This window comes from Burkholderia sp. ZZQ-2 (assembly GCF_050768715.1).
GTDB classification, from domain to species: Bacteria; Pseudomonadota; Gammaproteobacteria; order Burkholderiales; family Burkholderiaceae; genus Burkholderia; species Burkholderia cepacia.
Window position 1 is genome coordinate 1 of sequence record NZ_LDVA01000115.1, and the last position, 115,343, is coordinate 115,343.

The window sequence follows — 115,343 nt, forward strand, 5'->3', positions numbered from 1 at the left end:
CACGCCCCCTCGGGCGACTCCCGGTTCCGCTTGACCGGACGATCCGCGATCATTGCCGCATGCGTGCACCGCCGCGTAACATGGAGGCCGCCGCCAGACGCCGCACGCCCCATCCACTGGAGATCGACATGACAACCGGCCTCGATATCGCCCAGCCCGCCTGGTTCTTCGACTTCGTGTCGCCGTTCTCCTACCTGCTCCTCGAACAGCACGACAAGTGGCCGGACGTGCCGTTCGAACCCGTCGCCGTGTCGCTGCCCGACCTGCAGCGGCACTGGGGGCAGCGCCCCAGCGCCGACGTGCCGGCCAAGCGCGTGTTCACGTACCGTCACGCGCTGTTCCGCGCCGAGCAGCTCGGCATCCGCTTCAAGATGCCGCCCGCGCACCCGTTCGAGTCCGACAAGGTGCTGCGCCTCGCGATCGCGCTGCGCGCCGACATCGCGACCGTGCTGGAGATGTTCCGCTTCATCTGGCGCGACGGCAACGATCCGTCGACGCCGGAAGGGTTCGCGGCATTGTGCGAGCGGGTCGGCGTCGGCCACGGCGACGAGCTGATCGAATTCGAGGAGACCGCCGCGCAACTGGCACGCAACAACGCCGACGCGATCGCGCTCGGGGTGTTCGGCGTGCCGACGTTCTGGATGAACCAGCAGCTGTTCTGGGGCGAGGATGCGCTGCCGATGGTGCTGTACTGCGCGCGCACGCCGAACTGGCTCGAATCGCGCGAGGTCAAGCGGATCAGCGCGCTGCCGAAGGGCCGCGCGTGATGGCCGGTATCACGCACGGCAACGCGCGATTACGGTAACGTTACGCGTCACCCGAATCACCCCCACCGATGGAAGACGACGACCGTACCGCCTCGCTCGATATCTGGCTCGTGCGTGTGCTGCGCACGCTGCTGCTCGAGCGCAGCGTCACGCAGGCCGCGCTGCGGCTGAACCAGACCCAGCCCGCGATCAGCACCGCGCTGCGCAAGCTGCGCGAGACGCTGAACGACCCGATCCTCGTGCGCGGCAAATCCGGCATGGTGCCGACCGAATACGGCGCGTCGCTGCTCGAGGCCGCGCAGCGCGCGCTGCGCGAGGTCGATTTCATCGCGACGCCGCACGGCGACTTCGATCCGTCGTCCGCACGGCGCACGTTCCGCGTCGCCGCGCCCGATTACCTGAACGATTTCTTCATGCCGACGCTGATCGAGCGCTTTCGCGACGCGGCGCCGCATGCGCACCTGGAAATCGATTCGCTGAATCCCGCGCTCGATCACGCGGGCGCGCTCGAATCCGGCGCGCTCGATCTCGTGATCGGCAACTGGCCGAAGCCCGACCCGCAGTTCGCACGCCAGGACCTGTTCTCCGACACGATCGTGTGCCTGATGCGCGATGCGCACCCGCTTGCGCGCGGGCCGCTCACGCGCGAAGCGTACGCGTCGGCCGCGCACGTCGCGCCGACGCCGTACACCGGCGACAAGCGCAACGCGATCGAGATCGGCCTTGCCCGCGCGCACCTCACGCGGCGCATCGTGACGACGCTTCCGTACTTCGGGATCGTGCCGCAGGTGCTGCTGCAATCGGACCTGATCTTCACGACGACGCGCCGCTTCGCGACGCATTACGCGCAGTTGCTGCCGCTCGTCGTCGTCACGCCGCCGGTGCCGTTTCCGCGAATCAAGAGCTACCTGCTCACGCATCCGCAACCCGACCGGCCAACCGACATCGCGTGGCTGTGCGCGCTGATGCAGAGCGTGTCCGACGAGCTGACGGTCGCCCGCGGCCGCAAGCGCTGAGCTGAGCTGAGCTGAGCCGGCGCGGCCGTTCAGACCGTTCAGACCGTTCAGACCGTTCAGCCGTTCAGCCGTTCAGCCGTTCAGCCGTTCAGCCGTTCAGGCCGTACAGAAGGTTTCCTGCAGATGGGCCCAGCGCACGACGCCCGCCGCGTCGCGTTCGAACACGGCGGTCGCGCGGCGCGCGGGCAGCTCGCCCGAGGCCGCGTGCTGCGCCTCGAGATAGGTGAGCGTCGCATGCGACGCGTCGGCGGCGAGCACGCGGATGTCCGACAGCGTGATGCGCAGCCCCGGCTTCGCGCCGGCGAGCTTCGCGAACAGCGCGTGCGTGCCGTCGTGGTCGACCTCGCGGCCGTCGGTCAGGATCATCGTGAAATCGGCGGAGAACGAAGCGAGCAGCGCGTCGAGCGCCCCGGGCGCGGTATCGACGCCGGACAGCCAGCGCTCGATGGCGACGAGGCTCGCATCGAGCGTGTCGAGATAAACCTGGTGATCGGACATGGTGCGTGCACGGTAAGGCGCGGCCCGGTGCCGCGCGTCGTCGTGCAGTGTATGCAAAAACGCGCGGCCATGCGCTGGCCGCGCGGTGCTACCGCGCGCAGGACACGTCGTCGCGCGCACGCCCCGCCGCGGCGGCCTTCACGTCCGCCACCGGCATGCCCGAGCGCGCCTGCAGCAGCTCCGCGCAGACGGCCACCGCGATCGCGCCCGGCGTCTTGTCGACGATGCCCGCGACACCGATCGGGCACACCATCTCGACGAGCCGCGCCGGATCGACGCCGCGCGCGGCAAGGCGGCGCTCGAACTTCACGCGCTTGGTGCGCGAGCCGATCATCCCGAAGTACGCATAGTCGCGCCGCCGCATGATCTGCGCGGCGAGCGAGAAGTCGAGCGCGTGGTTGTGCGTCATCACGAGGAAATATGCGCCGGGCGGCGCAGCGTCGACGACGGCCTCCGGCGTGTCGGTCGGCTCCGGCTGCACGTTCGGCGGACATTCGTCCGGAAACAGCTCGTCGCGCGTGTCGACCCACTGCACGACGCACGGCAGCGCGCCGAGCAGCGTGACGAGCGCGTGACCGACGTGCCCGGCGCCGAACAGCACGATGTGCATCGGCGCCGGCGTGCCGCTCGCGCGGTTGCGCTGGCCGGTGCCCTGCGCGAACGCCGGGGGCGGCGCGGTGCGAAGCGAGCGTGCGGGGCCGTTCATGTCAGCCTCCACCGGGCCGCCCCAAGGAGGCTGACCGCCCCCATCGAAAGCAGCGAACGAAGCGAGCGCGGGAGCCGTTTCATCTCAGCCTGCCTGACCGGCGCGCGCCGCACGCACCGCGCTGACCGCGCGCAGGATCGACTCGCCGGTGGCCGGCGCGTCGAGCGGCGGGTTCACCTGGTAGTCGCCGACCGCGGCCACCGCGTCGCGCACCGCGAAGAACACCGAGAAGGGCAGCAGCAGCGGCGGCTCGCCGACGGCCTTCGAACGGTGGATGCTGTCCTCGACGTTGCGGTTCTTGAACAGCTGCACGTTGAACTCGGGCGGCGTGTCGTTCACCGTCGGGATCTTGTACGTCGACGGCGCATGCGTCATCAGCTTGCCGCCCTTGTTCCACCACAGCTCCTCGGTCGTCAGCCAGCCCATCCCCTGGATGAACGCGCCTTCGACCTGGCCGATGTCGAGCGCCGGGTTCAGCGATGCGCCCACGTCGTGCAGCGCATCGACGCGCAGCGTGCGCATCTCGCCCGTCAGCGTGTCGATCACGACTTCCGACACGGCCGCGCCGTACGAGTAGTAGTAGAACGGCCGACCCTGCAGCTTCGACTGATCCCAGTACAGCTTCGGCGTCGCGTAGAAGCCGTCGGACCACAGCTGCACGCGCGCGAGGTACGCCTTCGCGACCACGTCGCCGAACGGCACGCCGTTGCCGCCGACCCACACGAAGTCGTTGCCGAACTTCACGTCGGCCGCATCGACCTTGCCGTCGCCGAACTGCTTCGCCGCGAACACCGCGAGCCGCTCGCGCAGCTGGCGCGCCGCATCCTGCGCGGCCTTGCCGTTCAGGTCGGAGCCCGTGGAAGCGGCCGTCGCGGACGTGTTCGCGACCTTGCTGGTGTCGGTCGCCGTCACGCGGACCCGGCCGAAGCGGATGCCGAGCTCGTGCGCGACGACCTGCGCGACCTTCGTGTTGAGCCCCTGCCCCATCTCCGTGCCGCCGTGGTTCACGAGCACCGAGCCGTCGGTATAGATGTGCACCAGCGCGCCGGCCTGGTTGAAGTGCGTGACGTTGAACGCGATACCGAACTTCACCGGCGTGAGCGCGATGCCCTTCTTCAGCACCGTGTTGCGCGCGTTGAATTCCCGCACGCCCGCGCGCCGCGCGCGGTAGTCGCTCGTCGCCTCGAGTTCGCCGAGCAGCTCCTGCAGCACGTTGTCCTCGACCGTCTGCCCGTACGGCGTCACGTTGCGTTCGGTCTTGCCGTACAGGTTCGCGTAGCGCACGTCGAGCGGATCGCGATCGAGCGAACGCGCGATGTCGTCGAGGATGTACTCGATCGCGAACGCGCCCTGCGGGCCGCCGAAGCCGCGGAACGCGGTGTTCGACTGCGTGTTGGTCTTGCCGCAGTAGCCGGCGATGTTCACGTCGCCGAGCCAGTACGCGTTGTCGAAATGGCATACCGCGCGCGTCATCACCGGGCCCGACAGGTCGGCCGAGAAGCCGCAGCGCGACGTCATGTCGAGCGCGACGCCGTCGATGCGGCCGTCGTCGTCGTAACCGACGTCGAAGCGGTAATGGAAGTCGTGGCGCTTGCCGGTGATCATCATGTCGTCGTCGCGATCCGGACGCAGCTTCACCGGGCACAGCAGCTTCCACGCGGCGAGCGCCGCGCAGCACGCGAACAGGCCCGACTGCGATTCCTTGCCGCCGAACCCGCCGCCCATCCGGCGGCATTCGACGAGCACGTTGTGCGACGCGACGCCGAGCACGTGCGCGACGAGGTGCTGCATCTCGCTCGGGTGCTGCGTCGAGCAGTACACGTGCATCCCGTCGTCGTCCTTCGGCACCGCGTACGCGATCTGCCCTTCGAGGTAGAACTGCTCCTGGCCGCCGAGCAGCATTTCGCCCGACTCGCGGTGCGGCGCGACGGCGAGCCGTGCGGCCGCGTCGCCGCGCGCGAGCTTCAGCGGCGGGATCACGTAGGTTTCGGCCGCGCGCGCTTCCTGCGCGGTGAGAATCGCCGGCAACTCCTCGTAGTCGACCTGTGCGCGGCGCGCGGCGAGCCGCGCGGTTTCGTGCGACGTCGCGACGACGATGAACATCGGCTGGCCGACGAACTGCACGATGCCCTTCGCGAGCACCGGGTCGTCGTGGATGATCGGGCCGCAATCGTTGACGCCCGGGATGTCGTCGGCCGTGAACACGGCGACCACGCCCGGCGTCGCGCGCACCGCGTCGAAGTTCATCGACACGATCTTCGCGTGCGGCTTCGCCGACAGGCCGAGCGCCGCGTGCAGCGTGCCCGCGACGATCGGGATGTCGTCGGTGTAGGTGGCACGTCCGCTGACGTGCAGGTGCGCGGATTCGTGCGCGCGCGAGACGTGGACCTGCGCGGCGTCGGCTTGCGGATCGAGGGTGTTCAGGAACGGTTCTGCTTGCTGGTTCATGTTCGGGGTTCTCCGTCTTCAGACGCGCGCCGCGTCGGCGCCGGTTTCGGCGGCCACTTCACGCACATTCAGGGCTTGCGGCGGCAGCGGGTCGTGCGGGCGCGTCTCCAGCCAGAATCGGTACATCAGGTTCTTCGCGGTATCGAGGCGATACGTGCTCGTCGCGCGCATGTCGGACAGCGGCTGGTAGTCGCGCTCGAGCGCCTGCATCGCGGCCTGCGCGGTGGCTTCGTGCCACGTCGCGCCGTCGAGCAGGCTTTCCGTGTGCGTCGCGCGCTTCGGCGTCGCGGCCATCCCGCCGAACGCGATGCGCGGCTCGCGGATCGTGTCGCCGTCCGCGATGAACGCGAACGCCGCGCACACGGCCGAGATGTCGGAGTCGAACCGCTTCGACAGCTTGTACGTGCGGAACTGCAGCTTCTCGCGCGCGCCGGTGCGGGTCGGCACCTTCAGGCCGACGACGAATTCGTGCGGCGCCACGTCCTTCTGCTGGTAGCCCGTGTACAGCGCCTCGAGCGGCAGCTCGCGCACCGTGTCGCCGCCGCGCAGCACCACGCGCGCGCCGAGCGCGATCAGGCCCGGCATCGAATCGCCGATCGGCGAGCCGTTCGCGACGTTGCCGCCGATCGTGCCGGCATTGCGGATCGGCAGCGACGCGAAGCGCTTCCACATTTCGGTCAGCTCCGGATACGTGCCGGCCAGCGCCGCATACCCGTTCTCGACCGTCACGCCCGCACCGATCTCGATCCAGTCGTCGCCGTGCACGACGCGCTGCAGTTCGGCGATCTGGCCGACGTAGATCAGGTCGTCGAGCCGGCGCATCTGCTTCGTGACCCACAAGCCGATGTCGGTGCTGCCCGCCAGAATGCGCGCGTCGGGCCGCTCGACCTTCAGCGCGGCCAGCGCATCGAGCGTGCGCGGCGCCGCGAAGCGCGCGCCGTCGAGCGTCGTGTAGTCGAACGTGTCGTCGCGCTTGAGCGACGCGAGCGTGCGGGCCAGCGCGGCCGTGTCGACCGGCGCCGACGGCGCCGGCCCATCGAACATCTGCACGGCCGCGTCGACGATCGGCCGGTAGCCGGTGCAGCGGCACAGGTTGCCGGTCAGCGCATCGGCGATCTCGGTGCGCGTCGGTACGTCCTTCGCCTTCGCGCACGCGCTGCCGCAGCCTTCGTGGCCGTGCTTCTCGTACAGCGCCCACATCGACATCACGAAGCCCGGCGTGCAGAACCCGCATTGCGAACCGTGGCAGTCGACCATCGCCTGCTGCACCGGATGCAGCTCGCCGTCCGGCTGACGCAGGTCCTCGACCGTCAGCAGCGCCTTGCCGTCGAGCGTCGGCAGGAACTGGATGCATGCGTTGACGGCCTTGAACTCGACCGCGCCGGTGTCGGTCAGCTCGCCGACGACGACCGTGCATGCGCCGCAGTCGCCTTCCGCGCAGCCTTCCTTGGTGCCGGTGCAATGCGCGTCCTCGCGCAGGTATTGCAGCACGGTGCGGGTGACGTCCGCGCCGCTGACTTCGCGGATCGCGTGACGATGGTAGAAGCGGATCGGCTCACTCATGTCTCGAGGGTTCTTCAAATGGGGGGCAAGGCGGCCTGCGCAGTGCGCTCGACCGACGTTTTTCTGACAGTTTGCACGCTATCACCATCAAATTTCGCAACCCATAGCCCATCACGCATGGGGCCCATATAACTGCCGCGATATGAACGCCTGGGAACGCCGGGGCCGCCCGCCGCCCTTTCCGCACTGTGCCCTGCACCCGTTCCCGACGCCTTCGACACCGTCCGCCATCGTCAAAAACGGGGCGCGATTAACTAAATGGTACCTGCGTGAAAACCGGTTCCATGGGAAAATCCCGATTCCCTTTTTCGCCGCCTTCCGTTCGTTTCGTTCATTCGTTCCGACCCCATGTCAACCGATTCCGCCACACCGCCGCGCAGCGGGTTCGCGGTCACGCTGCAAATCGTGTCCGTCGTCTGCTTCACGTTCATCTGCTACCTGACCATCGGCCTGCCGCTCGCGGTGCTGCCGGGCTTCGTCCATGACGACCTCGGTTTTTCCGCGATCGTCGCGGGCGGCGCGATCAGCGTCCAGTATTTCGCGACGCTCGCATCGCGGCCGCTCGCGGGGCGCTTCGCCGATACGCTCGGGCCGAAGCAGACGGTGCTGCGCGGGCTGGTCGGCTGCGGGGTGTCGGGCGTGCTGCTGCTCGTCGCGCTGCTGCTCGCGCACTGGCCGGTCGCGAGCCTCGTGCTGCTGGTCGCGAGCCGGCTCGTGCTCGGCGTCGGCGAGAGCCTGTGCGGCACCGGCGCGATCCTGTGGGGCATCGGCCGGGTCGGCGTCACGCACAACGCGAAGGTCATCTCGTGGAACGGAATCGCCACCTACGGCGCACTCGCGCTCGGCGCGCCGGTCGGCGTCGCGATCGCGCATACGCTGAATCCGGCGCTGATCGGCGTGATCGTGATCGCGCTCGCCGCGACCGGCTTCTATCTCGCGCGCCTGATCGATTCCGTACCGCTCGTGCACGGCGAGCGGATGTCGTATGCGAGCGTGTTCACGCGCGTGCTGCCGCACGGCCTCGGCCTCGCGCTCGGCTCGGCAGGCTTCGGCTCGATCGCCACCTTCGTCACGCTGTACTACGCGGCGCGCCACTGGCCGAACGCCGCGCTGTCGCTGACCGTGTTCGGCACGCTGTTCATCGGCGCGCGCCTGCTGTTCGCGAACACGATCAAGACGTACGGCGGCTTCCGCGTCGCGATCGTGTCGTTCGCGTTCGAATGCTCGGGCCTCGTGCTGCTGTGGCTCGCGCCCGTGCCGCACGTCGCGCTCGTCGGCGCCGCGCTGACGGGCTTCGGCTTCGCGCTGATCTTCCCGGCACTCGGCGTCGAGGCCGTCGCGCTCGTGCCGCCCGCGAGCCGCGGCGCGGCGCTGTCCGCGTACTCGGTGTTCCTCGACCTGTCGCTCGGCATCACGGGCCCGCTCGCCGGCTATGTCGCGGGCGCGTTCGGTTATCCGCAGGTGTTCCTGTTCGCGGCGGTGGCCGCCGCCGCGGGCGTCGCGCTGTCGATGGTGCTGTACCAGCGGCAGGCGCGGGTTGCGGAGAGCGGCGCGGCGGCATGAGCGCCCGGGCCGCGGGATATCGCGCGAGCCCTCGTTCCGACGAAAGGCCGCGCGGGGCCATTCGTCGGCGTCCGGCGAGACACGGCTTGACGTGACTTAACGCGGCAGTATGTTGAAGTCCCGCAGCACGCGGGCAGCGTCGACGTGGCGCCGGAACGGCACGGCGCGCTCGAGCATGAGCTTCGGTTCGGCACGATCGAAAAGCACGAGCGCTTCCGACGTGTTGAGATGGCGAGACATATACAGAAAACCGTCGACCCGGCGGCCATGCCCGTGCACGGCGAGCGACCATTGCTGCGGGATGTCGTACGGTACGACGGTCGACAGCGCGCCGTCGCCACCAAGGTTTTTCAGCGGCAAGCCGTGCAGGACGGCCACCGTCAGCGGCGAACCGGTAAACGACAGCACGAACCGCTCAAGCTCCGTCGTCACGAGCGGAAAGCCGCCAACGGCGAGATCGGCGACTTCGTCGTGCAGCACCGTCTCGGCGAACGCACAGTGCAGGTCGAAACCGAAATAGCTGGTGCCATACCGGCGCCGCTTGCGCGGGTCGTCGAAACGGTTGCCGCCCGACTTGCCGAAGTACGGCTCCCCCGTCTCGTATCGGGAAACGCGCACCAGCGCCGCCGGCGGAATCGTTCGCGTAACCAGCGTCGCATTCGCGAAGTGTTCGCTCGGTGGCCTCAACGTCAACCGCGCCTCCTAGCGTTCCGCGAACGCCGCCGCGGCACGCTCGACCTCGGCAAGCTTCCCCTGCGACAGCGCCTTCAGCGGCGTGACGTTGCCGAGGGACGCCTTGGGCGTCGTGAAGAATTGCCATTTGCTCCACCCCGGCAAACCACCCAGGCATTGCGTCACCTTCCCGAGCGTCTTGCGATCGATATCGCCCGTCAGATAAAAGGCCGGGTAGTACTGCGCCGCCCCCACGTCGACCGCGAAGATGCGCCCCGACACGACCGCCTTGCTGAGCGCCTGCCGTGTCATGCCGAGCCCCGCCCAGATCTCCGCGGCCGGCAGCAGCGCGCCCTTCGCGACGAGCGCCCGCCGTTCGGCCAGCGCGCGCTGCTCGAAATCGGCGGCCGCGGCATCCGCGCGGGCCGCCGGCCTCGCAGGCTGTTTCCTGCGAACGGGCGGTTGCCTGTCGCGGGTCGCGGCGGCAGCGATGCCGAACGTGATCGTGCCGGCCAGATCGATGACCTGGGCGATGCCGACCTTGAACAAGTGCCCCAGCTGTTCGTCCGACAGCCTGAGCAGCGCCCGGGCCCGATCGGGCCCGAGCATGGTCGCGGCGCCGACGGCGCTGCGCAGCGCCTCCTCGGTCTCGACATCGAGAACCGCAGCCACGCCTTCAAGCGCATGAGCCTGCCTGACCATCGCTACCTCCTTGCACGACCGGAAGCTCGAGACTAGGCCCGATTCGAAACCAAGTCAACCATGACAACCAAACTGACGACCGGGCAGGCGACATCGGGCCGCCCCCTCATCCGTCACGCCGTCCTCGGAAACAGCCTCCGCGTCAGGTCGAACGCGACCAGGTTGCCGGCCACCACCAGCAGCAGCCCGACCACCGCGAGCGGCGACCACTGGTAACCCTCGAACACCGTCGACACTGCCAGCGCGACGATCGGGAACAGCACCGTGCAGTACGCGGCACGCTCCGGCCCGATCCGGCCGACGAGGGTCAGATAGGCGGTAAAGCCGATCACCGAGCCCGGCACGGCCAGGTAGACGAGCGCGCCGAGATAACGCGGGCTCGTGTCGAGCGTGAACGGCAAGCCGGCCGCTGCGCTGCCGACGGTCAGGATCGCCGCGCCGATCAGCATCGCCCAGCCGTTGGTCGCGAGCGGGTGCAGCCCCATCGACTGCATCCGGCTCGACAGCAGGTTGCCGGCCGAGAAGCACATCGTGCCCGCCAACGCGATCGCGAGCCCCGTCCAGGTCGCGTGGTCGTCGAGATGGCCGGCCATCTGCTGCCAGAACAGGCACGCGATGCCGGTCAGGCCGAGCAGCGCGCCGGCGATCGCCGACGGCCGCAGCGGGCGGCCCATGAACAGCCGGCCGTTGATCGAATTCAACAGCGGCGCGGTCGAGAAGATCACCGCGACGAGGCCGCTCGGTACGACCTGTTCCGCGTAGTAGAAGCACAGGAAGTTCAGGCAGAACAGCGCGAAGCCCTGCGCCAGCAGGAAACGCCACGCTTCACGCGGCGGGCGCACCGGCCGGCGCATCACGCGCAGCAGCGCGAACAGCACGGCGGCCGCGAGCCAGAAGCGCCAGGCGATCGACACGGGCGGCGGCACGGAGCCGAGCTGCCACTTGATCGCGATCCAGGTGGTGCCCCAGATCAGCACGGTGACGAAATAAAGCGACAGGTTCATGGCGGCAACGATCCAAAAAAGCGGGTGAAACGGGACTCCGACTATGCCGCCGCCCGGCGCGCGCCGATTGTCCGGAATTGCGGTCTTTTTCGGGCCGCCGCCCGCGGCGCCGCCCGCCCGCTTATACTCGGCCCATCATGAGCCTCACCCTTTCCGCGCCCCCCATCGACCACCCCGCCGCCCTGGCCGGCGGCGATCTGCCGTTCGGCCTGCAGTCGGTCTGCCGCACGCTCGCCGACGCGAACGCGACGCTCGAGCGCTTCGCGTGGCTAGGCGATCATCTCGCGATCGCCGAATGGACACGGATCACCGACGAAAGCGAGACGATCTACGAGCAGCCGGGCCACCACACGCTGTCGTGCTACCTCGACGGCGGCTACCAGACGGAACGCCAGCGCGTGCCGCGCTACGGCGCGCCGAGCCTGCTGTGCGCGCTGCCGGGCGATCACGAATCGCGCTGGTGGGTGCGCGGCGAGATGCACTTCATCCACCTGTATTTCCTGCCCGAGCACTTCACGCAGCGCGCGATCCGCGAACTCGACCGCGAGCCGCGCGAGCTGAAGCTCGCCGACCGCACTTACTTCGAGGATGCGCGCGTCGCCTCCCTGCTCCGCTCGCTCGCGCTGGACGGCTGGGACGATGCCGACGAGCGGCTGCGCGTGAACGAGACCGCGCACGAGGTGCTGAGCCTGCTGCTGCGCGGGCAGAGCACGACCCGCACCGACACGTCGTTCCGCGGCGGGCTCGCGCCGGCCGTGCGCCGCCGTGTGCGCGACTACATCGACACGTACCTGACGCAACCGCTGACGCTCGGCGAACTCGCCGACGTCGCCGCGCTGTCGGAGTACCACTTCTCGCGGATGTTCCGGTTGTCGTTCGGCCGGGCGCCGCACGCGTGGGTGGCCGAGCAACGGCTGGCGCGGGCGCGCGAGCTGTTGCGCACGACGGCGCTGCCGCTCGCGCAGATCGCGGCCGACTGCGGCTATGCGAACGCCGGCCACTTCAGCCATCGCTTCCGCGACGCTCACGGTACGACGCCGATTACCTACCGGCGTGCGATGCAGGGCCGCTGAGCGCGGCCCCGTCGCGGCTTACGCGCCGCGTCGCGACAGTTCCTGTTCGAGCGCCGCGACGCCGGCCGGCAGGTCGACCGGCACCTTCAGGTCGACCATCGTGCGGCCGAACGCATGCAGCGTACGAAACAGGTTGTGCTCACGGCACTGCTCGCCCATCTGTCCGATCCGCACGATCGGCAACCCGAACGAGCCCGAGATCTCGACCTGGTACTGCTTCGAGATGTGGCCGCAGACCATCCCCGGCGTCAGCCCTTCCGGCGTCTCGATCCCGACGACCGAGTTCAGCCGGCAATCCTTCGGCGCATAGAGCTTGAGCCCCATCGACTCGACGCCGGCCTGCAGCGCGAGCGAGCAGCGCAGGTGGCGCGCGAAGCGGCTTTCGAGCGTCTCCGCGCAGACGAGCCGCAGCGCTTCGTGCAGCGCGAGCACGCCCGACACGGGCGCCGTGTAGTGATAGCCCGCGTTGTGCCAGAAATTCTCCGCGAGCGCCATGTCGAGGCACCAGTGCGCGTTCGGTTCGGGGCGCTGCTTCATCCGGTTCCACGCGGCGTCGGAGAACGCGATCAGCGACACGCCCGGGATCGACGACAGCCCCTTCTGGCCGCCGGTGATCACTGCGTCGATGCCCCACGCGTCCATCTCGAGCGGCATCGTCGACAGCGTGCACACCGCGTCGACCACGACCAGCGCACCGGCCGCCTTCGCGAGCGCCGCGATGTCGCGCAGGTCGCGGTTCCACACGGTGTTCGACGTCTCGCCCTGCACGATCGTGACGATCTCGGGCCGCTCGCGCGCGATCGCGTCCGCGATCTCGTCGAGGCTCGCGACCGCGCGATCGGCCACTTCGAGCGTCGCGACGTCGGCCCCGACGCGCGTGGCCATCTCGGCCATCCGCGCGCTGAAGAAGCCATTGCGGATCGACAGCACGCGGGTACCGCGCCACGCGAGGTTCGAGATCGCCATTTCCATCGCGGCCGAACCGGGGCCCGCGACGCCGAGCACCCACTTCGTGCGGGTCTGGAACACGTAGCGCGCCATCTCCTTCACCTGCTCGATGATCTTCGCCATCGTCGCGCCGAGGTGGTTGATCACGATCGTGTTCGCCTTCGCGACGGCGGCCGGGATCGGAACCGGGCCGGCCCCCATCATCAGCAGCGGTTCTTCGGGCAGGATCGCGTCGAGCGGCACGACGACGGGACAGGGAATCGGCGAGTAATCGATGGACATGGCAGGTAAAAGGTGAGGAAAGGAAGTGCACGGACGCTCGCCGCGCAGCATGGCGAACTGATCGATCATTCCGTGTTCCGCCGCCTCGCGCAAGAGGCACGCACGGCCGGACAGCGCAACGCTGGCCCGGTCGCCGGACCGGGCCAGCCAGCCGTGCGCGTGCCGCACGCCAGCCATTCGAAATGAGAAACGATTGCGGGCCGGGTTGTGAAACGGTTCCATTCGTACGCCAGGCGCCCGATTTTCTCCGTCAATAACACAACGAATCGTCGAAACCGCCGGTTCAACGCGACTTCTGTATCAAAAAAATAGACCGAATCCGCCCTAAAAATCGCTTCACGGAATCCGGCACGCAAAACAGACGTGCGGCCCCAAAAAACATCCATTACTTCTGCATGTATTGGGGCACGCTTTCCCTCAATACCGGAACAAGCGTGCCAGAATAGCGATCAACCCCTTGATTAACATAGGAAATACTCGAACAACCGCGCTTACTCTAATACCCTGCCGTCTTTGAACGGCAGGCATCGATACAGCACCGCGTTTAACGCGTTACTCCCTATTTCGATTTTCCGCAACCCGCCCCTTTTCTCAGGTTGACGGATATCGCTTCTGTATTGAACAATCGTCTGCGGAATCGAAAAAAACGATTTTTCGATACGAAGGAAAACTGGGTGCCGCGCGATACGCTTTCGAGGTTGCGCGGCGAAAAGCATCAACCATAATCAATCAACCGGGCCAGAAATACGCAAGCCATGAACCAGATTCAGACCATGCGTGTATTCGTCTGCGTCGCCGAGCAGCAGAGCTTCCGGCGCGCGGCGCACCATCTCGGCGTGTCCAATGCACTCGTCACGCGTTCGATCGCGATGCTCGAGGGCCACCTGAACACACGGCTGATCCACCGCACCACGCGCAACCTGTCGCTTACCGAGGCCGGCGTGCGCTACCTCGACGGGTGCCGTGCGCTGCTCGAGGAATTCGACCACCTCGAATCGTCCGTCGCGCATGCCGTGCGCGAACCGGCCGGCACGCTGCGCGTCGTCGCGTCGGGCCTGCTGTCGCCGCTTGCACTGACGCCGCTCGTCAGCAGCTTCCGGCACCGCTACCCCGAGTTGCGCGTGCAGCTGACCGTCTCCGAGGGGCCGCTCGACGTGCTCGATTCGGGTTACGACGTCGGCATCGTCACGGGCAACCGGCTCGACGGCAACCCGACGCTGATCGGCCACGCGCTCGCGCCGAACCCGTTCGTCGCGTGCGCGGCACCGGCCTATCTCGAGCGACGCGGCGAGCCGCGCTTGCCCGACGACCTGCCGGGCCACGACTGGGTCACGCTCGCATCGCACCAGCATGCGCCCGCGTGGCAACTGGTCGGCCACGACGGCATCGCGCATTCCGTCACGGTGCGCCCGACCTGCACGGTCAACCAGCTCGCGCTCGTCCAGGCGGCCGCCGTGGCCGGCGCCGGCATCGCGGTGCTGCCCGAGCCGTGCGTCGCCGGCGCGCTCGCGAGCGGCACGCTCGTGCGGCTGATGGCCGGCTACCGGATCGACGATCCTGACACGCAACTGTCGCTCGTCTACCCGAACCGCCAGTACGTACCGGCCCGCACGCGCAGCTTCGTCGAGCACGCGCTCGACCACTTCAGTGCGCAGCCGGCCCGCGAACGAACCGACTACGGCTTCCTGCGGCCGCCGCGCGGGCCCGACCGCTCCGACATCGTCACGGGCCTGCAGTAAACTGCGCGCGTCAGCCTTCGGAGGTGCAGCGTGCGCGTGATCCTGTTCAGCAGCCGGCAGTACGACGACGATTCGTTCGCTGCCGCCAACCGGCAGTTCGGCTATCGGCTGCACTTCCAGCCGTCGCACCTCGACGCGGAAACCGCGATCCTCGCGCACGGTTATGAGGTCGTCTGCCCGTTCGTCAACGACACCGTCGACGCGGCCGTGCTCGAACGGCTGGCCGACGGCGGCACGCGCCTGATCGCGCTGCGCTCGGCGGGCTTCAACCATGTCGACCTGGCCGCCGCCGAGCGGCTCGGCATCACGGTCGTGCGCGTGCCCGCCTATTCGCCGCACGCGGTGGCCGAGCACGCGGTCGCGCTGATCCTCGCGCTCAACCGCCGCCTGCCGCGCGCGGTCGCGCGCACCCGCGAAGGCGACTTCTCGCTGAACGGCCTGCTCGGCTTCGACTTGCACGGCAAGACCGTCGGCGTGATCGGTACCGGCATCATCGGCAGCGTGTTCGCGAAGATCATGATGGGCTTCGGGATGCATGTGCTCGCGCACTCGGTGCCGCCGTACAACGACGAACTGATCGCGTTCGGCGCGCGTTATGTCGAGCTCGACGAGCTGCTGCACCACGCCGACATCGTCAGCCTGCACTGCCCGCTGCTGCCGTCGACGCACCACCTGATCAACGAACGGACGCTCGCGCGGATGAAGCATGGCGCGATGCTGATCAACACCGGGCGCGGCGGCCTCGTCGATGCGCAGGCGCTGGTCGATGCGCTCAAGAGCGGCCAGCTCGGCCATCTCGGGCTCGACGTGTACGAAGAGGAAAGCGGGCTCTTCTTCGAGGATCACTCCGACCTGCCGCTGCAGGACGACGTGCTCGCCCGCCTGCTGACGTTCCCCAACGTGATCGTCACGTCCCACCAGGCGTTCTTCACGCGCGAAGCGCTGGCCGAGATCGCGCACACGACGCTGCTGAACATCGAGGCGTGGCATGCGGGCACGCCGCAGAACGTCGTGACAGCGAATCGCTGACAAACCGACGAAAACGGCTCATTTGACGGTTGCCGGCGCCACCGCAATCGTTTGCTTGTGGCCGTCGCCGCAAACGAAGCGAGTTTCATCAACAATTTCGCGCTTTGTTTCGACTGATGTAACGATTCCGGTGCGGCGTCTGCTATCGTTGCGCCGACGTTATCCCGCCCCTCCCGCTCATGCGTTTCGACGACTCCGACATCGCCGCCGTCTACCGCGCCATTTTCGAACGGCGCGACATGCGCCACTTCACGCCGGCGCCCGTCGATCCCGCCGTGCTCGCGCGCCTGCTGCGCGCGGCGCATCACGCGCCGAGCGTCGGCTTCATGCAGCCGTGGCGCTTCATCCGCATCACCGATCCCGCGCTGCGCACCGCGATCCACGCGCTGGTCGAGGCCGAGCGCCGCGCGACCGCCGACGCACTCGGCGAGCGCCAGGACGAATTCATGCGGCTGAAAGTCGAAGGCGTGCGCGAATGCGGCGAGCTGCTGGTCGTCGCGCTCGCCGACGGCCGCGAGCGTCACGTGTTCGGCCGCCGCACGCTGCCGGAAATGGATCTCGCGTCCGCCGCGTGCGCGATCCAGAACATGTGGCTCGCGGCCCGCGCCGAAGGGCTCGGAATGGGCTGGGTCTCGCTGTTCGACGTCGACGCGCTGCGCGCGCTGCTGCGCATGCCCGACGGCGCGAAGCCGATCGCCGTGCTGTGCGTCGGGCACGTCGATGCGTTCTATGCGAAGCCGATGCTCGAGCAGGAGCGTTGGGCCGCACGGATGCCGATCGAAGCGTGCCTGTTCGAAAACGGCTGGGACGATCCGGCCCCGATCGATGCCGCCGGCGCGCCTTCGTCGCGCGCGGACGCGACAGCGGCCCCCGACTCGGCAAGCACACCGGGCGCGTCGACCACGGGCGTCGACGGCTCCCCCGAACGCATCGCCTGACGTGTACGCGGTCGCCGGCATCGTCCCGGCACCGGCACATTCACCGCGGCAAGCCCTGTTGAATCCCACACTGTGAGCTTCACGCGCGCAGCCTCGTCGCACGCCGGCAACATCCGTTTTGGCCCCGAGCATAGGGGTTTTCACTGAAGTAGAATCGCGACTGTCGTTCGCCTTCCCGCCCGCCCGTCCCGCGCATCCTGCGCCAGCCCGAGCGGCGGCTTTTCCCGAGCCCACCGCGATGCCCTTACCTCTTTTCGCCCTCGCCGTCGCCGCATTTGGAATCGGTACCACCGAATTCGTGATCATGGGGCTCCTGCCCAATGTCGCGCGCGATCTCGGCGTGTCGATCCCGGCCGCCGGGATGCTCGTGTCGGGTTACGCCCTCGGCGTGACGATCGGTGCGCCGATCCTCGCGATCGTCACCGCGAAGATGCCGCGCAAGCGCGCGCTGATGGGCCTGATCGGATTGTTCATCGCGGGCAACCTGTTCTGCGCGATCGCACCGGGCTACGCGGTGCTGATGGCCGCGCGCGTCGTCACCGCGTTCTGCCACGGCGCGTTCTTCGGGATCGGCTCGGTGGTCGCGAGCAACCTCGTCGCGCCGAACCGCCGCGCACAGGCGATCGCCCTGATGTTCACCGGCCTCACGCTCGCGAACGTGCTCGGCGTGCCGCTCGGCACCGCGCTCGGCCAGGCATTCGGCTGGCGCGCGACGTTCTGGGCCGTCACCGGCATCGGCATCGCCGCGGCCGCCGCGCTCGCCGTCTGCCTGCCGAGGAACCTCGCGATGCCCGACACCAGCATCACGCGCGAATTCAGCGTGCTGAAGCACCCGCAGGTGCTGATGGTGCTCGGCATCAGCGTGCTCGCGTCGGCAAGCCTGTTCAGCGTGTTCACGTACATCACGCCGATCCTCGAAGACGTGACGGGCTTCTCCCCGCGCCAGGTCACCTACGTGCTGCTGCTGTTCGGCCTCGGGCTGACGGTGGGCGGCACGCTCGGCGGCAAGCTCGCCGACTGGCGCCGGATGCCGTCGCTGATCGCGACGCTCGCGCTGATCGGCGTAGTTCTCGCGCTGTTCGCGGGCACGATGCACCTGCCGTTCGCCGCGCTCGCGACGATCTTCGTGTGGGGCATCCTCGCGTTCGCGATCGTGCCGCCGCTGCAGATCCTGATCGTCGACCGCGCAAGCGATGCGCCGAACCTCGCATCGACGCTGAACCAGGGCGCGTTCAACCTCGGCAACGCAACCGGCGCGTGGCTCGGCGGGATGGCGATCGGCTCCGGCGTGTCGCTCGTGAGCCTGCCGTGGGTCGGCGTCGCGATGGCCGTCGCCGCGCTGGCGCTCACGCTGTGGTCGGCGTCGCTCGAACGCCGCCCGGTGACCGTGCCGACCGAATACGTGTAACGCCGCCCCGCGCGCATTCGTTGCGCGCGCAACGCCAGCAACACCATCCGAACCTGATGGCCTTCATGGACCTTTCAAGGTCCGCGGTGTAGCATCCCGGCCGATGAAAGCCATTCTCAATCGCGATTTCCTCGCGCTGATCCTGAGCGTCGCGGTCGTCGGCCTCGGCACCGGCGCCACGCTGCCGCTCACCGCGCTCGCGCTGACCGAGGCCGGGCACGGCACCAACGTCGTCGGCATGCTGACCGCCGCGCAGGCCCTCGGCGGCCTCGCGATCGTCCCGTTCGTCACCGCGCTCGCACGCCACATCGGCTCGCGCCGCGCGATCGTCGTATCGGTCGTGCTGCTCGCGGCAGCCACGGCGCTGATGCAGTTCACGTCGAACCTGATCCTGTGGGGCGCGCTGCGCGTGCTGTGCGGCGCCGCGCTGATGCTGCTGTTCACGATCGGCGAGGCGTGGGTCAACCAGCTCGCCGACGATTCGACGCGCGGCCGCGTCGTCGCGATCTACGCGACCAATTTCACGCTGTTCCAGATGGCGGGGCCCGTGCTCGTGAGCCAGATCGCCGGTGCGACGAGCATCCGCTTCGCGCTGTGCGGCGCGCTGTTCCTGCTCGCGCTGCCGACGCTCGCGACGATCCGGCGCGCGCCGCTCGCCGGCGACGACGCGCATCACGAAGCGCACGGCCGCTGGCTCGACGTGCTGCCGCGCATGCCCGCGCTGATCATCGGCACCGGTTTCTTCGCCCTGTTCGATACGCTCGCGCTGTCGCTGCTGCCGCTCTACGCGATGGATCACGGCGTCGCGAGCGCCACGGCCGTGCTGCTCGCGTCGATCATGCTGTTCGGCGATACCGCGATGCAGTTCCCGATCGGCTGGCTCGCGGACAAGCTCGGCCGCGAACGCGTGCACCTCGGTGCGGGCTGGATCGTGCTGACCGGCCTGCCGCTGCTGCCGCTCGTCATCGCGAACCCGTGGCTGTGCTGGCCGCTGCTGTTCGTGCTCGGCGCGGCGGCCGGCAGCATCTACACGCTGTCGCTCGTCGCGTGCGGCGAACGCTTCCGCGGCGCAGCGCTCGTCACCGCGAGTTCGCTCGTGTCGGCGTCGTGGAGCGCCGCGAGCTTCGGCGGCCCGCTGGTCGCCGGCGCGTTGATGGAGCAACTGGGCAGCAACGCGCTGGTCGGCGTGCTGGTCGTCTGTGTCGCCGCGTTCGTCGCGGCCGCGCTGTGGGAGCGCCGCGCCGCGTTGCAGCGCGCGGTCTGATATCGGCGATGTCGATGTCGATGTTGCAAACGCAAACATTGACGCTCGCACTCGGCGCCCCACACGGACGCACACGCGCCGCCCCCGGCCTGCCAAACGAAAACGGCCCGCGCAATGCGGGCCGCCCTGTCCTTCCAAACGACTTGTTGCGTGTCGCGCCGCGCCCCGTCACGCGCTCCGCGCGGGCAGGATCTTGCCGGCACACGTGCCGAAGCCGACGCGATAGCCGTCGCCCTGGCACCATCCGGCGAGCGTGAGCTCGTCGCCGTCCTCGATGAACGCGCGACTGCCGCCGCCGTTCAGCGCAACCGGCTCCTTGCCGTTCCACGTCAGTTCGAGCAGGCTGCCGAACGAATCCTTCGTCGGCCCGCTGATCGTGCCCGAACCCATCAGGTCGCCCACGCGCGTGTTGCAGCCAGCCACCGTGTGATGCGCGAGCTGCTGCGCCATCGTCCAGTACATGTGCCTGAAGTTCGTGCGGCAGATCGACGTCGCCTCCGCCGCCCCTTCCGCGCGCAGCGTCACTTCGAGCGCGATGTCGAACGCATGCTTGCCCGCATGCCGCAGATACGCGAGCGGCTGCGGCGACTGCTCGGGCTGCGCGACGCGGAACGGTTCGAGCGCATCGAGCGTGACGATCCACGGCGAGATCGTCGTCGCGAACGTCTTCGCGTTGAACGGGCCGAGCGGCACGTATTCCCACTGCTGGATGTCGCGCGCGCTCCAGTCGTTCAGCAGCACCATCCCGAAGATATGTGCTTCCGCGTCCTCGCAGGCGATCGGCTCGCCGAGCGCATTGCCGCGGCCGACGATGAAGCCCGTCTCCAGTTCGATGTCGAGCTTGCGGCACGCGCCGAACACCGGACGCTCCTGGTCGGGCAGCTTCAGTTGCCCGTTCGGGCGCCGCACCGGCGTGCCGCTCACGACCACCGACGACGCACGTCCGTTATAGCCGATCGGCATCTCCGACCAGTTCGGCAGCAGCGCGTTCTTCGGATCGCGGAACATCGAACCGACGTTGGTCGCATGCTCCTTCGACGAATAGAAATCGGTGTAGCCGGGAATCTCGACCGGCAGATGCAGCGTCGCGTCGCGCTGCGCGACGAGCACCTGCGCGCGCAGCGCCGCATCGTCACGCAGCCGCGGGTTGTCGCGCGAGAACAGGTCCGACAGCTGCACGCGCACGCTGCGCCATGCGTCGCGGCCGAGCGCGATGAACGGATTGAGCGTCGGCGCGGCGAACACGTCGGTGCCGGCCGGCAGCGTCACGAGGCCCGCGCGTGCGAGCGCGGCGAGATCGACGATCCGGTCGCCGAGCGCGACGCCGGCGCGGCGCGCCGTCTGCTTCGCATCGCTGAAGATCCCGAACGGCAGGTTCTGGATCGGGAAATCGCAGGCGGGATCGTTCGCCGTCTCGACCCAGCTCTTGCGGGCCGGGTCGAGCGTCGCGCGCCAGTCTTGGGTATCGCTCATCTTTGCTCCGGGTTGAAGTGTTTCCTGATGCCTTGCCAGCATTCGAAGTAGTCGGCCTGCAGCTGCGCGGTGTCGAGCGCGTAGCGCGTCGGCCGGATCAGCGTGCGGGTTTCGAACATGAACGCCATCGTTGCGTCGACCTTGTGCGGCTTGCTCGTATCGCTCGCGGACGCCTTCTCGAACGTGTCCGCGTCGGGCCCGTGGCCCGACATGCAGTTGTGCAGGCTCGCGCCGCCCGGCACGAAGCCTTCGGCCTTCGCGTCGTAAGCGCCGTGCACGAGCCCCATGAACTCGCTCGCGACGTTGCGGTGGAACCAGGGCGGGCGGAACGTATCCTCGGCCGCGAGCCAGCGCGGCGGGAAGATCACGAAGTCGATCGTGTCGACGCCGGGCGTGTCGCTCTGCGACTGCAGCACCAGGAAGATCGACGGATCGGGATGGTCGTAGCTGATCGAGCCGATCGTGTTGAACAGGCGCAGGTCGTATTTGTACGGCGCGTAGTTGCCGTGCCACGCAACGACGTCGAGCGGCGAATGGCCGATGTCCGCGCGCCACAGCCGGCCGTTCAGCTTCGCGATCAGCTCGAACGCGCCTTCGCGGTCTTCGTAAGCGGCGTGCGGCGTCAGGAAGTCGCGCGGGTTCGCGAGACCGTTCGAGCCGATCGGGCCGAGGTCCGGCAAACGCAGCAGCGCGCCGAAGTTTTCGCAGATGTAGCCGCGCGCATCGCCGTCCGGCAGCGCGACGGAGAAACGCACGCCGCGCGGGATCACCGCGATCTCGAACGGCTCGACGTCGAGCCGGCCGAATTCCGTCGCGATGAACAGGCGCCCCTGCTGCGGCACGATCAGCAGTTCGCCGTCCGCGCTGTAGAAAAAGCGGTCCTGCATCGAGCGGTTCGCCGCGTACAGGTGGATCGCGCAACCGTTCATCGCGGCGGCCGACCCGTTGCCGGCCATCGTCACCAGCCCTTCGACGAAATCGGTCGGCTCGACCGGCATCGGCAGCGGGTCCCAGCGCAGCTGGTTCGGCGGCGTCGGCGGCACGTCGGCCGAGTCGCCGAATTCCGACACGAGCCGCTGCGGGCCCGCGTACGGCTCGAACGGCCGATGCACGGCCGCCGGGCGAATGCGGTACAGCCACGAGCGGCGGTTGTGGCCACGCGGCGCGGTAAACGCGGTGCCCGACAACTGCTCCGCATACAGCCCGTACGGCGCGCGCTGCGGCGAGTTGCGGCCGTGCGGCAGCGCGCCGGGCAGTGCCTCGGTCGCGAATTCGTTCGCGAAACCGCTCAGGTAGCCGGCGTTTGCCGGTTTCGACAGGTCAAGCGTCATCGTTTCCTTTCTCCCTCAATTCGTGGCGGCGGTCGGCGCCTGCACGCCGTTGCGCCGCGTTACGCCCGCAAGCCCGAGGACGAACAGCGCCGAGCACAGCACGGGCACCGCGGCCGCGTGGAACAGCGCGCCGTTCGACCAGTTGAGCGCAATCAGTTGCCCGCCGACGAGCGGCCCGAGCACCGAGCCGATCCGGCCGATGCCGAGGCTCCAGCCGATGCCCGTCGAGCGCAGCGACGTCGGGTAATACTGGCCCGCGAGCGCGTTCACGGCCGGCTGCCCGCCGACCACGCAGAACCCGCCCGCGAACACGACCACCAGCAGCCACGGCAGCGCATGCGCGACCGAGCCGATCAGCCCGACCGACACCGCGGCGCACGCAAAGCAGGCGAACAGCACGCGTACGAAGCCGTAGCGTTCGATGAACCAGCCGAGCGACAGCGTGCCGATCACGCCGCCGGTCTGCAGCACCGTGCCGACGATCACGGCCGTACCCGGCGAATAACCGGCATCGCGCATCACCGTCGGCAGCCAGTTCGACAGGAAATACAGGTCGATCAGGTTCATGAAGCTGATCGCCCACAGCAGCAGCGTGACCGGCAGGCGGCCATGGCTGAACAGCTCGGCGACCGGCGCGCCGGTCGCGGCCCGCTCGCGCACGACGAGCCGCGTGTGCGCATCGATGCCGGCCTGCGGCGCGAAACCTGCGAGCCAGTCGCGCGCCTGCGCGACGCGCCCTTTCAGCACCAGGAACTGCAGCGACTCGGGCAGCCGCGCGACCATCGCGATCGTGAGCACGAGCGGCACCGCGCCGCCGACGAAGAACACCGAGCGCCAGCCGAGCGCCGGAATCAGCGCGGCGCTGATGAAGCCGCCGAGCGCCGCGCCGAGCGTGAAGCCGCACGACACGATCATCATCCGCTTCACGCGATGCGCGGCCGGGCTGAACTCGCCGACCAGCGCCATCGCGTTCGGCATGATGCAGCCGAGGCCGAGGCCCGTGACGAAGCGCAGCGCCATCAGCACCGGGATCGAACCCGCGAACGGCGTCGCGAGCATCGTCACCGCGAAGAACAGCGTCGAACCGATCAGCACCGGGCGCCGCCCGATCCGGTCGGCCAGCACCGACAGCCCGAGCGCGCCGAGCAGCATCCCGAACAGGCTCGCGCTGAACACCGGCCCGAGCGCCTGTTTCGGCACGCCCCATTCGGCAATCACGCTCGGGGCGACGTAGCCCATCGCCTGCGCATCAAACCCGTCGATCACGAGGCACAGCCCGCACAGCACGAGCAGCATCCAGTGAAAGCCCGGGCGATGGGTCTCGTCGATCACGTGCTCGACTTCGAGCACGCGTGCGTCGGCCGGCGCCGCGCTCATTGCGCGACCTCGGCGGCCGGATGCACGGGCGGCGTCACGCCCTGGCGCGCGAGCGCCATCGCTTCGCGCAGCACGTCGGCGTCGCCGATCTGGTTCGCGAGCAGCAGGATCAGCTTCGCGTTGACGAGCTGGCTGTCGGCGTCGGACAGGTCGCGATGCATGTCGATCAGCGCTTCGTAGAACGCGTCCGGGTCGGCCAGGCGCGGGCGGGTGTCGAGTGAGGGCATGACGGAGTCTCCGGTGTCTTTATCGTATTCAGCGTGCGCAGGTCGCGCGCGCCAGTGCGTCGGCAAGCGCCTGACGCTCGAGCGTGCGCATGCGGGCGCAGACATGCTGGTCGGGGCGCAGCAGGTAGAACGTGCCGGGCTTCGCGTCGTAGCGTTGCGCGGCGAAACCGTCGACGTCCTCCACGACGTCGACACCCGCGACCGGCTGCGCGTGCCCGGCCGGCACGACGAGCACGGGCCGCACCGGCAGCGCGAGGCCGTCGAGCGCCTGCGCGAGCGCGCCCGCATCGCCCGGCAGCCCGAACAGCACGCCGGTGAAGCCGCTGCCCAGATGCTGCAGCAGCCAGCCCGACGCGCCCTGCGCACGCACCGGCGCATCGGCTGCCGCCGCGCCCGGGCGCATCGAGCCCGCAAACGCGTCGCCATTGCGGTCCGGCGTGTTCAGCGGCGAATCGGCCAGCACCGCCGGCACCGACAGGCGGCCGCTGTTCACGAGCTTGCGCGCGAACTCGCAGTCGCGCGCGAGCTTCAGCGTCGCGTCGCGGAATACGCGCGACACCGGGCTTTTCGGCGTGATGAAGTCCGTCGAGCGCGTCGAGTTGCGGATGTTCTCGTCGGCGGCGAACTCGCGCTCGCTCGCATACGTATCGAGCAGGCTGTCGGCCGAACGGCCGTCGAGCACGAGCTTCAGCTTCCAGGCGAGGTTGTCGGCGTCCTGCACGCCGCTGTTCGCGCCGCGCGCGCCGAACGGCGACACGCCGTGCGCGGAGTCGCCCGCGAACAGCACGCGGCCGTGGCGGAACGTATCCATCCGCTGGCAGCGGAACGTATAGACGCTCACCCATTCGAGCTCGAACTCGACGTCCGGCCCGAGCAGCGCGCGCACGCGCGGGATCACGCGCTCCGGCTGCTTCTCGGCGACCGGATCGGCATCCCAGCCGAGCTGGAAGTCGATGCGCCACACGTTGTCGGGCTGGCGATGCAGCAGCACCGACTGATTGGGGTGGAACGGCGGGTCGAACCAGAACCAGCGCTCGGTCGGAAACTCCGCCTTCATTTTCACGTCGGCGATCAGGAAGCGGTCCTTGAACGTGCGGCCGCGGCTTTCGAGGCCCATCATCGTGCGCATCGGGCTGCGCGAGCCGTCGGCCGCGATCACGTACTGCGCGCGCAGCGTCGCGGTGCCTTCCGGCGTCTCGATCGTCAGCACCGCGTGCTCGGCCGCCTGCTCGATGCCCGTCACCTTGTGCTTCCAGCGGATATCGATGTTCGGCAGCTCGAACGCGCGATCGGCCAGATAACCTTCGACGTAGTACTGCTGCAGGTTGATGAACGCGGGGCGCGCATGCCCTTCCTCGGGCAGCAGGTCGAATGCGTACAGCTGCTCGTCCTGCAGGAACACCTTGCCGACGTGCCAGCTGACGCCCTTGTCGACGAAGCGCTCGCCGCAGCCGAGCCGGTCGAAGATCTCGAGCGTGCGCTTCGCGAAGCAGATCGCGCGCGAGCCGGTGGAGAGCGTGTCGTCGTCGTCGAGCAGCACGACGGGCACGCCCTGCTGCGCGAGGTCGATCGCCGCCGCGAGACCCACCGGGCCCGCGCCGACGACGATCACCGGGTGAACGGTCGCGTCCTGCGCACGCGGACGGTATTCGAACTTCAGCGTCTGGTAATCGATGCTCATGGTCGCCGTCCGCCCCTCAACCCTGCCGGGCGGGCGCCGACTCGCCCGTCATCCCGCCCGTCGCCTGCCGGCGCGCCGCGCCGCCGTCCCGCGTGCCATTCCTGTCAACCGCCACGTCTCGCTCCTTGCTTCCTGTTGATTCGCGAACGGCGCCGTTTCGCGGCGCCCGCCTGCCGCATTTCTTGATCGGCGACAAATTCTGGATTTACGAATAGTAAAACCAATTACGAATAGTGAAATCAACGTAAACCCTAGGCGAAGGCTCGGAGACGGGATAACCATATAAGTGAAACGCCGAGCCGACCTTGGCCGGCACTGCTAATATCAAGCTACGAGGCGGCCCGTTCGGCCGCCGTTTTTCCTTCTTACGCCGATGATTCCGCCCACCATTCCCGAGCTGGTCGCCCGTGCCGGGCAACTGCCGTACCTGCGGGATCACCTCGCGCTCGCCGATGGCGGCACCGCAAGCGCGAACCTGCCCGAGCGCACGCTCGGCAGCGCCTACGAACCGATCTACGACGTGACGATGCCGGGCGCACCGCAATCGACGTCGTTCGCCGACGCCATCGAGCGCTATGGCGACGAGCTCGGCTTCCAGGCCGTGACGGTCGTCACGGGCGCGCCGCACGATCCGGTCGACTCGGCCGTCGACGACCAGACGCTCGTGGCGATCGACCGCCTGTCGCGCGCGCTGCACGCGATCAATTTCTTCGGCGCCCAGCGCCACGGGCTGTTGTTCCTGCGCGTGCACGAACGCCTGCTGAAGAGCGTGAAGTACGACCACGGCAAGCATTTCTCGTCGGTGCTGCAGCGCTTCGGGCTGCCGGCCGAGCGGATCGTGATCGAGCTGCCGGCGGTCGCGGTCGCGCACAAGACCTTCCTCGGCTACCTGACACGCAGCTATCAGCATCACGGCTTCAAGGTGGCGGACAAGCTGCCCGACCCGGGCCGCATCCTCGCGGTCGAATCGGACATGGCGCGCCCCGACTACATCAAGATGGATGCGGGCATCGCGTTGCGCGACGGGATGGTCAAGGCGCTCGTCGCGTATGCGCAGCGCGTGCGGATTCCGCTGATCTTCGACGGCGTCGTCGACGAAACGCAGTGCGAGCTGCTGCGCCAGCACGACGTGCGGTTCATGCAGGGGCCGGTGTTCGCGAAGGTCGTGACAGCCTGAACGGATGAGGTAGCCGGCGCACGCGGGGAGCGGCGCGCCGGATGCGCGGCGGGGGTGTGGCGCCGCTTGAAGCAGGATGAAGCGATCGGGTGGCCGGGCGCGACCCGCGGCTCGACGCCTGCCCGTCAGGGCAGACGGTTACCGCCTACGCGCTTCCGCCATCGTCGTACTTGGGCAGATCGTCGTCGATCTCGATGCCCGGGAAACGATCCGCATACCAGACGTGCCAGGCCGGCCGTAGCCGCGACGGCTCATCGAGCGTGGCGTAATTGATCTCGACCGTTTTCGGCGCGTCGATCAGCCGGTATTCGAGCTGCGCGCCGCAACGGCCGCAGAAGCGCCGCTCGCCCCACGCGCTCGACGCGTAGACGGTCGGTTCGCCCTGCAGGTATTCGAACGCGTCGATCGGCACCGATGCCGATGCGACGACCGCCGCACCGGTCGTGCGCTGGCAGAGCCGGCAGTGGCAGAAGCCGGCGTCGGTCGAGACCTGGGCGATACGGTAGCGGATCGCGCCGCACGCGCATCCGCCTTCCATGGATTCCGGGTGAGACATCGCAGACCTCGTCGTCGGGAAGCTGGCAAACGATGATGAGCGCGGTTCGAGCGCGGCACAAGAGACGGCGGCAGCCGCAGCCCGCCGTCACCATCCCCCTCACCTTTACCGGCAACGACACGGTTGCGGTGCGAGGGCAACGCGCGCCGCATTTCTCAGGCCGTCTGCCCGAGCCGCTGCGCGAGCGCCTTCAGCTTCGGCCCGACCTGCGTGCGAAACACCTCCTCGTCCATCGACGATGCGGGGCCGCTGCAGCTCAGGATCAGCCAGCGCCCCTCGCGCGGCTCGCGAAACGGCACGGCCGCCGCGTTGACGTCCATGTGCCACGCCCGGAACGAATAACAGCAACCGCCCGCCGAGAACTCGGCCACCGCGTGCTGCGCGGCGGCGACGAGCGCATCGGCGTCGGCCGCGCCGCCGGCCGCGCGGTGCAGCTCCGCATAGAGCGCGCGGCGCACGTCCTCCGGCTGCACGGCCAGGTACGCGCGCCCCATCGAGCTCGTCAGCATCGACAGCCGCGAGCCGGGCGCGAGCCCGAGCGTCAGCGCGGTCTCGCTGCGGATCGTCTCCAGATAGATCATGTCGAGCCCGTCGCGGCAGCCGAGCGACACGGCCGCGCCGATGTCGCGCGCGAGCGCCTGCATGTGCGGCCGCGCGAGGTCGAGCGTCCCCGAGCCGGACAGCAGCGCGTAGCCGAGCGACAGCACGCCGGCGTCGAGCGCATACTTTCCGAGCGTCTCGTCGTAGCGCAGGTAGCCGAGCACAGTCAGCGTATAGGCGAGCCGGTTCACGGTCGCCTTCGGCAGCCCGGTGCGCTCCGCGAAGTCGCGGTTGCCGAGCATCGTCTCGCCGGGCCGGAATGCGCGCAGCAGGTCGAGCCCGCGCGCGAGCGCGACGACGAACTTGCGCTCGTCAATCGTGGTTTCGTCGATGGTTGAAAGTGTCATCTGGTGCTACACTGGGTTCGATTTGCAAAACATTGTTCCGCACAGCGGAACTACAGTCAAGCGAACTTTTGGCATGGGGCCCGGCTGGAAGACCGGACCGACCGCTAAGCATGGGGCCAGAGTAAGCGCTGAAGCGCCAACTCTGCCCGACAGGAGATGAGACGATGAGTGCTGCAACTTTTCATTGGGACGATCCGCTGCTGCTCGACCAGCAACTGACCGAAGAAGAGCGGATGGTGCGCGACGCGGCGCAGGCGTATGCGCAGGACAAGCTCGCCCCGCGCGTCACCGAGGCGTTCCGCCACGAGCGCACCGACGCCGAAATCTTCCGCGAGATGGGCGAAGTCGGCCTGCTCGGCCCGACGATTCCCGAGGAATACGGCGGCCCCGGCCTCAATTACGTGAGCTACGGACTGATCGCGCGCGAAGTCGAACGCGTCGATTCGGGCTACCGGTCCATGATGTCCGTCCAGTCGTCGCTCGTGATGGTGCCGATTTACGAATTCGGCTCCGACGCGCAGAAGCAGAAATACCTGCCGAAACTCGCGACCGGTGAATGGATCGGCTGCTTCGGGCTGACCGAGCCGAACCATGGCTCCGACCCGGGCAGCATGGTCACCCGCGCGAAGAAGGTGCCCGGCGGCTACTCGCTGTCCGGCGCGAAGATGTGGATCACGAACTCGCCGATCGCCGACGTGTTCGTCGTGTGGGCGAAGCTCGAGGAGAACGGCAAGGACGCGATCCGCGGCTTCATCCTCGAGAAGGGCTGGAAGGGCCTGTCGGCGCCCGCGATCCACGGCAAGGTCGGGCTGCGCGCATCGATCACCGGCGAAATCGTCCTCGACGAGGTGTTCGTACCGGAAGAGAACCTGATGCCGAACGTGAGCGGCCTGCGCGGCCCGTTCACGTGCCTGAACTCGGCCCGCTACGGGATCGCGTGGGGCGCGCTGGGCGCCGCCGAATCGTGCTGGCACACCGCGCGCCAGTACGTGCTCGACCGCCAGCAGTTCGGCCGCCCGCTCGCCGCGAACCAGCTGATCCAGAAGAAGCTCGCGGACATGCAGACCGAAATCACGCTCGGCCTGCAAGGCGTGCTGCGCCTCGGCCGGATGAAGGACGAAGGCACGGCGGCCGTCGAAATCACGTCGATCATGAAGCGCAACTCGTGCGGCAAGGCGCTCGACATCGCCCGGCTCGCGCGCGACATGCTCGGCGGCAACGGCATCTCCGACGAATTCGGCGTCGCGCGCCACCTCGTGAACCTCGAAGTGGTCAACACGTACGAAGGCACGCACGACATCCACGCGCTGATCCTCGGCCGTGCGCAGACGGGCATCCAGGCGTTCTTCTGATCGTCCGGCTACGGCGCGCCCGGCAGCCATGCCGCGCCGCGCACGCATGAACGACACGGCCCGCCCGGCATCACTGCCGGGCGGGCCGTTTTTCATCGGATCCGCGCTCCGGGCCGGCGGCCCGGTACGCGTTCACGTGCCGCAGATGCTTACTTGTTCGGCTGCGGCGTGAGGCGCAGATACGGACGCACTGCTTTGAAGCCCTTCGGGAAGCGCTTCTTCAGCTCTTCCGGATCCTGCAGCGACGGCACGATCACGACGTCGTCGCCATCCTTCCAGTTGCCGGGCGTCGCGACCTTGTAGTTGTCGGTCAGTTGCAGCGAGTCGATCACGCGCAGCACTTCGTCGAAGTTGCGCCCCGTGCTGGCCGGATACGTGATGATGAGCCGCACCTTCTTGTTCGGGTCGATCACGAACAGCGAACGCACCGTCAGCGTTTCGTTCGCGTTCGGGTGGATCATGTCGTACAGCTGCGAAACCTTGCGGTCCGCATCGGCGATGATCGGGAAGCCGACGACCGTCGACTGCGTTTCGTTGATGTCGTTGATCCAGCCCTTGTGCGATTCGACACCGTCGACCGACAGCGCGATCACCTTCACGTTGCGCTTCTCGAATTCGCCCTTCAGCTTCGAGGTCAGCCCGAGTTCGGTCGTGCATACCGGCGTGTAGTCGGCCGGATGGGAGAACAGGACACCCCAGCCGTCACCCAGCCACTCGTGAAACTTGATCGGGCCCAGGCTCGATTCCTGCTCGAAATCCGGTGCGATGTCGCCAAGACGCAGACTCATGATGTTCCCTCCTCGAACGATGCTGGTTGAAACCGCGCCCGGGTCGGCGCGGGAAAGTGTGTCAGCTTACGGGAAGCAATGGGGCATGCGAACGATTATTCCGTTTGATATTCATACTTTTTTGTCATTTTTGCCCGGTGTCGGTGCAGCGCGGGCAGCCCTGCGGGAAACTTTTCACCCCGTTTGCCGCTCTGTTGATCATTACAAGTCGTTTACCATGCGGTCTTGCGCTGCCGTCGTGTGTCTTCCCGGCTCGCCAGCAGGCAGGCGTTTCGCTACGATGTGAACCTGCAGCATGACAGCATGAAGGGAGTTGCAATGTCGGAAATCAACAAGGAGAAACTGATGTCGGATATCAAAACCGTTCTCTCGGACGCCGAAGACCTGCTCAAGCAAGCTGCGAGCAGCACGGGCGACCGTGCGGCCGAGCTGCGCGAGAAAGCCATGTCGCGCCTGAAGCAGGCCAAGGAAAAGGCAGCCGACGTCCAGGTCGTCGTGGTCGAGAAAGGCAAGAAGGCCGCACGCGCGACCGACGATTACGTGCACGAGCATCCGTGGACGTCGATCGGCGTCGCCGCCGGCGTCGGCGTGCTGATCGGCCTGCTGATCAACCGCAAGTAACGCGCCCTGCGTCGTTCCGTCCCGCGGGCCGCTTCACGCGGCCTGCGGGCGTCGAAGCCAGCCGGCGGTTTCCGCCGGCCGGCTTTGTCCTAGCTGCACACTGCACGCGCACGCGCCTCACCCATGACGACAGACACCACCTCGCAGCCGTCCGGCCAAGGACCGCTGCGCCGCCTCGTCGGCTCCGCGATCGGGCTTTTGCAAACGCGCCTCGAACTGGTGGGCATCGAGCTTGCCGAGGAGAAGGAGCGCCTGATGGGCGTGCTGTTCCTCGGGCTCGCCGCGATGATGCTCGCGACGATGGCACTCATCAGCCTGACCGTACTCGTCGCGATCGCGTTCTGGGATACCTACCGCTGGCAGTCGCTCGCGGCGATCACCGCGCTCTATGCCGCAGGCGGGATCACGTGCGCACTGAAAGCCCGTTCGGGCCTGCGCGACGCGCCGACCGTATTCGAGGCGACGCTCGCCGAACTCGAGAAAGACCGCGAACTGTTCCGCGGCAAGCCGTGAACGCAGTCGCGCTCACCCCTCCCACCTACTTCGCCGACGCGCCATGAGCCAGAACGTCACGGGCAATTCCCCCCGCTCCCATTCGTCGCGATCGAACTGGAGCGCGTCGCAGCATCGCGCGCTCCGCAAGGAACTGCTGATCCTGCGATCCGAAGTCGAGCGGCTCGAACTCGCGGAAGCCGCCGGCGAAATGCGCCAGGCCGTCACGCGCTTCAGCTGGCTCAAGGTGTTCATCCCCGGCCTGTCCAGCAACAAGTTCAGCCAGTCCGCCAAGAACCTGAACGCGAGCCTCGGCCAGCTCGTCAACCAGTATCCGATGCTGAGTTCGCTCGCATCGCTCGTGCTCGCCAAACCCGTTCGCTCGCTGCTGCGCGCGAGCGCGGGGCCCGCGCTGAAGTGGGGCACCCTCGGTTTCGCTGCATGGGAGGTCTACCGGATCTGGAAGGCGTCCCGCGACGAGCGCGGGCTCGACGCGCACGACGACTGATCGTCGCCATCCTGCGCGCCCGGCCATCCGCCGTGGCGCGCCTTTCATTCGAACTCAACGCACCCCCCAGCACGCGGCGACCGGTTCGTCGACGGCATCACTTCGGACATTGCCCTTCGTCCCGTCCGAGCGCAGCGTGAATGCGCCGCATGCATCGCCGTGCATCGGGCCGGTGTCGAGCGGAATGGCTTCCAGCTCATAGCTCACGGGCGAATCGTCGCCGTCCGGCCGCCGGAGCGCCAGACGATAGACCGCGCGCCCGTCCGGCGGCGCTTGCGCGAGTGCCGCGGGCAACGCCGAAGGCGGCACCCCGTCCAGTGTTTCGAGATATTGGGCCGCCCGGTACAGCGCGGCGACTGCCGATGCGCGATGAGCGCGCGCCACATGCTCGCGATACGACGGGATGCCCCATCCGGCCAGCACCGCGACGATCGCGAGCACGATCATCAGCTCGATCAGCGTGAATCCCGCCGAGCGTTGCATGGATGGGCGACCGCTCATCGAAGCACCGTCGCGACGTGACGCCAGCGCAAGGCGACGATGTGTCCGTCGCGGATCGCGACCTGATGCTGCAGCCAGACGGCGCTCGATGCATGCGCACCGACACCGCGCGCGGTGACCACGTACGCACGGGCATCGGCCGGCCCGGCCCCGCGCCACGCTTCGATCAGGCATCGTGGTGGTTGCACGACCGTCGGCCATCCTGCGAACGGCGCGAACGCTTCGGCCGCCGCCAGCGCCGGCGTGCGCCGCCACGCGTCGGGCTCCGCGTGCGACTCGCCTTCGCTTAAGTAGGGCGCCGAGCCCCGGCGCAATCGCGCGGTGCACGCGGCAAGCGCGGCATCGGCCGCGTGAAATGCGACCAGCCGATCGGACAACGCGCGCGTGCGGCGCGATTCCGTCAGTGCAGCTTCGAACCACGTGCCGGTCAGCGCCGCAACCGCCGCGCCAACCGCGATCACCGCAGGCAATGCAAGGCCCGCTTCGCGACGCCGATCGCAGATAGTTGACCGCAAGCGCATGTGCAACGCTCGCCGTCTCGACGCCAGGGCCTCCGCACCCGCAGCCCGCCGCAGGCCTTCACCACTTGTCGCGACACGCTCGTGCGGGTTGCCTGCCGCGACGCATGCCGACCGCTGCGGCACGTGCCGCCCCGCTCCGTTCATCGCAGCACCTCGCGGTCATCCGTTGCATCGCGCGGCGTTTCGTCGAATGCGCCCGCGACATTCCTCAATGCGACGATGCGATCGAGCGTCATGCGCGCGCGGCCGTCTTGTGCAACGACGGTGCGGCCATCGCAGTCGACGTGCCGCGCCGGCTCGCTCGACGGTTCACCGCGCGCCCGCACGCAGACATGCACGGCCACGACCTCGTGCCAGTCGTCGACGCGCATGGCATCGGCATCGACGAACTGCGTGCCGCCGCGGCGAAGATAGCGCACCCGCAACTGATCGATTCCCGACACGACCGGCTGTGGCGTGCCCGGACGGCCGTTTCCTTCGCAATACAGTTCGGGCTCGCCCGTCGACGGACTAACGTGCACATCGAAGCGGTTCTCCACCGGCGCACGTTCGCCGGCCCCGCCGATACCCTGCCCGAGGCAATCCGGCACCTGGCCGCTAACGGTGGGCCACGTCGACACGGCGTCGCCGACATACCGGATCAGCAGCGCGTCCGATGCAGCGCGCACGGGCTCGCACCGTACTTGCGCGCCACTTCCCCTCACACGCGCCATCGAACAGCCGAACACCGGCGGCAACGACGGCACGCCCCCTGCATCGAGCGGCCGGAATCCTGCCATCTGGATCTGCTGGCCGATCAGCATCAGTGCGGTGCCGGCCGCATCGCGCATCCGGAACCCGTCGTCCGCACGCCGCTGGGCGATGCGCTGCGCGTGGAGCAGCGCAACGGCCGCCGCGAGCACGAGCAGACCGACCGTCATCGCAATCAATACTTCAAGCAGCGTATGCGCACGCATGCGGCGATCAGCGTTCATCGGCGTCAGTCTCCCGATACGGAATCCGGACGCAAGAAGGCGGCTGCGCCGGCCTGCCCGTCGCATCGCATCGCGGCCCGGTAGCCGAATGACCGCCGCGCCAGCCGACAACCGCGTAGCTGGCGCCACCCGGCCCATCGCCACGCATCATCGCGCCGCCGGGCAGCGACGCTGCGGCCCGCTCCGCGAGGCCGTCGTCAGCCTGCGCGGCTACGTGCAAGCGCTCGATACGCGCATCAGCCAGCCACAGCGCGCGTTCACGCCAGATCGTCGCGCGCTGCGCACGCGTCATCGCAAGCTGGCTGCCCGCCACGGCCAGCATTACGGCCGCGAGGAGCGCGACGGCCAGCATCGCTTCGAGCAGCGACGTGCCGCGCATTGCGTTGCGCATCATGACACTCACGCCGCGTCGCAGCGGCCGGCGACAACCCGCGCCCGGCCGCCTGCCGCAATCCGCACGCAACGCGACGCACGTGTGGCGTCAGCCTCCGATATGTCGCGTCGTGGACTCAATTCGAACCGCCGGATACCACCGATTGCCTGACCGACCGGCGGCGCAAACGCGAGATCGTGCGCCGCACCCGCGACGGCCACTTCGGCATCGCGCGGATAGCGCCTCAGCACGCGTGACTGCCCGTCGACCTGCCCGCTGACGATCCAGTCGCACGACCACTCGGCCGGATCGCACCGGTCACCCGCACGCAAACAGGCGCCGCCGCTCCCGGCCCTGCACAGCGTGACACGCACGCCGAGGCGCATCGCCTCGGTACGTGCAAACGACAGCGCGCCGAGCAGCGCGCGCGAGCGTGCATCCACACGTTCACGCATGCGCCACTGATCGAACGCGGGCGCCGCATGGAGCGCGAGCCCGGCCGCCAGCGAGAGGGCGACCATCAGCTCGACGAGCGTGAACCCGCCCGAGCGGCGCAACACATTTTTCAGGGGTAAAGCGTGCAGTCCCATCGCAGCCGTCCTTCGCCAAGGTGATGCGACGACTGTAGCGACGCGTGCGGACGCGCGCCATTTGCCGAACGGCCGACTGGCGGCATGCGATCGCGACCGACACAATCGGCGCGAACTGATTCAACGGAGAAGACGATGAACGGACGCAGCGCGTCAGCGCTTACGCGGAGTCTTGGCGGGAGAGGCGCGACGGAACTCTTCGATCACGTCGGCAAATTCGGAAACGTCCTCGAACCGGCGATACACCGATGCGAAGCGGACATAAGCGATCGTATCGAGGCCGCGCAACTCGTTCATCACGAGTTCGCCGAGCTTCTCGCTACGCACTTCGCGCTCGCCTGTCGCGAGCAGTTGATACTCGATGCGGGCGACCGCCGCGTCGATCGCGTCGGCAGCAACCGGCCGCTTGCGCAGCGCGAGTTGCATGCTGGCGACGATCTTGCGACGGTCGAATTCCGTGCGGCTGCCGTCCTTCTTCACGACGAACGGCAGGGACAACTCGACCCGCTCGTACGTCGTGAAGCGCTTGTCGCAAGCCGAGCAGCGACGGCGCCGCCGGATCGCGGCGCCATCTTCGGACACGCGCGAGTCCACGACCTGCGTGTCGTCATGCCGGCAGAACGGGCAGCGCATCGTCGATCAGCGATAGACCGGGAAACGCTTGGTCAGCTCGGCGACCTGCGCGCGCACGCGCTCGATCGTCGCTGCATCTTCCGGGTTGTCCAGCACGTCAGCGATCAGGTTGCCCACCTGTTCCGCTTCCGCCGGACCGAACCCGCGCGTCGTCATCGCCGGCGAGCCCAGGCGCACGCCGCTCGTCACGAACGGCTTTTCCGGATCGTTCGGGATCGCGTTCTTGTTGACCGTGATGTGCGCGGCGCCGAGCGCGGCTTCCGCTGCCTTGCCCGTGATGTTCTTCGCGCGCAGGTCGACCAGCATCACGTGGCTTTCGGTGCGGCCCGACACGATGCGAAGGCCGCGCTTCACCAGCGTTTCAGCCAGCACGCGTGCGTTCTCGACCACCTTCTCCTGGTACGCCTTGAATTCCGGCGACAGGGCTTCCTTGAACGCCACCGCCTTGCCCGCGATCACGTGCATCAGCGGGCCGCCCTGGATCCCCGGGAAGATCGCCGAATTGATCGGCTTCTCGTACTCCGCCTTCATCAGGATCACGCCGCCGCGCGGGCCGCGCAGGCTCTTGTGCGTCGTCGTCGTCACGAAGTCCGCGTGCGGCACCGGGTTCGGGTACACGCCTGCCGCGATCAGGCCGGCGTAGTGCGCCATGTCGACCATCAGGTACGCACCGACCGACTTCGCGATCTTCGCCAGACGCTCGAAATCGATCTTCAGAGAGAACGCCGACGCGCCCGCGACGATCAGCTTCGGCTTGTGTTCCTGCGCAAGCTTCTCGGCCGCTTCGTAGTCGATGTCTTCGTTCTCGTTCAGGCCGTAGCTCACCACGTTGAACCACTTGCCCGACATGTTCACCGGCGAACCGTGCGTCAGGTGGCCGCCGTGCGCGAGGCTCATGCCCATGATCGTGTCGCCCGGCTTGAGCATCGCGAAGAACACGCCCTGGTTCGCCTGCGAACCCGAGTTCGGCTGCACGTTCGCCGCTTCCGCGCCGAACAGCTGCTTCACGCGATCGATCGCCAGCTGCTCGACCACGTCCACGTATTCGCAGCCGCCGTAGTAGCGCTTGCCCGGATAGCCTTCCGCGTACTTGTTCGTGAGCTGCGAACCCTGCGCGGCCATCACCGCCGGGCTCGTGTAGTTTTCCGACGCGATCAGCTCGATGTGATCTTCCTGGCGGCGGTTTTCCTGCTCGATCGCAGCAAAGATTTCGGGATCGACGTTCGCGATGGTGCTTTGGGCTCTGTCAAACATACGGTTTCCGTTAAGTGTGTACAGGTTGACCGAAGTGGCCGAGTACGGTGCGCTGCTGGCGGGACCAGCTCGACGTGGCGGAGGAATCCGTATGACGCGAGGCAGGACAGCCACCGGCGATGCACGCGACGGCGCACAACGGCTGCCCAGGCGAACGGCAAAAACGGCGCCCCGCGCTTCACGGTGGGATGCTCCACCTTGAACCCGAAGGGTTCTATCGCCAGTCACGCAGGGGTGATGAGCGCGTTAGTGTATTGGATGCGTCATGAATAGGCAACCGCACGGCGGTGCGCCCGGAGCAATTGGGGCCAGACTCTACGCGCCCGTGCCGGAACGCTTTGCCGCCTTGCCGCGGTGCGGCATTCTCAGTAGGCTTGCGGGATATCACCCGCTATTTTGTCTTCGACCAGGAGCAGCAATGATCGTGTTCGTCACAGGCGCGTCCGCCGGCTTCGGCGCCGCCATCGCCCGTGCCTTTGTCAACGGAGGCCACCGCGTCGTCGCGACCGCGCGTCGCAAGGATCGTCTCGATGCGCTCGCCGCCGAACTCGGCGATTCCCTTCTGCCGCTCGAGCTCGACGTACGCGATCGCGCGGCCGTCGAGGCCGTACCGGCCGCCCTTCCCGCCGAATTCGCGGCGATCGACGTGCTCGTCAACAACGCCGGCCTCGCGCTCGGCGTCGAGCCGGCCCAAAAGGCCAGCCTCGACGAATGGCACACGATGATCGACACGAACTGCACGGGCCTCGTCACGGTCACGCACGCGCTGCTGCCCGGCATGATCGAGCGCGGCCGCGGCCATATCTTCAATCTTGGCTCGGTCGCGGGTTCGTACCCCTATGCAGGCGGAAACGTCTACGGGGCGACCAAGGCTTTCGTCAGACAATTCAGCCTGAACCTGCGCGCCGACCTGCTCGGCACGCCGTTGCGCGTCACCGATGTCGAGCCCGGCCTGTGCGGCGGCACCGAATTCTCGAACGTTCGTTATCGCGGCGACAACGAAAAAGCGGCGAACGTCTACAACAACGTCCAGCCGCTCATGCCCGAGGACATTGCCGACACGATCTACTGGATCGCGACGCGCCCGGCGCATGTCAACGTCAACACGATCGAGCTGATGCCGATCGCGCAAGCACCCGGCGGCCCGACCGTCCACCGCGGCTGAAGCCCCGCTGGCCGGCCCCTTCGGGCCGGCCAGCAGTGTGCTGCCGCATACTACATTCCGTTACGAATCGGTTACGAATCAGGCTCCTGCCTTCCGGTAGAATGCGCGCCATGACCCAGCCTACCCGCTCCCCGGAAGCGCCCTCCGGCTTCATCTGGCCGGTGCGCGTGTACTACGAGGATACCGACGCAGGCGGCATCGTCTTCTATGCCAACTACCTGAAGTTCTTCGAACGCGCCCGCACCGAGTGGCTGCGCGCATGCGGCATCGACCAGCGTCGGCTCGCCGACGAGACCGGTGCGATCTTCGTCGTCCGCAGCACGTCGCTCGACTACCGCGCACCGGCGCGACTCGACGACACCCTGGCGATCACGAGCCGGCCCGGACGCATCGGCCGCGCATCGGTGGAGTTCACGCAGGAAGCCTGGTGTGGAGACACGCTGCTCGTGGCCGGGCACATCCGCCTCGGTTGCGTCGACCGTACCGGCATCCGGCCCGCGGCGATCCCGCCGGCCGTGCTCGACGCGCTGGAACGCGGGCCCGTCATCGACGACGGACAGACTGCACTGTCAACGAAGCTCGCATGAGCGCCGTTTAGACACAGCCTATGAACTTGCCTTTCTGATTCGATACTAAGCAAGGTTCGGCGCCAGGCATGGCCGGCGCGCCGCGCCGCACGCATACCGGGCGCCCCGAAGGGACGTTACTCAAACCTCTATGAACACTTCTCAAGACCTGTCGATCATTTCCCTCGTCCTCAACGCGAGCGTGCTGGCCCAGGCCGTGATGGGGCTGCTGCTGCTGCTGTCGCTGATGTCGTGGACCTTCATCTTCCGCAAGTGGTTCGCGATCCGCCGCGCACGTGCGCAGACCGAACGCTTCGAGAAGGACTTCTGGTCGGGCGGCGACCTGCAGGCGCTGTACCAGAGCGCAGCCAACAACCGCCACACGATCGGCGCGCTCGAGCGGATCTTCGAATCGGGCATGCGCGAGTTCCTGAAGGCGAAGGAAAAGCGCATCAGCGATCCGGGCCTCGTGCTCGACGGCGCACGCCGCGCGATGCGCGCGTCGTTCCAGCGTGAAATGGACGTGCTCGAAGCGAACCTCGCGTTCCTCGCGTCGGTCGGCTCGGTCAGCCCGTACATCGGCCTGTTCGGCACGGTCTGGGGGATCATGAATTCGTTCCGCGGCCTCGCGAACGTGCAGCAGGCCACGCTCGCGAACGTCGCGCCAGGCATCGCCGAGGCGCTCGTCGCCACCGCGATCGGCCTGTTCGCCGCGATTCCGGCAGTGGTCGCGTACAACCGCTACGCGCACGACATCGACCGCCTCGCGATCCGCTTCGAGACCTTCATCGAAGAGTTCTCGAACATCCTGCAGCGTCAGGCCCAGTAAGGAGCGCGCCATGGCAGGAAGCCCCATCCGATCCAGCATGCGCGGCGGCCGCTCGCGCCGTGCAATGGCCGACATCAACGTCGTGCCGTACATCGACGTGATGCTGGTGCTGCTCGTGATCTTCATGGTCACCGCACCGCTCGTCGCCCCGTCGATCATCAACCTGCCGACCGTCGGCAACGCCGCGCCGCAGGAGCAGACGCCGCCCGTTGTCGTCAACATCAAGGCCGATCGCACGATGAGCGTCAAGTACAAGGGCGACTCGGGCGCGACCCAGGAAGACACGATGACGAAGGCCGAGCTCGACAGCTTCATCGTGGCCCGGCAGGCCGATCATCCCGACCAGCCGGTCGTGATCGCGGCCGACAAGACCGTGCAGTACGATGCGGTCATGACCGTGATGTCCGATCTGAAGGCGCGCGGCGTCAAGCGCGTCGGCCTCCTCGTCAAATCGCAATGAACCGGCAGCAATCCACGCGCAGCTCCGCCTACCCGCCTCAGCCTCCCCGCGAGCGCGGTACCTGGCGCGCATTCGCGCTCGCCGCGCTGATGCACGTGCTGCTCGCGCTGTTCCTCTATCACGGCGTGCAGTGGCAGAACAGCACGCCGGCCGGCGCCGAAGCCGAGCTGTGGACCGAGGTGCCCGACGTGCCCGCGCCGCGGCCCGTCGTCACGCCCACGCCGCCCGTGAAGGTCGCGCCGCCCGCCCCCCCCGTGCGCGACGAGCAGGCCGACATCGCGCTGCAGCAGAAGAAGCGGCAGCAGGAAGCGGCCGCGCGTGAAGCGCTGCTCGAGCAGCAGCGCCGCGCACAGCAGTTGAAGGCGCAACAGGAAGAGGAAGCCCGGCGCGCGCAGCTTGCCGCGCAGCAGGCAGCCGCACTCGCCGCACAAAAGGCCGCGGAACGCGACCGGCAGAAACAGGCCGACAAGCTCAAGCAACAGCAGCTCGCCGAGCAGCAGAAACTCGAACAGCAGAAACTCCAGCAGCAGAAGCAGGCGCAGCTCGAAGCGCAGCAGGCGGCGAAGGCGAAGGCCGACGCGGCCGCGAAGGCAAAGGCGGAAGCCCAGGCCAAGGCGAAGGCCGAAGCCACGGCACGCGCGAAGGCCAATGCGGCGGCGAACGCGAAGCTCGACCGCGAGCGCAGCGCGCGCCTCGCGCAGATGCAGGGCCTGTCCGGCGCCGGTGAAGGCGGCGGCGAAGGCCTCGCGAAAAGCGGCACCGGCACGGGCTCCGGCGGCAATGCCGCGACGCCCGGCTATGCCGACAAGGTGCGCCGCCGCGTCAAGCCGAACATCGTTTGGGGCGGCGAGCGGGCAGGCCTGACCACCGTCGTCAAGATTCGGTGCACGCCGTCCGGTGACGTATTGAGCGCATCGGTCTCCCGCTCCAGCGGGAATTCGGGGTGGGATCAAGCCGTGGTCAATGCGATCCACGCATCGGTCCCGTTGCCGCCCGATTCTAACGGTCGTACCCCGTCGGACATTACGATTACCTTCAAGGCGGCGGAGTGAAACGAAATGCGCTTACACTCCGGGCGTCGCTGTCGGACGGGAACGAATCGGGTATTTTTACTGTCTCTGCCGTTGCGCAGCGATCCAAGCCATACGGGAAGCAAGAAGCATGAGTTTGATGACAAAGCTAGGTTTCAGGGCACTCGTGGCCTCGTGTCTGATTACGGCGGGCAGCGCCGCTAACGCCCAGGTCAACGTGCTGATCACCGGTGTCGGGTCGACCCAGTTCCCTATCGCCACCGCGAATTTCGCGAACGAGGCGAACCTGCCGCAGCAGGTCACGTCGATCGTCCGCGCCGACCTCGCCCGCAGCGGCAAATTCACCAACATCGACGCAGGCAGCACGCCCGTGCCGGAGACCGCATCGGTCGATCTCGGCGCATGGAAGGCGAAGGGCGCCAATGCGTTCGTCGCCGGCAGCGTGAACCGCGAAGCGAACGGCCAGTACAAGGTCAACTTCATCCTGTACGACACCGTGAAGCAGCAAAGCCTCGGCGGCCTGTCGCTGACGGCCACCGACACCACGCTGCGCACGGCCGGCCACAAGATCGCCGACTACATCTACCAGAAGCTGCTCGGCGTGCGCGGCGTGTTCGCCACGCGCCTGTCGTACGTGATCAAGACCGGTAACCGCTACCAGTTGCAGATCTCGGATTCGGACGGCCAGAACGCGCGCATCGCGCTGTCGAGCACCGAGCCGATCATCTCGCCGTCGTGGTCGCCGAGCGGCACGAAGGTCGCGTACGTGTCGTTCGAGCGCAAGAAGCCGATCGTCTACATCCACGACCTGCCGACCGGCCGCCGCTACATCGTCTCCGACCAGAAGGGCAACAACAGCGCACCGGCATGGTCGCCGGACAGCAACACGCTGGCCGTCGCGCTGTCGCTGACGGGCAATACGCAAATCTATTCGGTCAATTCGACGGGTGGCGGCCTGCGCCGCCTCACGCAGAGCAGCTCGATCGACACCGAGCCGTTCTACTCGCCGGATGGCCGCTGGATCTACTTCACGAGCGATCGCGGCGGTGCGCCGCAGATCTACCGGATGCCCGCACAGGGCGAAAGCGCCGGCGCCGCGCAGCGCGTGACCTTCACCGGCAGCTACAACACGAGTCCGCGTATCAGCCCGGACGGCAAGCTGCTCGCTTACATCTCCCGCACGGGCGGGGGCTTCAAGCTGTACGTTCAGGATCTGCAATCGGGCGCGGCGAACGCCATCACGAATACGAATCGCGACGAATCGCCGAGCTTCGCGGCAAACGGCCAGTACCTTCTGTACGCTACCCAGTCGGGTGGTCGCAATGTTCTGGCAGCAGTGCCCTCCGACGGCAGCGCGCCGCCGCAAATCCTGTCCGTCCAGGGCGGCTCCGTACGTGAGCCGTCGTGGGGGCCCTTCATGCAATGACCACAAGGAGAGTAACCATGATGTCGAATAAAGCTCGTCTGGCCCTGGCCGTGATGATGATCAGCGCGCTCGCAGCGTGCAAGTCGGGCGTGAAGCTCGACGACAAGGCCAACAACGCGGGTGCGGTCAGCACGCAGCCGAGCGCCGACAACGTCGCGCAAGTGAACGTCGATCCGCTGAACGACCCGAACAGCCCGCTCGCGAAGCGCAGCATCTACTTCGACTTCGACAGCTATTCGGTGAAGGACGACTACCAGTCGCTGATGCAGCAGCACGCCCAGTACCTGAAGAGCCACCCGCAGCGCCACGTGCTGATCCAGGGCAACACCGACGAACGCGGCACGAGCGAGTACAACCTCGCGCTGGGCCAGAAGCGTGCGGAAGCCGTCCGTCGCGCGATGGCACTGCTCGGCGTGAACGATTCGCAGATGGAAGCCGTGAGCCTCGGCAAGGAAAAGCCGCAGGCAACGGGTCACGACGAAGCATCGTGGGCGCAGAACCGTCGCGCCGACCTCGTCTACCAACAGTAAGTAACGGAAGAATCGCCGTATGACGCACCGTGTATCCCTGCTGCGCGTTGCCGCAGCATTCTGCGTCGCGGGCGCGGCGTGGTCGGTCGCGCCGGCGCACGCCGGCGTGTTCGACGACAACGAAGCGCGCCGCGCCGTGCTCGATCTGCGCAGCAAGACCGACAACCTGGCCAGCCAGTTGTCGGCCGCCCAGCGTACGATCCTCGATCAATCCGGCCGTCTCGACCAGCTGAACCAGCAGGTCGCGACGCTGCGCGGCGAGAACGAGGATCTGACGAACCGGCTGACGACGCTCGAACGGCAGCAGAAGGAGTACTACCAGGATCTCGACACGCGGCTCAAGAAGTTCGAGCCGCAGCAGGCGACGATCGATGGTGTCGAAGGCACCGTGCAGCCGGGTGAAACGGATGCGCTCAATGCGGCGCAACAGCAGTTCCGCAACGGCAACTTCAAGGCGGCCGCGGCTTCGTTCCGCGCGTTCATCGCGAAGTATCCGCAGAGCCCCTACCAGCCGACCGCGCAGTACTGGTACGGCAATGCGCAATACGCACTGCGCGACTACCGCGGTTCGACTGCGACGTGGCAAGGGATCGTCAGCAAGTTCCCGCAGCACCCGCGCGCGGCCGATGCCCTCGTGGCGATCGGCACGAACCAGCTCGAGCAAGGCCAGAAGGCGGCCGCGAAGAAGACGTTCGAGCAGGTCGTTTCGCAGTACGCCGGGTCGAATGCTGCACAGACGGCGCAGGGCAAGCTTGAAACAATCAAATAATTATCGCGGCGGGTTGTTGACAGCCTGACACTCCGTCGCTATAATCTTTTGCTCTTTGGGTCGTTGCCCAAGTTGTTCAAGCAACGAACCGACAGGTTTCAAGAACGTGGGGTGGTAACTCAGTTGGTTAGAGTATCTGACTTTTAATCAGAGAGTCGAGGGTTCGAGTCCCTCCCACCCTACCAACTATCTTTGATAGTGCAAATAAAGCCTCCCAAGCGGAGGCTTTTTTGCGCCTGTCGCATCCGTGTCGATGGCAGGCATCTCCGCGATGCCTGCCGCACTACCCAGCGCCCTCCCCCCGGCTTCGGCAGAAGCGACTTTCCCTTCAAGCCGGCGCAAAGAAACGCCATCGTGAACGCGATCGAGATGATCGACTCGAGCCACATGTTCGTGAACGTGTCGACTGTTGCGCTGGCTTGCGGCCTGGCCGGGTCGTAGCGCACCGGCATCGTGTCGCCGAACGCCATCGTCACGAAGCTCCCCGGAAACGATACGCGTTCGCCGCGTTTCGTCACGAGCTCGATCAACGGGTGATGCGCGCCGTGGGCCAACCGGACGACCGTCCCCGGCACGGCAACGGACGATCCGATAAACGCGAGCCCCGTTCGTCGATCGTTTCCGCACCCCCACACCGCCAGGATCGCGCCGATCGCCAGCGCCACGCAATTGAACCTCGCAGGCTTGTCGACCATCATGTTCCCGGTATCGATCCGCTCATGATTCCCGCCCTGTCCACGCGTCAACGCGTCAACGCACGCTGACGTCGCGCAGCACCTCGCCATATCCCGCGTACAGATTGCCGTCAGGCAGCAGCTGCCGCTGCACGAGCTGCCGATGCACGGCCGGCAGGTGATGGAACGGCATCCGCGTGAACAGGTGATGCTCGATGTGGAAATGAATCGCGTGCGGGCCGAACAGGAACGTCTGCCACGAACGCCTGGCGATCGTGCGCGCGTTGCGGCTCTGGTCGGCATCTGCCGGCAGCCCCGCGTGCTCGAAGATCGCGCGCACCTGCCCGGCGAGCGGCAGCAGCGTGACGGACGGCACGATCCACAACGTGACGTACAGCAGCGGATGTCCGGCCCACGCGAGCGCACCGAGCAGCACACCGTTGCCTGCGAGCATCGACACGACCTCCCACGCGGCATACGCGCGCGACTTCCCGACCTTCGGCAACGCATGGGCGAACTCGCCGCGTGCGAGCTTCACGACACTCGTCACGTAACCGATCCCGCACGCGTACGCGAACAGGCGACCGATCAGGCGCCCGCGCGTCACCGGATAGTCGTGCACGCCGAACAGCAGCGCGACGGGATCGTCCGGCTGCATCGGCGCGCGATGGTGCTTCAGATGGCCTGCACGATACGTACGCAGCGACAGCCACAGCGGGCCGGCCGCGAACAGCTGGCCCAGCGCGTCGTTGACGCGCCGGTTCCGCGCCAGCAACCCGTGCGCGCCTTCGTGCATCATGACCGCGAGCGCCAGCTGGCTGCGCGCGATCACGACCGCGGCCAACGCGTACACGAGCGGATGCGCAAACGCGATCGCAACGGCGAACGCAGCGGCAATCATCAGCCAGTCGCCCGCCAGCGCCGCACCGACATGCGCCGCGCTCACGCGAAACAACGCGGGATCGGGCACGAACCGCGCAAGCTCCGCATTCGGCCCGGCCGGGTGCACGCGGGTATCCATCAAGCGAGCCTCCTGCGCAGCGAACGCCGCTCGACCCACAGCGCACTGACCATCGCGAGCGCCACGCCGCCCAGTACATCGGCGACCGTATGCTGCTTGAGCGTCAGCGTCGACGTGCAGATCAGCAGGCCGACCGATACGGTCACGAGCCGCCGCCGGTCCGCCAGCATCCGGCAGGCCAGACACGTCACCGCGACGTGCAGGCTCGGAAAGCCGTTGGCCGCGAGATCGAGCTGCCACATGCGCGCGAGACGGTGGCGTACGAACGCGTTGCCGATCTCCGCGACGTCAGGTCTCGGCACGGCTTCCGGAAACAGCAGAAAACACACGACACCGAGCACGAACGCGATCAGCACCGCTTCCTTGAACGCGGCGAACGCAGGCGGCCGGGCATACCCGGCAAGCGCAATCACGAACGGAAAGAAGCCGACATAGACGAACCACGACCACGCGATGAACGGAATCCGCGCATCGATCGCCGTGGCGAACACATGGCGCGGCGTGACGCCGCGCTCCAGCAGAAAGAAGATCGCGAGCCCGGCCGCCATGCCGAACGTCGCGGCCAGCATCTGCCGGATATCGGGCCGGCGATCGTCACGAAACGACAGCGAATTCATCGTGGTGCCGGCGCCTCGCATCGCGTATCCGCATCGGCCACCTGCGCGCACGGACGCAGCGCGAGGAGGCGCGACGTCCACGCATCCACGCGCGCACGCGCATGCTCGCGGCCGGCGATCGTTCCTGCCTGCGTACCGGGATCGCGCATCAGCTCGGCCGCGGCCTGCCCGACTTCCCGCCGGAACGCGGCCGCATCGCCGCGCCATGTGACGACGCGGTGCACGAGTTGCAGGCGTGCGGCGCGCGCGGCGTTGCTCGCCTGCTCGGGCTGGTCGGACTGGACGAGCAGGATCGGGCGGCGATACACGCGTGCGATCGACAGCGCGGCCATGCCGGGGGCCGACACGATCAACGGTGCATGAGCAGCACGCGTCACCCAGTCGGCGTCGACGCCGGTCCAGCCGTCGTGCCCCGCATAGCCCTCGCCCACACGGTGTGTAGCGAGCCCCGCGTCCCGCATGCCGGCCGACAACGCATCGGCGAGCGCGATATCGCGGAAGTGCGGATTCAGATAGACGGCTGCGGCAGCCGGCTCCGAGGCCGGCCGTTCGGCGACGATCGGCACCGGAGTCGGCAGCCGGCAATGCGCGTGGGCCCGCCGGACTTCGTCGGCGGCATCGTATGCGAAATCGTGTTCGATGCAGCACCGCGCCGAATCGATCTGCCAGTCGACGATCCGTGCGAAAGCGCGCGCCAGCACACGCGGCAGCCGCGCATCGAAATTCGCGGTCAACGCGCGGCGCAGGCTGCCGCCGTACACGTGAACGACGCGGCGCCGCCAACCCGGCATCGCGCCCATGAACAGCAGCGCCGGATGAAACGAGTCGTTGATCACGAGATCGGCATCGCGGCCGATCGCACGCAGCCGCACGATGTCGCGCAGCATGCGCGTCGGCCGGAACACGTAATGCGCGACATTGCGATCGGTCGCATCGCGCAGCATGTTCTGCCGCTCGTCGAACTGCACCGCGTAGTGACGGGACAGCACGGCTGCGTCGATGTCGAACGCGGCCAGGAACGCCTGCCCCGCATCGGACGTCGTCAGCACGTCGACCTGCGCGCCGGCCGCACGCAACGCATGCACGAGCAGTTGTGCGCGCATCAGGTGGCCGCGCGCGTCGGCCGTCGCGAGATAGACGATCCGCGGCATCATGCGCGCGGACGAAGCGACTGGAGCCAGCCGGCCGCGTACATCGCCAGCGCGCCCGTCACGCCGAAACCGGCTTCGATCGCGCGGATCTCGTCCAGCAACGCGGCGAGCCGCGCAACCTCGGACGGCGCGACGAGACGGCGCAGCGTGTCCGCGCAGAGCCGGACGTGCCGCGTCTCGTCCGCGAGCACGCGCGAGAGCAGCGGATACAGCGGATGGGCAGCGCCGATCGTTGCGCAGTGGCGCGCGAGCACGCGCATCGCCATCTGCTCCGCGCACAGCCCCGTCGCATAGGCCGGCACGAGCACGCCTTGCGCGAAATGCGGCGCATGGCGCCGCGCGAGCCGGCGCCACCGCATGATCTTGCGCCGGCTCAGCCAGTCCGGCTCGTGCGGCGCGGTCGACGGCGCGACGTCGCGTGCGCGCAGCGCATCGGCGAACGCGGCCGCGTGGCGACGCTCGTCCGCGAGATGCTGCTCGATCCGAGGCGCGAGCCAGTCCGGCGGCTGGCCGGTCCAGTCCTCGTGCAACGCGCACTCGGTCGCTTCCTCGCCGATCAAGTACATGCGCAGCACCCAGCGCTCGCCATGCGTGCTGCGATGAAGCTGCCGGATCGCCGCCCGCTTGATGCGATCGACGAGGTATGCGCGCACCCGCGCCGCACCGCGCGGCGCGGGCGCATCGAGACAGTCGAAGCGCCCGTCGTGCGCCGCCGGCGACGACGCGGGCAGCTCGCCTGCCGCGGTCATGCCGGCACGCCCCGTGCGGACGCGGATTTCGTCACGGATGCCGCGGCGGCGGCCGGATCGCGACGCCATCCGAGGATCAGGCCGATGAAGCTTTCCTGCATGAACGCATGCGCGGACGCGGTCGCCCCCGCGAATGCCTCCTCGCGGCCGTTCACGCGCAGATAACCGTTGCCGTCGCGCGCGCCGAACTCGATCCGGTCGCTCTTGCGGAAACCGCGCTCGCGCACGTCTTTCAGCAGCGCACTGCCGTCGAGACCGAACAGGAACAGCTCGCGCTGCGCGACCCACACCGGAATGTGATTGCTCAGTGCGTCGAAACGGATCGACCACGTGCCCGATGCCAGTGCCTGATCGACGTCCGCATCGTGCGGCGCGCTCGACGTGAAGCTCGCGCGCGCGACCGACTTCGTCAGGCCGCCGATGCCGAGTGCGATCGTGATGTCGTCCGCGGACGGCTGCTTCGGATCGGTCGCGCTCACCTTCACGAGATGCCGCGCGAGCCGCGATGCCAGCGACGGACGCGCGAACAGCGCCAGCGTTTCATCCGGCGTGAGCACGTCGTGCTCGCCATCGCCCTCCTTCACGCGCACGCGATACGGATCGATCCGGACATCGGTGAACGTGCCGTGCACGGGCGCATGGACATACACGTCACGGTCCCATTTCGCGCCGTCGCGACGCAGCAGCAGGTGCACGCTCAACGGCACGCGCCGGCCGTCGCGGTCGACGCCCGTGCCCTGAAGCAGCACGTCGCCGAGCACGTCCTTCGTGCGGCGCGTCGCATCGCTCGAGAAGACGATCGCATGCGCATCGGTATCGATGCTCGCGTGAACGTCGGGCGCATCGAGCGCGACGCGATTGCAGTCGGCGGCGGCCGCGTTCGCGAACGGGCAGCCGCTTTGCGACGCGAAGTGGTAGATCCCGCGCCCCGCGTGATCGACCGGCGCGGCATGGGCGCCGGCGCTGGCGGCAAACAGGGCGACGCAGGCAACACGGGTGGCGAGAGAAGGCATGGTCGTGGTCGGAATGAAGGCAGGGTGCGGCGTGTCGTGGTCGCGCGCGATGCGCGGCGCCGGTTCAATGACGGTGATAGGACAGCGCGTCGAGATCGCGCCGGGCCGAAGCGCGCCCGACGACACCGAAACCGCGCGCGAGCGCACCGAGCGTATCGACGGCAGACGCCGCGATCGTGACGCCGACGGCCGCGAAATAACGAAGGGCGCCGAGCCGCGGCAACTGCTGCCGATCGAGCGCGCGCAGGCTGTAGCCGAGCCGCATCGCCATCACGCAGAACGGTCCGAGCGGGCCGCTGCGTCCGAGCCACTGCCATCCGCGCGGCAGGTACGCGTTCACGAGATACGGCGTCAGCCCGACGCTGTCCTCTCCGCGCATCCAGCGCAGCTTCAGCGATTCGCGATGCGTGTCCGGCAGCCGATGTTCGGTATGCGCGGCCGGCGCGAATTCGACGGCCACGCCGGCCGCCTGCATCCGCAGCCCCATCACCTGGCAATGCGCGCGATAGACGCCGTCGAGCGGCTCGTAGCGAAATTGCGCGAACACGTCGCGCCGGAACGCGACGTTGTTCGCGTAGAAATTGCGCGTCGCGCCGGCGCGCAGCGGGCTCGGGAAATACATGAAATCGATCGACGTCAGCGCGATGCCGAGCACGTTCGGCGCATAGCTCGTGCGCCCCGCCACCGCGACGGGTGCATCCCCGGCTTCGCGTGCAAACGGCGCGAGCAGGTGCTCGAGCCAGTCGTCGGCCGGGCGGCAATCGGCGTCGCCGAACACGACGATGTCGCAGCGATCCGCGTCGACGCGATCGAACCCGTCGTTCTTCGCATCGTAGTAGCCGGTGCTCGCGCCGATCTCGACGAAGTCGATCGGGCAGCCGGCCAGCGCGACGATCTCCGCGCACGCATCGGCCGGCAGCCCGTCGTGCGTGATGATCCATTGCGCGAGTGCCGCGGGCGGCACGGTCTGCTTCGACAGCGCCGAAACGAGGCGCTTCAGGCTATCGACGGCCTGCGCGAGGCCGGCACCGCCGCGCAGGTTGTTAGTTTCCAGCACGAGCGCGGCCTTCGCCGCCACGGCGTGAGCCGCCGTGCGCGTGCGCGGCGAGGTTTCCGTGATGTCCGGCATCCTGAATGTCTCCATCGTCATGCGCGACGGCATGGATGAAACGAATGGGCGGCGAGCCCGCGCGCATTGGCGGATGCGGGTCGCCCGCGACCGTCATCGCAAAACGGGCGGCCCGGAAGGCGCCCGCTTCGCGTGTGGTCACTCCTGGACGGACGGCGCCGATTCGGCGTCGGTATAGCGCGGCTTCGCGTTCTGCAGGTCGCGCGTGTTCTTCTGCACGGCCACCGAGCCGAACAGCGCGAGCACGAACGACATCGCGTAGAAGCCTTTCTCGCTCAGTTGCAGCGTCGCATTGAAGAGGCCGACGATCAGCAGCGCGATCGACAGCAGCAGCGCGATCCAGCTGAGGCCGTAGTAGATGCCGGTGACGGGAATGCCTTCCGCGCGGTCGCGCACGCTCTTCTGCAGCGAGATCGCCGCGTAGAGGCCGAACACCAGCACGGTGAAGTAGTAGCCCTTCTCGTTGAGCTGCATGCCGGCGTTCCAGAGACCGATCAGGAATGCCGCGAAACCGGCGAGCAGCGCGGCCCACGACGCGGCCACGAACGCGAACGACGGTTGCTGGATGGTGGTCTGGTTCATTGCTTTGCCCTCTCTTTCTTCTTGTTCGAAATCGTTTTCGTTGAACTGCGTTTCGCGCATGGTAGCAGCTTTGGCACGCGGCAAGACGGCTTGCTTGCAGTCTTACGATTCGCGCCGCGCGCGTCGCCAGCGCCCCGGCGTCGTGCCGAGCACCGCGCGAAACGCCTTGCCGAACGCGGCTTCCGACTGGTAACCGACCGCCTGCCCGATCTCCGCCTGCCCGCGCTGCGTGTCCTGCAGCAGCGCGCACGCATGCATCATCCGGATCTGCGCGACGAACGCGCCGACGCTCATTCCGGCCCGCTCGCGGAAATGCCGGGCGTACGTCGCACGCGACATCGCGGATGTATCGCCGAGCGACTCGACCGTCCACGGCTTCTCCGGCGCCTGCAATACGGCCTGTACCGACGGGCCGAGCCGCGCATCGGCAGCGAGCGCAAGCCAGCCGGACGGCACGCGCGCGCCACGACCGTATGCGCGCAACGCATACGCGAGCAGCCCCTGCCCGAGCGCGTTCACGATCGCGCCGGCGCCCGGCTGCCCATTCGACGCCTCGGTGCGCAGCACGCTCGTCAGCAGTTGCAGCGGCGCGAACCCCGACGCCTCGCGCAGCCCGACATGCAGCACGTGCGGCAGCGTACGCATCAGCAGTTCGCCCGCGCCGCGCGCATAGACGAACCGTCCGCAGAGCAGATCCACGCTCGCGCCGCCCGGTTCGGCCGGATCGAGATTCGTCTTGACCGGCAGCACCGCGCCGCCGCCGGCGCCGTGTTCGCGCAGCGCCGCAACCGGCCGCGACCGGCCCGCGCCTGCGTCAAGCAGCTCGTGCGCGCCGCCCGCGGGCAGCAGCACGAAATCGCCGTCGGCGAGCTGCAGCGTGCGCCCTTCCGCGGTATGCAGCCGGCACGTTCCGGCCAGCACCAGGTGAAACGCCGCCTCGCCCGGCGGCAGCGGGTCGTGCGGCATCGCGAACGGCCCGCCGAGCAGGCAGCGCACGTCGAGCTCGACGTGGCTGCGGCCCAGCGACAGCAGTTGACTCAGGGCATCCATGAGACGATTGCGCTAAAAATTGACACTCTAGCGTATCGAAACCCTCAGCGCGAACGATCAGAATAACCCTGCATCGCCCGAGATCGCGGCGGCCGCCGCCTTCCTCACCTCTTCTCGAAAAGGACGCATCATGCTGAACTGGAACGAATACCGGAAGGAACTCTCGACGCGCATCGGCGACATCGCCAAGCTGTCGCCGGACACGCTGGCCGGCTACCAGGCGCTGGCCGGCGCCGGCGCCAAGACAGGCCATCTCGACGCAAAAACGCGCGAGCTGATCGCGCTCGCGGTGGCGGTCACGACACGCTGCGACGGTTGTATCGCCGTGCACACCGCCGAAGCGACCAAGCATGGCGCGACGAAGGAGGAAGTGGCGGAAGCGCTTGGCGTCGCGATTGCGCTGAACGCGGGTGCGGCGCTCGTCTATTCGGCGCGCGTGATGGACGCGCTGGGCGACTGAACCTGACGGCCGCGGCGCTGCCGTCGCGTGGTGGCGCCCGGCTGCATGGCTGCATGTCTGCCCGGTTGCGCACAGCGCATCCGGGCAAATGACGTATGAAGATTGGCCAGCGCATCTGCCCGAACGGTGGGCCGGGCGCACGCGGGCGAGGATACGCCGCGAAGTCGGCTACCATGCGCGAACGATCCATCGTGAAGGAGCGCCCCATGTGCCGCTGGCTCGCCTATACGGGTAATCCGATCCATCTGGAGACCGTGCTGTTCCGCGCGAAGCATTCGCTGATCGACCAGAGCCTGCATTCGGAGCTGGGGGCGACGACGACCAACGGCGACGGCTTCGGCATCGGCTGGTACGGGCGCCCCGACGAACTCCCGTTCCGCTACCGCTCCGTGCATCCCGCGTGGAACGACCGCAACCTGCGCGAAGCCGCACGCGCGATCCGCTCGCGGATGTTCATCGCGCATATCCGCGCGGCTACCGACACGCCGGTACAGGAAACCAACTGCCACCCGTTCCGCCACGGCCGCTGGCTGTTCGCGCACAACGGGCTGATCCGCGACTTCCACAAGCTGCGCCGCGACCTGACGATGAAGGTCGATCCCGCGCTGTTCCCGACGCTCGAAGGCTCGACCGACTCCGAACTGATGTTCCGCCTCGCGCTGACCTACGGCCTCGAGCAGATGCCGCTGCCCGCGCTCGAGCGGATGGTCGGCATGGTCGAGGAAACGGCCGCACGGCACCGCGTGGACGAACCGCTCAACATGACGATCTGCGCGACCGACGGCGAGCGGATCATCGCGGTGCGTTATTCGAGCGAACGGCAGTCGCGTTCGCTGTTCCACAGCACGTCGTTCAAGCACCTTCATGAGCTGTATCCGCACAACCCGCGCATCGCCGAAGCCGGCGACGACGCGTTCATGGTCGTGTCCGAGCCGCTCGTCGACCTGCGCGGCGCGTGGGAGGAAGTGCCGGAGAGCATGGCGATCGTCGCGCAGGGTGCTGATGTGCAGCAGCGGCCGTTCAGTCCGCGGCGGAAATAGCGCGGCAGGCTGCCATACGCGCCGTCAGGCGCGGCGCGAAAACCGCATCCGAACCGAATCAAGTCCGGCGGGCAGCCGGCGCGAACGGTCGCGCGGCCGCGGCAGTGCGGTGAACCCGAGCCGTTCGTACAGCGCGCGGGCCCGCACGTTGCGGGACAGCACGTCGAGGACGACATCGCCGCTGCCGTCGGCCGGCAATGCCCCCGCGTCCAGCGCGTCGCGGAACAACGCACTGAAGATCCCCGTGCCGCGCTGTCGCTCGTCGGTTGCGCAATGCGCGACGAGAATCTGCGAACGCTTCGGCGCCGGAATTTCCGTTTCGAGAATCAGCCCGCGCAACAACTGCCCCATCGTGCGGCGCACGCCGAAGAAGCGCGCCAGTGCCCACACGACATGCACGTCGTCGAACATCGTCCGTTGCCCGTCGTGAATCGCCATCACGGCGAGCACGGTGCCGTCTTCACCGACCGCGACGCGATGCCGGCGCCACGAGAAGCGCCCATGGCGCGACCGGAATGCCTGCTGCAGGAAAGCGATGCAGCGCGCATCGCTTTCGCCGAGAAAAAATCCGAATTCCGCCACACCGGACGCAAACACGAGCGGCCCGCACGACGCCGCGTCGTCCGCCTCGGCCGCACGAAACCGCACGCGCTCGCCGGCACGCGGAGCCGCTTGCGCGAACGCACCGGCCAGCGTCATCCGCTGCGCCCCGCGAGTCGCGACAACACGGCAACCGTCCGGCTGATCTGTTCCGGCTCGTGCGTCGAGCAGATGAAGAAGCGCAGGCGCGCAGCCTTTTCCTCGACGGCCGGATAGAAGATCGGCTGCACGTTGATCCCTTCGTCGAACATCGCATTGGCCCATTGCGCGGCCTTCAGCGAGCTCCCCGTGATCACCGGCACGACCGCGAACCCGGCACTCGTGCCGGTATTCAGCCCGGCGGCGCGCGCTTCGTTCAGGAACTGCCGCCCGCGCGCCTGCAGTCGCGCGACGCGCTCCGGCTCGGCCTGCAGGCGCTCGAGCGCGGCCAGCGACGCTTCGGCGAGCGTCGGCGCCAGCCCGACGCTGTACAGGAAGCCCGGCGCCAGATGGCGCAGCATGTCGACGAGCGGCTGGCAGCCGGCGATGAAGCCGCCGCAGCCGGCCAGCGTCTTGCTCATCGTGCCCATCCACATGTCGACCTGGTCGGGCGCGACGCCGCAATGCTCGCGGATGCCCTTGCCGGTCGCGCCGAGCACGCCGAGCGAATGCGCCTCGTCGACCAGCAGGAATGTACCGTGGCGCGTTTTCACGTCGACGAAGCGCTGCAGGTCGGGGAAATCGCCGTCCATGCTGTACAGCCCTTCGATCGCGATCAGCACGTGCCGGTATTCGCGGCGTACGCGCGCGAGCAGCTCGTCGAGCGCCTGCCAGTCGTTGTGCGCGAAACTCAGCCGCTTCGCGCCGCTCAGCTGCGCGCCCTGCACGATGCTGTTGTGCGCGAGCGCATCGTGGACGATCAGGTCGCCCGGTCCGAACAGTGCGCCGATCACGGTCACGTTCGTCGCGTGGCCGCTCACGAACGCGACGCAGTCGTCGGTTTCGTAGAACGTGGCCAACGCACGTTCGAGATCGCGCTGCACCGGGCGTTCGCCCGCGACCATCCGGCTCGCCGATGCCGACGTGCCGTACCGGTCGATCGCGGCCTTCGCGCGCGCGGACACGTCCGGATCGCCAGCCAGGCCGAGGTAGTTGTAGTTCGCGAAGTTCAGGTATTCGCGCCCGCCGATCTGCGTCGTCGCACCGGCGACGCCGTCGTGCACGCGGAAAAACGGCGAGTCGACGCGCAGCTTCTCGCCCATCTCGCGCATGATCCGGACCTGCTGATACTGCGGCATCGATTCGAAGCGGCTGCGCGCCGATGCGGTCTGCGCTGCCTGCGTGCCGGGCACGCCCGGTGCCGCGGCAGCATCCGTCGCGCGCTCCAGCTGCCGTTTCAGCGCTTTCGCCGCCAGTTGCTGGCGAAGATGCTCTCCCAGTGCCATTGCTTCCTTCGCTTAATCTCGAAAAGACGCTATGTTACGCCGCGCGTCATGAAAAGACGTGGTGTCACGCGTCGGAAAACTCGGCCCACTGCCACGCGTCGGGTGCGGCCAGCAACGCGTCGACCAGCCGGAAATTCATCTCGTGGCTCGGCCGCAACGCGCTCACGCGCGCCAGCAGCGGCGCGCCGGCCATCGCGAGATCGCCGACCAGGTCGAGCACGCGGTGCCGGACGAATTCATCCGGCAAGCGCATCCCGCCCAGCACGCGGCTGCCGACGATGGACGCGGTGCACGACGGCCGCGCGCCGCGCAGGATCGGCACGCCGCGCAGATAGCCGGCGACGATCGCCGGCACGGCCCATTTCACGCGCCCGTACGAGCGCGACGGCGCGATTTCGGTTTCGAATGCGGCCGGCGTCAGCGCACCGTCCCAATGCATGTCGCCGAAGCCGCGCAGGTCGTTGCGCACGCTCAGTTCGTAACGCGGCGCCGGCTCGATCCGCATTTCGCGCCGCTGGTCACCCTCGCCGTCCGTGACGACGACGGGCCGCAGCACGCGGATGAAGCGTTTCGGCGCATCGAGCGCGACCCGGCCGCACGCGCGGATGGCATCCACCCACGGCGTAGCGCTGCCGTCGAGAATCGGCACTTCCTCGGCGTCGATCTCGACGATCGCGTGATCGATCTCGCATGCGAGCAGCGACGCGAGCAGATGCTCGATCGTGCGAACGCCGACGCCGTCGGCATTGCGCAGCATCGTGCAGAGCGGCTGGGCGCGGCGCAGCGCGGGATCGACCGGCAGCGTCGCGAGCGTGCGCCCCTGCGCGACGCGACGGAACACGATTCCCGTCACGCCGTCTTCCGGCCGCGCGGGCAGGATCCGTACACCCACCCGGCGCCCCGTGTGCAGCCCGTGACCGTCGATCGCCAGCGGACCTGCCAGCGTGCCCTGGCGCGTCGCCCAGCCGGACGGCGCGCTCATCGCGCGACCTCCAGCGTCGGGGACACCTGGCCCACCACGGGCGCCGGCCGCGTATCGAGCATCGCGCGCGCTTCGCCTTCGATCGCGTGCTTCGCGGCAAGCGCCGCGACCGCCTCCTGAGCGGCATCGGTCGCCGCCCCGGTGTCGGACGCATCGGCCGACGCGCCGATCGAATCGACGATGCGTCCGGCCAGCGTCGTCACCGACGCGCCCTCGGCAATCGCCATCACCGACAGCTTGACCTCGAACGCTTCCTCGACCGCCAGGCCGAGTTCCATCCCCATCAGCGAATCCATGCCCATGTCGAGCACCGACTTGTCGAGCGCGATGCGATCCGGCGTCATGTGCAGGATCCGCGCGATCTGCGCCTGCAGCGTCCGGGCAACCAGCGTGATCGCTTCGTCGCGCGGCAAGGCCAGCACTTCTTCCCGCAACTGCATGCCGCCGTCGCGCGCATCGCCACCCTTCGCATGCGATTGCAGCAGCGAATACCGGCGTGCCTTCGCGGCGGGCATCCCGCGCGCCACGGCATGCCAGTCGAGCCGGACCACGGCTTCGCCGGCCGCACCCGCGACCAGCGCGCGCTCGAGCGCGGCCATCGCCTCGTCGGACGTGATCGATGCACCGCCGATCCGCGACTGCAACGCCTCGCGCGTATCCGCGTGGCGCGCGAGGAAGCCGACGTCCTCGAGCGGGCCCCACGCCATGAACGTGCCGGGCAACCCGGCCGCGCGGCGATGTTCGACGAGCGCCTCGAGGAAGGTGTTGGCCGCGACGTAGTTCGACTGCCCCGGATTGCCGAGATAGGTCGTCGCCGACGAATAGACGACGAACAGGTCGAGCGGCAGCGCGCGTGTCGCGCGGTGCAGGTTCCACGCGCCGGCCACCTTCGGGGCGAGCACCGCGGCCATCCGCGCATCGTCGAGATTGCGCACGAGGCCGTCATCGATCGACATCGCGGAATGCAGCACGCCCTTGAGCGGGCTGCCGCGCCGCGCGATCGCGGCAATCATCGCATCGACCGCCGCGGCATCGGTCACATCGCACGAGACGACATCGACCGTGACGCCGAGCGTCGCGCGCCAGCGCTCGACCTCCTCGCGGGCCGCACCGGCAAGCTCGCCGGAACGGCTCGCCAGCGTCAGCCGGCGAGCGCCGCGCCCGACCATCCAGCGCGCACTCGCAAACCCGAGCCCGCCCGTGCCGCCGACCACCAGGTACGTGCCGTGCGGATCGAGCGTGAGCGAGCCCGCGCGCGTGACGCCGCGCGTCGGGGCCGGCGTGCCGGACGGATAGGTCACGAGTACCTTGCCGATCTGGCGCGCCTGCTGCATGTAGCGGAATGCATCTTCGGCCCGTTCAGCGGGGAACGCGCGATACGGCAGCGGATGCAGCACGCCCGCGGCGAACAGCGCCATCACTTCGCCGAACAGGCGTTCGGTCAGCTCCGGCAACGCACCCATCAACTGGTCGGCATCGATGCCGAAATAGCTGATGTTGTTGCGGAACGGCCGCAGCCCGATATGGCTGTTTTCGTAGAAATCGCGCTTGCCGAGCTCGAGGAATCGACCGAACGGACGCAGCGTGTCGATGCTGCGCACCATGGCCTCGCCGGCGAGCGAATTCAGCACGATGTCGATGCCCTGCCCGCCCGTCAGCACGCGAATGTCGTCGGCGAACGCGAGGCTGCGCGAATCGAGCACGTGGTCGGCACCGAGCAGGCGCACGAACTCGCGCTTCTCGTCGCTGCCGGCCGTCGCGAACACTTCCGCGCCGAAGTGGCGCGCAAGCTGGATCGCGGCGATCCCGACGCCGCCCGCGCCGCCGTGCACGAGCACGCGCTCGCCGCGACGCAGGCGCGCGAGTTCGACGAGCGCGTAATACGCGGTGAAGAACGTGGTCGGCACGGTCGCCGCTTCCTCGAACGTCAGACGCTCGGGTTTCAGCGCGATCGCTTGCGCGCGCGTCCTGACGCGCGTCGCGAACGAGGCCGGCGCGAAGCCGAGAATCGCATCGCCCGGCGCGAATGCCGTCACGGCGCCGCCCACCCGGACGACACGGCCGGACAGTTCCATGCCGATCGTCGCGCCCGCGAAACCGGTCTCGACCGCCTCATCGGACAAGAGCCCCATCGCATACATCACGTCGCGGAAATTGAGGCCGGTCGCAACCGGCTCGATCTCCACCTCGTCCGCGCCCAGCTCACTTTCCGGCAACGCGAACCATTCGAGATTGCGCAACGAGCCCGGTGCATCGAACGCGAGCACGGCCGCACGCGCGATCGCGCCGTCGCTGCGGGCCGCAGCCTGCGCGGCCGTCAGCATGCGCGGCACCAGACGCCCGTGTGCGCCCAGGACGACTTCTTCCTCGACTGCCGAGCCGGTCAGCTCGCGAATCAGTGCGTCGGAAATCCCGTCCACCGCGCGATCAACGTCGATCAGGCGGCACGCGAGTTCGGGATGCTCGTTCGCCAGCACCCGACCGAGGCCCCACAGCGTTGCCTGTTCCGGATGCGCATTCGCAGCCCCGGCGAACGGCGCGCCGCCGCGCGTGACGACGGTCAAGCGCGTGGCCGCGTTCGGCTGCCCGCCGAGCGCGCGGACGAGCGCGGCCAGCGCGATCGCGCCGTGACGCTGCGCAGCCATCAGGCCGTCGCCCGTCGCCGATTCGGCCAGCGGCGTTTCCGGTGCGCAGAACACCACGTGCGCCGGCTGCCCGGCCGGCAACGACGCGATCGCGTCGGCCGCATGCGTGATGTCCACGATGTCGGCCGGATAACCCGCGCGCGCCAGCGCATCGGCCAGCTGCCCGCCGAAACCGCCGGCCGCACCCGGCGCGTGCATCACGAGCCATTGTTCGTTGCGTGCGAGCGTGTCGAGATCGCTCGCGTCGCTGCCGCGCTGCGTGGCCGCGGTGCTCCTCGGGTTGCGCGCGATGACGAACGTCGGCGTACCGTCCAGATCGAGCGATTGCTCGACGTGCCGCACGACGTCGACGTAACCCGCGCGTGCGAGGGCTGCCTCGAGATCCGCCGGCGCCAGCGGCGCGGGGGCAGCGGCTTCCGTCGACGTTGCCTGCGAGGCGAACACGATGTCGGAGAAGCGGCCGTGGCGCAACTCGGCCAGCAGCAGCAGTCCGCCCGGCGCCAGCCACGACCGCATTGCATTCAGTGCATCGACCACATCATGACGGTCGCTCAGCGCGCGGTTCGCGACGATCAGGTCGTAAGGCCCGGCGTCATCGGCCGACAGCGACAGCCGCTCGCCCGACTGCAGTGCCACCGTGCGCACCGCCGCTTCCGCATCCGTGTCGAACCCGGCCAGCTGGCCGGCCGTCGCCGCGATCGTGTGGTCGCAGCGCGCGGCAGCGAGATGCATGCCGAGCGTCTGCAGCACGTCGCCGTCCGTCGCGCCCAGTTCGAGCACGCGTAGCCGGCGCGCCGGCTGCCATGCATCGACCGCCTGCTCGACGCTTGCGGTCAGCAACGCGTGCACGTGCTGCCACGTCGGCGACGCGGCAAGGAGCTGCTCGACCAAGCTGTGCCCGGTCGGCGACAGCAAGCGCGCGCCATCCTTCGCGCCGCCCAGCACGTCGGGCAACGCCGCGCCGCAATGCGCGAGCAGCGTCAGTTCGGCCACGTGCCCCGGCGATTCGGCCAGCAGCCCGCGCCACAGCTCGTCGAGCGGCGGCAACGCCGCGCACGCTGCGTCGTCGCGCACGAGCAGCGCGCCGTCGCGATGAGCGAGACCATCCTCGACCAGCATGTCGGCAAGACGCGCGGCCAGCGCCGCACGCCCGGCCGCCGGCTGCCACGTGCCGGCGAATGCGCCGAGCGCATCGAACGCGCGGAGCGCGTAGAGGCTCGCCAGCACGTCGAGCAGCGGCAGGATTTCGGTCAGATGCTGCGTCCGGCGGACGTCGTTACCGGTTGCGTCCAGCCGCGCGACGGCCTGCGCGAGCAACGCGTCGGGGGCCGGCAAACCGGCTGCATCGACGTCGCCGGGCAGCGGCATGTCTTCAAGGCGATAGACGAAGCGTGCAGGCAGGTTCTGCCGACGGCCGACGAGATCGACGCGCCGGAACCGGCAACCGCCGAGCCGCGCGACGATCGCGCCCCGCGCGTCGAGGAATTCGAAATGCGCGACGATCGAATGCGGGCTGTGCCGGTCGATCTGCACGAGCACCCGCTCGACCGTGTCGCCGCGCAGATAGTCGACCCGGCCGATCTGCACCGGCACGTAAGCCGGATGCTCGCCTTCGCGTGCGTGCGCCGCCAGCAAGGCGAACAGCGGATGAAACCCGCTGTCCATCAGCGCCGGATGCAGCAGATACGCGGACAAGGCCCGCGCATCGCCGCATGCGGCCGGCGCGGCGACGTCCGCCAGCGCCGCGCCGTCACTCGCGGCAACCCGCACGGTGCGAACCCAGCGGAACGCCGGCCCGTAGCCGAGGCCGATGGCCGCGGTGTTTGCGTACAGCGTGTCGCCGTCGGCTGCGGGCAGCGCGAGCAGACGATCGAGCGCGGCGGACGGCACGACGCTCGTATCGCCGAGCGCGTTGCCGCTTTCCAGCATCCGCCCGGTTACGTTCAGCGTCCACGCGCTGTCGGACATCCGGTCGCGCGTCTCGATCGTGAAGGTCGCGGTGCGCGGCTCGATCACGAGCCGGAACAGTTTCGCCTGCTGCGGCTGGAATACGACCGGCGTGCGGATCTCGACGTTTTCGAGCGCTGCATCCGGTGTATCGAAGAAGGTCCGTGCCGCGGCGAGGGCCATTTCCACGTAACCCGCGCCCGGGAACGCCACGCCGCCGTCGACGACGTGATCGGCCAGCATCGGCAGCTTCGCCGGATCGAGCTGGTTTTCCCACGCGAATGCGTGCTCATGCAGGCGATAACCGAGCAGCGGATGCTCGCGGCGGCGATTGACGAGACCATAGCCTTCGACGGTAGGCGTCAGCCAGAAGCGGTCGCGCTGCCACGGATAGAACGGCAACGCGGCGCGCGATTCGCCCGGCGCGAAGCGGTCGGGATCGACGCTCGCGCCGTGCGCGATCGCCGCGAGAATCGCTTGCCGCAGCGTCGCCGCGCTGCCGTGACCGCGCTTGAGCGTCGGCAGCGCCATGCCGGTTGCGCCGGCGGCCGTGAGCGCCTGCTTCACGTACGTACGCAGGATCGAATGCGGCGAAACCTCGACGAACAGGCGCACGCCCTGCTCGATCAGATGCGCGATGCCGTCGCCGAAGCGCACCGGCTCACGGATATTGCGCCACCAGTAGCGCGCATCGAGCTCGGTGCCGGCAAGCGCGCCGCCGGTCACGGTCGACACGTACGTGCCGTTGCCCAACTGCGGCCGCAGGCTCGCCAGTTCGGCCAGCACGACCGGTTCGATGCGATCCATGTGGCTGCTGTGGAATGCGTAGTCGAGATCCAGCATCTGGAAGAACTTGCCGCTGCCGCGCAGCGCCGCCTCCAGTGCCTGCAGACCCTGCAGCTCGCCCGCGAGCGTCACCGCGTCGGGGCTGTTGATGCCGGCGATCTCGACACGGCGCGCAAGCCCGTGGCGCGCGATCAGTTCGCGCGCCGCTGCATCGCCGATACCGACGGCCGCCATCCGGCCGCTGCCGCGCGTCATCGCCTGCGCGCGGCTGCGAATCTTGATCACGCGCACCGCGTCGGCGAGCGACAGCGCGCCCGTCACCCACGCCGCCGCAATCTCGCCGACGCTATGGCCGATCGCTGCGTCGTAACGCATCCCGTGCGCGTCGATCACGCGGATCATGCCGACCTGGATCGCGAACAGCAGCGGCTGCGCGTTCTCCGTCGCGGCGAGCCATTCGGCGCCCTGGCCGGCCAGCCATTCCGCGCTCGGGCCACCGCGCATCACGTCGACCAGCGACGGGCTGCCGTCGGCGCACCACAGCGCGTCGACTTCGTCGAGCGCCGCGCGGAAGACGGCGTTCTCGGCATAAAGCTCGTTGCCCATCCCGACCCACTGGCAGCCGTTGCCCGAGAAGACGAGCGCGGTGCGTGGCGTGTCGGCCGGGGCCTGGCCGGTCGCCACGCAGGCGGGCAACCCTTCCGGTGCCGGCTGGGCCAGCGCCGCGAGTGCCGCACGGCCTTCGGCCGCGTCGGCCGGCGCGACGATCGCGCGATGCTCGAGCCATTGGCGACGACGTGCGGCCGCGGCGGCAAGCGCCTGCCAGTCGCCGCCGTTGTCGAGCATCGACAGATAGCGGCCCGCGAGCGCACCGAGTGCATTCGCGCTGCGCGCGGTCAGGACGAGCGGAGACAACTGGGCGTGAGTCGGCTCGGGCGCGGCCGCCGACGTCTGGTTTGCAGCGGGCGCCTCGGTCAGCACGACGTGTGCGTTCGTCCCGCCGAAGCCGAACGAGTTGACGCCGACCGTCAGCGGCGCGTCGCCCGCGTCGAGCGGCATGAAGCGATCGACGACACGCAGACGCCCGCCGTCGAAATCGATGCCCGGATTGGGCGTGACGAAATGCAGCGAGCGCGGTACCGCGCGATGCTTCAGGCACAGCACGGCCTTCAGCAGCCCGGCCATACCGGATGCCGTTTCGAGGTGGCCGATGTTGGTCTTCACCGAACCGATGAGCAGCGGACGATCCACCGGGCGCTCGCCCGACACGACGTCGATCAGCGCACGCGCCTCGATCGGATCGCCGACCGCCGTGCCGGTGCCGTGCGCCTCGAGATACGCCAGGGACTGCGGATCGATGCCCGCGCGCGCGTAGACGCTGCGCAGCAGCGATGCTTGCGCGGCCGCGCCCGGCACGCTGATACCACCCGGCGAGTGGCCGACCGAGTTCACGCCGGAGCCGGCGATCACCGCATGGATCGTGTCGCCGTCGGCGAGCGCGCGATCGAGCGGCTTGAGCAGCACGAACGCGCCGCCTTCAGAGCGGACATAACCGTCGCCGGTTGCATCGAACGCGCGGCAACGGCCGCGCGGCGACAACATCGACGCCTTGGAGAAGCTGACGAAACCGAACGGGTGCAGCAGCAGGTTGACGCCGCCCGCGAGCGCCAGGTCGGCTTCGCCGGACTGCAGCGCCTTGACGGCCTGGTGGAGCGCGACGAGCGACGACGAGCAGGCCGTATCGACGGACATGCTCGGGCCGCGCAGGTCGAACAGGTAGGACACGCGGTTCGACGCGATACTCAGGGTGTTGCCGGTCGCCGAATACGGATCGATCACGTTCAGATCGTCCATGTTGCGGTTGCCGTAATCCATGCTGGCGGCGCCGACGAAGACGCCGCAGTTGCTGCCGCGCATGTCGGCCGGGCGCACGCCCGCGTCCTCGAACGCTTCCCATGCGAGTTCGAGCAGCAGGCGCTGCTGGGGATCCATCTGGGCCGCTTCGCGCGGGGAAATGCCGAAGAACGCGGCATCGAAGCCGGCGACGTTGTCGACGACGCCGGCCGAGAACGTGTAGCTCTTGCCCGGTTCGCGCTTGGACGGGTGCTGGTAGAAATCGGTGCCGAAGCGGTCGGCGGGGATTTCGGTCACTGCGTCGCGTTCGTCGCGCAGCAGTTGCCAGAAGCCGCCAAGATCGTTAGCGCCCCCGGGAAACCGACAAGCCACCCCAATTATTGCAATCTTACTGTTCATCTTTTATGTCGCTTTCTCGGATGCGCACGGTTGTTGCGTGCGGTTTCCGTCATCTTGTACCACATGCAGCAGTGCCGATCCGAGTTCCTCGGCCGCCAGATTTCGGCATTCGGGGGTATCTGCGCCGTAATTCCGCCAAATGAAGTAGTCGCTGTGTTGCGGATTAACGCCGAGCTTCTCGAAGACATGAGGCAAGGCGGGAACGTGGTCGCCGTAAAAACAAACGACTGTTTCACGATCGCTGGTGCGCAAATAATCGAGCAAGCGCCCGATCATTGCGTCTGCATTTTCAATGTGCCGTAAATATGCCGTCAAGTCGCGCCAAGAGGCGTCTTCGCCAAGAGTATGCCTCGAAGACGATTCACCAGGCAAAACCTGCTCGAGGTGCAGCGGGCCGTGGTTTTCCATCGTCATCGCGAAGATGAAACGCGGTTTCTCGCCCTCGCTTTCCAGCGCCGCGATCACTGCATCCAGCACAGCTGCATCGGAGATATACGGACCGGCACGCGACGCATCGACAAAGTATTCGATGTCGAGAAATGTGTTGAATCCGAGCAACGGAAAGACTCGATTGCGGCCAAAGAAGTCGCCGTAGTACGGATGAATCGCCAGCGTTTCGTAACCGCCACGACCAAACCAGCTTGCGATCGACGCGCACGCACGGCGCACGAACGCATACGGATAAAAGCGCGCATAGCCGAGGCGCTCGAACGGCAGGCCGGTCAGCATTGAAAATTCCGTGCGCATCGTATTTGCGCCCCATGCCGGTACCGAAAGCTCGCCGTAGCAAACTGCTTCGCGTCTTGCTCGATCAAATTGGGAAAGCATTGCAGGCGCAATTGCCGGTGAAATGCGTCGCACGTCGAACAGCGATTCGCTCTGGATCACGATGACGTCGGGGCGCTTCCCCGACTTACCGGCGACGAACGGCCCCGATTCGACCACGCGTCGGAAGGCTTCGAACGTCGCGGGCCGCATGCCGTTCAGCAAGTATGCGATGAAGACTGCGAAAAAACCGTGACGGCGCTGATCTTCCTTGGCATCGAGTGCCAATGGCAAGCGAGCGGCAAAGTATCGCGCCAGTAAGAATGTAAAGACGACAACGGCCGCCAACGCGAACGCCGGACGCGGCGTGATCGGCGCCTCGCCGAGATAGCCCGCGACGACGAGCACGATCCCTGCGCCAATCGCCACGACCTTGCCTGCGCTCAGGAACGGCAGATAGAGCCGCGGGTGCGAGAAAAGCTGGCTGAAGAGGCTGAGATCGGTAAAAACGAACGGTTCGCGCAGAGATTCGTACTTGGCGTTACTGACGACCGCGACGAGCCCGACCAGCGCGACCGCGACGGACGAAGAAAAGATCGGACGCGCGGTGACAAGCAACATCAGCGCCGCAAGGAACACGACGGAAAGCACGTGCAAGAGCAGCGCATCCGCGCGACGCCGCAACGGAGCACGCGGAACTGCGATCAGATCCGGCAGAAACGACACACCAGCCGCAACGGCGAACGGAGCCCAGATTGCGCCCGTCAATTTGCGTCTTCCTTGCCTGGCAGATACGAAAGCTTGTCGAGAATCGCATCGGCCAGTGCGACGGGCAGCACGGTCAGGATACGCATGCCGAACGCAAGCAGACCAGGGAACGCGATTTCCGCACGCCCGGCATCGAGCTTCCTGCGAATATATGCGGCGGCCTGCTCGGCAGTCCACATGAACGGCTTGTCGCCGGGAAAAACGTCGCTCATCGCGGTCTTTACAAAACCGGGCAGTACGATCGACGTCCTGATGCCGTCTCGAGCGAGCACCGGCCGCACCGAGTCGCCGTAGGCCTTCAGCGCGGCCTTGCTTGCGCAATACGCCGGCGAAATCGCCATTCCGCGCAGTGCCGCGAGCGAACTGACCATCGCGATGTGTCCGCAGCGACGCGTGCGCATGCGGGCGATCACCGGCAACACGGCATGCAGCGTTCCGTACAGGTTCGTATCGATCACGGCCGCGGTGCGTTCGAGCTCCTCCCAATCGCCAGCGTGTGTCAGCGTGCTCGCGACGCCCGCGTTCGCGATCAGCAGATCGATCGGATACGCATCGTCAAACGCGTCCAGCCAGGTGCGCATTGCGTCGGCATCGCACACGTCGACGCAACCGCATTCGACCGTCGCTCCGCGTGCGCGGCACGCTGCCGCCACGCCGTCGAGGCGGGTCGCATCGCGGCCGGTCAGCCCGATGACGATACCGGGTGCCGCAAAGCTCAGCGCAAGCGCGCGCCCGAGACCGGCACTTGCGCCGGTGACCACGACGTGATTTGCGCTACGCGAACGCATGGCTGACCTCCACGCTAACGGCCTCCAGACGCCGCACCGTACCCGCCACGGCCATGTCGATGCCGGTGTCCGTATAGAAATCACCGTTGATCTGAGTGTGATGGATGACGTAATCCAGGAAAACCTGAAATAGCGCCTCGTCCGGTCGCTCGGCATGCTCCCAGAAACTGTCGAGCCCGCCCTGCCACGCCAGCCCCGGGATGTCGTAGATCGCCACGCCCAATGCAATCAGCGGGCAATGGTGGTAAAGCGCCGACATGCCGGTCGTGCTGTTCACCACCACCACGCCACGCGTGTGGTCGAGCAGCGTCGGAAGATGGCCGGCGTCGATGAACGACACACGCTCCGCGATGCCGAGTGTGCATGCAAGCTGCCGGACGTGACTGCGATAATCGAACAGGCCCGTGTCGAGCGGATGATTCTTGATCAGCAGATCGTGTCCGTTCGGTGCGTGTCGCGCGAACGACTGCAGCACGAGGTCGATCGATTCGCGCACATTGTTGAACGGTGAATGATGGACGATCTGCGCGTCCGCATTGACCTGGAGCGGAAACAGGTAATAAGGGCGGTCAGCGAGCAGGCGACGTGTCACCTGAGTCGCCTCGCGCTCGAATAGCGGTTGCTTGATTGCACGTGCCGCCAATCCCGCATATTCGACGAATCCGTTGCGCGGACGATGGCTGCGGTAATTCGGGAAGCGCGCGCGATACAGCGTATTGGCCGCGCGATAGCGCATGTCGTGATATGCGCGGACGGCCAGCCGATACCCGGTCGCATGCCCAAGATCGCGCGGAGGCGTGACACTGCGCCGGTCCCGATACCACGCCGGATCGCGTGATAGCAGCGAACGACCATTGACGCCATGGCGTTCGAGCGTCAACCAGTGCGGACGAACATACCCTTCTTCGAATACGTGAACCGTCACGCCGTGATCGCGTGCAGCCGCATGCACGGGCCGGTGAATGGCCCGGCAGTCGCCGAACAGGATCACATCCGTCACTTCGCCCGTTCCGAGCAAACTCGCATACCATGCGGCAAGTTGCTCAGGATGCGCCACGTAATCACTGGCCATGCCACTTCCTGCATAAACCAGATCTCCCCCACAGAAATTGATTCTGCGAACACGATGGCCCCGGCTCCGCAGCGCATCGGCAAGCCGACTAAAGAACGGCGATGCCGTGCCCTGTAAAACCAGAAAAGAGCGTCGCATTATTAATAAGATTTTTCATTCTTCAATATTTTTACGAACGTGCTCGAGATAAACACCCCTATGCACAGGCCGTTAAGCCATCGTTCCCGCCCTTATTTTTACCCCGGATTTATAGGTGAACGATTGTATCGTTTTACAAGATATCCTTACAACCGCGAAGATTCGGAAGACGCCATATCGGATTGACGTTACCAAATGCCGTCACCGGGTCTGGCATCGGACGGACTCCCAATACCCGCAGGCTAGAGCTTCGCAAGCCAGTGCTGCATCAACATATAGAGTTTCTTGTGCATTGAAGCCCGATATTCCATATAAGTCGTCTGCGCCCACATTTTTACTTTCCCGGACTGCTGCATCAGCCGGTTTCGCTTCAACTTCCCCTGTCCGGCTGACTGCCGCTGTGCACGCAAGAGTGCGATCGCACGTTGTGCATCGATCACGGCACGTGAAACGGGATGGACATAACGCGGATAACGCAGCAGCGTGCCGACGATGAGTTCGTCGAGCGTCAACCGGCGGCGACGGCGCGACCAGACCGGATGCGAATCGGATGAGGCGCTGCCGCTTGCCGCGCGCTGCACATCGTGCGGCGCATTCCCGAAAACATCGTGCGTCAATCCCCAACCCGCATAGAACGGCGCCCCGTAACAAACGACGCGCTTGCCGCGCAGCAGTGCTTCGAAACCCGTCAGCGACGTCATCGTATGCACTTCGTCGGCCTGCTCGACGCATGCGATCACGTCGGACTCGGGCGCGACAATATCGGCGAGCCGCAGCGCGTCATTCGGCGCAATCGCCCCCTTGCGGTTGCCGCTGACGACATCGGGATGCGGCTTGAAAACGATCAATGCATCGGGATGCGCGGCCCGTACCGTCGCCAGCAGGTCGAGATTCGTCGAGATCCACGGCGAACCGGTGCGGATCGACGCGTCGTCTTCGACCTGGCCCGGCACCAGAATCACCTTTGCCGGCCGCGGCGACGGCAACGCGACACCGCCATCGCCGACGTTGTACTTGCCGATGCGTGCATCGACCAGCGCGGTGCGAACGGCGCGGGCCTGGGCAAACTCCGCATCCTCAAAGCCGCCGCTCTCAAGGATCGCTTCGAGTCGCGACGGCGTGCGTGGATCGAAATAGATGCCGAGATCGTCGACGACGAGCGACAGCGGCGCGATCAGGTTCGAACCGAGACCGACCGAGCGGATGAAGCCGTCTTCCATGCGCAGCACGGGCAAGCCCAGTTTCTGCGCGACTGCCGCGCTCTCGGGATGCCGCGCCCCCCACAGGACGACACGCCGCGATGCATCAGGCGGCAGCCGTCGCAGCGCATCGGGCGCATCGACGAAACGCACGCGTGCGCCGCCGTGCCTCAGAAACGGCGCTACCACGCTGCGTTTCCACCGGCTCAGCCCGACGCACACGAGCTCGCCCCGCGTCACTTCGTTCAACCGGCGTTGCTTCGCAAGATAGTTGATCACGTCGAAGATCGTGCCGCGCCTGCCGGTTTCCGGATCGACGTACCGACAATATTGCAGGTACGCGGCACCGAATAACTGGTGCAGCGTCGCACTGCCGCGGCGCGCCGCGACAACCGGAGCATCCCTGTGCCGGTCGTCGGTGAGCCCCCAGCCGGCATACCAAGGCAGGCCGAACGTCACGACCGGCTTGCCGCACAGTAGAGCCTCGAAGCCCATCTGGGAAGAGACGGCATAGACCTTGCCCACTCGCTTCAGCAACGACGGCGGGCTGACGTCGGCCGGCAGCAGACGCACGCGTGGGTCACTGAACGTTTCATCGACGAGATAGCCGGACTTCTTGCCGCACATCACGTCAGGATGCGTCTTGACCCAGACGGGTTTGCCCGGATTATCGGCGAGCGCGGCGGCGAGCATCGCACGGAACGACGTTTCGTCGGCACCGCCGAGGCTGACGGCAACATCGCCGCGCGTCTGGTCGATGACCAGCACTGCATCGTCACGCCAGTCGTCCGGGACGACAAAATCGGGCGCGTGGTTGTATTTGGACAGACCGTGGCTGACGATCAGCGTGATGGCGTTGCCAGCCTGGTCAGCCAACACCTCTGCACGATCTCCATCCTTCATGGCGGCATCCTGCACGAGCATCTCAAGGCGGGACGGCCGGCTGGCGTCATAGTAGATGCCCAGATCATCGATGACGATCGACAGGGCGGCATCGCCGAGCACGCCGAGCGAGACGGAGCGGAGGAAGCCGTCTTCGAGTCTCAACGTCCGCACCCCGGCAGCATCGGCCCAGCGCTCCGCACGCGCCCCGCTTTCCCGCTTCCCCCACCCGACGAAGCCGGTTGCTCGTCGCGCTCGCGGGCGCCAGCAAAGCATGACCCGCTCATCCATCAGGACTGAGCGGCGAAGCGTCCATAGCCCGACGCTCCAGACAGGAACGCCCCATTTCCCTTGACCGTTCACTGCGCCCCCTCGTGGTCCGACTTGCATGCCGCATCGTTCCCCTGGCTACACTGACCGGCCCACCCGATATCCTCGAGTAACGGCCCGAGGTGGCGCGCCAGATTTCGCGCATACGGCCAGCGTGCGTAATGGTGATCAGCACTCTTGCGGAGCCACGAGGCCTTCACGACGCCGTTATCGGCCAGCGCGAACGGACTCGAATCGAGATACGGTACGCCGATACCGGCGCAGAATGCCATGACACGAGCATTAAACTGCAAGGTCAATTCCGTCCGTTGCCGCTGTGTGGCATCGACCTGCTCGCGAATCCCCCCTCCTTTGCTTGCCAACTCGTCATCCAGCGTCGGCAACGGCGCACTCAGTACCACGACGCGCCCCCGCTTCGACAGATCGCCGATGTATTCACAGTAGTTGTTGACCGAACGATCAAATATTTCCGACAGGGCGTCGCCGCGCGTCTCCACGAGTCGCCAGAGCGAATACCCGGTATCCACTTCTCCAAGATTCACGATGACGAGATCGCGCGCGATCTCGTCAAGTGCAGTATCGAACCTGGACCACGCAGACGTGATCGAATGGCGGTTGACGATCCCGATCGCGGTCGCGCCCGGGACGTACTCGACCATGAATCTCGCATTCGGCAACACGAACCGAAACCACGCGTGTTCGAAAACGCGAACATGCGAATCGCCGATCACCAGGATATCGACCACCGGGCGGCGCATCATCCACGAGGCGGCCCATCGCCAGAGACGACGCGCTCGCGAAGGCTCTGAGCGCGCCATCATTGGGTAATCACGGCAGCGATCTCGCGAAGGCGATGAAACCACGTGTGATGATTCAGCACGTAGTCGGCGCCTGCGCGCGCACGCTCCAGGTCGATCGACGACGGGCCGCGCACGAGACGCGCAAAGAGGTCCTCTGCCTCCGCCGCATCGTGAACCTGATAACAGTAGTCGCGAAACAGTGCGTCGACTGCAGGCGATGGATTCGTTACCGCGATCCCGCCACAGCCGATGATCTCCACCAATCGACGAGAAAACATCGTCGGAGAGTTCTCAATCGTATTGACGTTGAGCGACACCAGATAGTCACGGAAGATCGACGCCGTTTCCGCATGCGACATCGCAGGAAGCACATCCATATCAGGAATTCTCGGAAACCGGTATTGAGGCCCCTTGCGGTGCGAATTCCTGTCGACAACCGTCAGACCAAGTCCGGTCCCGCTTGCAGCGCCGAACAGCATGTCCTGCCAGTACCGGCGACGTTCGTGCACATGGCTGCCATAGCTCCCAACAAAAGAGGCTCGGTGATACTTGAATTTGAACCCCTGGAAGCCGTGTGTCCGGGGCTGAATTGCGAACATCATGGTATTGACGCGCACGCTGCTTCCGAGCGCAGCCTGATATTTCGGCACGCAACCGGAATCGACCGTGAACACATAGTCGAACAGTTTGGCGCTCTCGACGAACCTGTCGAAATGCACGCCGTCTTCCTTGTTCCAGAACACCGTCGGAATGCCACGATCACGCGCAGCCGCAACCAGCCGCGCCAGCGCGACGTTGGTTCGCGACGGGTAGTCCGGATAAGACGCAATCTTGTACTTCCATTTCGCCTTTGGCCCCTCCCAGGCCGATTCGACGAGCAGGAAATCCGGCCGGCTCACCGGAAGGCGCCAGCGGTAATCGATCGGTCCAACCGGCACGACACACGCGTCGTACACGAGGCTGGCACTTGTCAGCGGATCCGCGACGAGCGCCACGGTCGGTTTCGGATGCGTCATCGCGCAACCACCTGCAGCCGAATGTCGCGGCAGGCTTCGATCCGACAATGCATGTTCAAGCGACACTCCAACACGAAACCACCACTCCGAAATTCAACTGACCGTCTTCCGTCTCAAGAGAAATCAGTCGATTTTGTTTACCACGATCAGGGACGACCATTTGTCGTGCGCTTCGCCATACTTCACGACGAGCGCAGGCACGAATCGACTCCCCTTGAAGATGTTCCGCACCGCCCCCGCGCTCAAGACGTCCTCTCCGGAGCGACGCTGCAGAAATTCCGCCAACCGATTCCGGAACTCCCCCCCCAGATCTGCCGAGATGTGGAAGGCGACCTTGCTACCCGCGTCAAGCGCGGCGCCGAGTTCCTTCAACCCCTTTGTCAGCACCCGCGAGACAATATCGGGATCCCTGCATTCGATGACGAATCCCGTCGCACTCGACGGAACATCCTCCAGCCCGATTTCCCTGTCAGCTGCCACGACGATCTTGGCCAGATCGCCCAGTTGTTCAGTGACCGCCTGCAACGCGTCGTCCATGTCCGCATGAGCAAACCACGCGATTTCGGCTTCCTTGATCCGCTTACTGCCCGCCTTCCTAGATTTTTCACCCGTATGGCCGGCAGGCGCCTCGATTACGTCGTTGTGCTCGGCGATATCCAAGTGCCGCTTCACCTTCGCATTCAGATCCGGATCGACGTCGTAGACCATCACCCTCGAGCGCCGGAAACCCAAACCTGTCTTGAAAACGTTGAGGCCGGCGCCGGCGTTGCCCTGATACAGATAGTTGATACCGCGAGCCCAGGGCATCGTTTCAATGATCACCCGCACAGCCTCGCTCATCAGCAGGTTCATGACGCCACTACTCAGGTGATCGTGATGGCCCAGAATGTGATTGATCTGCAGCACTTCGCCGTAGCAGAAAATCGTGATGTAGGCGCGAATCCTGCCTTCGAAAAATGCACCAAAGAATATTTCACGATGCCGCGGGCAAGTATGCTTCAGCAGAATGGATTGCGGACGCTGATAAAAATATTCCGGGATTTTTTTACCCTGGCGAATCTCGGTCGAAGTCCGAATCTCGAGAATGTCGTCCGGATAGTCGTCGGGATTGACTGCCCTGTATTCGTAGCCTAGCCGCCTGGCCTTCCGGATCATGTTCCGGGAGCTGTCACCGATGAACTTCAGATAATCGGCGTGCGATTTCGGAATGACCAGAAACGACGGGTTGCCGGTATAGGTCCTGGCGAAAAGCTGCCGACCGTCGACGTCGAAAAGGTGATCCTCGACACCATAGTATCGATTCGCTTTCTCCGCGTCGGCCATGTTGGAATGCCAGCGCTTGTTGTGATTGGCGCATCCGGCATCCGCGACACACGCCTCGCAAATCGAGAGCAGGTTGCCGTGGACCAACGGCAATCCGTCGTCATTTTCTCGCCACGTTTCCAAGCTCCTCACCGTGTAGGACTGCGCAATCAAACGCACCGTCGACGGCTTGCGATTACTCGTAAGATTGTTAATGAATATAGGGTACGCCCAGTTCCACGTACGCAGCCCGAATCGACGGCAAGAAAGACCGTCGATATCGATTGCAAAATCCAGCATTTCGTCGCGAACGGACGAATCGAGGTATCGGTAATAGCCGAAATCAGATTTCGAAATACCCGCTCGGTCAAGCGCCGCTGTATCCGGCTCAGTATCAAAATCGAATACTACGAGCGCGGCCCCTCGCTTTCCGGATGGATAATTTCCGACACAAGCTTGAATGAAAATATTGGTGAGTTTTGATCCGGCATCAAACCATACGACTTCCGATGTGAGAACAAGCGATTCCACTGTATATAGCGTGTCCCGTGTAATCAATCGCCGAAACATCTCTTTCATCAAAACCTCGCCGTCCAAGGAACAAACGTTTGCGTTGCTCCAGTATGCTTTCAAATATTGCCCATCGGACAGGGTGGAATTGGCCTCAACATCCGGATAAATACCACCAACTGCAGTCCAGACAGGTTTAAAATATTTTTCCCACGCGGCTCGGTTACGACTATCCTCAACGACAAAAAATCGTGAACCATACGACTTCTTTACAACAGACAACGCTTCGAAAAATCCCGGCCTCGAATCCGGATTGAGCGCGACCTGATTCCTTTTTGCCCCGATACCGCGCGAGGCCGCCAATCTCTCATCGACCAGACAATTCGTCAAGTCTGACAGCATGTTCATTGCGATCCCCGCCGCGCCATCAAGCGACGCGGCCAGACTCAACGCGGACATACCTTTCGACCCAACGCCACCGATACAGATTTCGGTAGCGGCCACCGTCAATTTCTCAGCAATGCCCTGCACAAAAGGCGACAGCGCGGCGAGCCAGCTTTCGTCGGGCCGCTGCAAACCTTCATGCGTCGACCATTGACTCAAATCAAGCTGTCGATGTGTATCCAGGATACACAGCATTGTGCCGCCGAGACGCGATTCGCCATCAGTCCCGTCTCGCGCGCCAATGATCGGCGCGATCTTGCAGAACGTTTCCTCCGAACAGACGAGAACCATCAGCTCTCGCTTTTCACCCGGGAGAAGCAGCGCCGAAAAGACTTTGCCGTCGACGACGTACTCGAATGCCGTCGGCTGATGCGTCGAGACCGCCCGTTCGTCGTCATATTGCCGAAGATTGCACCCGACCGGCGCCGAGAACGTCGTGGCTACCCTCGCTCCACCATCGCGTGCATCAGCTTCCAGCCAATATATTCCATCGCGCTCCGTCAATTCGAACGCAATCTCGCAGGCTGCGACATCGCTTTTTCTGTCGACGATTTCACCGTTTCTACGCAGCGTCACATTCAAGCCCGACGCAGGCAACGCGCTTCGAACCCGTGCCTGCAAAAGGCGACCGTCTTCCGCAATCTCCACACTCTCGAACACCGGTGCGTCCCGGTTTGAGATCTCCGACGTTACGATCAGGGACGAAGTAGGGAGCTCAGTGAAATCGTCCGCGCAGCGCTCGTATTGCTCCGCATCCACGCCGATCACGCGATCGAATTCGTGGAGCTGGCGTATGGTTTCCCGATAAAGTTCCGGGATGAAATGAAAAGGGGAAACACCCCAACGATGGTTGTCGTCGCCGACCAGCAAGTCCGTCGAATACGTCAGGAATTGCGCCTCCGCCAGATCGCGAGCGATGTAGTCATACATCCGCCCCAGCAACGCGTTGTTTTCGGCAACACCCCAGCTGAACTGCCGGCCAGCGAGTGTTCGCTCACCCCAGAACACCTTGTTGATCGCGATGTTGCGCTTGAGCCCCTTATCGCTCACATAGGACAGAAAGCGTGTCCATCCCTCGCGCCACCGATCCCAGAATTCGGCTCCGCCGGAGCGCACCGTCCTGCCCCGCTTGTATTCCTGTGCAAATCCGGCGCGAACGATCTCGTCGGACAGCGTACAGCAACGCCCGGTCGGATCGTCGACCCACAGATCGAAACGCTCATCGATGAGATCGACCAGAACGACGTCTGTCTCGTCGACAAGCGCGTCCCGGAAAAAGCGCTTCGTCAAATCGCGCTCGACGACCCTGCGCCCGAACGACGACGGAATGTCGGACACGCAGCGCGGAATGTCATCGAAAAACGGGACGGCGTTTAGCGACGCGAGTGACGAGCGCGCGTAGTAATCCGATAGCTCGATCGAGCCATCGGACACATACTCAAGCGCATCTCTTGATACACATGTACCCAGAATCAGCAGTTTCATCGTATTTTTTTACTTCCGGGACATTCAGCGTCCTGCTCGTCACCACACCCGACGGATCCCTCCGATGGCCGACCTATCCTCAAACGTTGGCAATTCGCTTCAGGGCCGTCCAGTGAATAGACGTCATTGCACTCCACGAGCGCGATTGGGCGAGTTCGATTCGCGCTTCGCGATGTACGTCTTCCTCGAATTCATCCAGCGAATCGTTGATCGCCCGGATCCACTCCGCCTTGCTGGCGGCAACCCGCAGCAATGGACGCTTGACCGTTACTGCATTCATCGGTGACGAGACGACCGGTTTGCCAGCGGCGAAGTATTCCCAGAGCTTCAGGGGTTCGACCGCGTGCATGGCGTCATTGACGACAAAGGGAATGATCGCTACATCGTAGCGTGCAACGGCCGCTGCACCGACCGGCCGGCTAACACGCCCGGAAAAGAACACGTTGGGGAGTGCCATCAGCCGTTCAACATACACTTCGACATCCGCAAGTCGATGCCTTTCGACTTGTCCATTGAACACGAAATCCAGCTCCGGCATTTCCGCGCACACCTCGGACATCATTTTCCAGTCGAAGAAGTCCGACAGGTTGCCCAGATATCCGATCGACTTTCGCTTGGTCGAGCGCGCCACATCGAAACAGCGATAGCGTGCAAACACGTCGTAAGCCACGCCGTTTCCGACCAGGCTCCACGATCCCGCGTGATGTTTCTTGCGCTCAGCGAGCGGCTGCGACGTGAAAAACACGTGATCGGCCTCCCGGAGCACCTCCGGTTCGAGTCGCGCGACCTCGGGATACACTGCCCCAGTACTGAAATCGGCGGTGTACTCGTCGTACACCTCGTACACGAACGTCGCCTTCTCGCGGAGATGCTTTCTCTGATTCGGCTTGTAGATCCAGTGAATGATCTTGCTTCGAGCACCATATAGGTGCGCCGCCACGCCTTCTGCAATCTCGCCGAGAGAATCATTCGATTTCAGGAGCGCATGCGCGTTGGCTCCGGCAGGGAAGCCGCCGGTCAGAAGCCGGATTCTCGCGACATTGTCGCTCTCGCGCACCGGCTTCAGTGCCAGTGAAGACAGCAGTTCGCTTTCGAGCGCCGCATTTCCCTTGAGCAGCGTTGCGTAATGATTACCGGGCTCGACGATAAGAAAATCGCACGCATCACCGGCGTTCCTTGCGAGCGATTCGAGCATCTCCCGACGGTGGAAACCCTGCCACGCATCGATCGCCCATACGATCACGACCGCCTTTTGCCGGGTCGCGACCGCGCTGGCCGGCGCCGTGGGTTGCTTAGGCAAAAGGACATCGAGCCACTGCTCCCGAACGACGTCGGCACTATAGGCGTCCTCGATGAACACCGATCCCTGCGACGCGATTCTCGCGCCGGTATTCGATTTCCTGAAGAAATCGATGTTGTCCGCCGCGGCCTGTGCTGAGTCGACCAACGGCAGCAGTGGATAGATGTCCTTCGCACCATCCCAGTTCCAGACGACCGGAATCGCTCGCGAGCACATCCCCTCGGCCACCGCCATATGGAAGCTCTCGAAATCCGACGGCGAAAGCAGAAATCCGATCTTCCTGAACCAATGATGCACATCGTCGCCCGCGGGATCGAATACGACCTTGTGTCGCAAGTCGCTGCTGTTGATCCTTTCGAACAGCTTCGTGTAGAAATCGCGTTCCGCGGTCCGAGCCATCAACCAGCGATAGCTCTGCGGGCTGGCTCCCTTGATGTGCAACGTATAGCGCTCGTCCTTCTCCAGCAACAGGCGCAACGTATCGAGCGCGAGGTCGATACGCTTGCGGGATGGCACGATCCCGATCATGCCGAGATTGAATTCGTTCCCGCCCATCTTGTCCAGCTGGAACCGCTTCGAATCCAGGAAGTTGCCGACAACGCGGGCCTTCTCTCTCGGAATGGGGAATTTGGCGACGCATTCGTCCAGGATGTGCTGGCCAACAAACACCACCGCGTCCATCTTCCCGTAGTCGATCTCCGCAGGATACTGCGTATTGCGCTCCTGCAGATGCAGCCGCGTGACGAGACGCTGGCCATCACGCTTGTGCTTCGCGCAGAACACCGCGTTCCCGAGTGCCCATTCGGCCACGACGATATCCGCCCACTCCATCATTTCGAGCGTCTTCTTCGGATCGTGGTCGTTATGACCAGGCCAGTAATCCTCTTTGAATTCGAACAGACCGGTAGCCTCGAGATGCGACTGGAGCGGATACCAGAACTTCTGATCGTGACCACAGACAAGTACTTTGCGTTTGCCGGCCTTCATTTCTTTATAACGATAGATATCAAATGTGGGGAAGAACGCCATCGCATGTGCTCGGGCGGACTCGAAGAGATCAGATCTGGATCGTCGCTATCTTGCTGCGAAGCGCCGTCTCCGACATTTTCGTCACGTCCGATAAATAGTTCGCCGAATCCGCAGAGAACGAACGCAGTGCTCCTTGACCGCCTAGCCCCACACCGTCGGGCCCCAGCGCCTCAAGCACCTGGCTTTGACCCGGCTTCCAACGCAGCAGCCACGCATTCGGATCGCACTCCGTGTCGAACGCATACCTGTCCGTGCCGTCGAGTGACTTGGCAACGACATCCGCCTGGCTGTAGACGAATGCATGAAGCAGATCCTGCAGATACCACTTCCCGTAGAAAGCCCGTGGGGAAAACACGCCGACATGCGTCGCATCGAAGGCCGCGCTTGCGCGTGCGAGGGCTTCGCCGAGACGCCCCTCGAGCGAAACGACTTCCACGTCCGGCATGTCGACGGATTTGACCGAACCCTCGCGGGCAAACAGCACCAGCCGTCTCGCCGAGACTGACATGTCCTGGGCGACAAACATGTCGGCGACACGCCACGCTTCGCTCGAGTTTTCCACTATCGCGAAGACCAGCACGCGCACATCTTCGATAACGCGCTTCTTGATGCCCACCGTATCGAGGATTTGCTGCGTCCGATGAGCGAACGTATGCTCGGAGAACACAGCACGAATCCCCCTCAGGCTTCTCCGCCGCCACTCGTCCGGCGATTCAAGTAGCGCGCGCACCGCCTCATCGGCTTCCTTCGCGTTGTCGACCGTCCAGACGAGGTCCTTGCCGAACGCTTCGTCGATTCCAAGTGATCGCGTACTCACGACCGGGGTGCCGCAAGCGAGCAGTTCGTAGACGCGTCTTGAGAACATCGTCCGCGAGTCGATCACCGAATTCACGTTCAGAAAAACGCTATAGCGCCGGTAGGCCCTGGACATCTCGTCGTACGGCAGGCTTCCTCGAATGCACTCCTGGAAACGCTCCGGAAACGCGAAATCGCTCTTTGTACCGGCCGCATGGTTGCGGTCGAATATGTCGAGCTTGTACTTCATCGCCGCGTCGAGCAGCATGATCTGGTCGTCCCGGCGATCCGCGAAGCGATTGGCATAATAGCTACCGGCAAAACACAGTTTTCCGTTCCGGTCGCTCGAACCGATCGGATTATGCAGCCCGGGTTCGCAAGCGAAAGGCAGCACGTTCACGTTCGACGACGAGCGCGCCGTGTACTTCGGCATCGCCTCCTCGGCGGTCGTAAACACGAAATCGAATTGGCTTGCCGCCTCGATGAAGTTGTTGAAGTGGACGGGATCTTCCTTGTTCCAGAATACCGTCGGAATGCCGCGCTCCTTGAAGCCATTGACCATGGCCTGCAGTTCGCGTCCCGGCGGATGCGCATAGGAACCGACGCGGTACTGCCAGGACGAGCGGTTTCCGCGCCATGCTGATTCGACCAGCAAAAATTCCGGCTGGTCGCGCAGCAACAGGCCACTCCAGTTGTCCGGTCGCGGCTCAACCAGATTGAGGTACGGCGCAAAGCATTCGCGGCTGAATTCGTCGAAAACCGTCATTGCCGTGACCGGCGCGTGCGCCGGCGGCGCAGGCCATCCGAGGATCGACAGATCCTCGCCGAGCGAGATGTCGCTCGTCTTCGGCTTCGCGGGTGCCGGAGCAGACACCGGCACATCGATCGCCACAACATCGGTCCGCTTCGCTTCAGCCCCGATCATCCGCCGCTTCAGCATCTTTTCCTTGTAGCGCTGATTGGCCTGCCACAACCGCAACGGCAGCGTGAATATCTGACGGATGCTCTTCGTGCCAACAAGCGCACTACCAAGATCCCACGTGAGCGAATTGTTCACTCGGTTGAGTTCGCTCTCGAATATCTTGACTTGCTTCTCGAGCTTCCTGTTTCGCTCGATCTCGTATTGAAGCTTCGCGTAGTGCCCGGCTCGCTTTTGCTGGGCGACATCCAGTTCAGCTCGCAGGGTTGCGATCTGCTGGCGCGCTTCGGCAAGTTCGTCATTGATTCGTTGGAACTCCGGCACGCCTAGCCACGCTCGATCGAGAGCGTCCTGCAATTGCGAAACCTCGGTCGTCAACTTCGCGTTTCTCTCAATTTCGAGCGTGAGCTTCTTATAGTGTCCGCCTCGCTTGGTCTGTGCGATCTGGAGCTCGCGCTGCAACACGTCGATCATGCTTGCGAGCGTGGCAGGATCACGATCGGAAGACGTCGGGATCGTCGCGGCCTTTTGTGTCGCTGGGGTCTGCTTGTTCATTGCGTACTGACGTAACGGTTTGGAAGAGCATCAGTTCGAACGGCCTGGAGGACTGGCCTTCCGTTCGACCGATACGTCCGCCTTTCTGGTCTGTATTCGGCCCAATCAGCGCCAGATACCCTTGGTATCGACAAGCTGCTGCCAGCCCTTCAGTTCCGGCTTCACATTAAAATTCGCGTGGTCGACAAGCATGACCAGCACGTCTGCCGTGCCGACTGCTTCGTCGAGCGTCGCCAGGCGAACGCCTGCTTGCGTCAGGTTTCTCGGCAGATCATCGATGTACGGTTCGACCGCAATTACGCGTTCCGGATAGATTCTGGCGAGATTCAGTGCGATATCGACCGACGGACTTTCACGCAGATCGTCGATGTTCGGCTTGAATGCCAGCCCAAGACACGCGATTCGAATGTCGCTTGCGTGCTTACCCTGGCCAACGGCTACCTCGACTGCTGCCTTCACCTTGGAGATGACCCATTCCGGCTTGCTGTCGTTCACCTCGCGGGCCGTGCGAATCAACCTTGCCTGCTCGGGGGTCTTGTTCACGATGAACCACGGATCGACCGCGATGCAGTGACCGCCCACCCCAGGTCCCGGCTGCAGGATGTTAACGCGCGGATGATGGTTGGCGATCTGGATGAGCTCCCACACATCAATGTTCAACTTGTCGCAGATCAACGACAGTTCGTTGGCGAAAGCAATGTTCACGTCGCGGAATGCGTTTTCCGTGAGCTTGGACATCTCTGCCGTACGTGCGTCGGTAATCAGCAACTCGCCCTTCACGAAGAGGCGATAGACGTCCTGTGCGCGCACTGCCGATGCCGCATCGATCCCGCCGATCACGCGATCGTTCTCCACCAGTTCACGAATCACCTGACCCGGCAGGACACGCTCGGGACAATACGCGACATGGACGTCGCACTCTTGCTCAGCATCGCTCGCGAATACGAGGTCCTTGCGCCATTGCGCAAGCCATTTCGCCATCTGTTCCGTGGTCCCGACCGGCGACGTCGATTCAAGAATCACGACATTCCCTTTCCTAAGAACCGGTGCGATAGATTCGCTGGCGGCCTTCACGTACGAGAGATCCGGCTCGTAGCCATCGCGGAACGGAGTCGGCACTGCAATCATGAATGCGTCGGCCGGCTCGGCGACCGTCGACGCCCGCAGCCACCCTTCCCGGACAGCATCTCGAACGATGCTGTCGAGTTCCGGTTCGACGATATGCACTTTACCCGCATTGATCGTATCGACAGCATTCTTGTCGATGTCCACGCCGATCACGCGAATCTTGCGCGAAGCCAGAACAGCGGCAGTTGGCAAGCCAATGTATCCGAGGCCAATGACGGAAACGACATTAATGGATTGCGTCACAATACACCCTTGATTGCTTGTTGATTCTTCGCGCGGTGCCCGAACAAACGAGCAATCCGAACGCGCGGTCCCGTTCGATCCAGTCCAACTTATCGATACAGCTGTTTAGTCGGTGAGTAGTTCGGCCGCAGCCTGTCCGCGGCTCGACACACCGCCGACGAGGAACGAAACAATTCGTTCGCAAGCCAGACCATCGCCGTACGGGTTGTGCGCGCGTGCCATTTCGTCGTAGCGCACCGGGTCGTCGAGCAATTCACTGCACGCGGCAACGATTCGATGGCTGTCCGAACCGACAAGACGCACGGTGCCGGCAGCCACCGCCTCCGGTCGCTCGGTCGTGTCACGCATCACGAGCACTGGCTTGCCCAGCGACGGCGCCTCTTCCTGGATCCCGCCCGAATCGGTCAGAATCACCGCCGAACGCGACATCAGATACACAAACGGCAGATAATCCTGGGGATTCAGGAGATGCACGTTCGCAATGCCGGAGAGAATCTCTTCTGCCGGAAGCTTGACTTGCGGATTCAGATGGATCGGATAGACGAAGTCGACATCTGTGTATTGGCTCGCAAGTTGCCGAATGGCATGGCAGATGTTACGGATGCCGTCACCGAAATTCTCGCGGCGATGCGCGGTAACGAGCACCATGCGGCGCTTCTGGTTAAGCATCGGAAATGCTTCGCGCATCTGGCCCTGCAATGCGCTGTCCCGTTCGAGACGCCGTGTCACCGTCAACAATGCATCGATGACCGTGTTGCCAGTCACGATGATGTCCTCGTCGCGCACGCGCTCCGCAATGAGATTCTCTCGCGAGGCATCGGTCGGCGCGAAGTGGAGATCGGCAAGCTGACCTGTCAGCTTGCGATTCCCCTCTTCCGGCCACGGAGAATACATGTCCCCGCTGCGCAATCCCGCCTCGACGTGTCCGACCTTGATTTTCAGATAGAACGACGCAAGCGCGCTTGCAAATGTCGTCGTCGTGTCGCCATGCACGAGTACGTAGTCCGGACGATAAGCCTCCAGAACAGGCGTGATTTCGTTCACGATATCGCACGTGATCGATTGCAGCGTCTGCCCAGCCTTCATCAGGTTCAGATCGTAATCTGGCTTGATCTCGAAGAGATCAAGTACCTGATCCAGCATCTGCCGGTGTTGTGCGGTGACGCATACACGACAATCCACACCCGGCTTCCCCCTAAGCGCGTGCACCAGTGGCGCCATCTTGATCGCCTCCGGCCGCGTGCCAAACACGGTCAGAATTTTCATACTGTTTTTTTGCTTTTGTATAAGCCCGGTTCCGGGCAAACCGCCGAAATGCGCTCGAGCTAATATGCGCTGCGGCCCTCACGTGCGTTATGTAACGCGATAGCGACCGCGTTACATAACGTCCTACCTGCTATCACCAGAAAATAAACTTTGCAGCAACGGCCAGTTGATACAGGATCTGCGTAATCCCACGCGTGATCTCGATGCTCTTCGACTTCACCTGCGGCAACACCATCAACTCGTCGCCGGCAGCAATCTTCGTACTACCCTCGGCAATCTCAGCCTTGCCGTTCTGATGAATCACGATGATCTTGCTGTTGTCGGCTTTCTGTGTAAATCCACCGACGTGCGAAATGTAGTCGTTCGCCGTCATGCCCGATTGCCACTCTACGGCATTCGGGAAGAGCACCTCTCCGTGCACCATGACCACGCTCGTGCGCTCCGGAATATTGATGACGTCCCCGTCTTCGAGAATCACGTCGCTCATCGTCTTTTCGTTGAGAACGACTTGCCCCTTGAACTCGGTTTTGCTCGCGAGCGCTGCAAACTTGGTAATTCCCTCGGCCTCCTTCGCGCGCAAGTTCGCTTCCTCGCTCGTCGCCGAAGGTGCCGACAGCGCCGCCTCCTGCAGCTTCTGGAGTTCGACGCCCAGCATTTCCTTTTGTCGATCGGCGACCGACTTGCGGAACAACTGTACCTCGTCGACGCGCGACAACGGATTCGCCCTGACCTGATCAAGCACCTGCGCCATCGTCGCGCCATACGGCAATACAAGCGCGTGTTCGCCGGAGTGTGCTCCCTCGACGCGAACCTGAATCGTGCCGGCGTAGCGATCCGCAGTGACAATCAGTTGATCGCCGTCGTTCAATTTGACATTCGTTGCGTCGGCAATCGGGTAGTACTCGCTCGTCTTTTTGCTGCCCTGGCGACGCACGATACTGACGTGTGTCGCTCCCGGTTTGGGCCGCGCGATAGCGAGCGCCTGCTGTAACGAAATGACTGGTGCACCGAACTCGAAATCGTATGCGTTGTACACTTCGCCACGCACCGTGAAGACGTGCTCGCGTGGCCCCACGACGATAACGTCGCCATCCGCCAACTGGAGCTGGTCGATGACACCGTTCAACAGGAAGTCGTAGAGGTTGAAGTGCTTGCGCACGGCGCCGCCGCGCTTGACCGTCACATCGACGTAGCTACCGCGCTCGACGTCGACGCCTCCGGCCTTGTCGATATAGGACAAGATGCTTTCCGACGCGACGCCACCGTACATGCCCGGCTGCTTCACGTATCCGGTGACATACACCTTGACCGGCTGCGCGACGTCAAGGCTCGCATAGACGTTCACGTTCGCCTTATAGACCTTGCGTACCTCAGACAGTACGCGCCCGTTCAGGTCCGCGTTGCGCACGCCGGCAACGGTGACCGGGCCGACGTTCGGGACGAAGATATTGCCCTGCGGATCGACGACCAACTGACCGTCGAAGGCAAACGCACCCCACATGCGCAAGGTCACCGTATCGCCGATGGTGACCTGATACCCCGGATTGAACCCAGACCCTCGACTGTTGTGGAACGTTCCGCCAAACAACTGGGAACCGAACATGCTGTTCGGCGCCTGCGGCACGACCGATACATCGCCCAACCCCGATGTCACCCCGCCGGAGCCGCCTTGCTGGCGCGCGAGTTTCGCGTTCTGCATCGCCAGCGCGGCCGCCGCCAACGACGCGTCGTCCGGGCTGTAACTGAATTGCTGCGTACTGCCGGATGCCGTCCGGGACGACGTCGAGCCGCTGTCGCTCGCGCCCGTCGAAATCCCGAACAGCGAATCGGTCATTGCTGCCGACGCTCCCGCACTCGCCACGCTCAATACGAGCATCGCCGATGCGATCCGGCCTCTTGATAAATTGGTCATGTCGATTAAATTGCACATGTCGACGATCGAACGATTTCGGTACTTTTTGAACGACCGCGACATATACCCGCCAGTTTTTGATTCAATGGGGTGTCGTGCGGCGCGATATTCGCAGCGCGACACCTATGGACAGCCCGTGTTAGGTTCGGTGATCTTCGATAATCGCCTGCGTCAACCTGACAACGCCATATAGCAGCAACAGCCCCACCGCAAGCGACGACAGGATATGGAGCCTGCGCGGGTATTCCGCTTCTTCCGGCAGGTTCGGAGTCACGATCACTGAAAGACTCTTGGCCTTGTGTGCCGACTCGACGCGTGCTTTCTCGAAAGTCGACAACGAAACCTTGTACAGATCCGCAGCAAACTGCAATCGCGCCTTCAATTCGGCATATTGGGCGGCAGTGCGGTTCATCTTGCCGTCACCCGGCGCACTGAGCTTCGATTTCTCGAGCGCAATTTGCGCGGTAAGCGACGACAGTGCGTTGCGCTTGGCAACCACCGGCGGAGCGTCTTCATTCATGTAGGTGAGCAAGTTACGCAACTCCGCTTCGAGTTCCGCCTGCTTGACCTGCATTTCAGCCACCATGCGCCCACCTGCTTCAGCACTCGCGGCCGGATCCAACATTCCCGTCTTGTTTTCGAAAGCGATGACAGAATCACGCGCGTTCTTCACTTCATCATACGATCGATCGATCTCGTCCCGCGCGAACTGCATGTCGTTTCGAGCAACGTGATGCGACATCTCGTTCAGAAATGACTCACTCTCTGCCAGCAGTATTCGATTGAACTGCTGCGCAAACTCGGGCGACATCCCTTGCGTGCGAATCGTCAGGATGCCGGCCTTCTCGTCGACATTCACACTGAGACGACGCAAGTAAAACCTGAGCATCTGCTCGCGCGTCGCATGCGGCGACAGACGGTTCAGCCAGTCTAGGCCGACACTACCGAAGGCCTGCTTCAGCTTGAGTCGTGCATCGACTTTGGCGAGCATGTCGGGCGATTCGATGTACTGCTTGAGCACGATGGCATCGTCCCGCGCGGTTGCATCCCCACCGCCGCCCAGCAGTGCCTGAATGTTCAATCCGGAAGTCACTGACCTGCCAGCATCCTTCACCAGCACTTCCGACTCGCTGACGTAACGGCTGCGCGAAATCAACCCGAGGTACAGTCCGCACACCACCAACGGTATCGCAATGAGCATCACCGGCAGGCGATGTTCGCGCAGCCGCCCCAACCATTCAGACATTGTTTGCTTGCTTATAAACTTCGATCGCCTCATTGACATCCGGGAAATACGTTACTTTTCCATCGCCAATAAGCAATCCGACATCGCAGACCCGTCGAACCTCATCGAGACCGTGCGAAACGAAAATAAACTGACTGACCGACCGCCGGGCCTCCATCAGCGCTTCACTCTTCTTGCGGAACACGGCATCCCCGACCGCAGTCACCTCATCAATCACGTAGTAATCGAAATCGAACGCCATCGACAACCCGAACCCGAGGCGCGCACGCATGCCCGTCGAATAACTTCGAATCGGCATATCGAAAAATCGACCAAGCTCGCAGAAGTCCGCGACGAACTTCACCTTGTCGTTCAGCTCGTGCTTGGCAGCATACAGCCGGGCGACGAACTTTACGTTCTCACGCCCAGTCATGCTGCTCTGGAAGCCGTTTGAGAGCCCGACCGGCCACGAGATACGCTTGTTCGTAATCACTCGACCGCGATCAGGTCGATCGATTCCACCGATAATGCTCAACAATGTACTCTTGCCCGCCCCGTTCCGGCCGATCAGCCCAATACTCTTCCCGGAAGGAATTTCAACCGTGACATCCTTGAACACGTAATGCCGACCGGAAGGCGTCCTGTACGATTTCGTGAGATTTTCAATACGAATCATGATCGCAACAGAGTCGGTTCACGTGCCTTGTACAAGGCCAATCCAAAGAATAAAATCAAAAACGTGCTAAATGCGAGATACACTAGACTGACCCGTTCGATGTTGTATCCCGACACGACAGCGTGCCGCATCAGCTCGAAGGCATGAACAAGAGGATTCCAGAGCAGCAACCCTCTGTATTGAGCTGGAATCGACGTCAACGGATACATGACTGAGCTGATAAAATAAAGCGGCCGCATCAGCAATGGAATTACTTTCTCGCTCACTGGGAATTCATGGCCAATCACCATGAAAATAATACCGACGCCCAGCCCGAGAATCGTAAGTAGAATCCAGATCGCCGCCAGCTCCGGGATATCGTCCAGCTCCACCGACTGCCCGGCCAGCGCGAGGATCAGCAGTAGCACGGCAAACACGATGATGCTGATCGCCAATTCAAGTATGGCACGCGCAATCACCGTATCGATTGGATGAACAGGCCGATAGCTCAGCAGCCCGAGATTAGCTTCCAGCGCGTTCAACGATCGAAGCGTGATATTAAGAAACATGAAATACGGCACGAGTCCGCATATCAGGAAAACCGGAAAGGAAATTACCGGCATTGCATGCTTCGCAATCAGCCCCAGAATCGCGAAGAGTACCAGCATATGCACGACCGGTTCGAGAAACGCCCATAGGTAGCCGAGCCGCTGCTTGCCGAATCGCGTTTTCAGTTCGCGCAGGAACAGCGCATACACAACTCTGCGCTGAATGGAAAACGCCCTGCCCAGCGCACTGCCCCCTGTCGGCAGGCCTTCCATAATTACCCCGGTAACATTTTCTCGAAACACCTCACCGTCCGCTGCTCAATGACTCGCGGCACGTCCATAATGCCTCCGTGCATCCACGATCGCGGCGGCGACGCATTGTACCGCGAATCTTTTGATTCATCTGTGAAAGTTTACGATTTCATTCATTCTTACGACATGGTGGCAGACTGGGCCGGCGATCATACTCGTCGCTTGACTTGATCGATATGTGCCATTTCCGATAGTAGACATGCCCCCCCCGATCGGCGAGATGCTTGACTCTCAACGGCTTTCGCCCGGCAAACGACGAAAATGCACGCAAAATCAGTGCGAACTGCGGACGAAAGCGTTGCCGCGCACAAGAGGTCGGAAATGTCGACGCTAGAGACAAGCGAGCGAGCCTTACTGTCGCCAGCTCAATCCCGATTCGTTCGCCCCTCTTCCGTCGCAATATTTGGTAATCAATTCGACGTAAAGCCGCTTGTTGCCGCGGCTGATCGGAGAGGAAGTGTTGTTTTGAGTTAACATCAGACGGCCACTCACGCTGCTCAAAGACGCACCGGATCATGTCTATTGCGCAACCGAACGACAATGCCGACATCATCAAATAGTGTGATGTATTGATGCTGTCCGCTGTAGACGACATTCGGCGAAACGACCAGACATCGCTCCCGACCAGATCATTCCAAGCTTGCACGCACGGACCCGAGCCGAGCCCGACTCGCCGCCAATCCACTCGATCGTGTTGCCGGGTAACGAATGCCTACGGCAGATCATTTCCGCCGGGTCGGCCTTCATCGGTCTTCGGCAAACCAGCTCCAGGAAGGCGGTTCGGGCTCGTCAGCGTTGGGGCGACATGAAGGATCCGTCTCGCGCCAGCAATACGACGTCCTTCGTCGTCATGTTCGGTTGCGCCACGTTCCGCACTTTCAGTGTCGCACTCGAACTGATGAGAGAGCAGTGATTCAGATAGGAAGGCTTCTCGTAGAATGGAAAATTCCATGACAGAACTGTTGTTGGCCTCAACCGGCCCGTTGTATCGGTCAACGTCAACGCCAGCTCGTCGATTTCGCATGCCCCGTGCCCGCTCGTCTGGCGAAACAGCTCCGTTGTCGCTCTTGGCCCATAAAGAAGCTCAAGTTTGATCCGGCCAACTTTCAGGAGCGAGATGATTCCGTCGTAAAACTGAAAAACGCCTCCGCCATTGGAGGCAGCCGTCAGCATGTACGCGCCGGTCACCTCGCCAATTTCGATCTCGCACGTCGTCGCCTTTTCGCGCGCAACGACCACCTGGTGGGCCTTTTGAGATGAGCGATTCTGAATCGAGTATTTCCCGATCTTCAGATTCCCGCCCTTGTCGACAGCGGCGTATCCAAACACATCGCGCACGATCAACGACTCGATGAATACATCGCTTTCGCTCACGACCGTCTGCAAATTCAAATCCAGGTCATCTTCGAATTTCGCGACCCCTACCTTGATCTTGCCGCCGGCGGCGATATCGTAGATACCGTTGTTTCCGCATTTGTACGCGTGCAGATAATTTACGGTGACCTCCCCAGCCTGATTAATCCACAGCGAGGTCACGTTATTTCCCGTCACGCTGCCAAATACGCAGCCCGTAACGGCTCCAGTACTCAGGACCCTGGGCACCGACGGATTGGTGGCACGTGCTGACAACAAATTTTCTCCATGCACGTCGAGCCGACAGTTATGCCCGGTCACGAAAAGCACGCTTTGCATTCCCCCACCCACTCTGACGTCGCTGCCGTGGATATTTTCGCCGCGCACCCGACCGCGCACATCGCTCCCCGATACTTTCACGCCGACCAGCGAGCGCGTGTTGCCGTCCACGTCGATGTCAATGACAGATTGATCCGCGGCGATCACTAGCATGTTGCTGCCGTGCGGAAACGCGTCGGACGCCTTAAGCCGGATCGTCAAGTCGACCTGCCGGGAAAATGTGATCGTACGCGAGACGACATACGTCCGGCCCTGACCATCGATTCGTGCCGCCGGCAACGCGGCGAGTCTCAATAGTGCGGTCGTATCGTCAGTCTCGCCGTCGCCTTTCGCGCCAAAATCGATCGGATCGAGCACATGACCCGAACGATCAGCAGCAGCCTCAACCGCGGCGGCATCGGTCGAACGCATCAATGTCTCGAGTACGGCGCCGGCACCAATCACCGCATTTGCCAATGCCGCGAGCATACGTCTTCTCTTGTTGCTCATCCCGTCCCCGTTCTTCATCCTGCCCCCGCTCTGGTTGAACGCCGCATCGTCCCCGACTGCAATCGGCTGTCCGGATGCCGTCCGCCTGCGACGTCGGCCAATCTGCAATGGTCTGATCGAACCATGCCAGAGTACAACACGAATAGGTATGAAACACACGTTGCGCACGCACCGACATACGGAACGAATCACGTATCGGTATCGCTCGCAATTCAATCAATCAGGTGCGGAAACGCGGAGGCAAACTCGCGAACCGATTGCTCAGCAAGGTTGCCAGGTCAAGCCGGCTCGGTTATAAACGGTCCGATCTTTTCCGGATCAGCCTCCCTTTACCTCACTGTGGAGCCCCCATGCTGAACCTCGCCACCGCCCAGCAATTCCTGATGACCCGCGGCCTCGACTTCGGCCTCAACCTCCTCGCCGCGATCGTCTTGTGGTTCGTCGGCCGCTGGGCGATCCGCATCGGCACCCGCCTGCTCGGCAAGGTCGTGCGCCGCAGCGGCAAGGTCGACCCGACACTCACCGACTACCTGACCTCCGTCGTCGGCGTGCTGCTGACGATCCTGCTGATCCTCGCGATCCTGCAGATCTTCGGCGTGCAGACCACCTCGTTCGCCGCACTGCTCGCCGGCCTCGGCCTCGCGATCGGTACCGCCTGGGGCGGCCTGCTCGCGCATTTCGCCGCCGGCGTGTTCATGCAGGTGCTGCGTCCGTTCAAGATCGGCGACGTGATCAGCGCGGGCGGCGTCACAGGCACGGTCAAGGAGCTCGGCCTGTTCGGCACGACGATCGTCACGCCGGACAACATCGTGACGATCGTCGGCAACAACAAGATCTTCTCGGACAACATCGCCAACTACAGCGCAACGTCGTATCGTCGCGTCGACCTGACCGCGAAGATCGCGAACGGCGTCGATGCGGTCGACGCGATCAACCGCCTGAAAGCGTCGATCCAGCAGATCCCGAACGTGCTGACCAGCCCGGAGCCGGACGTCGGCGTGCTGCAGTTCACGCCGGAAGGCCCGCTGCTGTTCGTGCGCCCGTCCACGCAACCTGAAAACTACTGGCAGGTGTACTGCGACACCAACCGCGTGATCCTCGAAACGTTCCGCGACGCGCAATACCCGACGCCCGAAACGCCGCTCTTGCATCGCAGCGCATGACGTCGGCACCGGACGAAAAAAAAGCGTGGCACCCGCCACGCTTTTTTATTGCCTGAAACCGAAGCGTCCGGGCTTACCGCCCGCCCGTCTTCTGCGCGTTATCCGACTGCTTCCCGCGCACCAGCTTCCACACCGCGCCGAGCGCGACCGGCACGATCGCCGCACCGATACCGACCAGCACGATCACGTTCAGGTACTGGCGGATGAACGGGATGTTGCCGAAGAAATACCCGAGCAGCACGAGCAGCAGCACCCACACCAGCGCACCGATCACGTTGAAGAGCTGGAAGCGCCCGACGCTCATCGACGACGCGCCCGCGACGAACGGCGCGAACGTACGCACGACCGGGATGAAGCGCGCGAGCACGATCGTCTTGCCGCCGTGCTTGTCGTAGAACGAGTGGGTCTTCTGCAGCGCGGCGCGGTCAAGGAAGCGCTCGAGCACCGGGATATGCGTATTGAACACCTTCGGGCCGACCCAGCGGCCGATCAGGTAGTTCACGGTGTTGCCGGCGATCGCCGCGACGAGCAGCAGCACGATCAGCGCGCCGACGTTCATTTCGCCCGTCGCCGCGAACGCGCCGCCGATGAACAGCAGCGAATCGCCAGGCAGGAACGGGAACACGACGAGCCCCGTCTCGCAGAACACGATCAGGAACAGCACGAGATAGACCCACGCGCCGTACTGCCGGATGAAATCGCCGAGGAAGGCGTCGATATGCAGGACAAGGTTGACGAAATGAAGCAGCGTATCCAAATGCGATTCCTCGAAGGCGATAGGGCCGGAACGGCCGAAACAGGCCAGACTTGGCGGAAGCGCCCGCCGGCCAAGGCGGCGCACGAAACGGAGCCATGATACCGAAACTACCTTAAGGCTCCGTGAAAAAACGTAACGCTCCGCCGCCCCGGCACGCATCCGCCGCCTCGCTATAATTCGGCCATGTCCGAAATCACCGAAACGGCCGCGGGCGACACGCCCGCCCCTGCTCCGCGCCCGCTGCGCGCGATCCAGCCCCTGCCCGACCAGCTGATCAGCCAGATCGCCGCCGGCGAGGTCGTCGAACGTCCGGCGTCGGTCGTCAAGGAGCTGCTCGAGAACGCAATGGACGCCGGCGCCACGACGCTGCGCATCGTGCTGGAAGAAGGCGGCGTCAAGCGCATCTCGATCACCGACGACGGCTGCGGGATTCCGCCCGACGAGCTGGCGCTCGCGCTGATGCGCCATGCGACCAGCAAGATCCGCTCGCTCGAGGAGCTCGAGGCGGTCGCCACGCTGGGTTTCCGCGGCGAAGCGCTCGCGTCGATCGCGTCGGTGGCCGAGATGTCGATCACGAGCCGGACGGCCGATGCCGCGCATGCGATGAAGATCGACGCGCAGACGGGCGTGCTGTCGCCCGCCGCCGGTGCGACCGGCACGACGATCGAGGTGCGCGAGCTGTACTTCAACACGCCCGCGCGGCGCAAGTTCCTGAAGAGCGAGCAGACCGAGTTCGGCCACTGCCTGGAAATGATCCGCCGCGCGGCGCTCGCGCGGCCGGACGTCGCGATCTCGGTGCTGCACAACGGCAAGGCCGTCGAGCACTGGAACGCGACCGAGCCCGCGCAGCGCGTCGCGAAGATCCTCGGCGACGGCTTCGCGACCGCGCACCTGCCGCTCGACGAACAGGCCGGCCCGCTCGCCGTCTACGGCTGCGCCGGGCTGCCGACCGCCAGCCGCGGGCGCGCCGACCAGCAGTATTTCTTCGTGAACGGCCGCTTCGTGCGCGACAAGCTGCTGACGCACGCGGTGCGCGCGGCCTATGAGGACGTGCTGCACGGCGATCGCTACCCGTCGTACGTGCTGTTCCTCGACCTGCCGCCGGAAGCCGTCGACGTGAACGTGCATCCGTCGAAGATCGAAGTACGCTTCCGCGATTCGCGCTCGATCCACCAGTACGTGTTCCATGCGGTCCAGCGCGCGCTCGCGCGCCATGCGGGCGCGTCGCCGGAAACCACGGCGGGCGGCCATGCCGCGCATATCGAACCGGCTCCGCGCGGACCGTCGTCGTTCCTGGACACGCCGCTCGGGCAGAGCCAGGGCCACGCGACCGGCGGCATGGGTGGCACGGGCGGCAGCGGCTTCTCGTCGCCGTCGTCCTCGTCGGCAGGCAATACCTGGATGCGCCAGGCGCGAATGACGCAGGGCACGCTGCCCGTCGCGCAGCCGCTCGCGCTCTACGACGCGATGTTCGGCCGCAAGGATAGCGGCGCCGGCACGCCGGACGGCACGACCACCATCGCGCGCGATTCGGCCGATACGCCGCTCGCACCGCTGCCCGGCTTCACCGTATCGCCGATCGCCGCCACCGCGCACGACGAGCAGCCGCTCGGCTTCGCGCTCGGCCAGATCCACGGTATTTACGTGCTCGCGCAGAACGCGCACGGGCTCGTGATCGTCGACATGCACGCGGCACACGAGCGGATCCTGTACGAACAGTTCAAGAACGCGCTCGCCGACCGCTCGGTCGCCGTGCAGGCGCTGCTGCTGCCGATTTCGATGACGGCCACGCCGGTCGAAATCGGCACGGTCGAGGAAGAGCGCGACACGCTCGAATCGCTCGGCTTCGACCTGGCGGTGCTGTCACCGACGACGCTCGCGATCCGCGCGGTGCCGGCGCTGCTGAAGGATGCCGACCTGCAGTCGCTCGCGCGCGCGGTGCTCGCCGACCTGCACGCGTTCGGCGGCTCGCGCGTGCTTACCGAGCGCCAGCACGAGCTGCTCGGCACGCTCGCCTGCCACCACGCGGTGCGCGCGAACCGGCGCCTGACGCTCGACGAGATGAACGCGCTGCTGCGGCAGATGGAGGCGACCGAACGCGCGGACCAGTGCAATCACGGCCGGCCGACGTGGTATCAGCTCACGCTGAACGATCTCGACCGCCTGTTCATGCGCGGACAATGAGCGCTTCAACGCAGTCCTCTCCGACGACGATCGCCTGCCTGCTCGGCCCCACTGCCTCGGGCAAGACGGCCGCGGCGCTGGCACTCGCCGCGCGCCGCCCGATCGAGATCGTCAGCGTCGATTCGGCGCTCGTCTACCGCGACATGGATATCGGCACCGCGAAGCCTTCGCGCGAAGAGCGCGAGAGCGTGCCGCACCATCTGATCGACATCATCGATCCGGCCGACGCGTATTCGGCCGCGAGTTTCCGCGCCGACACGCTGCGCCTGATCGGCGAGATCGCCGCGCGCGGCCGCACGCCGCTGCTCGCGGGCGGCACGATGCTCTACTACAAGGCACTGACGCAGGGGCTCAACGACCTGCCCGGCGCCGATCCGGACGTGCGTGCGACCCTCGATGCGGAAGCCGCACGCGATGGCTGGCCCGCCCTGCACGCGCGACTCGCGCAGGTCGATCCCGACACGGCCGCGCGGCTCGCGCCGAACGATTCGCAACGGATCCAGCGGGCGCTCGAAGTGTTCATGCTGAGTGGGCAGCCGATGTCGGTGCTGCTCGCCGCCCCGCGACGCAGTGACGATGCGGCCGCCGCTTACCGCTTCGTGCCGGTCGCGCTCGAACCGTCCGATCGCGCGGTACTGCACGCACGGATCGCGCAGCGCTTCGATGCGATGCTCGACGCGGGATTCATCGACGAAGTCGAGCGGCTGCGCCGTCGCGAGGATCTCCATCCCGACCTGCCGTCGATGCGCTGCGTCGGCTACCGGCAGGCATGGGAATTCCTCGACGGCGACACCGACTACCGGACGATGCGCGACAAGGGCATCTTCGCGACGCGCCAGCTCTGCAAGCGCCAGATCACCTGGCTGCGCGCGATGCCGGAGCGGATCGTCATCGACTGCATCGCGCCGGACGCCACGGCCCGCGCGCTCGACGCGCTCGAACGCGTGCTCGACGGCGGCACGCCGGCCTGACCGTCAGCCGCGCGCGCGTGCTGCCAGGCGCGCGCGGGCGCCGTCGACGATCAGCGCGACGCCGCGCTCGAACGCTTCGTCGCCGCCGCGCGCGCGCAGCGCGGCCCAGCCCTTTGCGAGCAACGGATACTCGGCCGCGTCCGGCAGCGGCGCATCGGCCTCGCCTTCGGGTTCCGCCTGTTCCTCCAGCACCCATCCAACCACGAAGCGGCCCAGCGCATACATCAGGTCGACCGCCTCGTCCGGCGCGAAACCCGCTTCGCCGAGCAGCGCGACCTTGCGTTCGATCGAGCTGAAATGCAGCGCCCGCGGCCGCGTACCGGCATGCAGGCGCGCGCCGTCGCGATAGGCCAGCAGCGCGCGGCGGAAACTGCGCGCGTTGTCGAGAAGCCACGCATCCCACGCCTCGCCCGGCCGCGGCAGCGACGCATCGTGCCGCTCGAGCATGATCGCCTCGGCCATCGCGTCGAGCAGTTCAGCCTTGTTCCGGAAATGCCAGTAAAGCGTCGGCGACTGCACGCCGAGCCGCTCGGCGAGCCGCCGCGTCGACAGCCCATCGATGCCGACTTCATCGAGCAGGTCGAGCGCCGCGCGCAGTACCGTGTCGCGCGTCAGCCGCGCCCCTGTGTCCTTCATCTCTATCACCGATAGGGAAAGCTGTAGAATAATCGCCACTCTATCACCGATAGAGTTACACCCTTGAATCCGTCCCTGATTGCCATTCTGGCCACGGTCCTGCTCGACGCGATCGGCGTCGGGATCGTGATGCCGATCCTCCCCGGGCTCCTGCGCTCGCTCGCCGATGCGGGCAGCACCGACACCCACTACGGGATCCTGCTCGCGCTCTACGCGTTCGCGCAGTTCCTGTGTGCGCCGCTGCTCGGCGCGCTGAGCGACCGCTTCGGCCGCCGGCCCGTCCTGCTCGTGTCGCTCGCGGGCGCCGCGCTCGACTACCTGCTGATGGCGCTCGCGCCGACGCTCGCCTGGCTCTACGTCGGGCGGCTGATCGCGGGCATCACCGGCGCGAACGTCGCGGTCGCGACTGCGTACGTCACCGACGTCACGGCCGAACCCGACCGCGCGCGACGCTTCGGCCAGCTCGGCGCGATGATGGGCATCGGCTTCATCGCGGGCCCGTTGATCGGCGGCCTGCTCGGCGCGCTGCATGTGCGCGCGCCGTTCGTCGCGGCCGCCGTGCTCAACGCGCTCAACCTCGTGCTCGTCTGGCGCGCGCTACCGGAATCGCGGCCGCGTTCGGCCCGCGAAGGTCGGGCGGCCGGCGCGCTCAACCCGTTCGCCAGCCTGCGCCGGCTGACCGGCTCACCGGCGCTCGTGCCGCTGATCGGCATTTACGTGATCGTGGCGCTGGTGTCGCAGGCGCCCGCCACGCTGTGGATCCTGTACGGCCAGGAACATTTCGGGTGGTCGACACCGATCGCGGGGCTGTCGCTGGCGGGCTACGGTGCGTGTCACGCGCTCGCGCAGGCTTTCGCGATCGGGCCGCTGATCGCGCGGCTCGGCGAGCGCCGCGCGCTCGCACTGGGCCTCGCGGGCGACGCGCTCGGGCTCGTGGCGATTGCGTTCGCGACCGCCGCGTGGGTGCCGTTCGCGCTGCTGCCGCTGTTCGCGGCGGGCGGCATGACGCTGCCGGCGCTGCAGGCGATGCTCGCGCGGCAGGTCGACGATGCGCGCCAGGGTGAATTGCAAGGCGCGCTCGCGAGCGTGGCGAGCCTGATCGGTGTCGCGGGGCCGCTGGTCGTCACCGCAACCTATGCGGCGACACGCGCGACTTGGCCGGGGCTCGTCTGGGCCGCGGCCGCGCTGCTTTATCTGCTCGTCCCGCCGTTGCTGGCCGGTGCCCGGCCAGCGGGCGCAGCGCGGCCGTCCGCCTGAGCGCCGGCCGGCACCGTCACGCCCGCCGCCGTGCTCAATGCGCGAGCGTCACGAGATTCGCGTCGCGGACGAGCTGCCAGCGGCCGTCGGCCTTGCGGAAGATCGTCAGCGTATGGCCCGAACGGCGGATCGTCTCGCCGCCCGGCGGAGTCGCCTCAATCTCGATGAAATTGCGCATGTACGCCCAGTCGCCCAGCACGCGCAGTTCGTCGATCCGGTAACGGCCGTCGATCGTCGGCGCGGGCCCGCCCCCGGCGTTCGCGTCACGCGATGCGGCCGCAAACGCCGCCTTGTCGAACGGCGGCCTGCCGGCCACCATGAAGATCGCGTCGTCGGCGATCAGATCGAGCACGGTCGCCAGGTCGCCGCGGCGGCTCGATACGAACCAGTTGTCCACGAGTTCACGGATCGCGCGTTCGTCTTCGGTCATCGTCGCTCCTCCTTCATCGGCGCGCGCCCGTACGCCGCGCGGCGCCCGAAAAAAAAGCCGCCCGGATCGACTCCGGGCGGCTTTCCTTGCTGCATCTGCTGCGGCCGTGCGTCAGACCACGACGGTCTGCGCCTCGCCTTCGCGGGTCGCACGCACGGTGCCGATCTTCCACACCTGTTCGCCGGCGGCGGTCAGGTCGGCGATCGCTGCGTCGGCATCGGCCGCCGAAACGATCACGGCCATGCCGATCCCGCAGTTGAACACGCGGTGCATTTCCGCGTCGGCGACGCCGCCGTGCTCCTGCAGCCACTTGAACAGCGGCGGCAGCGGCCACGCGTTCTGGTCGAGCTCGGCGGTGAGGCCTTCGCGCAGCACGCGCGGAATGTTCTCGACGAGGCCGCCGCCGGTGATGTGCGCCATGCCCTTCACCGACAGCTTCTGCATCAGCGCGAGCAGCGGCTTCACGTAGATGCGCGTGGGTGCCATCAGCGCGTCGGCGAGCGAGCGGCCGTGGAAATCGGCCGACAGGTCGGGGTTCGCGCGCTCGATGATCTTGCGCACGAGCGAGAAACCGTTCGAGTGGATGCCGCTCGATGCGAGGCCCAGCACCACGTCGCCCTCGGCGATCGTGCTGCCGTCGATGATCTTGCTCTTCTCGACCGCGCCGACCGCGAAGCCGGCCAGGTCGTATTCGCCGTCCGGGTACATGCCCGGCATTTCGGCCGTTTCGCCGCCGATCAGCGCGCAGCCGGACAGTTCGCAACCCTGCGCGATGCCCTTGACGACCGTTGCCGCGGTATCGACGTCGAGCTTGCCGCACGCGAAGTAGTCGAGGAAGAACAGCGGCTCGGCGCCCTGCACGAGGATGTCGTTCACGCTCATCGCGACGAGATCCTGGCCGACGGTGTCGTGTTTGTTCAGATGAAAGGCCAGCTTGAGCTTGGTGCCCACGCCGTCGGTGCCCGACACGAGCACGGGCTCCTTGTACTTCTTCGGTACTTCGAACAGCGCGCCGAACCCGCCGATGCCGCCGAGCACGCCGTCGCGCAGGGTTTTCTTCGCAAAAGGCTTGATCTTGTCGATGAGCGCGTCGCCCGCGTCGATGTCGACGCCTGCGTCGCGATAGGACAGACCTTGGGCGTCGGGAGCGGATTTCGGAGGATTCATGGGGGAATGCGAGAAGGTCGGTAAAATGCGATTTTACCCGAAGCCGGCCCGTTGGCCGGAATTCCCAGCACCGAATCGTCAGGGATTGCATCTTGGTCAACACGTCCCCGTTTTCATCGCCGAGCGAACCGCGCCGAAACCGGCGTGGCGCCGTGCGTGCGGGCGCGCGTGAAGCCCGCGAAGGCGCAGTTCCCGGCGCGTGCCCGGCGTACGGCACGCGTATTTTCAACCGACCCGCATTGTGACTGTTGTGTCCCGTCAACTGACGCTCGATCTCGGCACGCCGCCGCCCGCCACGTTCGACAACTTCATCATGAACGAGGAGAACGACGAGCTCATCTCGCGCCTGCAGAAGCTCGACCTCGCGCTCGCGGCGGGCCCCGTGCCGGACCGGTCGTTCTATATCTGGGGCGAGCCCGGATGCGGCCGCACCCATCTGCTGCAGGCGCTCGTGAGCGACGCCTCGTACGGCTATGCGCGTTATCTCACACCGCAAAGCCCGCTCGGCGCGTTCACGTTCGACCCGCGCATCGGCATCTATGCGATCGACGACTGCGACCGGATGAGCGACACCCAGCAGGTCGCGCTGTTCAACCTGTTCAACGAAGTGCGCGCGCACCCGTCGAGCGCGTTCGTCGCGGCAGGCCCCGCGGCGCCGCTCGCGCTCGACGTGCGCGAGGATCTCCGCACGCGCCTCGGCTGGGGGCTCGTGTTCCACCTATCGCCGCCGTCCGATGCCGGCAAGATCGCCGTGCTCAAGCTCGCGGCGAAGGAACGCGGGATCGCGCTCACCGACGACATCGCCGCCTACCTGCTGACCCATTTCCGCCGCGACATGCCGAGCCTGATGGCGCTGCTCGACGCGCTCGACCGCTTCTCGCTCGAGCAGAAACGCGCCGTCACGCTGCCGTTGCTGCGCCGCATGCTGGCGCGTCCCGGCGACGACATCACCCCACCGGGCACGGGCCCGAACCGCTTCGAGTAAAATGCGCTTCCATGACTAATCTGGCACTCTTTGACCTCGATCACACGCTGATCCCGACCGATAGCGACCACGAATGGGGCCGCTTCATGGTGAAGCTCGGCATCGTCGACGCGGAAAGCTTCTCGCGTCAGAACGACCAGTTCTTCGCCGACTACAAGGCCGGCAAGCTCGACATCCACGCGTACCTCACGGCAATGCTCACGCCGCTCGCGAAGTATTCGCGTGCGCAGCTCGCGCAATGGCACGAGCAGTACATGCACGAGGTGATCCGGCCCGCAATGACGCCCGCCGCGCTCGAACTCGTGCGCAAGCACCTCGATGCGGGCGACCTGTGCTGCGTCGTGACGGCGACCAACGAATTCATCACGCGCCCGATCGCCACCGCGTTCGGCGTCGACAAGCTGATCGCCTGCGAGGTCGAGACGACCGACGGGCATCCCGACTCGCCGTACACGGGCCGGCCGACCGGCACGCCGAGCTATCGCGAAGGCAAGATCGTGCGGACCGAAGCGTGGCTCGCGTCGCTCGGCAAGCAATGGAGCGACTTCACGCACACCTACTTCTACAGCGACTCGCACAACGACATCCCGTTGCTCGAGAAAGTCACCGACCCGATCGCGACCAACCCTGACGACACGCTGCGCGCGCATGCAAGCAACCGCGGCTGGCGCATCCTCGATCTCTTCTGAACGTCGTGATCAAAAAATTCATTCGTAAACTGCTCGGCCAGGACGAAACCGAGCAAACCTCTCCCGCAGCGGCCCCGGCCGACGAAGCGGCCCCTGCTACCCCGCGTGCCCCGAAAGGCGCCCGCGGCGGCACGAAAAAGCCGCGCAGCAACCATGAGCCGACCGTCGTGCCGGCCAGCGTGCACGGCATCAACCCGGCACTGATCTCGAAGAATGCCGTGCGCGTGACCGACACGCTGCAGCAGGCGGGCTTCCGCGCCTTCATCGTCGGCGGTGCGGTACGCGACCTGCTGCTCGGCATCGCGCCGAAGGACTTCGACGTCGCGACCGATGCGACGCCGACCGAAGTTCAGCGCCTGTTCCGCCGCGCGCGCCTGATCGGCCGCCGCTTCCAGATCGTCCACGTGCAGTTCGGCCAGGAGCTGATCGAGGTGTCGACGTTCCGCGCGCTGGTCGATGCGCCGCCCGAGGCGGCCGCTGCCGAGCCGCCGAAGCGCCTGAAGCGCGACGAACTCGATCGCCGCACCCATGCGGTCGACGCGAGCGGCCGCGTGCTGCGCGACAACGTGTGGGGCGAGCAGCACGAAGACGCCGCACGCCGCGACTTCACGATCAACGCGATGTACTACGACCCGTCGACGCAGACGGTGCTCGACTACCACGACGGGATGGCCGACGTGCGCGCCCGCCTGTTGCGGATGATCGGCGATCCGGCCACGCGCTTCCGCGAGGATCCGGTGCGGATGCTGCGCGTCGTGCGCTTCGCGGCGAAGCTCGGTTTCGAGATCGAGCCGCACACGCGCGAGCCGATCAACGCGCTCGCCGACCTGATCAACAACGTGCCGGCCGCGCGCCTGTTCGACGAAATGCTGAAGCTGCTGCTGTCGGGCCACGCGCTCGCGTGCCTGAAGCAGCTGCGCAAGGAAGGCCTGCACCACGGGCTGCTGCCGCTGCTCGACGTCGTGCTCGAACAGCCGCAGGGCGAAAAGTTCATCACGCTCGCGCTGAACAACACCGACGCGCGCGTGCGCGCCGGCAAGACGGTATCGCCGGGCTTCCTGTTCGCGACGCTGCTGTGGCACGACATGCGCCAGCGCTTCGAGCAATACACGGCCGAAGGCGAAATCCCGGTGCCGGCGCTCCATCGCGCGATGGACGACGTGCTCGACATGCAGACCGAGAAACTCGCGATCCACAAGCGCTACTCGGCCGACATGCGCGAGATCTGGGGCCTGCAGCTGCGCCTCGAGAAACGCTCGGGCCGCAGCGCGATGAGGCTGCTGGAACACCAAAGGTTTAGAGCGGGGTATGATTTCCTCCTGTTACGCTGCGAATCCGGCGAGCTCGATGCGGAAGTCGGACAGTGGTGGACGGATTTCATCGAAGGCGACGCAGCCGCTCGCGAGGCATTGCTCACGCAGGGCGGCTCGAAGGAAAAATCGCCCCGCAAGCGGCGCCGCCGCGGCGGTGCGCGAAACCGCAAGCCGGGTGAAGGTGCCGCCGAGCAGGCACCGGACACCTCGGGCGGTTCCGACGACTGACGCGCACGACGGCGAACGACGTAGGAAGTGATGCCATGACGGTTGCATATATCGGACTGGGGGCGAATCTCGGCGATGCGCGCCAGACCCTGAAGGACGCGGTGGTGTGCCTCGCGCAGCAGCGCACCATCTCGATCCTCGGCAAATCGAGCCTGTATCGCACGGCGCCCTTCGAAGCGGGCGGCGACGACTACTACAACTGCGTCGTCAAGCTCGACACGACGCTGTCGGCGCGCGAGCTGCTCGCGCTCTGCCAGAAGATCGAACATCACTTCGGCCGCGAGCGCCCGTATCGCAACGCGCCGCGCACGCTCGACCTCGACATCCTGCTGTTCGGCGCCGACTCGATCGACGAACCCGACCTGATCGTCCCGCACCCGCGCCTCACCGATCGCGCGTTCGCGCTCGTGCCGCTCGTGGAGATCGAGCCCGCACTCGACATTCCCGCGCGCGGCCGTGCCGATACCTTCCTCGCCGCCGTCGCGGATCAGCGCGTCGAGAAGGTGCAGACCTGCCAGTGCCTGATGCAGAAGGCGCTCGCCGCCAGCGCAGACGCCGACAAGAACCGCTGCCGATGACCCCGACACCCCTCACCGTCACTGCGCCCGACCTGCGCGCCCCGCACCGCTATCTCGTGATCGAAGGCCCGATCGGCGTCGGCAAGACGACGCTGGCGCGCCTGCTCGCCGAACGCTGGTCGATGCAGACGCTGCTCGAGCGCCCGCAGGACAACCCGTTCCTCGAACGCTTCTATCGCGATACCGCGCGCTACGCGCTGCCCGTGCAGCTGTCGTTCGCGCTGCAGCGTGCGCAGCAGGCACGCGAGCTGATCGGTGCGCTCGAAACGGGCCGCCCGGTCATCGCCGATTTCATGCCGCAGAAAAACGACATCTTCGCGCGGCTGAACCTGCCGGAAGACGAATGGCAGCTCTACCGTTCGGTCGCCACGCACGTGGACGTGCCGCAGGCGCCGTCGCCCGACCTCGTCGTCTACCTGCAGGCAAGCCCCGAAGTGCTGTTCTCGCGCATCCAGAAGCGCGGGCTGCCAATGGAGCTGCAGATCAGCGACGCGTACCTGCGCTCGCTCGTCGACGCGTACAACGAATTCTTCTACCACTACGACCGCACGCCGGTGCTGACGGTCGCCGCGGAACACCTGAACCCGCAGGATTCCCCCGAAGATCTCGCCCTGCTGGTCGAGCGCATCGAGACGATGCGCGGCCGCAAGGAATTCTTCGTCAAGGGCGAGACGACGCGCTGACGCGTCCTCGCCTGTCGTTCCTCATCCATTCGAACCGGATTTCCCATGACCTATCTCCAGGAATCGAGCCGGCCTGCCGTCACGGTGCCCAAGCTGCAGGCAATGCGCGTCGCCGGCGAGAAGATCGCGATGCTCACCTGCTACGACGCGAGCTTTGCCGCCCTGCTCGACCGTTCGGGCGTCGACGTGCTGCTGATCGGCGATTCGCTCGGCAACGTGCTGCAGGGCCAATCGACCACGCTGCCCGTCTCGCTCGACGACATCGCGTATCACACCGCCTGTGTCGCCCGCGCGCAGCCGCGCGCGCTGGTCGTCGCCGATCTGCCGTTCGGCACGTACGGTACGCCGGCCGAGGCGTTCGCGAGTGCCGTCAAGCTGATGCGTGCCGGCGCGCAGATGGTCAAGCTCGAAGGCGGCGAATGGCTCGCCGAGACGATCCGCTTCCTCGTCGAGCGCGCGGTGCCCGTATGCGCGCACGTGGGTCTCACGCCGCAATCGGTGCACGCGTTCGGCGGCTTCAAGGTGCAAGGCAAGACCGAAGCCGGTGCTGCCCAGTTGCTGCGCGACGCGCGCGCGATCGAGGATGCGGGCGCGCAGCTCGTCGTGCTCGAAGCCGTGCCGACGCTCGTCGCCTCCGAAGTCACGCACATGCTCAAGATTCCGACGATCGGCATCGGGGCGGGCGTCGACTGCTCGGGCCAGGTGCTCGTGCTGCACGACATGCTCGGCGTGTTCCCCGGCAAGCGGCCGCGCTTCGTGAAGGATTTCATGCAGGGTCAGCCGAACATCCAGGCGGCCGTCGAAGCGTACGTGCACGCGGTGAAGGATGGTTCGTTCCCTGGGCCGGAACATTCGTTCTGACGTCCGAGGCGGGCCTGCGGCGCGTGCGCCGGTGCCTCGATGTAAAAAAAGCGCGGCGCCCTTTGCGGGGCACCGCGCTTTTTCTTTCATACGCTGCAAGTTGCTGGCTGCCGGTTACTTCAGTACCGCGTCGAGCGCGCCGCGCAGCGCGTTGGTCAGCAGCAGCGCCTCCGCACGCGCGAGATCGTCGCGGGTCACAACCCGCTCCGTCGCGCCGAACACGCGATCGTCGAGCAACACGCCACGCATCACCCCCGGCAGCACGCCGGATTCGAGCGGCGGCGTTACCCACTGGCCGTCAAGCTTCACGAACACGTTCGAGCGCCCGCCTTCCGTCACCTCGCCGCGCTCGTTGACGAACAGCATGTCGAAGCACCCGAGCGCCTCCGCCGCCTGCCACGCGCGATCGTATTCGGCGCGGCGCGTCGTCTTGTGCAGCAGCAGCGCATCGCTCGCACGGGTCGATGCGAAGCCGTGCGCGGACGCCAGCAACACGCCGACCGGCCCCGCCGGCAACGGCTTGAGCGGTGCCGCGACGATCTCGATCGTGCCGTCCTTCGCGAGCGCGAGCTTCATCCGGTAGATGTCGTCGCCGTCGAGCGCTGCGCAGCGCGCGTCGATCTCGCGGCGTAGCGCCTCGGGGTCGAAGCGGAAGCCGAACGCATCCGCGCTACGCTGCAGCCGCGCGAGATGACGATCGAGGTGCCGGATGCCGTCCGCACGCGTGGCGGCGGTCGTTTCGAACAGCTGGAAGCCGGGATCGGCATCCGTCAGGAATCGTGCTTTCAATTCGCACTCCGCATATTCGTCGGCCGCGACACTGTCGAGCACGATGCCCGCGCCGACCCCCATCGTGCCACGGCGCCGGCCGGCGATTGGCGTTGCCGGATTGCGTGATTCGGCACCGGTCGCACCTTCACCGGTAGCATCGAGCGTCAGCGTCCGGATCGCGACCGACAGGCAAAAATCGCCACAACCGGCCAGGCGCTCACCCGGCGCGTCGGAGTCGGCGCCTTGCTTCGCGGCGTCAAGCCAGCCGATCGCGCCCGTATAGAGGCCGCGCGGTGTCGACTCGATCGCATCGATCAACTGCATCGTCTTGTACTTCGGCGCGCCCGTGATCGATCCGCACGGAAACAGCGCACGCAGCATCTGCGCGAACGTCGTCCCTTCGCGCCAGCCGGCCTCGACCGTCGACGTCATCTGCCACACCGACGCATACGGCTCGACGGAGAACAGCGCCGGCACGCGAACCGTCCCGGTGCGCGCGATCCGCGATACGTCGTTGCGCAGCAGGTCGACGATCATCACGTTTTCCGCGCGGTTCTTCGGATCGTTCGCGAGGAACGCGGCCGCCGCCGCATCGTCGCGAGGGTCGGCCGAACGGGGTGCGGTGCCCTTCATCGGCCGCGCGCGCAGCACGTCGCCGTGCTTCTCGACGAACAGCTCGGGCGAACACGACACGACCCACGCACCGTCGGGCAACGCGACCAGCGCGCCGTAGCGCACCGGCTGGCGCGCACGCAGCCGCCGGTACAGCGCGAGCGGCGTGCCGAACACGTCGAAGTTCAGCCGGTACGTGTAGTTGACCTGATACGAATCGCCCGCACGCAGCGCGTCGTGCACCGCGGCGATCGCCGCATCGAACGCATCGCGCGACACGCTCTTCGCGACATGCGCGACACCCGCGATCGACGGCGCGTCGCTGCCGCCGTCCTGCTGCGCGAGCCACGCGTCGACTTCGTCGCGCGACAGGCGTTCGCAGCGCGCATACAGCAAAAAGCGCAGCGGGGCATGGCCCGGCTGCGCTTTTTGCAGGTTGCGTCCGAATTCGTAATCGCCGACGACGACCGCATGCAGCCCGTCGCGCAGGTCCTGCGCCACCGCCGCATCGACTGCGTCGAGCCGCGCCGGATCCGTGCACACGCGTTCGCGCACGAATCCCGAATACAAACGACTCGACCGCGCGGACGCGGTCGAGTCGCAATCGTCCAAGAGCGCGAACGACGCGCTCTCGTTGCCTTCAGTCATGCTGTTACTCGAGTTACTCGAAGAAGCTCTTCACACGGTCGAACCAGCTCTTGCTCTGCGGGCTGTGACGCGCGCCGCCCTCGGCCAGCGACTTCTCGAACTGCTTGAGCAGGTCGCGCTGGTTGTCGGTCAGCTTCACGGGCGTCTCGACCTGCACGTGCACGTACAGATCGCCCGCGATGCTCGAACGCAGCCCCTTGATGCCCTTGCCGCGCAGCCGGAACGTCTTGCCCGACTGCGTGCCTTCCGGCACCGGGAACGATGCACGGCCGGCCAGCGTCGGCACCTCGATCTCGCCGCCGAGCGCGGCGGTCGTGAACGGGATCGGCATCTGGCAGTGGAGATCGTCGCCGTCGCGCTCGAACACCGAGTGCGGCTTGATGTGGATCTCGACGTACAGGTCGCCCGGCGGCCCGCCGTTGATGCCCGGCTCGCCGTTGCCGGCCGAGCGGATGCGCATCCCGTCGTCGATCCCGGCCGGGATCTTCACTTCGAGCGTCTTGGTTTCCTTCACCTTGCCCGACCCGTGGCAATGCACGCACGGCTCGGGGATGTAGGTGCCCGTGCCGTGGCACTTCGGGCAGGTCTGCTGGATGCTGAAGAAGCCCTGCGACATGCGCACCGTGCCCTGGCCATGACAGGTCGGGCAGGTTTCCGGCTTCGTGCCGGGCTTCGCACCCGACCCGTGGCAGACCTCGCACGACACCCAGCTCGGCACGCGGATCTGCGTGTCGTAGCCGTGGGCGGCCTGCTCGAGCGTGATTTCCATGCTGTAGCGCAGGTCGGCACCGCGATACACCTGCGGGCCGCCACGGCCGCCGCGCGCGGCGCCGCCCGCGGCCTGGCCGAAGATGTCGCCGAAGATGTCGCCGAACGCATCCGCGAAGCCGCCGAAGCCCTGTGCGCCCGCACCGCCCATGTTCGGATCGACGCCCGCATGGCCGTACTGGTCGTACGCGGCCCGCTTCTGGCTGTCCGAGAGCATTTCGTAGGCTTCCTTCACCTCCTTGAAATGCTCTTCCGCATCCTTGTTGTCCGGATTGCGGTCAGGGTGATACTTCATCGCAAGCTTGCGATATGCCTTCTTGATTTCGTCGTCGCTCGCATTCTTCGCGACGCCCAGAACCTCGTAGTAATCCCGTTTCGCCATATCGATTCACTGTGCCGCCACGCATCGCGCACGCGGCGGCTCCTTTCGCCCGCAGTAAAGTCTCTCGACTCGTCTGGCGCTGCGCCCGTCCGCGGACGGCTCGTGCAGCACCCGCCAAAAAACAAATGTGCCCGGAGGGCCGCAAAGCCCGCCAGGCGTGGAGTCGATCCGGCCATCCGGAAGGAAAGACAGACCGCTTGTCAGCCAGCCCGTCAGCCGCGCCGCGCGCGTGTTGCGCGCGCGGCGTGCGGCACCGGGGCAACCCGGCTTAGTCCTTCTTCACTTCCTTGAACTCGGCGTCGACGACATCGTCGGCAGCCTGTTGCGCGCCGCCCGCGTGGGCCGCACCTTCCGCTGCACCCGCTGCGCCGGCCGCACCCGCTTGCTGGGCCTGCATGTCGGCGTACATCTTTTCGCCGAGCTTCTGCGAAACCTTGCCGAGTTCCTCGACCTTCGCGTCGATCGCAGCCTTGTCGGCCGACGTGTCCTTCAGCACTTCCTCGAGCGACTTCAGCGACGCTTCGATCGCTTCCTTCTCGCCCGCGTCCAGCTTGTCGCCGTACTCGGTCAGCGCCTTCTTCGTGCTGTGGACCAGCGCATCGCCCTGGTTGCGCGAATCGGCCAGCTCGCGCAGCTTGTGATCTTCCGCTGCGTTCGCTTCCGCGTCCTTGATCATCTGGTCGATTTCAGCCTCGGACAGACCCGAGTTCGCCTTGATCGTGATCTTGTTTTCCTTGCCGGTCGCCTTGTCCTTCGCGCCGACGTGCAGGATGCCGTTCGCGTCGATGTCGAAGGTCACTTCGATCTGCGGCACGCCACGCGGTGCGGGCGGGATGCCTTCGAGGTTGAACTCGCCGAGCAGCTTGTTGCCGGCTGCCATTTCGCGTTCGCCCTGGAACACCTTGATCGTCACGGCGCCCTGGTTGTCGTCCGCCGTCGAATACACTTGCGCGTGCTTCGTCGGGATCGTCGTGTTCTTGCTGATCATCTTCGTCATCACGCCGCCGAGCGTCTCGATGCCGAGCGACAGCGGGGTCACGTCGAGCAGCAGCACGTCCTTGCGGTCGCCCGACAGGACCTGGCCCTGGATCGCCGCGCCAACCGCGACGGCTTCGTCCGGGTTCACGTCACGGCGCGGATCCTTGCCGAAGAACTCCTTCACCTTCTCCATGACCTTCGGCATGCGCGTCTGGCCGCCGACCAGGATCACGTCGTCGATGTCCGACACCTTGACGCCTGCGTCCTTGATCGCGATGCGGCACGGTTCGATCGTGCGCTCGACGAGATCTTCCACCAGCGCTTCCAGCTTCGCGCGGGTGATCTTCAGGTTCAAGTGCTTCGGGCCCGACGCGTCCGCCGTGATGTACGGCAGGTTGATTTCGGTCTGCTGGCTCGACGACAGCTCGATCTTCGCCTTTTCAGCGGCTTCCTTCAGGCGCTGCAGTGCGAGCACGTCCTTCGACAGGTCGACGCCCTGCTCCTTCTTGAACTCGCCGATGATGTAATCGATGATGCGCTGGTCGAAGTCTTCGCCGCCGAGGAACGTGTCGCCGTTGGTCGACAGCACTTCGAACTGCATTTCGCCGTCGACGTCCGCGATTTCGATGATCGACACGTCGAACGTACCGCCGCCGAGGTCATACACGGCGATCTTGCGGTCGCCCTTCTCGGCCTTGTCGAGGCCAAACGCGAGCGCGGCTGCGGTCGGCTCGTTGATGATCCGCTTGACTTCGAGGCCCGCGATGCGGCCGGCATCCTTGGTTGCCTGGCGCTGGCTGTCGTTGAAGTACGCCGGCACCGTGATCACGGCTTCCGTGACCGGCTCGCCGAGGTAGTCTTCGGCCGTCTTCTTCATCTTGCGCAGCACTTCCGCCGAAACCTGCGGCGGCGCGAGCTTTTCGCCGTGCGCTTCGACCCATGCATCGCCGTTGTCGGCCTTGATGATGCTGTAAGGCATCAGGCCGATGTCCTTCTGGACTTCCTTCTCTTCGAAGCGGCGGCCGATCAAGCGCTTCACTGCGAACAGCGTGTTCTTCGGGTTGGTCACCGATTGACGCTTGGCCGGCGCGCCGACGAGCACTTCGTTGTCGTCCATGTAGGCGATGATCGACGGCGTGGTGCGCGTGCCTTCCGAGTTCTCGATGACCTTGACCTGGTTGCCTTCCATGATGGCAACGCACGAGTTCGTGGTGCCGAGGTCAATACCGATGATCTTTCCCATTTTTCCTAATCTCCAGAAATGCTTGTTTGCTGCGCAAAACCCCGCGTTTTGGGGCGGTTTCGCGCGCCAGAATTCAACTCTGTTCCCGAAATGCGTCCGGCCGGTCCGTTTTCAAGACCCGCCGAGCGATGCGGATATTAAATTTTTTCAATCGCCGCCGGCTAGGGGATCGCTGCCCGCCGCTGCGATTTTCGCGCGCGCCGCCGACACGGCCGCCTGGAACTGCGCGAGGCCATGCCAGCCCGTCGCGCGGCCGAGCCGCTTGCCGCGGTGGAAGAAGAACCACGTCGGCACACCGTGCAGCCCGAAGCGGCGCCCCAGCTGGTGGTGTTCGTACACGTTGCAATGGAACCACTTCAAGCCCAGCGCGCGGATGGCGTCGGGCTGGGCGAGCATCGCCTTCTTCGCGATCTCGCAGTTGAAGCAGTCGACGCCCCAGAAGAACACCACCGCAAGCGCGTCCCCCGCGCCGTCGATCGCCGCGTCGAACGTGCCGGCGTCCAGCGCCTGCATGTCGAACGCGTCAAATGCGGCCGGATCGACGCCGGCGGGCACCATCGCGACGCCCTTACTTCGGCTGCGCGACGGTGACGAGCGCCGGACGCAGCACGCGGTCGGCGATCGTGTAACCCTTCTGCAGCACCGTGACGACGGTGTTCGGCTCCTGCTCGGCCGGCACCATCGAGATCGCCTGGTGCTGGTGCGGATCGAACTTCTCGCCGACCGGGTTGATCGCGACGACGCGGCCCTTCTCGAGTGCGCTCGTCAGCTGGCGCAGCGTCAGTTCGACGCCTTCGCGCACCTTCGCGATGTCGCCGGACGTGTCGTTGACGGCTGCTTCCAGGCTGTCCAGCACGGGCAGCAGGTGCTCCGCGAAGCTCTCGATCGCGAACTTGTGCGCCTTCGAGACGTCGTCCTGCGCGCGGCGGCGGACGTTCTCGGTCTCGGCCTTCGCCCGCAGGTAGCTCTCCTGCAGCTCGGCGACCTTGGCTTGAGCCTCCGCGAGCGCCGCGTCGGCTGCTTCGGCGGCGGGAGCAGCGCCTTGCGCCGCCTGCTTCTCGCTGCCGATATCTTCGGCCGATTGGGTAGACGGGTTCTCTTGCGTGTTTTCCATGTCGCTGAAAGTCGATTAGAGGTTGAAGCCAAATCGGCAACCGCCGGACCGTATACCCGGCGGCACCGCACATTGCTGGTGCAAATAAGGGTGAAAACTGCGATTTCAAGAGGGTTATTCGCCGGCATTCTCCAATGCCGCGAAACAACCGCGCGTCGCACCGGTGCATCGCACGCATAGTCCGCCAAAGCAGGCGAAACGGGCTGTAACAACGCTTACCTGGCAAGTACTAGCTTGGCACAGTCCCGCTGCACTACACTCCACTCAAGCGTCGGAAAAGCGTGTTTACCCTTAGCTGACCGACGCCTTACAACCACCACCTGGCGCCGTTTTCACCCCTTCTCGAGGGGAGTACCGTGAAACTGACCTTTGCGATATCGGTGGTCGCGCTGGTACTCATTGCCGGCACCACCACCATCTGCCTGTCGGGAGCCGTCACCGACCGCACGACCGAATACGGGAGCGCGCGGGCGACGTTTGACCAGATGTTCAGCTCCCACCAGAAAATCTGTCGATGATGCGCCGGTCGCGCTTCGTCGGCCGGCCGTGCAATTCGGCCGCCGGCTCGCGATACGTGCGGCGCCGCTCCAGTTCGGCGAGCCGTGCGGCCCGCCCCGCTTCCGTTTCCTCGTAAAGCGTCTGCGCGACGCTCGCCGGCCCGCGCACGTCGCACACGCCGAGTACAGCAATGTGCCAGACGATGCCGTCGATCGCAATTTCGACCTCGTCGCCCACGCGCACTTCCTTCGCCGGCTTGACTGCAGCCCCGCCGATCTTCACGTGCCCCTTGTCGACCGCATCGGTCGCAAGCGAGCGCGTCTTGAAGAACCGGGCCGCCCACAGCCATTTGTCGATGCGCAGCTTCGCGCCCGGTTCGGTCGAAATCTTGTAATTCATCGCACCTCACCCACCGTTTCGGGCTGCGCGGCCTTGACCGGCCAGCCCTGCAGATTCTCGGCGACGATCTCGCCGAGCGCGCCGATCCACGCGGGCGCGCCGTTCAGGCACGGAATCCGGTGAAATGCCTTGCCGCCACCGGCGAGGAACTCGTCGCGCACCTCCATGCCGATCTCCTCGATCGTCTCCAGGCAATCGGCCGTGAAACCGGGACAGAACACGTCGGCCCGCTGTACGCCAGCCTCGCCGAACTCGCGCAGCGTCGGCGCGGTATAAGGCTGCAGCCATTCGGCCTTGCCGAAACGCGACTGGAACGTGACGCGGCACTCGGTCGTCGACAACCCGAGCGCGGTCATCAGCAGCGCACCCGTCTGCTGGCACTGGTCGTGATAGGGATCGCCGAGGTCGAGCGTGCGCTTCGGCACGCCGTGAAAGCTCAGCACGAGCTTATCGCCGGCCGCGAAGTCCGGCCGGCCGTGCTGCGCCCAATACTGGCGCACCTGCTCGGCCAGCGCGTGGATATAGGCCGGATGGTCGGCGTAGTGCCGTATCGTGCGCACCTCCGGCTGGTTGCGCATGCGCGAGAGCGCGTCGAATGCGGCGTCGAATGCGGTGGCCGTGGTCGACGCCGAGTATTGCGGATACATCGGCATCAGCAGCACGCGCTCGACGCCGGCGCGCTTGAACTGCGCGAGCGCGTGCGAAATGTTCGGACTGCCGTAGCGCATCGCGTAGTCGACCTGCACGTGATAACCGTTCGACGCGAGCAGGTGCCGCACGCCGTCGGTCTGGCGCACGGTATGCACGCGCAGCGGCGAGCCCTCGGGCATCCAGACGGCCGCGTATTTCTTCGCGGACGCGCGGCCGCGCAGCGGCAGGATCAGCGTGCGCAGCAGCACTTGCCAGACGGCCTGCGGAATCTCGACGACCCGCGGATCCGACAGGAATTCGGCCAGATAGCGCCGCACGGCACGCGGCGTGGGCGCATCGGGCGTGCCGAGATTGATCAGCAGCACGCCGATGCGATGGGCAGCCGCGATACTCGAAGGCGGCTCAAGATCGAAACGCATGGGCAAGAACGTGCTCGGGGCACGGGACCGGACGGCTCTCAATTATAGCGGGCCGCCTCGCGCCGGTCGGCCGGCCGTTCGGCCGACTGTCGGCGCACGCGGCGCCGCGGCACGATGACGGGGCGGGATCGGGCTGGCGCTCGCAGGCTACTGCTGGCTCAGCGTGAGCGACAGCAGCCGCGCGGTGATGTCGACGATCGGGATCACGCGGTTGTACGCCATGCGGGTCGGGCCGATCACGCCGAGCGTGCCGACGATCTGCCCGTTCACCTCGTAAGGGGCGGTAACGACGCTCATTTCCTCGATCGGCACGAGCGTCGATTCGCCGCCGATGAAGATCTGCACGCCCTGGGCGTGGCTCGACACGTCGAGCAGTTGCAGGAGGCCCGTCTTTTGGTCGAATACGTCGAACAGCTTGCGCAGCCGGGCCATGTCGGACGAGAGATCCGCCACCTCGAGCAGGTTGCGCTCGCCGGAAATCAGCACGGTGTCCTCGGTGTCGGGCACCTCGGTGCTGGCCGTCACCGCCGCATGCATCAGCGTGGTCATGTCGCCGCGCAACTGGTCGATCTCGTCGCGCAGGCGACGGCGCACCTCGTCGAACGACAGTCCGGCGAAATGCGCGTTGATGTAGTTGGACGCCTCGGTCAGTTGCGACGGCGAGTAGTCGCGCGGCGTCGCGAGCATCCGGTTCTGCACGTCGCCCTCGGGCGTCACGATGATCAGCAGGATGCGCTTGTCCGACAGGCGCATGAACTCGATCTGCTTGAACACGTGGCTGCGGCGCGGCGTCAGCACGACGCCCGCGAACTGCGACAGGTTCGACAGCACGCTCGCGGCGGCCGCCACGACGCGCTGCTGCGGCTCGCCGGCCTGCAGCGTGTTCTGCACCTGCCGCGCGACGGCCTCGGCGTCGATCGGCACCTCGACCGTCAGCATCGTGTCGACGAACAGCCGGTAGCCGCGCGGCGTCGGCACGCGGCCGGCCGACGTGTGCGGGCTCGACACGAGGCCGAGCTCCTCCAGGTCGGACATCACGTTGCGGATCGTCGCCGGGCTCAGCTCGAGCCCGGAGTAACGGGACAACGTGCGCGATCCGACTGGCTGACCGTCGGCGATATACCGTTCGATCAGGGTTTTCAGGAGGGTTCGTGCGCGAGGATCTAGCATGGTGGAAAATTTTAGCGCAACCGCGCGACCGCGGCGAGTGGCGTCGGCCACCGATGCGCGGGCCGACCCGATCCGGCCCCGTCCGCGCACAGCCGGTTCTTTTCGTCAACGAGCTATGGTGTAATGCCGGCATGAAAACCGGTAATCAGTTCAACACTGTCGCGCTCGTCGGCCGGAGCAACACGCCGAACATCGCCGAGCCGCTCGCCACGCTGGCCGCCTGCATCGCCAAGCGGGGCTTCGAGGTCGTCTTCGAAGCCGAGACCGCCCGCGAGATCGGCATCACCGGCTACCCGGCGCTGACCCCGGCCGAAATCGGGGCGCGCGCCGACGTGGCGGTCGTACTGGGCGGCGACGGGACGATGCTCGGCATCGGCCGTCAGCTCGCGCCATACAAGACACCGCTGATCGGGATCAACCACGGGCGGCTCGGCTTCATCACCGACATCGCGGCGGCCGACATGCAGGCACTCGTCCCGGTGATCCTGTCGGGCAAGTTCGAGCGCGAGGAGCGCTCGCTGCTCGAGGCCCGGATCATGCGCGACGGCGAACCGATCTACCACGCGCTCGCGTTCAACGACGTCGTCGTGAACCGCAGCGGCTTCTCCGGGATGGTCGAGCTGCGCGCGTCGGTCGACGGCCGGTACATGTACAACCAGCGTTCCGACGGCCTGATCGTCGCCACGCCGACCGGCTCGACCGCTTACGCGCTGTCGTCGGCCGGCCCGATCCTCCATCCGCAGCTGCAGGGCATCGTGCTCGTGCCGATCGCGCCGCACGCGCTGTCGAACCGGCCGATCGTACTGCCCGACGATTCGAAGATCGCGATCCAGATCGTCGGCGGGCGCGACGTCAACGTGAACTTCGACATGCAGTCGTTCACGTCGCTCGAACTGAACGACACGATCGAGGTGCGCCGCTCGAAGCACACGGTGCCGTTCCTGCACCCGATCGGCTACAGCTACTACGCGACGCTGCGCAAGAAGCTGCACTGGAACGAACACGCCTCGAACGAAGACGACAAGGCGTCCTGACGCCGCTCCGCCCGACACCATGCTCCGCCACCTCTCGATCCGCGACTTCGTCATCGTCGCCGCGCTCGATCTCGAATTCGACAGCGGCTTTTCCGTCTTTTCCGGTGAAACCGGCGCCGGGAAATCGATCCTGATCGACGCCCTCGCCCTCGCGCTCGGCGAACGTGCCGACGCGAGCGTCGTGCGCACCGGCTGCGGCCGCGCCGACATCACCGCCGAATTCACGCCGCACGACCGCGTCGCGCGCTGGCTCGACGAACACGCGTTCGACACCGAGGACACCGTGATGCTGCGCCGCGTGATCGACGCGAACGGCCGGTCGCGCGCGTTCATCAACGGCACCAGCGCGACGCTCGCGCAGCTGCGTGAACTCGGCGAAATGCTCGTCGACATCCACGGCCAGCATGCGCACCAGTTGCTGATGCGGCCCGACGCGCAGCGCGAGCTGTTCGACACGCACGCGGGGCTCGTCGCCGATGCGGCGAACGTCGCGCGCGCGTGGCGCGTGTGGCGCGACGCGACGCAGGCGATCGAGGCCGCGAAGGCGCACGAGCGGGAGCTGCAGCTCGAACGCGAAAAGCTCGCGTGGCAGCTCGCCGAGCTCGACAAGCTCGCGCCGCAGCCCGGCGAATGGGACGAAGTCAGCAACGAGCACAAGCGCCTGTCGCATTCGGCGAACCTGATCGACGGCGTGCGCGGCGCACTCAACGCGTTGTCCGAGGCCGACGACGCGATGCTCGCGCAGCTCGGTGCGATCGTGTCGAAGCTGCGCAGCCTAGCCGACTACGACACCGCGCTCGGCGACGCGCTCGCGTCGCTCGAACCGGCCGAGATCCAGCTGCAGGAAGCCGTCTACTCGCTGTCGCACTATGCGCAGCGCGTCGATCTCGATCCCGAGCGGCTCGCGCAGGTCGAAACGCGCCTCGATGCGCTGCACTCGACCGCCCGCAAGTTCCGGTTGCCGCCCGACACGCTGCACGAAGAACACGCGGCACGCCGCGCGCAGCTCGCCGCGCTCGACGCGGCCGCCGATCTCGGTGCGCTCGAGGCGACGCAGGCCAAGGCGCGGGAAGCCTACCTCGCCGATGCCGGGCATCTGTCGAAGGCGCGCGCGCAGGCCGCCAAGGCGCTCGGCACGGCCGTCACGGCCGGCATGCAGGAACTGTCGATGGCGGGCGGAAGCTTCGAAGTCGCGCTCGTCCCGCTCGCCGACGGCGGTCCGCACGGGCTCGAGCAGGTCGAATTCCGGGTCGCCGGCCACCCCGGCGTGCCGCTGCGGCCGCTCGCGAAGG

General features: G+C 65.8%; 101 protein-coding genes, 1 tRNA gene and 1 riboswitch (1 of these 103 running past the window's edge). Of the genes, 38 read left to right on the top strand and 64 right to left on the bottom strand.

Annotated elements, in window-relative coordinates; genetic code table 11:
• The first annotated feature begins 128 nt into the window (after nt 1-128).
• Both ABY44_RS06465 and ABY44_RS06470 read left to right on the top strand, forming a co-directional pair.
• Nucleotides 129-767, top strand: coding sequence for a DsbA family protein (locus tag ABY44_RS06465; protein WP_027788237.1), 639 nt, complete (start codon nt 129-131; stop codon nt 765-767).
• Between the two features lie 68 nt (nt 768-835).
• A complete protein-coding gene (locus ABY44_RS06470) occupies nt 836-1,783 on the top strand; it encodes a LysR family transcriptional regulator (RefSeq protein ID WP_021157131.1) in 948 nt (315 codons plus the stop codon).
• 96 nt (nt 1,784-1,879) lie between these two features.
• On the opposite strand, the gene ABY44_RS06475 is transcribed toward ABY44_RS06470, so the two are convergent.
• The 4 genes from ABY44_RS06475 to xdhA form a co-directional block, all read right to left on the bottom strand.
• A complete protein-coding gene (locus tag ABY44_RS06475; RefSeq protein WP_431640976.1) occupies nt 1,880-2,281 on the bottom strand; it encodes a nuclear transport factor 2 family protein in 402 nt (133 codons plus the stop codon).
• 88 nt (nt 2,282-2,369) lie between these two features.
• Entirely contained in the window at nt 2,370-2,987 is a 618-nt protein-coding gene (gene xdhC, locus ABY44_RS06480; RefSeq protein ID WP_027788239.1) for a xanthine dehydrogenase accessory protein XdhC, read from the bottom strand.
• A gap of 84 nt (nt 2,988-3,071) precedes the next feature.
• Complete coding sequence (gene xdhB, locus ABY44_RS06485; RefSeq protein WP_027788240.1) at nt 3,072-5,435, bottom strand: xanthine dehydrogenase molybdopterin binding subunit; 2,364 nt, start codon at nt 5,433-5,435, stop codon at nt 3,072-3,074.
• Nucleotides 5,436-5,453: 18 nt separating this feature from the next.
• Nucleotides 5,454-6,998: a xanthine dehydrogenase small subunit gene (xdhA, locus tag ABY44_RS06490; protein ID WP_431640977.1), complete on the bottom strand. Its 1,545-nt coding sequence runs from the start codon at nt 6,996-6,998 to the stop codon at nt 5,454-5,456.
• Between the two features lie 348 nt (nt 6,999-7,346).
• On the opposite strand from xdhA, the gene ABY44_RS06495 reads away from it, so the two are divergent.
• Nucleotides 7,347-8,561, top strand: coding sequence for an MFS transporter (locus ABY44_RS06495; RefSeq protein WP_059698925.1), 1,215 nt, complete (start codon nt 7,347-7,349; stop codon nt 8,559-8,561).
• Between the two features lie 96 nt (nt 8,562-8,657).
• Here ABY44_RS06495 and ABY44_RS06500 read toward each other — a convergent pair whose 3' ends face one another.
• The 3 genes from ABY44_RS06500 to ABY44_RS06510 form a co-directional block, all read right to left on the bottom strand.
• Entirely contained in the window at nt 8,658-9,254 is a 597-nt protein-coding gene (locus ABY44_RS06500; protein WP_060174623.1) for an RES family NAD+ phosphorylase, read from the bottom strand.
• Between the two features lie 9 nt (nt 9,255-9,263).
• The gene (locus tag ABY44_RS06505; protein ID WP_060359556.1) at nt 9,264-9,935 is read right to left on the bottom strand and encodes a hypothetical protein; all 672 of its coding nucleotides are present in this window, start codon (nt 9,933-9,935) and stop codon (nt 9,264-9,266) included.
• A 113-nt stretch (nt 9,936-10,048) separates the two neighbouring features.
• Nucleotides 10,049-10,939 (bottom strand): DMT family transporter, encoded by an 891-nt coding sequence (locus ABY44_RS06510; protein ID WP_027788245.1) that lies wholly within the window; start codon nt 10,937-10,939, stop codon nt 10,049-10,051.
• 137 nt (nt 10,940-11,076) lie between these two features.
• Here ABY44_RS06510 and ABY44_RS06515 point away from each other — a divergent pair, with 137 nt between their 5' ends.
• Nucleotides 11,077-12,012, top strand: a complete 936-nt coding sequence (locus ABY44_RS06515; protein WP_027788246.1) for an AraC family transcriptional regulator — start codon at nt 11,077-11,079, stop codon at nt 12,010-12,012.
• Between the two features lie 18 nt (nt 12,013-12,030).
• Here ABY44_RS06515 and ABY44_RS06520 read toward each other — a convergent pair whose 3' ends face one another.
• Complete coding sequence (locus ABY44_RS06520) at nt 12,031-13,242, bottom strand: pyridoxal-phosphate-dependent aminotransferase family protein (RefSeq protein ID WP_027788247.1); 1,212 nt, start codon at nt 13,240-13,242, stop codon at nt 12,031-12,033.
• Nucleotides 13,243-13,997: 755 nt separating this feature from the next.
• On the opposite strand from ABY44_RS06520, the gene ABY44_RS06525 reads away from it, so the two are divergent.
• The 5 genes from ABY44_RS06525 to ABY44_RS06545 all read left to right on the top strand — a co-directional run bounded on the left by ABY44_RS06525 (nt 13,998) and on the right by ABY44_RS06545 (nt 19,620).
• On the top strand, nt 13,998-14,981 hold the full coding sequence (locus tag ABY44_RS06525) for a LysR family transcriptional regulator (protein ID WP_021157144.1): 984 nt from the start codon (nt 13,998-14,000) through the stop codon (nt 14,979-14,981).
• A gap of 30 nt (nt 14,982-15,011) precedes the next feature.
• Nucleotides 15,012-16,010, top strand: a complete 999-nt coding sequence (locus ABY44_RS06530; RefSeq protein WP_027788249.1) for a 2-hydroxyacid dehydrogenase — start codon at nt 15,012-15,014, stop codon at nt 16,008-16,010.
• 179 nt (nt 16,011-16,189) lie between these two features.
• Nucleotides 16,190-16,948, top strand: a complete 759-nt coding sequence (bluB, locus tag ABY44_RS06535) for a 5,6-dimethylbenzimidazole synthase (RefSeq protein WP_124672037.1) — start codon at nt 16,190-16,192, stop codon at nt 16,946-16,948.
• Between the two features lie 238 nt (nt 16,949-17,186).
• Entirely contained in the window at nt 17,187-18,356 is a 1,170-nt protein-coding gene (locus tag ABY44_RS06540; protein WP_021157147.1) for an MFS transporter, read from the top strand.
• A 103-nt stretch (nt 18,357-18,459) separates the two neighbouring features.
• Nucleotides 18,460-19,620, top strand: coding sequence for an MFS transporter (locus tag ABY44_RS06545; RefSeq protein ID WP_431640978.1), 1,161 nt, complete (start codon nt 18,460-18,462; stop codon nt 19,618-19,620).
• A 168-nt stretch (nt 19,621-19,788) separates the two neighbouring features.
• Here the strand turns inward: ABY44_RS06545 and fahA are convergent, their stop codons facing one another.
• The 5 genes from fahA to ABY44_RS06570 are packed head-to-tail and all read right to left on the bottom strand — an operon-like array spanning nt 19,789 to nt 25,709.
• Nucleotides 19,789-21,093, bottom strand: a complete 1,305-nt coding sequence (gene fahA / locus ABY44_RS06550; protein ID WP_334052720.1) for a fumarylacetoacetase — start codon at nt 21,091-21,093, stop codon at nt 19,789-19,791.
• On the bottom strand, nt 21,090-22,424 hold the full coding sequence (hmgA, locus tag ABY44_RS06555; protein WP_060313663.1) for a homogentisate 1,2-dioxygenase: 1,335 nt from the start codon (nt 22,422-22,424) through the stop codon (nt 21,090-21,092). The genes fahA and hmgA overlap by 4 nt, the downstream gene beginning before the upstream one ends.
• A 15-nt stretch (nt 22,425-22,439) precedes the next feature.
• Nucleotides 22,440-23,801, bottom strand: coding sequence for an MFS transporter (locus ABY44_RS06560; RefSeq protein ID WP_060084026.1), 1,362 nt, complete (start codon nt 23,799-23,801; stop codon nt 22,440-22,442).
• Nucleotides 23,798-24,028 carry a DUF2783 domain-containing protein gene (locus ABY44_RS06565; protein WP_021157152.1) on the bottom strand — a complete coding sequence of 77 codons (231 nt, stop codon included), beginning with the start codon at nt 24,026-24,028 and terminating at the stop codon, nt 23,798-23,800. The genes ABY44_RS06560 and ABY44_RS06565 overlap by 4 nt, the downstream gene beginning before the upstream one ends.
• Nucleotides 24,029-24,056: 28 nt before the next feature.
• Nucleotides 24,057-25,709, bottom strand: a complete 1,653-nt coding sequence (locus ABY44_RS06570; protein WP_431640979.1) for an FAD-dependent oxidoreductase — start codon at nt 25,707-25,709, stop codon at nt 24,057-24,059.
• 373 nt (nt 25,710-26,082) lie between these two features.
• On the opposite strand from ABY44_RS06570, the gene ABY44_RS06575 reads away from it, so the two are divergent.
• Nucleotides 26,083-26,886 carry an EAL domain-containing protein gene (locus tag ABY44_RS06575; RefSeq protein WP_060084028.1) on the top strand — a complete coding sequence of 268 codons (804 nt, stop codon included), beginning with the start codon at nt 26,083-26,085 and terminating at the stop codon, nt 26,884-26,886.
• A 145-nt stretch (nt 26,887-27,031) separates the two neighbouring features.
• On the opposite strand, the gene ABY44_RS06580 is transcribed toward ABY44_RS06575, so the two are convergent.
• Entirely contained in the window at nt 27,032-27,442 is a 411-nt protein-coding gene (locus ABY44_RS06580; RefSeq protein ID WP_431640980.1) for a GFA family protein, read from the bottom strand.
• A 155-nt stretch (nt 27,443-27,597) separates the two neighbouring features.
• Nucleotides 27,598-28,389: an IclR family transcriptional regulator gene (locus ABY44_RS06585; RefSeq protein WP_027788256.1), complete on the bottom strand. Its 792-nt coding sequence runs from the start codon at nt 28,387-28,389 to the stop codon at nt 27,598-27,600.
• 164 nt (nt 28,390-28,553) lie between these two features.
• On the opposite strand from ABY44_RS06585, the gene ABY44_RS06590 reads away from it, so the two are divergent.
• Nucleotides 28,554-29,741 (top strand): acyl-CoA dehydrogenase, encoded by a 1,188-nt coding sequence (locus tag ABY44_RS06590; RefSeq protein ID WP_021157157.1) that lies wholly within the window; start codon nt 28,554-28,556, stop codon nt 29,739-29,741.
• 149 nt (nt 29,742-29,890) lie between these two features.
• On the opposite strand, the gene ABY44_RS06595 is transcribed toward ABY44_RS06590, so the two are convergent.
• Complete coding sequence (locus tag ABY44_RS06595) at nt 29,891-30,529, bottom strand: peroxiredoxin (protein WP_021157158.1); 639 nt, start codon at nt 30,527-30,529, stop codon at nt 29,891-29,893.
• A 318-nt stretch (nt 30,530-30,847) separates the two neighbouring features.
• On the opposite strand from ABY44_RS06595, the gene ABY44_RS06600 reads away from it, so the two are divergent.
• The 3 genes from ABY44_RS06600 (at nt 30,848) to ABY44_RS06610 (ending at nt 32,150) form a co-directional block, all read left to right on the top strand.
• Entirely contained in the window at nt 30,848-31,150 is a 303-nt protein-coding gene (locus ABY44_RS06600) for a DUF883 family protein (RefSeq protein WP_006494044.1), read from the top strand.
• Nucleotides 31,151-31,273: 123 nt separating this feature from the next.
• Nucleotides 31,274-31,663 carry a phage holin family protein gene (locus tag ABY44_RS06605; protein WP_060084030.1) on the top strand — a complete coding sequence of 130 codons (390 nt, stop codon included), beginning with the start codon at nt 31,274-31,276 and terminating at the stop codon, nt 31,661-31,663.
• Nucleotides 31,664-31,706: 43 nt separating this feature from the next.
• The gene (locus tag ABY44_RS06610) at nt 31,707-32,150 is read left to right on the top strand and encodes a DUF3318 domain-containing protein (protein WP_027788257.1); all 444 of its coding nucleotides are present in this window, start codon (nt 31,707-31,709) and stop codon (nt 32,148-32,150) included.
• A gap of 54 nt (nt 32,151-32,204) precedes the next feature.
• Here ABY44_RS06610 and ABY44_RS06615 read toward each other — a convergent pair whose 3' ends face one another.
• From ABY44_RS06615 to glyA, 7 genes are all read right to left on the bottom strand, one after another.
• The gene (locus ABY44_RS06615; RefSeq protein ID WP_431640981.1) at nt 32,205-32,633 is read right to left on the bottom strand and encodes a type IV pilin protein; all 429 of its coding nucleotides are present in this window, start codon (nt 32,631-32,633) and stop codon (nt 32,205-32,207) included.
• A gap of 14 nt (nt 32,634-32,647) precedes the next feature.
• Nucleotides 32,648-33,109: a hypothetical protein gene (locus ABY44_RS06620; RefSeq protein ID WP_431641027.1), complete on the bottom strand. Its 462-nt coding sequence runs from the start codon at nt 33,107-33,109 to the stop codon at nt 32,648-32,650.
• A 203-nt stretch (nt 33,110-33,312) separates the two neighbouring features.
• On the bottom strand, nt 33,313-34,146 hold the full coding sequence (locus ABY44_RS06625) for a PilW family protein (protein WP_431640982.1): 834 nt from the start codon (nt 34,144-34,146) through the stop codon (nt 33,313-33,315).
• Nucleotides 34,136-34,525 (bottom strand): hypothetical protein, encoded by a 390-nt coding sequence (locus ABY44_RS06630; RefSeq protein WP_431640983.1) that lies wholly within the window; start codon nt 34,523-34,525, stop codon nt 34,136-34,138. Before ABY44_RS06630 ends, ABY44_RS06625 begins: the two co-directional genes overlap by 11 nt.
• Nucleotides 34,526-34,545: 20 nt before the next feature.
• Nucleotides 34,546-35,109, bottom strand: a complete 564-nt coding sequence (locus ABY44_RS06635) for a GspH/FimT family pseudopilin (protein WP_431640984.1) — start codon at nt 35,107-35,109, stop codon at nt 34,546-34,548.
• Nucleotides 35,110-35,262: 153 nt separating this feature from the next.
• Complete coding sequence (nrdR, locus tag ABY44_RS06640) at nt 35,263-35,742, bottom strand: transcriptional regulator NrdR (RefSeq protein WP_006476792.1); 480 nt, start codon at nt 35,740-35,742, stop codon at nt 35,263-35,265.
• 6 nt (nt 35,743-35,748) lie between these two features.
• Nucleotides 35,749-36,996 carry a serine hydroxymethyltransferase gene (glyA, locus tag ABY44_RS06645; protein ID WP_021157166.1) on the bottom strand — a complete coding sequence of 416 codons (1,248 nt, stop codon included), beginning with the start codon at nt 36,994-36,996 and terminating at the stop codon, nt 35,749-35,751.
• A gap of 137 nt (nt 36,997-37,133) precedes the next feature.
• Nucleotides 37,134-37,234, bottom strand: a riboswitch (ZMP/ZTP riboswitch).
• A 180-nt stretch (nt 37,235-37,414) separates the two neighbouring features.
• Between glyA and ABY44_RS06650 the strand changes: the two genes are divergently transcribed.
• From ABY44_RS06650 to ABY44_RS06690, 9 genes are all read left to right on the top strand, one after another.
• Complete coding sequence (locus ABY44_RS06650) at nt 37,415-38,161, top strand: SDR family NAD(P)-dependent oxidoreductase (RefSeq protein WP_027788264.1); 747 nt, start codon at nt 37,415-37,417, stop codon at nt 38,159-38,161.
• 101 nt (nt 38,162-38,262) lie between these two features.
• A complete protein-coding gene (gene ybgC / locus ABY44_RS06655) occupies nt 38,263-38,748 on the top strand; it encodes a tol-pal system-associated acyl-CoA thioesterase (protein WP_027788265.1) in 486 nt (161 codons plus the stop codon).
• A gap of 130 nt (nt 38,749-38,878) precedes the next feature.
• Nucleotides 38,879-39,556, top strand: coding sequence for a protein TolQ (tolQ, locus tag ABY44_RS06660; protein ID WP_021157170.1), 678 nt, complete (start codon nt 38,879-38,881; stop codon nt 39,554-39,556).
• A gap of 10 nt (nt 39,557-39,566) precedes the next feature.
• Nucleotides 39,567-40,016 (top strand): protein TolR, encoded by a 450-nt coding sequence (tolR, locus tag ABY44_RS06665; protein WP_011351075.1) that lies wholly within the window; start codon nt 39,567-39,569, stop codon nt 40,014-40,016.
• Nucleotides 40,013-41,068 carry a cell envelope integrity protein TolA gene (tolA, locus tag ABY44_RS06670; protein WP_027788266.1) on the top strand — a complete coding sequence of 352 codons (1,056 nt, stop codon included), beginning with the start codon at nt 40,013-40,015 and terminating at the stop codon, nt 41,066-41,068. The genes tolR and tolA overlap by 4 nt, the downstream gene beginning before the upstream one ends.
• Before the next feature lie 109 nt (nt 41,069-41,177).
• The gene (gene tolB, locus ABY44_RS06675; protein WP_027788267.1) at nt 41,178-42,473 is read left to right on the top strand and encodes a Tol-Pal system beta propeller repeat protein TolB; all 1,296 of its coding nucleotides are present in this window, start codon (nt 41,178-41,180) and stop codon (nt 42,471-42,473) included.
• A gap of 17 nt (nt 42,474-42,490) precedes the next feature.
• Nucleotides 42,491-43,003: a peptidoglycan-associated lipoprotein Pal gene (gene pal, locus ABY44_RS06680; protein WP_021157174.1), complete on the top strand. Its 513-nt coding sequence runs from the start codon at nt 42,491-42,493 to the stop codon at nt 43,001-43,003.
• A 19-nt stretch (nt 43,004-43,022) separates the two neighbouring features.
• Nucleotides 43,023-43,772, top strand: a complete 750-nt coding sequence (ybgF, locus tag ABY44_RS06685) for a tol-pal system protein YbgF (protein ID WP_124672030.1) — start codon at nt 43,023-43,025, stop codon at nt 43,770-43,772.
• Nucleotides 43,773-43,880: 108 nt separating this feature from the next.
• Nucleotides 43,881-43,957, top strand: a tRNA-Lys gene (locus ABY44_RS06690).
• Here the strand turns inward: ABY44_RS06690 and ABY44_RS06695 are convergent.
• From ABY44_RS06695 to ABY44_RS06735, 9 genes are all read right to left on the bottom strand, one after another.
• On the bottom strand, nt 43,952-44,470 hold the full coding sequence (locus ABY44_RS06695) for a DUF3592 domain-containing protein (protein ID WP_431640988.1): 519 nt from the start codon (nt 44,468-44,470) through the stop codon (nt 43,952-43,954). The two genes, ABY44_RS06690 and ABY44_RS06695, sit on opposite strands and share 6 nt — an antisense overlap.
• A 52-nt stretch (nt 44,471-44,522) precedes the next feature.
• On the bottom strand, nt 44,523-45,467 hold the full coding sequence (locus ABY44_RS06700; RefSeq protein ID WP_431640989.1) for a fatty acid desaturase family protein: 945 nt from the start codon (nt 45,465-45,467) through the stop codon (nt 44,523-44,525).
• Nucleotides 45,467-46,105 carry a phosphatase PAP2 family protein gene (locus tag ABY44_RS06705; protein ID WP_230942808.1) on the bottom strand — a complete coding sequence of 213 codons (639 nt, stop codon included), beginning with the start codon at nt 46,103-46,105 and terminating at the stop codon, nt 45,467-45,469. The genes ABY44_RS06700 and ABY44_RS06705 overlap by 1 nt, the downstream gene beginning before the upstream one ends.
• Nucleotides 46,081-47,238, bottom strand: a complete 1,158-nt coding sequence (locus ABY44_RS06710) for a hypothetical protein (RefSeq protein ID WP_431640991.1) — start codon at nt 47,236-47,238, stop codon at nt 46,081-46,083. Before ABY44_RS06710 ends, ABY44_RS06705 begins: the two co-directional genes overlap by 25 nt.
• Entirely contained in the window at nt 47,235-47,984 is a 750-nt protein-coding gene (locus ABY44_RS06715; protein WP_431640993.1) for a hypothetical protein, read from the bottom strand. Before ABY44_RS06715 ends, ABY44_RS06710 begins: the two co-directional genes overlap by 4 nt.
• Nucleotides 47,981-48,997, bottom strand: a complete 1,017-nt coding sequence (locus ABY44_RS06720; RefSeq protein ID WP_431640994.1) for a hypothetical protein — start codon at nt 48,995-48,997, stop codon at nt 47,981-47,983. Before ABY44_RS06720 ends, ABY44_RS06715 begins: the two co-directional genes overlap by 4 nt.
• Nucleotides 48,998-49,061: 64 nt before the next feature.
• Nucleotides 49,062-50,126, bottom strand: a complete 1,065-nt coding sequence (locus ABY44_RS06725) for a glycosyltransferase (protein ID WP_431640995.1) — start codon at nt 50,124-50,126, stop codon at nt 49,062-49,064.
• A gap of 138 nt (nt 50,127-50,264) precedes the next feature.
• Nucleotides 50,265-50,708: an inner membrane protein YiaA gene (yiaA, locus tag ABY44_RS06730; protein ID WP_027788274.1), complete on the bottom strand. Its 444-nt coding sequence runs from the start codon at nt 50,706-50,708 to the stop codon at nt 50,265-50,267.
• A gap of 102 nt (nt 50,709-50,810) precedes the next feature.
• Nucleotides 50,811-51,758, bottom strand: a complete 948-nt coding sequence (locus ABY44_RS06735; protein ID WP_431640997.1) for a cupin domain-containing protein — start codon at nt 51,756-51,758, stop codon at nt 50,811-50,813.
• Nucleotides 51,759-51,888: 130 nt separating this feature from the next.
• On the opposite strand from ABY44_RS06735, the gene ABY44_RS06740 reads away from it, so the two are divergent.
• Nucleotides 51,889-52,218 (top strand): carboxymuconolactone decarboxylase family protein, encoded by a 330-nt coding sequence (locus tag ABY44_RS06740; RefSeq protein ID WP_059698881.1) that lies wholly within the window; start codon nt 51,889-51,891, stop codon nt 52,216-52,218.
• Nucleotides 52,219-52,424: 206 nt separating this feature from the next.
• The gene (locus ABY44_RS06745; protein WP_431641028.1) at nt 52,425-53,258 is read left to right on the top strand and encodes a class II glutamine amidotransferase; all 834 of its coding nucleotides are present in this window, start codon (nt 52,425-52,427) and stop codon (nt 53,256-53,258) included.
• Between the two features lie 24 nt (nt 53,259-53,282).
• Here the strand turns inward: ABY44_RS06745 and ABY44_RS06750 are convergent, their stop codons facing one another.
• The 20 genes from ABY44_RS06750 to ABY44_RS06845 all read right to left on the bottom strand — a co-directional run bounded on the left by ABY44_RS06750 (nt 53,283) and on the right by ABY44_RS06845 (nt 89,462).
• Nucleotides 53,283-53,957: a GNAT family N-acetyltransferase gene (locus ABY44_RS06750; RefSeq protein ID WP_431640998.1), complete on the bottom strand. Its 675-nt coding sequence runs from the start codon at nt 53,955-53,957 to the stop codon at nt 53,283-53,285.
• Complete coding sequence (locus tag ABY44_RS06755) at nt 53,954-55,282, bottom strand: aminotransferase class I/II-fold pyridoxal phosphate-dependent enzyme (RefSeq protein WP_431640999.1); 1,329 nt, start codon at nt 55,280-55,282, stop codon at nt 53,954-53,956. Before ABY44_RS06755 ends, ABY44_RS06750 begins: the two co-directional genes overlap by 4 nt.
• Before the next feature lie 64 nt (nt 55,283-55,346).
• A complete protein-coding gene (locus ABY44_RS06760; protein WP_431641000.1) occupies nt 55,347-56,264 on the bottom strand; it encodes a UDP-3-O-acyl N-acetylglycosamine deacetylase in 918 nt (305 codons plus the stop codon).
• Nucleotides 56,261-63,895 carry a type I polyketide synthase gene (locus ABY44_RS06765; protein WP_431641001.1) on the bottom strand — a complete coding sequence of 2,545 codons (7,635 nt, stop codon included), beginning with the start codon at nt 63,893-63,895 and terminating at the stop codon, nt 56,261-56,263. Before ABY44_RS06765 ends, ABY44_RS06760 begins: the two co-directional genes overlap by 4 nt.
• Before the next feature lie 3 nt (nt 63,896-63,898).
• A complete protein-coding gene (locus ABY44_RS06770; protein WP_124545995.1) occupies nt 63,899-65,428 on the bottom strand; it encodes an LTA synthase family protein in 1,530 nt (509 codons plus the stop codon).
• On the bottom strand, nt 65,425-66,216 hold the full coding sequence (locus tag ABY44_RS06775; protein WP_431641002.1) for an SDR family NAD(P)-dependent oxidoreductase: 792 nt from the start codon (nt 66,214-66,216) through the stop codon (nt 65,425-65,427). The genes ABY44_RS06770 and ABY44_RS06775 overlap by 4 nt, the downstream gene beginning before the upstream one ends.
• Nucleotides 66,203-67,426, bottom strand: a complete 1,224-nt coding sequence (locus ABY44_RS06780; RefSeq protein WP_431641003.1) for a capsule biosynthesis protein — start codon at nt 67,424-67,426, stop codon at nt 66,203-66,205. Before ABY44_RS06780 ends, ABY44_RS06775 begins: the two co-directional genes overlap by 14 nt.
• Before the next feature lie 242 nt (nt 67,427-67,668).
• Nucleotides 67,669-69,897: a capsular polysaccharide biosynthesis protein gene (locus ABY44_RS06785; RefSeq protein ID WP_431641004.1), complete on the bottom strand. Its 2,229-nt coding sequence runs from the start codon at nt 69,895-69,897 to the stop codon at nt 67,669-67,671.
• Complete coding sequence (locus ABY44_RS06790; protein ID WP_431641006.1) at nt 69,867-70,598, bottom strand: SGNH/GDSL hydrolase family protein; 732 nt, start codon at nt 70,596-70,598, stop codon at nt 69,867-69,869. The genes ABY44_RS06785 and ABY44_RS06790 overlap by 31 nt, the downstream gene beginning before the upstream one ends.
• A 56-nt stretch (nt 70,599-70,654) precedes the next feature.
• The gene (locus ABY44_RS06795; protein WP_431641007.1) at nt 70,655-71,653 is read right to left on the bottom strand and encodes a CgeB family protein; all 999 of its coding nucleotides are present in this window, start codon (nt 71,651-71,653) and stop codon (nt 70,655-70,657) included.
• Nucleotides 71,654-71,776: 123 nt separating this feature from the next.
• Nucleotides 71,777-75,394: a DUF6270 domain-containing protein gene (locus ABY44_RS06800; RefSeq protein WP_431641008.1), complete on the bottom strand. Its 3,618-nt coding sequence runs from the start codon at nt 75,392-75,394 to the stop codon at nt 71,777-71,779.
• A 79-nt stretch (nt 75,395-75,473) separates the two neighbouring features.
• Entirely contained in the window at nt 75,474-77,723 is a 2,250-nt protein-coding gene (locus tag ABY44_RS06805) for a glycosyl transferase (RefSeq protein WP_431641009.1), read from the bottom strand.
• Nucleotides 77,724-77,751: 28 nt separating this feature from the next.
• On the bottom strand, nt 77,752-79,992 hold the full coding sequence (locus ABY44_RS06810; protein WP_431641010.1) for a glycosyltransferase family protein: 2,241 nt from the start codon (nt 79,990-79,992) through the stop codon (nt 77,752-77,754).
• Between the two features lie 105 nt (nt 79,993-80,097).
• Complete coding sequence (gene wecC / locus ABY44_RS06815) at nt 80,098-81,363, bottom strand: UDP-N-acetyl-D-mannosamine dehydrogenase (protein ID WP_431641011.1); 1,266 nt, start codon at nt 81,361-81,363, stop codon at nt 80,098-80,100.
• A 105-nt stretch (nt 81,364-81,468) separates the two neighbouring features.
• The gene (wecB, locus tag ABY44_RS06820; RefSeq protein ID WP_431641012.1) at nt 81,469-82,629 is read right to left on the bottom strand and encodes a non-hydrolyzing UDP-N-acetylglucosamine 2-epimerase; all 1,161 of its coding nucleotides are present in this window, start codon (nt 82,627-82,629) and stop codon (nt 81,469-81,471) included.
• A 133-nt stretch (nt 82,630-82,762) separates the two neighbouring features.
• The gene (locus tag ABY44_RS06825; protein ID WP_431641014.1) at nt 82,763-84,463 is read right to left on the bottom strand and encodes a polysaccharide biosynthesis/export family protein; all 1,701 of its coding nucleotides are present in this window, start codon (nt 84,461-84,463) and stop codon (nt 82,763-82,765) included.
• A 217-nt stretch (nt 84,464-84,680) separates the two neighbouring features.
• A complete protein-coding gene (locus ABY44_RS06830; RefSeq protein WP_431641015.1) occupies nt 84,681-85,787 on the bottom strand; it encodes a lipopolysaccharide biosynthesis protein in 1,107 nt (368 codons plus the stop codon).
• A complete protein-coding gene (locus ABY44_RS06835) occupies nt 85,780-86,442 on the bottom strand; it encodes an ABC transporter ATP-binding protein (RefSeq protein WP_431641016.1) in 663 nt (220 codons plus the stop codon). The genes ABY44_RS06830 and ABY44_RS06835 overlap by 8 nt, the downstream gene beginning before the upstream one ends.
• Nucleotides 86,439-87,242, bottom strand: coding sequence for an ABC transporter permease (locus ABY44_RS06840; RefSeq protein WP_431641017.1), 804 nt, complete (start codon nt 87,240-87,242; stop codon nt 86,439-86,441). Before ABY44_RS06840 ends, ABY44_RS06835 begins: the two co-directional genes overlap by 4 nt.
• A gap of 828 nt (nt 87,243-88,070) precedes the next feature.
• Nucleotides 88,071-89,462, bottom strand: a complete 1,392-nt coding sequence (locus ABY44_RS06845) for a hypothetical protein (RefSeq protein WP_431641018.1) — start codon at nt 89,460-89,462, stop codon at nt 88,071-88,073.
• Nucleotides 89,463-89,812: 350 nt separating this feature from the next.
• Between ABY44_RS06845 and ABY44_RS06850 the strand changes: the two genes are divergently transcribed.
• Complete coding sequence (locus ABY44_RS06850; RefSeq protein ID WP_431641019.1) at nt 89,813-90,625, top strand: mechanosensitive ion channel family protein; 813 nt, start codon at nt 89,813-89,815, stop codon at nt 90,623-90,625.
• Between the two features lie 73 nt (nt 90,626-90,698).
• Here the strand turns inward: ABY44_RS06850 and ABY44_RS06855 are convergent, their stop codons facing one another.
• Complete coding sequence (locus ABY44_RS06855; RefSeq protein ID WP_369324268.1) at nt 90,699-91,382, bottom strand: DedA family protein; 684 nt, start codon at nt 91,380-91,382, stop codon at nt 90,699-90,701.
• 183 nt (nt 91,383-91,565) lie between these two features.
• On the opposite strand from ABY44_RS06855, the gene mutL reads away from it, so the two are divergent.
• Together mutL and miaA are read left to right on the top strand one after the other, a co-directional pair.
• Nucleotides 91,566-93,566 (top strand): DNA mismatch repair endonuclease MutL, encoded by a 2,001-nt coding sequence (gene mutL, locus ABY44_RS06860; RefSeq protein WP_060174579.1) that lies wholly within the window; start codon nt 91,566-91,568, stop codon nt 93,564-93,566.
• On the top strand, nt 93,563-94,537 hold the full coding sequence (gene miaA / locus ABY44_RS06865) for a tRNA (adenosine(37)-N6)-dimethylallyltransferase MiaA (RefSeq protein ID WP_060174578.1): 975 nt from the start codon (nt 93,563-93,565) through the stop codon (nt 94,535-94,537). Before mutL ends, miaA begins: the two co-directional genes overlap by 4 nt.
• A gap of 3 nt (nt 94,538-94,540) precedes the next feature.
• Here the strand turns inward: miaA and tetR are convergent, their stop codons facing one another.
• Nucleotides 94,541-95,173: a tetracycline resistance transcriptional repressor TetR gene (gene tetR, locus ABY44_RS06870; RefSeq protein ID WP_060174577.1), complete on the bottom strand. Its 633-nt coding sequence runs from the start codon at nt 95,171-95,173 to the stop codon at nt 94,541-94,543.
• Between the two features lie 63 nt (nt 95,174-95,236).
• Between tetR and tet the strand changes: the two genes are divergently transcribed.
• Nucleotides 95,237-96,430, top strand: coding sequence for a Tet(A)/Tet(B)/Tet(C) family tetracycline efflux MFS transporter (gene tet / locus ABY44_RS06875; RefSeq protein ID WP_063809878.1), 1,194 nt, complete (start codon nt 95,237-95,239; stop codon nt 96,428-96,430).
• Between the two features lie 34 nt (nt 96,431-96,464).
• Here tet and ABY44_RS06880 read toward each other — a convergent pair whose 3' ends face one another.
• Together ABY44_RS06880 and purM are read right to left on the bottom strand one after the other, a co-directional pair.
• Nucleotides 96,465-96,860, bottom strand: a complete 396-nt coding sequence (locus ABY44_RS06880; RefSeq protein ID WP_027788306.1) for a YybH family protein — start codon at nt 96,858-96,860, stop codon at nt 96,465-96,467.
• Between the two features lie 111 nt (nt 96,861-96,971).
• Nucleotides 96,972-98,027, bottom strand: coding sequence for a phosphoribosylformylglycinamidine cyclo-ligase (gene purM / locus ABY44_RS06885; protein WP_006484927.1), 1,056 nt, complete (start codon nt 98,025-98,027; stop codon nt 96,972-96,974).
• Between the two features lie 250 nt (nt 98,028-98,277).
• On the opposite strand from purM, the gene hda reads away from it, so the two are divergent.
• The 6 genes from hda to panB are packed head-to-tail and all read left to right on the top strand — an operon-like array spanning nt 98,278 to nt 103,364.
• Nucleotides 98,278-99,012 (top strand): DnaA regulatory inactivator Hda, encoded by a 735-nt coding sequence (gene hda, locus ABY44_RS06890; protein ID WP_006484992.1) that lies wholly within the window; start codon nt 98,278-98,280, stop codon nt 99,010-99,012.
• Nucleotides 99,013-99,023: 11 nt separating this feature from the next.
• Nucleotides 99,024-99,701, top strand: a complete 678-nt coding sequence (locus tag ABY44_RS06895) for an HAD family hydrolase (protein WP_060174576.1) — start codon at nt 99,024-99,026, stop codon at nt 99,699-99,701.
• Nucleotides 99,702-99,706: 5 nt separating this feature from the next.
• The gene (gene pcnB, locus ABY44_RS06900; protein WP_027788308.1) at nt 99,707-101,242 is read left to right on the top strand and encodes a polynucleotide adenylyltransferase PcnB; all 1,536 of its coding nucleotides are present in this window, start codon (nt 99,707-99,709) and stop codon (nt 101,240-101,242) included.
• Between the two features lie 35 nt (nt 101,243-101,277).
• Nucleotides 101,278-101,820, top strand: a complete 543-nt coding sequence (gene folK / locus ABY44_RS06905) for a 2-amino-4-hydroxy-6-hydroxymethyldihydropteridine diphosphokinase (RefSeq protein WP_059698831.1) — start codon at nt 101,278-101,280, stop codon at nt 101,818-101,820.
• Entirely contained in the window at nt 101,817-102,503 is a 687-nt protein-coding gene (locus tag ABY44_RS06910; protein ID WP_027788310.1) for a deoxynucleoside kinase, read from the top strand. The genes folK and ABY44_RS06910 overlap by 4 nt, the downstream gene beginning before the upstream one ends.
• A 45-nt stretch (nt 102,504-102,548) precedes the next feature.
• Nucleotides 102,549-103,364 carry a 3-methyl-2-oxobutanoate hydroxymethyltransferase gene (gene panB / locus ABY44_RS06915; protein ID WP_060174575.1) on the top strand — a complete coding sequence of 272 codons (816 nt, stop codon included), beginning with the start codon at nt 102,549-102,551 and terminating at the stop codon, nt 103,362-103,364.
• Nucleotides 103,365-103,478: 114 nt separating this feature from the next.
• Here the strand turns inward: panB and ABY44_RS06920 are convergent, their stop codons facing one another.
• The 5 genes from ABY44_RS06920 to grpE form a co-directional block, all read right to left on the bottom strand.
• Nucleotides 103,479-105,395, bottom strand: coding sequence for a chorismate-binding protein (locus ABY44_RS06920; RefSeq protein ID WP_431641023.1), 1,917 nt, complete (start codon nt 105,393-105,395; stop codon nt 103,479-103,481).
• Between the two features lie 13 nt (nt 105,396-105,408).
• Nucleotides 105,409-106,545, bottom strand: coding sequence for a molecular chaperone DnaJ (dnaJ, locus tag ABY44_RS06925; RefSeq protein ID WP_021162212.1), 1,137 nt, complete (start codon nt 106,543-106,545; stop codon nt 105,409-105,411).
• A gap of 268 nt (nt 106,546-106,813) precedes the next feature.
• Nucleotides 106,814-108,766, bottom strand: a complete 1,953-nt coding sequence (dnaK, locus tag ABY44_RS06930) for a molecular chaperone DnaK (RefSeq protein ID WP_021162213.1) — start codon at nt 108,764-108,766, stop codon at nt 106,814-106,816.
• A gap of 147 nt (nt 108,767-108,913) precedes the next feature.
• Nucleotides 108,914-109,324 carry a thioredoxin family protein gene (locus ABY44_RS06935; protein ID WP_059528987.1) on the bottom strand — a complete coding sequence of 137 codons (411 nt, stop codon included), beginning with the start codon at nt 109,322-109,324 and terminating at the stop codon, nt 108,914-108,916.
• A gap of 10 nt (nt 109,325-109,334) precedes the next feature.
• On the bottom strand, nt 109,335-109,880 hold the full coding sequence (grpE, locus tag ABY44_RS06940; RefSeq protein WP_027788315.1) for a nucleotide exchange factor GrpE: 546 nt from the start codon (nt 109,878-109,880) through the stop codon (nt 109,335-109,337).
• Between the two features lie 356 nt (nt 109,881-110,236).
• On the opposite strand from grpE, the gene ABY44_RS06945 reads away from it, so the two are divergent.
• Nucleotides 110,237-110,398 carry a hypothetical protein gene (locus tag ABY44_RS06945; RefSeq protein ID WP_006476841.1) on the top strand — a complete coding sequence of 54 codons (162 nt, stop codon included), beginning with the start codon at nt 110,237-110,239 and terminating at the stop codon, nt 110,396-110,398.
• Here ABY44_RS06945 and ABY44_RS06950 read toward each other — a convergent pair.
• The 3 genes from ABY44_RS06950 to hrcA form a co-directional block, all read right to left on the bottom strand.
• Entirely contained in the window at nt 110,370-110,777 is a 408-nt protein-coding gene (locus ABY44_RS06950; protein WP_021162216.1) for an RNA-binding S4 domain-containing protein, read from the bottom strand. The two genes, ABY44_RS06945 and ABY44_RS06950, sit on opposite strands and share 29 nt — an antisense overlap.
• Complete coding sequence (hemH, locus tag ABY44_RS06955) at nt 110,774-111,847, bottom strand: ferrochelatase (RefSeq protein ID WP_060174573.1); 1,074 nt, start codon at nt 111,845-111,847, stop codon at nt 110,774-110,776. Before hemH ends, ABY44_RS06950 begins: the two co-directional genes overlap by 4 nt.
• 147 nt (nt 111,848-111,994) lie before the next feature.
• Nucleotides 111,995-113,017 carry a heat-inducible transcriptional repressor HrcA gene (hrcA, locus tag ABY44_RS06960; RefSeq protein ID WP_021162218.1) on the bottom strand — a complete coding sequence of 341 codons (1,023 nt, stop codon included), beginning with the start codon at nt 113,015-113,017 and terminating at the stop codon, nt 111,995-111,997.
• 131 nt (nt 113,018-113,148) lie between these two features.
• Here hrcA and ABY44_RS06965 point away from each other — a divergent pair, with 131 nt between their 5' ends.
• Complete coding sequence (locus ABY44_RS06965) at nt 113,149-114,051, top strand: NAD kinase (protein ID WP_027788318.1); 903 nt, start codon at nt 113,149-113,151, stop codon at nt 114,049-114,051.
• Nucleotides 114,052-114,070: 19 nt separating this feature from the next.
• On the top strand, nt 114,071-115,343 hold the 5' portion of the coding sequence (recN, locus tag ABY44_RS06970) for a DNA repair protein RecN (protein ID WP_059698824.1). 377 nt of this gene lie beyond the right edge of the window; the window shows 1,273 of its 1,650 coding nt (coding positions 1-1,273); it begins with the start codon at nt 114,071-114,073; its stop codon lies beyond the right edge, outside the window.

Coding starts and splice junctions, on each gene's coding strand:
- ABY44_RS06465 (WP_027788237.1), top strand. CDS start 129: ATGACAACCGGCCTCGATATCGCCCAGCCCGCCTGGTTCTTCGACTTC.
- ABY44_RS06470 (WP_021157131.1), top strand. CDS start 836: ATGGAAGACGACGACCGTACCGCCTCGCTCGATATCTGGCTCGTGCGT.
- ABY44_RS06475 (WP_431640976.1), bottom strand. CDS start 2,281: ATGTCCGATCACCAGGTTTATCTCGACACGCTCGATGCGAGCCTCGTC.
- xdhC (WP_027788239.1), bottom strand. CDS start 2,987: ATGAACGGCCCCGCACGCTCGCTTCGCACCGCGCCGCCCCCGGCGTTC.
- xdhB (WP_027788240.1), bottom strand. CDS start 5,435: ATGAACCAGCAAGCAGAACCGTTCCTGAACACCCTCGATCCGCAAGCC.
- xdhA (WP_431640977.1), bottom strand. CDS start 6,998: ATGAGTGAGCCGATCCGCTTCTACCATCGTCACGCGATCCGCGAAGTC.
- ABY44_RS06495 (WP_059698925.1), top strand. CDS start 7,347: ATGTCAACCGATTCCGCCACACCGCCGCGCAGCGGGTTCGCGGTCACG.
- ABY44_RS06505 (WP_060359556.1), bottom strand. CDS start 9,935: ATGGTCAGGCAGGCTCATGCGCTTGAAGGCGTGGCTGCGGTTCTCGAT.
- ABY44_RS06510 (WP_027788245.1), bottom strand. CDS start 10,939: ATGAACCTGTCGCTTTATTTCGTCACCGTGCTGATCTGGGGCACCACC.
- ABY44_RS06515 (WP_027788246.1), top strand. CDS start 11,077: ATGAGCCTCACCCTTTCCGCGCCCCCCATCGACCACCCCGCCGCCCTG.
- ABY44_RS06520 (WP_027788247.1), bottom strand. CDS start 13,242: ATGTCCATCGATTACTCGCCGATTCCCTGTCCCGTCGTCGTGCCGCTC.
- ABY44_RS06525 (WP_021157144.1), top strand. CDS start 13,998: ATGAACCAGATTCAGACCATGCGTGTATTCGTCTGCGTCGCCGAGCAG.
- bluB (WP_124672037.1), top strand. CDS start 16,190: ATGCGTTTCGACGACTCCGACATCGCCGCCGTCTACCGCGCCATTTTC.
- ABY44_RS06540 (WP_021157147.1), top strand. CDS start 17,187: ATGCCCTTACCTCTTTTCGCCCTCGCCGTCGCCGCATTTGGAATCGGT.
- ABY44_RS06545 (WP_431640978.1), top strand. CDS start 18,460: ATGAAAGCCATTCTCAATCGCGATTTCCTCGCGCTGATCCTGAGCGTC.
- fahA (WP_334052720.1), bottom strand. CDS start 21,093: ATGAGCGATACCCAAGACTGGCGCGCGACGCTCGACCCGGCCCGCAAG.
- hmgA (WP_060313663.1), bottom strand. CDS start 22,424: ATGACGCTTGACCTGTCGAAACCGGCAAACGCCGGCTACCTGAGCGGT.
- ABY44_RS06560 (WP_060084026.1), bottom strand. CDS start 23,801: ATGAGCGCGGCGCCGGCCGACGCACGCGTGCTCGAAGTCGAGCACGTG.
- ABY44_RS06565 (WP_021157152.1), bottom strand. CDS start 24,028: ATGCCCTCACTCGACACCCGCCCGCGCCTGGCCGACCCGGACGCGTTC.
- ABY44_RS06570 (WP_431640979.1), bottom strand. CDS start 25,709: ATGAGCATCGATTACCAGACGCTGAAGTTCGAATACCGTCCGCGTGCG.
- ABY44_RS06575 (WP_060084028.1), top strand. CDS start 26,083: ATGATTCCGCCCACCATTCCCGAGCTGGTCGCCCGTGCCGGGCAACTG.
- ABY44_RS06580 (WP_431640980.1), bottom strand. CDS start 27,442: ATGTCTCACCCGGAATCCATGGAAGGCGGATGCGCGTGCGGCGCGATC.
- ABY44_RS06585 (WP_027788256.1), bottom strand. CDS start 28,389: ATGACACTTTCAACCATCGACGAAACCACGATTGACGAGCGCAAGTTC.
- ABY44_RS06590 (WP_021157157.1), top strand. CDS start 28,554: ATGAGTGCTGCAACTTTTCATTGGGACGATCCGCTGCTGCTCGACCAG.
- ABY44_RS06595 (WP_021157158.1), bottom strand. CDS start 30,529: ATGAGTCTGCGTCTTGGCGACATCGCACCGGATTTCGAGCAGGAATCG.
- ABY44_RS06600 (WP_006494044.1), top strand. CDS start 30,848: ATGTCGGAAATCAACAAGGAGAAACTGATGTCGGATATCAAAACCGTT.
- ABY44_RS06605 (WP_060084030.1), top strand. CDS start 31,274: ATGACGACAGACACCACCTCGCAGCCGTCCGGCCAAGGACCGCTGCGC.
- ABY44_RS06610 (WP_027788257.1), top strand. CDS start 31,707: ATGAGCCAGAACGTCACGGGCAATTCCCCCCGCTCCCATTCGTCGCGA.
- ABY44_RS06615 (WP_431640981.1), bottom strand. CDS start 32,633: ATGCAACGCTCGGCGGGATTCACGCTGATCGAGCTGATGATCGTGCTC.
- ABY44_RS06625 (WP_431640982.1), bottom strand. CDS start 34,146: ATGAACGCTGATCGCCGCATGCGTGCGCATACGCTGCTTGAAGTATTG.
- ABY44_RS06630 (WP_431640983.1), bottom strand. CDS start 34,525: ATGCGCGGCACGTCGCTGCTCGAAGCGATGCTGGCCGTCGCGCTCCTC.
- ABY44_RS06635 (WP_431640984.1), bottom strand. CDS start 35,109: ATGGGACTGCACGCTTTACCCCTGAAAAATGTGTTGCGCCGCTCGGGC.
- nrdR (WP_006476792.1), bottom strand. CDS start 35,742: ATGCGCTGCCCGTTCTGCCGGCATGACGACACGCAGGTCGTGGACTCG.
- glyA (WP_021157166.1), bottom strand. CDS start 36,996: ATGTTTGACAGAGCCCAAAGCACCATCGCGAACGTCGATCCCGAAATC.
- ABY44_RS06650 (WP_027788264.1), top strand. CDS start 37,415: ATGATCGTGTTCGTCACAGGCGCGTCCGCCGGCTTCGGCGCCGCCATC.
- ybgC (WP_027788265.1), top strand. CDS start 38,263: ATGCGCGCCATGACCCAGCCTACCCGCTCCCCGGAAGCGCCCTCCGGC.
- tolQ (WP_021157170.1), top strand. CDS start 38,879: ATGAACACTTCTCAAGACCTGTCGATCATTTCCCTCGTCCTCAACGCG.
- tolR (WP_011351075.1), top strand. CDS start 39,567: ATGGCAGGAAGCCCCATCCGATCCAGCATGCGCGGCGGCCGCTCGCGC.
- tolA (WP_027788266.1), top strand. CDS start 40,013: ATGAACCGGCAGCAATCCACGCGCAGCTCCGCCTACCCGCCTCAGCCT.
- tolB (WP_027788267.1), top strand. CDS start 41,178: ATGAGTTTGATGACAAAGCTAGGTTTCAGGGCACTCGTGGCCTCGTGT.
- pal (WP_021157174.1), top strand. CDS start 42,491: ATGATGTCGAATAAAGCTCGTCTGGCCCTGGCCGTGATGATGATCAGC.
- ybgF (WP_124672030.1), top strand. CDS start 43,023: ATGACGCACCGTGTATCCCTGCTGCGCGTTGCCGCAGCATTCTGCGTC.
- ABY44_RS06695 (WP_431640988.1), bottom strand. CDS start 44,470: ATGATGGTCGACAAGCCTGCGAGGTTCAATTGCGTGGCGCTGGCGATC.
- ABY44_RS06700 (WP_431640989.1), bottom strand. CDS start 45,467: ATGGATACCCGCGTGCACCCGGCCGGGCCGAATGCGGAGCTTGCGCGG.
- ABY44_RS06705 (WP_230942808.1), bottom strand. CDS start 46,105: ATGCGAGGCGCCGGCACCACGATGAATTCGCTGTCGTTTCGTGACGAT.
- ABY44_RS06710 (WP_431640991.1), bottom strand. CDS start 47,238: ATGATGCCGCGGATCGTCTATCTCGCGACGGCCGACGCGCGCGGCCAC.
- ABY44_RS06715 (WP_431640993.1), bottom strand. CDS start 47,984: ATGACCGCGGCAGGCGAGCTGCCCGCGTCGTCGCCGGCGGCGCACGAC.
- ABY44_RS06720 (WP_431640994.1), bottom strand. CDS start 48,997: ATGCCTTCTCTCGCCACCCGTGTTGCCTGCGTCGCCCTGTTTGCCGCC.
- ABY44_RS06725 (WP_431640995.1), bottom strand. CDS start 50,126: ATGCCGGACATCACGGAAACCTCGCCGCGCACGCGCACGGCGGCTCAC.
- yiaA (WP_027788274.1), bottom strand. CDS start 50,708: ATGAACCAGACCACCATCCAGCAACCGTCGTTCGCGTTCGTGGCCGCG.
- ABY44_RS06735 (WP_431640997.1), bottom strand. CDS start 51,758: ATGGATGCCCTGAGTCAACTGCTGTCGCTGGGCCGCAGCCACGTCGAG.
- ABY44_RS06740 (WP_059698881.1), top strand. CDS start 51,889: ATGCTGAACTGGAACGAATACCGGAAGGAACTCTCGACGCGCATCGGC.
- ABY44_RS06745 (WP_431641028.1), top strand. CDS start 52,425: ATGTGCCGCTGGCTCGCCTATACGGGTAATCCGATCCATCTGGAGACC.
- ABY44_RS06750 (WP_431640998.1), bottom strand. CDS start 53,957: ATGACGCTGGCCGGTGCGTTCGCGCAAGCGGCTCCGCGTGCCGGCGAG.
- ABY44_RS06755 (WP_431640999.1), bottom strand. CDS start 55,282: ATGGCACTGGGAGAGCATCTTCGCCAGCAACTGGCGGCGAAAGCGCTG.
- ABY44_RS06760 (WP_431641000.1), bottom strand. CDS start 56,264: ATGAGCGCGCCGTCCGGCTGGGCGACGCGCCAGGGCACGCTGGCAGGT.
- ABY44_RS06765 (WP_431641001.1), bottom strand. CDS start 63,895: ATGAACAGTAAGATTGCAATAATTGGGGTGGCTTGTCGGTTTCCCGGG.
- ABY44_RS06775 (WP_431641002.1), bottom strand. CDS start 66,216: ATGCGTTCGCGTAGCGCAAATCACGTCGTGGTCACCGGCGCAAGTGCC.
- ABY44_RS06780 (WP_431641003.1), bottom strand. CDS start 67,426: ATGCGACGCTCTTTTCTGGTTTTACAGGGCACGGCATCGCCGTTCTTT.
- ABY44_RS06785 (WP_431641004.1), bottom strand. CDS start 69,897: ATGCAAGTCGGACCACGAGGGGGCGCAGTGAACGGTCAAGGGAAATGG.
- ABY44_RS06790 (WP_431641006.1), bottom strand. CDS start 70,598: ATGATGCGCCGCCCGGTGGTCGATATCCTGGTGATCGGCGATTCGCAT.
- ABY44_RS06795 (WP_431641007.1), bottom strand. CDS start 71,653: ATGACGCATCCGAAACCGACCGTGGCGCTCGTCGCGGATCCGCTGACA.
- ABY44_RS06800 (WP_431641008.1), bottom strand. CDS start 75,394: ATGAAACTGCTGATTCTGGGTACATGTGTATCAAGAGATGCGCTTGAG.
- ABY44_RS06805 (WP_431641009.1), bottom strand. CDS start 77,723: ATGGCGTTCTTCCCCACATTTGATATCTATCGTTATAAAGAAATGAAG.
- ABY44_RS06810 (WP_431641010.1), bottom strand. CDS start 79,992: ATGAACAAGCAGACCCCAGCGACACAAAAGGCCGCGACGATCCCGACG.
- wecB (WP_431641012.1), bottom strand. CDS start 82,629: ATGAAAATTCTGACCGTGTTTGGCACGCGGCCGGAGGCGATCAAGATG.
- ABY44_RS06825 (WP_431641014.1), bottom strand. CDS start 84,463: ATGACCGATTCGCTGTTCGGGATTTCGACGGGCGCGAGCGACAGCGGC.
- ABY44_RS06830 (WP_431641015.1), bottom strand. CDS start 85,787: ATGTCTGAATGGTTGGGGCGGCTGCGCGAACATCGCCTGCCGGTGATG.
- ABY44_RS06835 (WP_431641016.1), bottom strand. CDS start 86,442: ATGATTCGTATTGAAAATCTCACGAAATCGTACAGGACGCCTTCCGGT.
- ABY44_RS06840 (WP_431641017.1), bottom strand. CDS start 87,242: ATGGAAGGCCTGCCGACAGGGGGCAGTGCGCTGGGCAGGGCGTTTTCC.
- ABY44_RS06845 (WP_431641018.1), bottom strand. CDS start 89,462: ATGAGCAACAAGAGAAGACGTATGCTCGCGGCATTGGCAAATGCGGTG.
- ABY44_RS06850 (WP_431641019.1), top strand. CDS start 89,813: ATGCTGAACCTCGCCACCGCCCAGCAATTCCTGATGACCCGCGGCCTC.
- mutL (WP_060174579.1), top strand. CDS start 91,566: ATGTCCGAAATCACCGAAACGGCCGCGGGCGACACGCCCGCCCCTGCT.
- miaA (WP_060174578.1), top strand. CDS start 93,563: ATGAGCGCTTCAACGCAGTCCTCTCCGACGACGATCGCCTGCCTGCTC.
- tetR (WP_060174577.1), bottom strand. CDS start 95,173: ATGAAGGACACAGGGGCGCGGCTGACGCGCGACACGGTACTGCGCGCG.
- ABY44_RS06880 (WP_027788306.1), bottom strand. CDS start 96,860: ATGACCGAAGACGAACGCGCGATCCGTGAACTCGTGGACAACTGGTTC.
- purM (WP_006484927.1), bottom strand. CDS start 98,027: ATGAATCCTCCGAAATCCGCTCCCGACGCCCAAGGTCTGTCCTATCGC.
- ABY44_RS06895 (WP_060174576.1), top strand. CDS start 99,024: ATGACTAATCTGGCACTCTTTGACCTCGATCACACGCTGATCCCGACC.
- folK (WP_059698831.1), top strand. CDS start 101,278: ATGACGGTTGCATATATCGGACTGGGGGCGAATCTCGGCGATGCGCGC.
- ABY44_RS06910 (WP_027788310.1), top strand. CDS start 101,817: ATGACCCCGACACCCCTCACCGTCACTGCGCCCGACCTGCGCGCCCCG.
- panB (WP_060174575.1), top strand. CDS start 102,549: ATGACCTATCTCCAGGAATCGAGCCGGCCTGCCGTCACGGTGCCCAAG.
- ABY44_RS06920 (WP_431641023.1), bottom strand. CDS start 105,395: ATGACTGAAGGCAACGAGAGCGCGTCGTTCGCGCTCTTGGACGATTGC.
- dnaJ (WP_021162212.1), bottom strand. CDS start 106,545: ATGGCGAAACGGGATTACTACGAGGTTCTGGGCGTCGCGAAGAATGCG.
- dnaK (WP_021162213.1), bottom strand. CDS start 108,766: ATGGGAAAGATCATCGGTATTGACCTCGGCACCACGAACTCGTGCGTT.
- ABY44_RS06935 (WP_059528987.1), bottom strand. CDS start 109,324: ATGGTGCCCGCCGGCGTCGATCCGGCCGCATTTGACGCGTTCGACATG.
- grpE (WP_027788315.1), bottom strand. CDS start 109,880: ATGGAAAACACGCAAGAGAACCCGTCTACCCAATCGGCCGAAGATATC.
- ABY44_RS06950 (WP_021162216.1), bottom strand. CDS start 110,777: ATGAATTACAAGATTTCGACCGAACCGGGCGCGAAGCTGCGCATCGAC.
- hemH (WP_060174573.1), bottom strand. CDS start 111,847: ATGCGTTTCGATCTTGAGCCGCCTTCGAGTATCGCGGCTGCCCATCGC.
- hrcA (WP_021162218.1), bottom strand. CDS start 113,017: ATGCTAGATCCTCGCGCACGAACCCTCCTGAAAACCCTGATCGAACGG.
- ABY44_RS06965 (WP_027788318.1), top strand. CDS start 113,149: ATGAAAACCGGTAATCAGTTCAACACTGTCGCGCTCGTCGGCCGGAGC.